The following is a 115343-nucleotide window of genomic DNA, read 5'->3' on the forward strand; positions in this document are numbered from 1 at the left end:
GCCGTCGCGCTTGACGGTGGCGAGCACCGATGCCGCCTGCTCGCCGCCCATCACCGAGATGCGCGCGTTCGGCCACATCCACAGGAAGCGCGGTGAATACGCGCGGCCGCACATGCCGTAGTTGCCCGCGCCGAACGAGCCCCCGATGATCACCGTGAACTTCGGCACCTTCGCGGTCGCAACGGCCGTCACCATCTTCGCGCCGTTGCGCGCGATGCCTTCGTTCTCATACTTGCGGCCAACCATGAAGCCCGTGATGTTCTGCAGAAACACGAGCGGAATCTTGCGCTGGCAACACAGCTCGATGAAGTGCGTGCCCTTCAACGCCGACTCCGAAAACAGAATGCCGTTGTTCGCGACGATGCCGACCGGGTGCCCCCAGATATGCGCAAAGCCACATACGAGCGTCGTGCCGTAGCGCGCCTTGAATTCATCAAACGCGGAATCGTCGACGATGCGCGCGATTACCTCGCGGATATCGAACGGCTTGCGCGTATCGACGGGAATCACGCCGTAGATGCTCTGCGTGTCGTAGCGCGGCGGCTTCGGCTCCTGCAGCACGAGCGGCGCGGGCTTCACGCGGTTCAGATTGCCGACGATGCTGCGCGCAATCCCGAGCGCGTGCGCATCGTTCTGCGCGAGATGATCGACGACGCCCGACAGACGCGTGTGCACGTCGCCGCCGCCGAGGTCTTCGGCGCTCACCACTTCACCGGTCGCGGCTTTGACGAGCGGCGGACCGCCGAGAAAAATCGTCCCCTGGTTCTTCACGATGATCGACTCGTCGCTCATGGCCGGCACATACGCGCCGCCCGCGGTGCACGAGCCCATCACGACCGCGATCTGCGGGATGCCCGCCGCCGACAGATTCGCCTGGTTGTAGAAGATGCGGCCGAAGTGATCGCGATCGGGAAACACCTCGTCCTGGTTCGGCAGGTTCGCGCCGCCCGAGTCGACGAGGTACACGCACGGCAAGCGGTTTTCGCCGGCGATTTCCTGCGCGCGCACGTGCTTCTTCACGGTGACCGGATAGTAGGTGCCGCCTTTGACCGTCGCGTCGTTGCAGACGATCATGCACTCCTGCCCCGCGATGCGGCCGATACCGGTGATGAGGCCGGCGCCCGGCGCGTCGTCGTTATACATGCCGTACGCGGCAAGCTGCGACAGTTCGAGAAACGGCGTGCCCGGATCGAGCAGTTGCGCGATGCGCTCGCGCGGCAGCAGTTTGCCGCGGCTCGTGTGCTTGTCGCGCGCGGCCTGGCCGCCGCCTTGCGCGAGTTGCTCGACCTTTGCGCGCAGATCGGCGACGAGCGCTTCGAGCGCCGCGGCGTTCGCGCGGAAATCGTCCGAGCGCGGGTTCAGTTTTGATTCGATGATCGGCATGACGTGGCTTCTCCGGAGGGCCGCTTATTCATGGGGCTCGCGCGCCCTCGGATCACAGCGTTTCTGCGAATAGCTCCCGGCCGATCAGCATGCGGCGAATCTCGCTCGTGCCCGCGCCGATTTCGTAAAGCTTCGCATCGCGCCACAGTCGCCCGACCGGATACTCGTTGATGTAGCCATTGCCGCCGAGAATCTGGATCGCCTCGCCAGCCATCCACGTCGCCTTTTCGGCCGTGTACAGAATCACGCCCGCGCAGTCCTTGCGCACCTGGCGCACGTGCTCGTTGCCGAGCGTGTCGAGCTGGCGGCCCACCGCGTACAGATATGCGCGGCATGCCTGCAAGGTCGTGTACAGATCGGCGACCTTGCCCTGGATCAGCTGGAATTCGCCGATCGGCTGGCCGAACTGCTTGCGATCGTGGATGTACGGCACGACCGCGTCCATCACCGCGACCATGATGCCGGTCGGGCCGCCCGCGAGCACCGCGCGCTCGTAATCGAGACCGCTCATCAGCACTTTGGCGCCGCCGTTCAATGTCCCGAGGATGTTTTCCTCCGGCACCTCGACGTCCTGAAACACGAGTTCGCCGGTATGCGAGCCGCGCATGCCGAGCTTGTCGAGCTTCTGCGCGACCGAGAAACCCTTCATGCCCTTCTCGACGATGAAGGCCGTAATGCCGCGCGAATTCGCTTCGGGATCGGTCTTCGCATAGACGACCAGCGTGTCGCAATCGGGGCCGTTGGTGATCCACATCTTGGTGCCGTTCAGCACGTAGCGCTCGCCCTTCTTCTCGGCGCGCAGCTTCATGCTGACCACGTCAGAGCCCGCGTTCGGTTCGCTCATCGCGAGCGCGCCGACGTGCTCGCCCGACACGAGCTTCGGCAGATACTTGCGCTTCTGCGCCTCGGTGCCGTTGCGATGGATCTGGTTCACGCACAGGTTCGAATGCGCGCCATACGAGAGGCCGACCGATGCCGACGCGCGCGAGATTTCTTCCATCGCGACCATGTGCGCCGTGTAGCCCATGTTCGCGCCGCCGTATTCTTCGGAGACCGTCATGCCGAGCACGCCGAGATCGCCGAACTTGCGCCAGAGGTCCATCGGAAACTGATCGGTGCGATCGATTTCTCCCGCGCGCGGCGCGATTTCTTTGGCGGCGAACGACGCAATGCTGTCGCGCAGCATTTCGATTTCTTCGCCAAGCGGGAACTGCAAACCGGGCAGATTGGGCATTGCGGTGTCTCCTGGGTTCGTGGGCGGCCGTTCATGCAACGCGAAGCGGCGCGCGAAAGCATATCAAGGGGCATTTCACGCCAGATTGACGTAAGCGTCAAGCGGTATTTTTGAGTGTTACTCAGAAAACTGACAAAACCGCGCCAACGCACGAATTCGGCGCTATCATCGCGCTCATCTGGCATATGAGCGGCGTGCACATGCCGCGTTGAGCCTCCATCTTCATCAAAAATCTGAATCTGACTCATATGACGGTTGCCGAGAAGGCCGGATTACCTGTCTCGCGTCGCAAGCCGGCCGGGCGCAAGTCGCAGCAGCGCGTGAAGGAGATTCTTCAGGCGGGCCGGGACGTGTTCTCCGAACGGGGCTACGAACGCGCGACGACCGCGGAAATCGCGCAGCGCCTCGGCATTTCCGAGGCGACGGTGTTCAGCTACTTTCGCGGCAAGCGCGAACTGTGCGCTCGTGTCATCGGCGACTGGTACGACGAGATCATCGACGCGATCGAAGCGGGCCTGCCGCGCGACGGTAGCGTGCGCCAGCAGTTCGCGTTCATCGTGCGCATGCATCTGCGGCTGATGCTCGTCAACGGCACCGACCTGTGCGCGCTGGTGCTGTCCGAGGGCCGCGCGCGGCATCACGAACTGAGCGAGGCGCTGACCGAACTGCAGCGCCGCTACACCGCGCCGTTGATGCGCGTGCTCGCGCAGGGCCAGCAAAGCGGCGAGATACGCGCCGACGTGCCGCTGCGCCTGTTGCGCTCGATGGTGTTCGGGCCGATGGAGCACGTGCTATGGGACGCGACGCTGACCAACCGCCAGATCGATATCGACGCGACCGCCGACCAGCTGATCGACGTGCTGTGGGCCGCGCTGACGCCGCCTGATCTGGCGCTGAGTGCATTGCAGCGCTTTCGCATGGATGTGGCCGAAGCGAGCCGCCGGTTCGACGAAGCCAGCGCCGCGCGCCGCGAGAAAAACGACTAATCTACGAGCTTTCCCGCCGCAGCGAAGGAGAGCCCCAGTGCCCGTAGCGAAAAGCGCGAAGGAAAGCAGCCAGCCCCGCGCCACCAGAAAAGCGCCGGCGAAGACCCCGTCACGATCCGGCTCCTCGGCACGCATCCGCATCGGCATCGGCGGGTGGACCTACGCGCCGTGGCGCGGGCCGTTTTATCCGGAGAACCTCCCGCAGAGCCGCGAGCTCGAATATGCGAGCCGGCATCTGACATCGATCGAAATCAACGGCACGTTCTACGGTTTGCAGAAACCGGCCAGCTACGAGAAGTGGTATCAGGAAACGCCCGACGATTTCGTGTTCTCACTGAAGGCGCCGCGCTATGCGACCAACCGCAAGGTGCTCGCCGAAGCGGGCGAAACGATCGAGCGCTTCTTCGCTAGCGGCGTGCTACTGCTCAAACAGAAACTTGGGCCGATCAACTGGCAGTTCGCGCCCACCAAGAAATTCGACCGCGACGATTTCGAGGCCTTTCTGAAGCTGTTGCCCGCGAGCATCGAAGGACAGGCGCTGCGGCATGCAGTCGAGGTCCGTCACGACTCCTTCAGGACGCCGGAATTCATCGCGCTCGCGCGCCGGCACAAGGTCGCGGTCGTGCTTGCGGCAGACAGCGAGTATCCGCAGATCGCCGATCTCACCGCACCGTTCGTCTACGCGCGCATCATGGGCACGCGCGACACCCACGCCAAAGGCTATTCGACGAAAGCGCTCGGCGCATGGGCCGAGCGCGTGCGCCAGCTCGCCGCCGGCACCACGCCGGACGATCTCGAAACCTGCGCGGAGCCGGCCGCGAACGCCGCCGCGCGCGACGTCTACCTGTACGTGATCAGCGGTTTCAAGGAGCGCAATCCGGCCGCCGCGATGGCGTTGATCCAGAAGCTCTGAATCCGCCGCGGCGCCTGCCCGCATGCCTGCGGACCGGCGCGGGTGTCATAATCGCGCCAGCGCAACCGTGCGCGGTCGCGTCGGCTTTGCGTCAATCCTCGCCCGAGGCCTGACGCGACCCGCCCCGCACGGTCCACGTCAAACCCACGCAGCGCCCGCGGCCTCGTCGCGGCGACGCTCGCATATTCAGGCGGCGAGACCGCCTCACCAACCGATTGCGGAGTACATCTTGAGCGCCCTCGACAACCCCCTGCACGATCAGGAAGTCGGCTCGGCCGACGCCACCCAGGACACCACGCGCATCGACGACACGCGCATCGGCGCGGTTCGTCCGCTGATTTCACCCGCGCTGCTGCAGGACGAACTGCCGGTGCCGCCCACGGTGCAGACGCTGGTCGAGAAGACTCGCGTCGAAATCGCCGACATTCTGCACGGCCGCGACGACCGGCTCGTGCTGATCACCGGTCCCTGCTCGATCCACGATCACGATCAGGCGATCGAATACGCGCGCAAGCTGAAAGCCGCCGCCGATCATTACAAAGACGACCTGCTGATCGTGATGCGCGTGTACTTCGAGAAGCCGCGCACGACGGTCGGCTGGAAGGGCTATATCAACGATCCACGGCTCGACGGCAGCTTCCGGATCAACGAAGGCCTGCGTCTCGCGCGGCAGTTGCTGCTCGACATCAACGGCCTGGGCTTGCCGACCGCGACCGAATTCCTCGACCTGCTGAGCCCGCAATACATCGCCGATCTGATCGCGTGGGGTGCGATCGGCGCGCGCACGACCGAGAGCCAAAGCCATCGGCAGCTCGCGTCGGGATTGAGCTGCCCGATCGGCTTCAAGAACGGCACCGACGGCGGCGTGCAGATCGCCGCCGACGCGATCGTCGCGGCGCGCGCGAGCCACGCGTTCATGGGCATGACGAAAATGGGCATGGCCGCGATCTTCGAGACGCGCGGCAATGATGACGCACACGTGATTCTGCGCGGCGGCAAGAAGGGGCCAAACTACGACAGCGCGTCGGTCCAGGCGACGTGCGAAGCGCTGCGTTCAGCCGGTCTGCGCGAGCAGGTCATGATCGACTGCTCGCATGCGAACTCGAACAAGTCGCACCTCAGGCAGATCGAAGTCGCGGACGATATCGCGCGGCAACTGTCGGCGCGCGAGAGCCGCATCATGGGCGTGATGCTCGAAAGTCATCTGGAAGAAGGCCGTCAGGATCTGAAGGCCGGTGTGCCGCTGCGTTACGGCGTGTCGATTACGGATGCCTGCGTGAGCTGGGCGCAAACCGAACCGGTGCTCGCCACGCTCGCCGCGGCGACCCGCACGCGTCGCGCGGGCTGACAGCGCGACGCACGGACCACGAGACCGCGATCCGGCTGCGGGTCCGCTCGCAACCCGATCAAAACCGATCGAGCCCGGGAACGCCTGGCCCCAAGTGCCAGGCACACGCGCCGCGCCAGCCTCCAGGCGAACCGCCTGGCCGGCGGGCAGCGCGTGATCCTCACGCCCGACGCATCATGCAGGCGCGCGCCTCACAGCAGGGCTGCGGAGCGCACCGGGAATGCTCCGGCGTGAAGCGCGTAACTTACGACGCGTTGACGGCTTCCTTGAACGCCTTGCCTGCGGTGAACTTCACCGTCTTGGCCGCGGCGATCTGGATTTCCTCGCCCGTCGACGGATTGCGGCCCACGCGCGCTGCGCGCGCGCCGGTCGAGAACGAACCGAAACCGACCAGTTGCACCGTGTCGCCGCTCACCACGGCCTTGGTCACTGCCTCGACGATCGCGTCGATGGTCTGGCCGGTTGCCGCTTTGCTTTCGCCCGTCGTTGCGGCGACTGCATCAATCAGTTCCTGTTTGTTCATAGCACTTCCCGTATGGTAATCATGGAATCGGCGCCCTTCTGAGGCGCCGGGACCGACACACTAACGCATAGGCGCACTTTCGCGCAAACCCTTGGTGTAAGGCTTGTATCAACGCAGAGGCGGGAATCTGGCGGTTTTCCGCCCCAAACTGCCATAAGAATCGAGGGCTTATGCGTGCGCGCCGCCTCGGGTGCCATCCTCGCGCATCACAATCCGTTGCAATTTCAGTGCTTTAGCGCGCGGCCAACGAGCGTGGGCGCGCTTGCCCTCACGATTGCTAACCTGGCGAAGCGCGGGCGGGTCGTTCTGGCAGGCGTTGCAAATTAACCATCGGCGAGAACCCGGAATCCGGCACAAACGCCTGGCTCCAGCGCCACGAACGCATGCCGCCAGGTAGTACTTACCGCCTTTGATTCCTCCGCGTGCAGCCGGATTCCCAACCTTTGGGTTTAATGCTTTTTCTCCCGGCAAAGCGCTCAAGTTAAGCGGCATCTCGCCGATATACACAGCTGCGTTTAGCGCGCAAACGTTAAAGGGATGGGAATGGTTCGGCTTGCGAGATTGAAGAAGATGCTATCGGTCGTCGAAGGCGACCGGGAGCTCATGCATGCCCAGTTGCATGCGTTCAGCCGCCAGATACCGCTTCTCTACTTCATTCTGCTCGTCAACACGGCGGCGGTCGCGGCGACGCATCTGGGTAGCGCGCCGGACTGGCTGTGCCTGTACATCCCCGCGGCGCTCGGCGTGCTGTGCCTGCTTCGCTGCGTGCGCTGGTGGCGCAGGCGCAACCGTACGATGACCGACGCGCAGGCGGTCCGCGAATTGCGCGCGGTGACGTGGCTGGTCGGCCTGTTCGGCGTGGCGTTCACCAGCTGGTCGCTGCTGCTGTTCCCGTACGGCACCGCATCCCAACAGGCGCAGGTCGCGTTCTATATGGCCACGACGCTGGTCGGCAGCATGTTCTGCCTGATCCATCTTCGCAAGCCCGCGCTTCTGCTGCTTTGCCTCGTCATCCTCGGTTTCTCCGGGTTCCTCGTCTCGAGCGGCTCGTCGGTGTTCTTCGCGATGGCCATCGACATGACGCTGGTCGGCGTCGCGCTCGCGGTGGTCATCCAGCTTTACTGGCGCACGTTCGCGGATGCGGTGAACGCGCAACGCGAACTGCGGGCGAGCCAGAAAAACACCCAACGGCTCAGCGACGACAATTACCGGCTCGCGAACCTCGACAGTCTGACCGGCCTGCCGAACCGGCGCAGTTTCTTCTCGACGCTGCACGCGATAGCGGAGCAGGCGCTCGAAAACGGCGGCGGCTTCAACGTCGGGCTCATCGATCTGGACGGCTTCAAGCAGGTCAACGACATCTACGGTCACGCGAGCGGCGATCTCGTGTTGCAGGAAGTCGGCACGCGACTTCTGTCGATCGCCGAAACGGGCCTGATGTTCGCCCGTCTGGGCGGCGATGAATTCGGGGCGATCGTGCGTCACAAGCTGTCGAACGAGGCGCTGGTCGAGCTGGGGCAGCGTATCTGCGACGCGCTCAGTCAGCCGTATCAGGTCGCAGACAATGTCGCGGAACTGTCGGGCACGATCGGCTGGGCCGCGTTTCCCGAAGCGGGCTCGACGGTCGCGCAGGTGTTCGAGCGCGCCGATGCCGCGCTCTACGTCGGCAAGGAAAACCGCCGCGGCATGCCGGTGATCTTCTCGACCGAACACGAAACGCGGATGCGGCGTCTGAGCCTCGTCACGCAGGAACTGCGCCACGCGGACCTCGAAGCAGAACTATTTCTCGAGTTCCAGCCGATCTACGATCTGCTCACGCGCCAGCCGATCGGACTCGAAGCGCTCGGCCGCTGGCACAACGCGCGGATCGGCATGGTCAGGCCGGAGGAATTCATTCGGATCGCAGAACGTACCGAGCTGATTCTCGGCATCACCGACGTGCTGCTACGCCAGGCGCTCGCCGAGGTCGCGCAATGGCCGGCCGATCTGTATCTGTCGTTCAACCTGTCCGCGATCGATATCTCGACGTCGGCGCGCGCGCGTCGCCTGATCGACATCGTCGCGGCGAGCGGCGTGTCGCCGCATCGTGTGACGTTCGAAATCACCGAAACCGCGTTGACGCGCGATTTCGAGCAGGCGCATAGCGCGATGACGATGCTCAAGCAGGCCGGCTGCCGGATGTCGCTCGACGATTTCGGCACCGGCTATTCGAGCCTCAGCTACGTGCATCGGCTGCCGTTCGACACCATCAAGATCGACCGCAGCTTCGTGACCGACGTCGATATCAACAGCGCGTCGAAGAAGATCGTCAAATCCGTGATCGACCTGTGCCGCAACCTCGGACTCGAATGCGTGGTGGAAGGACTCGAAACGCCGTTGCAGGCCGAGGTCGTGAAGGCGCTCGGCGCGCGCGCGGTGCAAGGCTACCTTTTCAGCCTGCCGATGCGGGCGAGCGCGGTCGGCACGTTTTTATTGACCGCGCTCGCGCAGCGCCGCGCGACGCAGACGCAGACGTAGCTTTCAAGCGCTCGACAGCGGCGCCGGTCAATACGTCAGCTTCGGATACCAGTTGGTGCCGCGGCCACCGGGCGTCATGTCGAGGATCGTCCAAAGCGGCATCAGATCGGGCGCGCCGCGCGCATCCTGACGGGGGTCCGCAGTCTCCGGCCCCATCTCGCCGGCCCAGAAATGCCGCACGACGCCGCCCGTATTCGTGAACACATTGAGTGCGGGAACATCGTCGCCAGCGGGATCTTCGAAGCCGTAGACGCGATTGAACGTGTTGCCGCCCGATGAATAGAGCCGCAGATGCCGCCAGCCGCGCTCGCGTTTGAACGCGACGAGCCGCTCGATCGGCGAGCGGGCGACCACCGCGAACGCGACGCGCTGCAGGATATCGGGCATTTCGCCGTCCCACGCGCTCAGCAGCGACGTGCACATCGGACACGGCCGCTCGCGTTGCGGCCCGAACATCCAGTTGTAGATGACGAGCGTGTCGTGCTGGCCGAACAGTTGCGACAGCGTCACCGGGCCCGCTTCGCCCTCGAAGCGATAATCCTCGGGCACGATCCCGCCCGGCGGCAGGGCGCGGCGTTGCGCGGCGACGCGCTCGATCATGCGGCGCAGTTCGATCTCCTCGGCCAGCAACGCATTGCGCGCGCGTCGATACTCGGCGCTCTCGCCGGGAAAGCGCGGGGGCAGGTCAGCCAGTTCGCGCGCCGGTTTCAGCGTTTGCATTGAGGCGTTTACGTCGTTCATCAGCCATCTCCTTGTGAGAAATCGTGAGAAAAACGGACGGAAGGCCACCGAGCGTCCGGCTTGCCGTCCCTCCTGTAGCGACGACGAATCAGACTGCGGAAAATCGACGGGCCTGGCGACGTTTTTCCGAAGTGATGGTTCGCGGCGGTTGTGGCGGCCGTTTGGCGGCGCCCTCGTCACGCGTCACCGCGCGGTATGCTTGCGCCACATGACACGCGCGCCGCGCACGACGTGGCCGCCCTGGGGAACGCACATGCCGCTTCGTCTGCCACCCCTGCCCGCGCTTCGCTTTTTCGAAGCGGCCGGCAGGCATCAAAGTTTCAAGCTCGCCGCCGCCGAGCTGAACGTCACGCCGAGCGCGATCGGCACGCAGCGTCTGCCCAATCATCGCGCGGATCGGCCGATCGCAAACGGCCAACCGCGATTGCGCAGCACCTTCAGTTGCGGCTACTTGTTCGGCGCGTGCGCCGCAGCTTTCGGCACACGGCCCATCAGATAGAACTCGTCGTTCGGACGCATCGAGATCACGTTCGCCATCCGGTTCGATAGCCCGAAAAACGCCGTGATTGCCGCGATGTCCCAGATGTCTGCGTCGGTAAAGCCGTGGCCGCGCAGCGTCTGGAAGTCGTCTTCGTCGACCGTGCCCGACGCCCGGCATACCTTCAGCGCGAAATCGAGCATCGCCTTCTGGCGCTCGGTGATGTCGGCCTTGCGATGATTGACCGCGACCTGATCGGCGAGCAACGGCGCTTTTTCGTAGATGCGCAGAATCGCGCCGTGCGCGACCACGCAGTAAAGACAATCGTTGACCGCGCTCGTCGCGACCACGATCATCTCGCGCTCACCCTTCGTGAGACCGCCTTCCTTCAGCATCAACGCATCGTGATAGGCGAAAAACGCGCGGAATTCGTCGGGCCGATGCGCGAGCGTCAGAAACACGTTCGGCACGAAGCCCGCTTTCTCCTGCACTTCGAGAATGCGGGCGCGGATGTCTTCGGGCCACTCGCCCGGCTCGGGAACCGGGTAGCGGCTGATGGGCTCGAGCGTGGCCATGAGTGGTCTCCGTGATTTCTGCCAAGGTATGCCAGTCATTTTAGCCATGCGCTTTGGCGGCCGCTCGCGTCCGACATGTCCGCTCGATCCCGTCCGACATTGCCGCCCGGATCGTCTAGACTTTCAGTTCGGCATGCGTGAAGCCGCCCCGCACGGCGGCGACGAAAGGAGCGACCATGTCAAACACGACGCACGATGCACGGGCCCCTGTCGTCAAGGTGCGCCCGGACCAGGCAATGGCGACGGCCCAGCGGCTGCCCTATTTCGTCGGTATTTCGGCTGGCACCGCAGGCACGACCGGCCTGTCGATGTATATGGTCGTGGTGCCGCCGGGCGGCCATGCGGAGCCGCACTATCACGCCGACTACGAGACTGCGATCTATATGCTCGAAGGCCGGATCGAGACGCGCTATGGTCCTGGCTTGCGTGAGTCGGTCATTACCGAGCCGGGCGACTTCCTGTTCATTCCGCCGGGCGTGCCGCATCAGCCGTTCAATCTCGACGCAAGCGTCGCGGCCCGGGCGATCGTCGCGCGCAATCATGCGGACGAGCATGAACAGGTGGTGCCCTATGATCCGTCCGGGGATGCGTGAGCCGCCCCGCACCGTCTGGACGCGCGCTGTAGGGCGGCTTCGATGCCGCATCGACGGTTTCTAAAAATGAATTGACGGCATCTTTAGCTCGTATATGCTTGCCATAGGGCGATCGCGAGTCGGCGTTCGAAAATTGGTGAGTACTGTTTAGCAGCGCTTTCTGTCGATCAACCCGTCCGAAACAGATCGTTTCCATACCCTCAACTACGCCAGTCGAGTGTCATCGTGAGAGTCCGAGGCCCTTTGGTGAATTGGAATCGCAGTCAGGCGCGCGGCATTTGCGCTGACGGCGCCATCGCCGACGGCAGCAACGGCAGCCTTGCGTTACGTCGCTTTCTGTCCGTCATCACCGTCCTGTCGCGTCGTTGCGTTCGACGTCGCAACGTCCTCTCCGCGCGTGCGTTCATAGCCGTGCGCACAGACGAAGTCGCTTCGCTGCTGCCGTAGCGCCTCTCTCCCTTCGTCTCTTTCCACAGCCCGATTCATTCGTTTGCACGCGCTTTTCGCGAGCTGCTTGCTTGCGTCCGCGCGGCGCTGACTGATTACCGCGCATCGCGAGGGCTTCAATCGAACCGCATGATCCTCTGAATGGAGGCGTGGGATCGACACGTCTATCCGTTATGCAAAACGAACCCGAAACAGAGAGAACCATCATGCATGACATCGACGACTTTCTGAAAAAGCATCACGTCACCGAAATCGAAGCGATCATTCCTGACATGGCCGGCATCGCGCGCGGCAAGATCATCCCGCGCAGCAAGTTCGAATCCGGCGAGTCGATGCGCCTGCCGCAGGCGGTGATGACTCAGACCGTGACCGGCGACTACCCGAAAATCGATGCGCTGACCGGCGTCACCGACCCCGACATGGTGTGCGTGCCCGACGCGAGCACGATCAGGATGATTCCGTGGGCGGTCGATCCGACCGCGCAGGTCATACACGATTGCGTTCATTTCGACGGCACGCCCGTCAACATCTCGCCGCGCTGCGTATTGCGCCGCGTTCTCGATCTGTACAGGGCACGCGGCTGGAAGCCCGTGATCGCGCCCGAGCTTGAGTTCTATCTGGTCGACATGAATCGCGACCCCGACCTGCCGTTGCAGCCGCCGGTCGGGCGCACGGGTCGCGCGGAAACTGGCCGCCAGGCGTATTCGATCGAAGCGGTCAACGAGTTCGATCCGCTATTCGAAGACATTTACGAGTACTGCGACATGCAGGAGCTCGAAGTCGACACACTGATTCACGAAGTCGGCGCCGCGCAGATGGAAATCAACTTCATGCATGGCGATCCGCTCAGACTCGCCGACAGCGTGTTTCTATTCAAGCGCACCGTGCGCGAAGCGACATTGCGTCACAAGATGTACGCCACTTTCATGGCGAAGCCGATGGAGGGCGAACCGGGCTCGGCGATGCACATGCACATGCACATGCACATGCACATGCACATGCACATGCACCAAAGTCTCGTCGACATGGAGACCGGCCGCAACCTGTTCGCCGCCGCGGATGGCGAACCAACGGCCCTTTTCAGCGGCTATATCGCCGGCCTGCAGAAATACACGCCGGCGCTGATGCCGATCTTCGCGCCTTACATCAACTCGTACCGGCGGCTGTCGCGTTTCATGGCCGCGCCGATCAACGTCGCGTGGGGTTACGACAATCGCACGGTGGGCTTCCGCGTGCCGCATTCCGCGCCGGTTGCGCGCCGCATCGAGAACCGCATTCCGGGGGTCGATTGCAATCCGTATCTGGCGATTGCCGCGACTTTGGCGGCGGGTTATCTCGGCATGACGCAGCGGCTCGCCGCAACTGAACCGTTGGCGAGCGACGGCTATGCGTTGCCCTATCAATTGCCGCGCAATCTCGAAGAAGGCCTGACGTTGATGAGCGCGTGCGAGCCGATCGCCGAAGTGCTCGGCGAGCAGTTCGTCCGCGCGTATCTCGCACTGAAAGAGACCGAATACGAAGCGTTCTTCCGCGTGATCAGTTCGTGGGAACGCCGGCACTTGCTGCTGCACGTCTGAGTGCTGGCACCCAATCGGTCAACAGAAACCTTGAAAAGACGGAGGCACCATGAGCTATAAAACTGAAGACGCGATCGATGAGGAAAAGCCCGACGTCAGCGTCAGCGGTACCGGCAGGAACGACGCACTTGCATGGGCAGCGCCCTCACGCAGCACCGCCGATTACCGTGCGCTCGATGCCGCGCATCACATTCATCCGTTCTCGGATATGGGCTCGCTCAATCGCGCGGGCTCTCGCGTGATCGTCAAGGCTCGAGGCGTGTACCTGTCGGACTCGGACGGCAACAGGATCATCGACGGCATGGCGGGACTCTGGTGCGTGAATGTCGGCTACGGCCGCAAGGAACTGGCCGACGCCGCCTACCGGCAAATGCGGGAACTGCCCTACTACAACACGTTCTTCAGAACGACGCATCCGCCGGTGATAGAACTGTCCGCCCTGCTGGCCGAACTGACACCGCAGCCGTTCACGCACTTCTTCTACTGCAACAGCGGCTCGGAAGGCAACGACACCGTGCTGCGCATCGTCCATCAATATTGGGCGGCGCAACGCAAACCGAGGAAGTTCGTGATCGCGCGCAAGAACGCTTACCACGGCTCGACGATCGCTGGCGCCACGCTCGGCGGCATGGCCTATATGCATGAACAGATGCCGTCGAAAGTCGAGAACATCGTGCATATCGATCAGCCTTATTTCTTTGGCGAAGCGGCAAGCGACCAGACACCGGAAGAATTCGCACTGGCCCGCGCGCAGCAACTGGAAGCGAAAATTCTCGATCTCGGCGCGGACAATGTCGCCGCGTTTATCGGTGAGCCTTTCCAGGGAGCGGGCGGCGTGATCTTTCCGGCCGCGACTTATTGGCCCGAAATCCAGCGCATTTGCCGCAAGTACGAGGTGCTGCTCGTCGCGGATGAGGTGATCGGCGGCTTCGGCCGAACCGGCGAATGGTTCGCGCATCAGTACTTCGGCTTCGAGCCGGATCTGATCACGCTCGCGAAGGGACTGACGAGCGGTTATGTGCCGATGGGTGCCGTCGGCTTGCATGATCGCGTCGCTCGCGCGCTGATCGGCAACGGCGACTTCAATCATGGCTTCACCTACTCGGGGCATCCGGTCGCCGCAGCCGTCGCGCTCGCCAATCTGAAGCTGCTGCGCGACGAGCGGATCGTCGAGCGCGTCAAAGCGGATACAGGTCCGTACTTTCAGCGGAAGCTGCGCCAGACTTTCGCCGGTCATCCGATCGTTGGCGAAATCAGCGGCGCGGGTCTCGTTGCGGGAGTGCAACTCGCTGAGGAGCCGCTTCGGCGCAAGCGCTTTGCGAACGGCGGCGATGTCGGTGCCATGTGCCGCGATTTCTGCTTCAACGGCAATCTGATCATGCGCGCGAGCGACGACCGGATGCTGCTGTCGCCGCCGCTCGTCATCAGCCGGCTGGAGATCGACGAAATCGTTTCGAAAGCCAAAACCGCGATCGATGCAACCGCGCGGGAGCTTGGCGCGCTATAGCGGTGTGCGGTTGCGCCTGTGCTGCCAATTCACTCATTACGTTGGTCTTCCGGACGTTCAAAGCATGCCGGATCGGTCGATATTTTCCACGCGCGCCGTTACTATTCGACGATGGCGCCGCATTGGGCGCCGCTTCTTTTATCCGTCTGGCGCATCACAGGACCACCCATGACCTCACAAATCGTTTTACTTCCTGGCCTGCTCTGCGACGACGCAGTGTGGGCCGACCAGCGCGGCGCGCTCGGCGCGTGCTTCGTGGCCGACTATGGCACGCGCGACTCGCTCGGCGCGATGGCCGATTATGTGCTCGAGTCGGCGGAGGGAGACCGTCTGCTGGTCGCGGGTCATTCGATGGGAGGACGGGTCGCGCTCGAAGTGTTTCGACGCGCACCGGAGCGCGTCGCCGGACTCGCGTTGCTCGACACCGGCTATACGGCGCGCGCCGCCGGCGAGGCCGGCGAAAACGAGTGCGCGCAACGACTGAGACTGCTCGAGATCGCACGCACGAAAGGCATGCGCGCAATGGGCAAAGAGTGGGCCCCAGGCATGGTCAACGCCGATCGCCACGATTCCGAAGTCTACGAGGCGGTGCTCGACATGATCGAGCGAAGCACGCCGGACCAATTCGCAGCGCAAATCCGCGCCTTGCTCGATCGTCCCGATGCGACTGCCCTGCTTCGCGACATCGAGTGCCCGACGATGATCGTGTGCGGCCGCGATGACCAATGGAGTCCCCTCGCCCGTCATGAGGAGATGCACGCGCGGATTCGCGGCTCGAAGTTGCGCGTGATCGAACGAAGCGGTCACATGTGCACGATGGAGCGGCCCGACGATGTGACCGAGGTGCTAGTCGAATGGGCGCGCTGGGCGACCGGTTCTGGATCGGCTCGCTGATCTGCGCGAGGTTCGCGTGGCCTTCGCCGGCGAAGGCCGCCTGCATGGCTTACCGGTTTGCGGCTTTGCGGGGTCTCGAGCCGTTGGCATGCGATGTCGGCAATGCACCGGCTGCCTGGACGTGAGTCGCTTTCCGCTGATCAACTTTCGCACGAGGTCCTTCAGCTATGAACGAATACTGCATGTTCAAGGGAAATCTGCTGCGCGCAGCGCCTTTCAAGGATTCTTATGTGGGCAGTCCGCACTATGTGATTACAGTGTCCGGCACCGACGATACGCCGTTCAATATCGTCGTCAATTCGGCTTCGACGCAACCGGACGCAAGCGGTAACGACGACGTCTACTTCTATGCCGATCTGAACTTTGCCGATCCGCTAACCGCCAAACTTCAAGCATTGAAGCCTGGTCTCTACACCAGCGGCTTTCCGCGGCTCGATTACTTCCAGGACAGCAGCCTGCTCGACATCCACCGGATGCGGCCCATTCCCTACGAGGATCAAAACGGCAATCGCGCCGACGTCAACGACATCATCGACGAAATCCTGACCATCGACGAAACCCAACCGTCGCAAAGCCTGCCTTTCGACAACGGCAGCGGTCAGTTGCATAACCGCGACTTCTGGACACCGAGTTCGCCCGGCATCGTGGTCTATGGATTCGGCTTTCTGTTTCTGCCGAAAAAGGACGGACTTCACGAGACCCACATGAATCAGGGCAATCCGCCCGGGCCGCATTACGCCGAAAACGGCGCATTTCAGGACGGCGCGGTGATCGTGCAGCGCGCCGATGGATTTGCCGCCATATTTACCGCGTTTCAGACGCAGTATCTGCCGACCAATGCAAGCGGGGATCCGGTTGCGAACGCAGTGGCGTTGCCGGATTACATTCTGGGGAAGTAAAGGCGCGGCTCATTGGCGGCTCATGGCGGCCTCGCCCGGCCGCCTTCTTCACGTTTACCCGATGATTAGAATTTAACGGCTATTTATCAATAAATTCTCATGCTAGATTCCGTCGCGATGCGTGCTGCGTCGTGACGCAGTCATTGCATGCAAGGTCGTCTGGAGAACGAAACAAGGAGAGCCGCATGTGGGTTTTGATGGGCGTGCCGATCGTAGTGCTCGGCTTCGCATTGCGCTTCAACGCGCTGCTGGTGGTCACGGTCGCGGGCGTCGCCACCGGCATGGCCGGCGGCTTGCACACAGTGGAGATCGTGAGCGCCTTCGGCAAGGCGTTCGCGGATAACCGCTACATGGGCCTGATCTGGCTCACGCTGCCGGTGATCGCGCTGCTCGAACGCAACGGTCTAAAGGAACAGGCGCGGAATCTGATCTCGCGCCTGCATGCGGCCACCGCCGGCCGCGTGCTGATGCTCTACTTCGTCATCCGCCAGGTGACGGCCGCGCTCGGCCTCACCTCGCTAGGCGGTCATGCGCAGATGGTGCGTCCGCTGATCGCGCCGATGGCCGAAGCGGCCGCCGCCAACCGCCACGGCGACTTACCCGATCAGGTTCGTCAGCAGATTCGCGCGAACGCGTCGGCGGTCGACAACATCGCCGTGTTCTTCGGCGAGGACATCTTCATCGCGATCCAGTCGATCCTGCTCATCAAGGGCTTTCTCGAACAGAACGGCGTCGCGGTCGAGCCGCTGCACGTGTCAGTGTGGGCGATTCCGACCGCAATCGCCGCGCTCCTGATTCACATGACCCGGCTGATCCTGCTCGACCGCAACCTGTCGCACAAGATGAGCGCGTTCAGACTGAGTGCGGCGCGATCATGATCAAGCTCGAATCACTCTATGTACTCGCCGGCCTGATGTTCGCCGCGTTCGCGCTGTTCAATCTGCAGGACCGTACGAACCCGCGGCGCGTCGTCAACTTTCTGTTCTGGGGAATTTACGCGGTCACGTTCCTGCTCGGCGGAGAGCTGCCGCACTTCGTGACGGGGTGCCTCGCCATCGCGCTCGCGTTGATCGCGGGCTCCGGCAAGCTCGGCAAAGACCGCAACGACAGCAACGGCGAGGCAACCGCCTCGCGGCGCGAAGCGAACGTGCAGCGCTTCGGCAACCGGCTGTTCATTCCGGCACTGCTGATTCCGGTCATCACGCTGGCCGGTACGCTGACGCTCAGATACGCGCCCTTTATAGAACCGAAGAACGTCACGCTGATTTCGCTCGTTCTCGGCACGGTGGTCGCGTTCGGCGCGGCGCTTTTCATGTTGCGCGACTCGCCCGTGCATGCGCTGAAGGACGCCCGGCAAACCATGGATACGGTGGGCTGGGCCGCGATTCTGCCGCAAATGCTCGCCGCGCTCGGCGCGCTGTTCGCGGTCGCGGGCGTCGGTCACGTGGTGTCGGATCTCGTGAAAGCGTGGATACCGGCCGACTCCGCATTCGCGGTCGTGGCGGCCTACACGTTCGGCATGGCGATCTTCACGATGATCATGGGCAATGCGTTCGCCGCGTTTCCGGTGATGACGGCCGGCATCGGCCTGCCCTTGATCGTGCATCAGTTCAACGGCAATCCCGCGATTCTCGGCGCGATCGGCATGCTGTGCGGTTTTTGCGGCACGTTGATGACGCCGATGGCCGCGAACTTCAACATCGTCCCCGCCGCGCTGCTCGAACTGAAGGACCAGAACGGCGTGATCAAGGCGCAATGGCCGACCGCTTTACTATTGCTGATGGTCAACACCATACTGTTGTACGTGTTCGCATTCCGCTTCTGAGGAGCCGCCGATGACCACCCAGCTCACCCTCGAACTCGCGTCGAAATTCGCCAAAGTCGCGCTCGGCCACCTCACTCGCGAATACCCGAACAAGCTCACGCACGCGCTCGCCGGGCCGCAGGACGTGCAGGGTCCGCGCGCATTGCATCCGATCTTTTACGGCAGCTACGACTGGCATTCGTGCGTGCACGGCTACTGGCTGATCCTGTATCTGCTCGAACGCTTCCCCAACTTGCCCGAGGCCGCCCGCATCGTCGCGGTGGTCGACGAGCATTTCACCGGGGCGAACGTCGCCGGCGAACTCGCGTATCTGGACCTGCCGCACAATCGCGGCTTCGAGCGGCCGTATGGGTGGGCGTGGCTGCTCGCGCTAGGCGCGCAGCTGCAGTCGCTGAAGATTTCCGACGCGGCGCGCTGGGCGAAGGCGTTCGCGCCGCTCACCGAGGCGTTCGTCGGCCGCTTCGAGGAGTTCCTGCCGAAGGCGACCTACCCGCTGCGCGTGGGCACGCACTTCAACATGGCGTTCGCGCTCGCGTTGACACTCGATTTCGCGCGGCAAACCTCGCGCGAATCGCTCGAGGCGCTGATCGTCAGCACCGCGGAGCGCTGGTATCTGGACGACGTCGCGTGTCAGGCGTGGGAGCCGGCCGGCGACGAGTTCCTGTCGCCCGCGCTGATGGAAGCGGAGTTGATGCGGCGCGTGCTGCCGTCTGCGCAGTTCACCGACTGGTTTGGGCGCTTCCTGCCGGACCTCGGCGCGAAAAAGCCGGCGACGTTGTTCGAGCCTGTCACCGTGACTGACCGCAGCGACGGCAAGATCGCGCATCTGGACGGCCTCAATCTGAGCCGCGCCTGGTGCCAGCGTTCGCTCGCGCGTGCGCTGCCCGCGGGCGACGTGCGTCGCACCGTGCTGTTCGATGCGGCCGAGCGTCATCTGCACTGCGCGCTGCCGCACGTGGCCGGCGATTACATGGGCGAACACTGGCTCGCCACATTCGCGACACTGGCGCTCGAAGCCTGAGCGAAATGAACGATCTTTGAAGAAGCAATGCCGTGGTGGTTGGGGCGCTTCGCTACGAAGCGCCTTTTCATTGCCCGCTCAACAGCCCCTTCCCGCGGCGGTAAAATCGCGCAAGGCGATTGCGCCGCTTAAAAGGTGGAAGTTTGACTGAGTTCGAGCAGGGTTTCATTTTGACCCGACATTGGCGGGACACCCCGGCTGGCACGGAAATCGAGTTCTGGCTGGCCACAGACCACGGGCCGCGTCACCTGCGCCTGCGCCCTCAGCCGTCCGTCGCCTTTATCCCGACCGAACATCGCGGGCGCGCCGAGACGATCCTGCGCCGCGACGCGCCGCTCGACCTGCGGCCGCTCGAATTGTGCGATTTCCAGCATCGGCCGGTCAGCGGCCTTTACTGTTCACAATACCGGCAATTGAAGGGCTTCGAGAAGCGCCTGCGAGAAGGCGGCGTGGATGTCTACGAAGCGGATATCCAGCCGCCCGAGCGCTACATGATGGAGCGCTTCATCACCGCGCCGGTATGGTTCAGCGCTGAGCCTCAGCACAATGGCCCGTGGCTGAACGGCGAACTGAAACCGGCCAACGATTATCGTCCGCCGCTCAAACTCGTGTCGCTCGACATCGAAACGAGCGCGCATGCCGAGCTGTATTCGATCGCGCTCGAAGGCTGCGGCGAGCGCCAGGTGTATATGCTCGGGCCGCCCAATGGCAACCTGACCGACCCGAGCGCGCTCGGCTTCCGGCTCGAATACTGCGAAACTCGCGCACAGCTGCTCGAAAGTCTGATCGCGTGGATGGAACGACATGATCCCGACGCAATCATCGGATGGAATGTCGTGCAGTTCGATCTGAAGGTACTGCAACAACATGCCGAGCAGTATGGGGTGCCGCTGCGCATCGGCCGAGGTGGCGCGGTGATGGAGTGGCGCGAGCACGGCACCACGCGCAATCATTTTTTTGCGGGCGTCGCGGGTCGTTGGGTGATCGACGGCATCGAGGCATTGCGTTCGGCGACGTGGAGCTTCCCGTCGTTCAGCCTCGAATACGTGTCGCGCTCGGTGCTCGGCGAGGGTAAGGCGATCGACAATCCCTACCAGCGCATGGACGAAATCCAGCGCCGCTTCGCCGAAGACAAGCCCGAGCTCGCGCGCTACAACCTGAAGGACTGCGAGCTCGTCACGCGCATCTTCGCGAAGACCGACCTGCCGCCGTTCCTGCTCGAACGCGCGACCGTGACCGGCCTGCCCGCCGATCGCAGCGGCGGTTCGGTCGCGGCATTCACGCATCTGTACATGCCGCGCATGCATCGGCAGGGCTATGTCGCGCCGAATCTCGGCGACGTGCCGGGCGCCGCGAGCCCCGGCGGCTTCGTGATGGATTCGCGGCCGGGCCTCTACGATTCGGTACTCGTGCTCGACTACAAGAGCCTCTATCCATCGATCATCCGCACGTTTCTGATCGACCCGCTCGGTCTCGTCGAAGGCATGCTGCATCCCGACGATGAGCATTCGGTGCCCGGCTTTCTCGGCGCGCGCTTCTCGCGCACGCGTCACTGTCTGCCGTCGATCGTCGCGCAGGTGTGGCAGGCACGCGAAGCGGCCAAGCGCGAACACAACAAGCCGCTATCGCAGGCGCTCAAGATCATCATGAACGCGTTTTATGGCGTGCTCGGCTCGACCGGCTGCCGCTTCTTCGATCCGCGGCTCGCGTCGTCGATCACGATGCGTGGCCACGAGATCATGCACACGACGCGTGAGCTGATCGAAGCGCAAGGCTACGAAGTGATTTACGGCGACACCGATTCGACCTTCGTATGGCTCAAGCACGCGCATGACGAGGAGGACGCCGCGCGCATCGGCCGGGCGCTCGTCGAACGTATCAACGCGGCGTGGCGGCAGAATCTGCAGGAACGCTTCGGCATCGACAGCGCGTTGGAGCTGCAATTCGAGCGGCACTATCGGCGCTTTTTCATGCCGACGGTGCGCGGCGCAGAGGAAGGCAGCAAGAAACGCTATGCAGGTCTAACCATCTTGCCGGACGGCCGCGAAGACGTGGTCTACAAAGGCCTGGAAACCGTGCGCACCGATTGGACGCCGCTTGCCCAGCAGTTTCAGCAGGAGCTATACCGGCGCATCTTCAAGCAGCAGCCGTATCAGGATTATGTGCGCGACTATGTGCGCGATACGCTCGCGGGCCGGCTCGACGATCAACTCGTCTATCGCAAGCAGTTGCGCAGACCGATCGACGCTTACGAGCGCAACGTGCCTCCGCACGTGCGCGCGGCACGCGTCGCCGATGCGTTCAATCGCCAGCAGGGACGGCCGCTGCAATATCAGAACGGCGGCTGGATCAGCTACGTGATGACGGTGGCCGGCCCCGAACCGCTCGAAACGCTGCGCTCGGCAATCGACTACGAACACTATTTGACGCGGCAATTGCAGCCGGTAGCCGACGCGATTCTGCCGTTGCTGCGCGACGATTTCACGACGCTGATGTCGGGGCAGAAGCAGTTGTTTTGATCTGAATAGATTGCAGGTACCAATACGACGCACTCTCAATTCGACCACGCTTAGCACCACCTATGAATCCGCCGCTGCTTCATATACAGAGGTTGCGTGCGATCCCGACGGCCGCTGTACCGTGGGAGGCCGCGTCCAGACGGACGGCGGGAGACCCGTATGACGGGGGCACTAGTCGCCGTTGGCATCGACGGGGAGAGCTTCGTGTATTGCACAGATAAGACGAACCGGGCCGGACATGCCGTGCAGCATGCGTTCACGATTCACGAGGTTTCGCGACCATAGGCGGTGGTTTGCCTGATTCATGATATGGCGGCAGGCCCATTCCGGCCTGACGCGCTGGCAGACATTGCCCGCCCCGCGCGATGCGCACTGGTAGTTTCAGTGCCGCTAGGGCAGGAGTAGGTTCAACCGATGGCGGTCAAATGCGATCCACATAGCCAGGATCGGTTAAATTTTTCTGTCTTGACCTGACCGGTGGCAGACAGTGATTCGACCTCGTGATCGCCGAAGCCGCCCCTATGTCATCACTCCAGGCGACTATGGACGAATTGCCTACTTCACCACGGCCGACGACACATCCGCTTGGTCAGACTGCGTCATATGCACGGCGAAGGTGCATCCGGGTCGATGCGGGATGGCTGATCATGTCGAACACGAAGAGGTAACCCATGGTTGACGGTGAAGAGCACCTGATTCTGATTCTTGATTTGAAATCCGGCCAACACCATTCGAACACTGTCCTCTCTGACGCATTCTAAAAATCGCGGGTTGTCCACGCGATTGGCGGCGTCTGCATCGGCACTTGACCTCACCCTTTATTGTCCTATAGTGCCATTTGATCCGCCTTGCAAAGATGGTGGCGGCGTTGTGCGATATCCCTGAATCTATACCCCAACAATCTGCAACGACAGGAGAAGATGCATGAAAGCAATCCACGCCGTCAGACTGGTCAGCGCCGCCCTTCTGATTACGGGTTCAATTCATGCCTATGCACAGGCGAGCGAGGCTGCTCCGGCTACTGCCCCGACCACAACGTCCGAAGCCCGAGCGCATTACAGGTCAATGAAAGCAGCGAACCGGGCGCTCCAACGTCAGGTTCGTTCGGCACTGGTGAAAGATAGGAGCATCTCAACGTCGAATATCACGGTTCGCGCCCGTGATGGTGCGGTCACGCTCCAGGGCAGCGTACCGGTTCAGGCACAAAGCGACCGGGCGACCGAGGTGGCGAAAGGCGTACCTGGCGTAACTTCCGTCAAGAACGCGCTATCGATCCGCCCTGTCGGGACCTGACGCAGTGCAAGACCAGACTGTACGGGAAGGCCGATGGTCTGCCTGTGCGTCACATCGATGGCCTAGGCATTCCGTGCTCGACTGGCGATCATGAATGCCTCTCGTGGCGACGCGCCGGCTGACAAGTCGGCCGTCGCTATGTAGAAATCTTCTCGAGTTCAAGCTCTTTCGTCTTCGATTCCATCAAGCCGATCGCCAGCCTCACGACGATCACCCTTTTGTGTTCGAAGCGGTCGCTGATAGCGGGCACGATGATCGGATGGAGCGGCGCGATCACGCTCGAATCCGGCAGCTTCGTCGTAAACGCATCTTTCCGACAATGCGACTCGACAAAGAGGCTGCATTGCACCGCCTCTTCTCCACGATGAAAACAACATGCACGGACCTGCCGCACACGCCGACGGTACAGGTCCGACAGCGCAATGAGGCAAGTCGCTTGCTGATTACCAGCTGAACCGGTACCCGGCATTGCCATTAAAACCGTGGGCAGTCTGTCCACCGAGGCTATGACCGTAGTTGATGGCGGCGTAGAACTTGCCCCGCTTGCCAAACGTCGCAGTGAGGCCAAGGCCAGCCTCAATCCAGGTACGGGCAAAGTTCACGCTGAACGGTGTCTCACCTACCGTGGTTTGCCCCGGAGCGAGGAAATCATGCAGCAGATTGGCGGTGAAATAGGGCCTCGCCTTACTCGTACCGCTCGCGTTTTCCATGTCATCCGTGATGATGCGAAATCCGACCCGTCCACGCAGCGCGTTTGTCACCGTTGATGAAATCGCGGAAACGTTGTCGTTGAATGCGCCGAGGTTCATGTACTGGTACACGAGTTGCGCCTGCGGCTCGAACGCCACTGGCAAGCTGGCCATCTGGAATGGCCTGCCGATCTCCTCGGAGACCGCCAAGGAATAACCGTCCTGGCCCGGTGTATTGCCACCGTTGTCGTTGTACCGGTTGTGATAGTGCGCAACCTGCGCAACGCTGTCCGAATAGGCCCCGTTCGCCAGATAGCGGGTGAAGTAACCACCAAGCGCCTGAATCTGCGTCTGCGCGGAGCCTGTCGCCGTATTCAAGCCCGCTTCGCCGCGCGGCGCATCGGAGAACTGTGTGGATGCATTGCCAAAGGTAGCCGTGATACCGGCATGCGTGCTGTCTCCGATCGAAGAAGCACTCAAGGTCCAGTCCCTGCCGAACTGCGCAAAGACGCTCCGTTCGTCGGCCGAGAAACGGCTCAATGCGTTCGTCTCCGTACTCCATGCGTAAATGCGCCCCCACACGCCGTTGGCATTAACATTCCCACCAGACGGGCGCACGCTATCTGGCACATCGCCGACGCGCTGATGGAGCCGACCCAGCATCGCGAAACCGTAGTTCACGTTGAGCCGCGGCGTCATGACGTAACCCACCGTTCCCGGACGGTAAGCGACAGGCGCATCGATAGCAGGCGCTGCCGGACCGTCCTCCCCGACGTGCGAATGAGACGGATCACTTTCGTCATCAGCCTGGGACGGCGGCGGACTCTCGAGGGTCGACCGCAGATACCAGTTCCCGCTGGATGCATCCGCGTTCACGCCGCCCTTGTACAGGGTGTACTGGTACGCTCCCGCCTGAATTTCTCCGACCTGGCTGAACTGGCCGTTTGATGCACCGTCAACCTGGATGACCTTGATACCGTCGCCCGTGGTCTGTGCACCCAGGCCACCTGCGTTGGTAACCTGCACGCCGGTACTGCCGGAAGTCGAACCCGCGACATGCAAGAGGTCCGTCAGCGAAGACGAATCGCCCAGCTCCGTATTCATTGCCAGCAAGCCGCCATTGCCCGCATAGTCGCCGGTCACGTTCAGGGTTGTTCCAGCCGTCTGGCCGAACCGGATCGTCCCGCCATTGCCGAGCCCAGCAACCGTCTGGCCAAACCCGTTCAGGTCCAGCACCGCGCCGCTATTGACGTTAAAGCTCGATGCAGGACTGAAGACGTTTGCCGCTCCCGCCTGGAGAATGCCCGCGTTGACGCCTGTTGCACCCAGGTAGGTGCCCGCACCCGTGAGGGTCAATGTCCCGCTGCCAGTCTTGGTCAGCGATCCGGGTCCGCTCAGCGGGGCATCGAACGCCGCGGCAAAGCCGTTCGTGTCGAATGTACCGCCGCCAGCCAGCACCGCACTGTCGGCGTTGACCTGCGCGGGCGACAGGAAACGAACGGTCCCGCTGTCCAGTGTGAGAGAGGTCAGGTTCGACGGGCCGGTCACGTTCCAGACCGAGCCGTTCTGCAGCGTGGCGTTGAGCGTCGAGGTGGAATCGGCATGGGTCGTACCGTTCAGGGTCGAGGCATCCGCGACGACATTCAGGACACCGTCATTCACGGCCTCCAGTGCGCTTTTCCCTGCCGTCACGGTCGAACCGGTCAGCGTCGCGTCCAGCGTCGCATCGGCCACAAGCAATCCGTCACGCTGCGTCGATGTCAGCGTGCTGTCGATAATGTTCGCGATGGCCGGGGCGGTCGTGTCGAGATAGGTCACATCGAGTGCATCGGAATCTGCGCCGCTTGCCGACAGGGTGCCGTTCGAGAACGACAGGCTGGCACCGCCCGCGAGATAGGCAGCCGGCGCATTCGCGCCGCTGGTACCCACGTCCAGTCCGCTCGCGACAATGGTCGGGGCATTCGTGCCAGGATCGCCGGAAGTCGCGGACATACCCGCCACCAGCAGGCCGGCAGACTGATCCCCCGCTGTTCTGATGGAGCCGCCCTGTACGCCGATCTGCGCGCCAAAGGCCGATTCCGCACCGAAACTCCCTGCGCCCGTCGTGCTGACGGTGACATTCGTCGCGTTCAGCGTCGCATTGTTCGATGCGAGCAATCCAAACGAACGGTCGCCCAGCGTGGTCACCGAGCTGTTCGATATGAGCGTGGTATCGGAGGTCGATCCATCGCCAATGACGCCCCGCGAACCGATCTGCACACCGTGGGAACCATTACCGGTGGTGGTGATCGAGACGTCATCCAGGGTCATCAGGCCGCCCGCCTGATTGTAGGCGCCTGCGCTCGCGGCCCCCGAGGTTAGAACCACGGTGCCGCTTGCTGACAGATCGGCGCCCGATCCGATGTTGTAGAGCCCGTAGGCATTCGACCCGGTGGTGGTCACGCTGCCGCCCTTGACCGTCACGGTGCTGTCGTTATTGGCCTGGACGCCCGCAGCCCAGTTGCCCTCTGTGTGTACCGATGTGTTCTCGAGCGACAGGACTGCATTGCGTGCGAAAGCGAAGGCGCCGTTTGCCTGATCGCCCGTGGTACTGATAACGCTGTCAGTCAGAGAAACGTTCCCACCGTCGGATGCATAGACTCCATGCGCCCCTCGTCCGGCTGTGAACAGCGTCACCTTTGATCCGTTCACGACACTGCGGTTGCTTACAAGCACTGCATGCTGGTTCGCGCCCGATGTCGTGTAAGTCCCGGAAATGGCCTGTGTTGAACCGTCACTGACCGAAAGCGCCTGTGCATGGGCAAATGGGGAAATCAGCAGCGCTACGGCGACGGCAGTGCTGCGCCGGGGAAAAGGCGCTCGCACCAGATGCATAGCATGACTAAGCGACAGGCGTGCTGCAGGGTAATCTTTATTGCTCATTTTCTTCTTCATCTCTATTTATGATCCGGAAAACTTGAGTCCAGAACCAGGCCGAACCGCGGCCTATTTCATCGTCCCCGGAGAGGAGAATCACCGGGCAGGGCGGCGCGGAAAAGCCGAGCCACCCTGCCCACGATTCTTCAGCTTTTCTTTCGAGATACAATCAGACGATGCCGATTGTCACTTGCGGAACATCATGGGTACTTCGCGCCGTCGGTTATCGGCAAGTGAAGTTCTCGCTCCCGCCTTGCGCGGCGTCAGCGAGAAGCGCTGAGGCGTCAGTAGGAGGAGCGTCCCTCACAGCGCATCGTGAAAGATGATGCCAACCGTGTGCCGATGTCCCGAGCGCAAGCGGCTCACGCCATGCCGCAGATTCACGCGATACGGCCCGCGCGTGCCCTGCACGGGGCGGCTGTTCACCGTGAACACGACCGCGTCGCCCTTCGCGAGCGGCACGACTTCGGCGCGCGACTGCATGCGCGGACGCTGCTCGGTCATCACGAACTCGCCGCCGGTAAAGTCGCGTCCCGGCTCCGACAGCAGCACTGCAACCTGAAGCGGGAACACGTGCTCGCCGTACAGGTCCTGATGCAGGCAGTTGTAGTCGCCCTCGCCGTATTGGAGGATCAGCGGCGTCGGACGCATCTGGCCGGCGTCATGGCAGCGTCGAATGAAATCCGCGTGCTTCGGCGGATAACGCACGTCGATGCCCATCGCCTGGTTCCAGCGGTTCGCGACCGGCACGAGGTGCGGATACAGGGCGCCGCGCATAGCGCCGACGAGCGGCGGCAACGGATACGCGAAGTACTTGTATTCGCCGCGGCCGAAGCCGTGGCGCGCCATGACGATTCGGCTGCGATAAAGCTCGTCATGTGAATAGAGCGCGCTCAGCGCGTCGCATTCGTGCGCTGTCAATAGTTGCGGCACGGCGGCGCAGCCGTACTGATCGAGTTCTCGTTCGACCTGTGACCAGTCGAGTGCGTCGATGCGCTGTTCGATCGTTTGCGTGGAGGTGGTTGCGGGCAGCGCCGCTTCATATGCGTTCATCGTCGATGAGGGGCGGACAGGCCCGCTGCCCGCACCATGAAAGTATCTCCATGACGTTAGTGTACGAGGGCAGTAACGGCAAAACACTCCGGGTCTTGCGGTCAAATTCGGCGGGGCTGCGCGGATGGACGATTCACGCTACGCTGTGGGTCTCGTTGCGGCCGCATTTGCCAGGCCCATCGCACTTCATTTCGCCAGGGACAACCATGAAACAGCAGCTCACCATCGATTTTGTTTCCGACATCGCCTGCCCGTGGTGCGCGATCGGCCTGTCATCGCTGCAGCTTGCGCTCGCGCGGCTTGAGGACAAGATCGACGCACGCATCGTCATACATCCGTTCGAACTGAATCCGCAGATGGGACCGGACGGCGAGGATATCGTCGAGTATCTCGGCAAGAAATACGGGCGCACGGCCGCGCAGATTGCCGAAACGCAGGCGATGATCCGCGAACGCGGCGCGAGCGTCGGCTTCGATTTCGGTCAGCGCACGCGCACCTACAACACGTTCGACGCACACCGCCTGCTGCATTGGGCCGGCCTGAAGGGCCAGCAGTTGCCGCTGAAGCTCGCGCTATTGCGCGCGTATCACTCCGACGGCAAGAATCCGGGCAATCATGACGTGCTCGTCGAAGCGGCACAATCGGTCGGGCTCGACGCCAGCGAAGCGCGCGACGTGCTGGAGAGCGGCGCGTACGCCAGTGAGGTGCGCGAAGCGGAAAAGAACAATCAGGAAATGGGCATTCAGTCGGTGCCGTCGATCATTTTCGACCGTCGCTATCTCGTGACGGGCGGACAACCTGTCGAGCAATTCGTGCAGGTGATCGAGGAGATCATGGCGAAACAGGCGGCGTAGGAACCCACCCATTGGAGCGAAGACAGCCTGGGCTCAGTGCTCAGGCCGTTGCCGGCGCGTGCAACAGGTTTTTCTAATCCGATCGCACGCGCCTTAAGAACGGCTTACAAGTAGCTGCAAACGTAGTCGAGCGTCTCGACCACGTCGATGTCGAAGCGGCTCTTGCCCGGCACCGAGAACGATTCGCCCGCGCCATAGGTCTTCCACTCGTCGCTGCCGTCGAGCCGAATGCGGCACTGGCCTGCCTGCACTTCCATCAGTTCCGGCGCGTCGGTGCCGAAGTTGAGCGTGCCGGGCAGGATCACGCCGAGCGTCTTGCGCGTGCCGTCGGCGAACAGGACGGTGTGCGAGACGCACTTGCCGTCGAAGTACACGTTGGCTCGTTTGACAACAGAAACCTGGTCGAATTGCGTTGCAGCCGTCATGGCGGTCTTCCTCTGGGTCATCGTGAATGGAAACGTGGCGGCCCGGTGGGCGCGGCAGACGGCGCGATGCGCGCATGCCGCCCGCGCGGGGCTCCGGTCCGGGCGCGAGCCCGCCATCATACAGGCTATTGATGGCGGCAATACGGTAAACCCCGCCAGAACCCTATCGGCATTCAAGAATGCTGTACTACTCCCGATCGTGCTTTTTCCATAGTCCGCCAGGGAAAGGAGGGTGTGTGAGAAGAGACCGTGCGAGCAGAATAATCGGCGCAATTGCCGCGGCAGTGATCGCAACCGGCGCGGCGACCTGCGCGAATGCGCAAACCGGCGGCGGCATGCCGAACGGCGCATCCGCGCAAAGTCAGTCCATCTCGGCGTCACCGCCTCGCAATAGACCTGATAGCGAACTCGCGCGTGACGTGCGGCGCGCACTGTCCCGCGCACCGAATCTGCATTCAACGGGGATCCACGTGCAGGCGCGCCACGGCGTCGTGACGCTGACCGGTTGGGTACCGCAGCGCCAACAGGTGCAACGCGCCGGTAGTGTCGCGAGATCGGTGCGCGGAGTCAGACGGGTGAATAACCACCTGAATGTGCGCACAAGAGGCGCCAGCGGCCATTAGCGCAAAGCGATTGAGAAAAAGCACTCAGTTTGACGCGAATGGGCCAGGCTGAGTACTTTCCATCGACCATTCAAATCATGCGCGCGAGCATTCGCCGCGGCGCGCTATTCTTGCGAAACGCCGCCACGACTCGTCGCAATACCTCAACGCCACATCCGATAGCCGTAGACCGGAGCACGATACGCGTATACGCGAGGCTGCGCCCAATAGACCGGCGGACGATAAACCTGATAAGCGACAGGCGCCGCCGGTTGAATTACGGTTTCAACGACCGGCGGCATTTCCTCGTATTGCGGCTGCGGATAAACCGGCACGTACTGCACGGGCGGTTGCGGATAGTCCTGCCGCACGTAGAGCGGCTGGTTGTCCGCATAGACGGGTTGCATCTGCGCGTAGGCCGGCGCCTGCTGGTATTGCATTGGCGGCGGCGCGTATTGCGGCTGCTGGTAAGCCTGCTGGTATTGCTGTTGCGGCGGCTGTTGCGGCACCTGGCGTTGCGCGTACTGCGCCGGCTGCGTCCGCTGAGGCTGCGGCGGAATGCTCGTGTACTTCGAGTTATCGTCTTCGGGGACGCCTGGCGGCAGCGGCGGCACATCGACCCGCGCGACGTCGGTCCTGGCGGGCTTGCGCTGACCGTGATTGTGCGCGTCGATCATTGCCTCGTAGTCGGCCTGATCCTGTTTGCCGCGATTGATATAGCCGTTGCGATACGCGCGGGCCACGTCCGACATCTTCGCATTCGGATCTTCCTTCATGCCGTCGGCGTTCACCTTGTACTCGTTCGGACTGAGCGAGCCGGGCGGCACCTCTTCTTCGGACGCATACGCCGCTTCGGGTCCGTCGGCCCACGCTGGATAACACTGCAGCGTCAGCGCCGAAGCGACCGTCGTCACCCCGAGCCCCCAAAGCGTCGTTGTTCTCATGATCCACCTCGCGGCCGATTAAGAGTATTGAAAGCCGAAATATTTACTTGCACGACTGGCTATTTCTCCGCGCGCGCAATTGTTATTTTCTAGCACATTCTTTTGACGTCGGCATCATTTTTTCTTTGAAGATGAGCGGTGTAGCGCACGAGTGCCACTGCCGGTCCCGCCAGGATATGGGAGAAACCCTGAGAGTCAATCTTGCCGAACTGGATCGCCCCGCACGCCGGCATCGCAAGCGCGGTGGGCCGATTATTTTCGCCCTGAATGACGCGGTACCGTGGCAGCGTTTAACGCGTGCAGCCGTGCCAAGCGCTGCGCGACAACTCGGCTTTCCCTATTGCGCAAGCCGCCGATCTCTGCTCGTGCGAAAGCCAAACAATTCGCATAATTGGCGGCCCGCAATTAACCGGAATAGCTTTTGAAAGTTTCGCGAGTTTCAATCCGCTTTTACGCGCGGCACCCGCTTTTCTGAATACGCCCAGTTCAATCCGGTACCGGAGACAGCCAATCAAGGCGCGTGGGCAACGCGGATGATCGCAGGCACCGTTCGGCTAGCCCGCGAAGGCCGGCCAAGCGCACTGACCGTCCGCCTGGCGCGCCCCGGGAACGCGCCATGCTAGTGAAGAACAACGGGCTAGCGCGCGCCAGCGCGTCTGCCGTGCTTTTGCGCGTCCAACGGCGCCGGGGAGTCGAGGTGATGATCGGTCAAACCTCATTCGCAACGCACTGCCCGCCTGAAACCGGACAGCCGATGGAGAACGTCGCATGACGATCGGCTGCCCGGAATGTGGCGCGCTAGAAGACATCCCGCCGCTCACCGCACATACCTACGCCCGTTGCCGAACCTGCCACTTTCCGCTCGAGCGGCGTAGCGGCCGTAGTCAGTCCGCGGCACTCGCCTGCGCGACGGCGACCTTCGTGTTGCTGTTTCCCGCCAATCTCGCGCCGCTGATGTACGTCCACATGCTCGGCGTCGAGCGCTCGTCGCTGCTGTCGTCGGGCATCGTGGCGATGTGGAACGACGGGTGGTTCATTCTCGCACTGATGCTCGGCACGTTCGGCATCGTGCTGCCGTTCATCCGTTTTGGCGGACTCGTGATCGTCCTCGTCGCACTGCGGCTCGGCTGGCGTACCAGCCGAATCGGCGCGCTGTTTCGCTGGACCACCTCGCTCGATATCTGGACCATGCCGGATGTGTATCTGGTCGGCTGCTTCGTCGGCTATGCGCGCGTGACGCAGAATCTGACCGGCACGATCGCCCCGGGCGGCTACTGCTTCATCGCCGCGGCGCTGCTGTCGATGCTCACGCGCGCCGCGCTCGATCGACGCACCGTATGGCGCGCAATCGCCGCGGAAAACGAGTTGCCGGAAGATGAAGCGTCGCTGTCCTGTACGGTATGCGATCTGGTCGCGCCGATATCGCAAGAGGGGCATGCCTGCCCGCGCTGCGGACTGACGCTGCGCGCACGCAAAGCCGACGCCGTCGTGCGCGCGGCTGCGCTGTCGCTCGCGGCGCTGGTTCTGACGATCCCGGCCAACTTCTTTCCGATGACCACTTCGATGCAACTCGGGCGCCCCCAGTCGCACCGGATCATCGACGGCGTCTACCAGCTGTTTCATGCGGGTCTGTGGCCGCTCGGCATTCTGATCATCTGTACGAGCATCCTCATTCCGGTGGCGAAGATTCTCGGCATGGCGTGGTTCGTCTTCTCCGTTCAGCGGCGTTCGCGCCGGCATCTGCGGATCAAGGCGCATCTGTATCGCCTGATCGACGAGCTCGGCCGGTGGTCATTCGTCGACGTGTTCACGATCGCGGCATTCGTGCCGCTGATTCAGTTCGACGGCATCGCCTCGACCAGACCCGCAACCGGCGCAACCGCATTCGCGATGGTCGTGTTCCTGACGATGACCGCATCGCGCGCGTTCGACCCGCGCCTGATGTGGGACGTGCGCTTGAGGAGCGAGCGATGAGCGGCGCGCGTCCCCCTCGTTCGCTGGCTCAGGTGAGGCGCAGCGCAGGGCCCGGCTGGATCTGGGCGGTGCCGATCGCCGCCTTCGCCATCGCTGGATGGCTCGGCATTCGCGCCTGGATGAACCGGGGTGAGACCGTCACTGTAACGTTCGACAACGCCTACGGCATGAAGCCCGACGACACGATCGTCACGCTGCGCGGCGTCAAGGTCGGCGCCGTTTCCGCGATCAAGCTCACATCCGATGGGCAGCATGTGCAAACCGAACTCAAGATAGATCGCGCCGAAAAAAAGTATCTGCGCAGCGAGACGAAGTTTTTCCTGCGCGGCGCCCACGTGAATCTCAACGATCCAGCGTCGATAAAGGGCGTGCTGTCCGGCCCCGAGATCGTGATGCAGCCAGGCGCCGGTCAGCCCGCTTCGCAATTCGAGGGAACAGATCGCCGCCCCGCGCTCGCGCCGGGGCATGGTCCGGTCGTCACTTATCTCGTGCGATTCGACGGCGCCGTCGGCGAACTGAAGACTGGTGCCGATGTGCAATTGCGCGGTTTCGACGTGGGCACCGTCACCGGCGTGCATCTGAACTACGATGCCCGCACCGGCGCGCTGAGCACTCCGGTAGAGATCGCGCTGAACCCGTCACAACTTGGCATCGTCGGCGTGCCGCCGCCGGCCAACGGCGATTGGCGTCCGCTCGTCGACGGCATGCTCGCTCACCTCGTCGCCACGGGCTTGCGCGCGAGGTTGTCGCAAGATCCGCCGCTCGTCGGAGCGGACAAGATCAGGCTCGACTTCGTGGCAAGCGCAGCGGGTGCGCCGGGCGCACCGGTCGCCAGGCTCGCCAGCGAGGACGGCTTGCCCGTGATTCCCAGTGTCGCTGCCGCGAACCTCGATACGACGATGGCCAAGGCCAACGAGGTGATCCAGAAGATCGACGATCTGCCGATCAGGCAAACCGGCGAACAGGTCCGCAGTATCGCCGCACACATCAACACGCTCAGCTCCTCGCCGCTGATCAAGGACAGCTTGACCCACATCGACCACTCCGTCGCCCAGATCGATCACACCTTGCAGCAGGTCTCGCCGCAAATCGGTCCGCTCGTCGCGCAGCTGCGCGAGACCGCGAACTCGGCCGATCGCACCGTTGTTGCGGCAAGCCGAACGCTCGGCGCCGATGCGTCGAGTCAGAACGACCTGCCCGCCGCCTTGCAGGAACTGACCGACACCGCGCGCTCGATTCGGGCGCTGGCCGACTATCTCGATCGCCATCCCGAAGCGATGATCCGGGGACGGCAGCAGGAGGGGCAATGATGACGAGGTCCGTGCTCTGCGCCAGACGGCCCGTCGCGACATCGGTCGCGACGCATGTCAGGACGGCGGCATGTGCCGCATCCATCGTGGCGATGACGCTCGCCGGATGCGCGCACAGCGTGCCCACGCACTACGTAACGTTGAACGCGATGCCCGCCGACCCGCCGCCAGCCACCGCGCCGATCACACCGATTCAACTGACTGCCGTGCATATTCCCGCGGTACTCGATCGGCTCGAAGTCGTCACGCTGACTTCGCAAAACCGTCTGACGATCGACGAGAACGACCGCTGGGGCGCACCACTCGCCCAGATGATGCGCCGCACGCTTGCGCAGGATTTGCTCACGCGCCTGCCCGCCGGGTCGTTCGTCGATCCGGATGCGCCCGCGCCGCCCGGCACGCGCAAGCTGGTCGTCACCGTGCTGGACGCCACGGCCGACACAAGCGGCATGTTGACGCTAGAGGCGGAGTGGACGTTGCTGACCGGGCACCCGGATCAGGCGCCGCTGCGGCAGCAGGTGAGGCTCGACTCCGCGATCAGCGGACACGATGCGCCCGCGCAAGCCGCCGCGTTGAGCCGCGTTCTCGGCGATCTGGCCGACCGGATCGCAGCGTCAGTCGGCGCGCACTGAGCGAACAGACCGAGTTTCCTCTCAGCCGATCATGCAGGCGCGCCACCGCCTTTCCTGGCTGAAGGCCGGTCAAAGCGCTGCTCGACGACGCGCGTTCCCCATTGCGCGCCTTCCGATTCTTCGCTCAGCCGAAAGCCGAATGACTCGTATAGATGGCGCGCAGCGTCGAGCCCCTTGAAAGTCCACAGATAGGTTTCGTTGAACCGCTCGTCGACGAAGCGCATGGCTTGCGACAGCAATTGCCGTCCCATTCCGGAGCCACGCAAAGAATCGTCGACGATGAACCAGCGCAAATGCGCGACGCCCGTTTCGTCATCGCCGTCGATGACGACAGAACCAAGCGTGCGACCGTTTTCCACGTAGAGCCAAAGCCCGTTCCCTTCGGCCGGCAATGCGCCTGCGAACGCGGCCAGTTCCGTCGCGACCTTCTTTTCGAAGAATGCGCCGAAGCCCCAGTGCTCGGCGTAATAGCGCCCATGCAAACTCGTGATGTCGCCGATGCAGCCAGGTTGATAGCCCTCCACGATTTCCCCGGGTCCGGCTTGCGGCGCGGCAATCTTGCTGACGTCACCGTGCGCGAGAGCGTCCGCATACAGCGCGAGAGAACGGACCAGCGCCTGCTGGTCGGCGGGAACCATGCGCCGCAGCGCGTTGGACACGCGATCGGTCGCGAACCGGTCGATCTTTTTGCGCAGCTTCTGCCCTTCGGCCGTCAGATACAACTCGGAAGCACGGGCATCGTCGAGGCTGACGGCGCGCTCGACGAGTCCGCTCGCTTCGAGCTTCGCGACCTGCCGGCTCGTATTCGATTTGTCGAGCCGCAGGATGGTCGCGAGCTCTTTCGCGCTGATGCCCGGTGACATGCCGATTTCGAGCACCGCATGCACCGCCGAGGGCGCCAGATCGCTGTCGGCGATCGTCGTGCGCATGAAGCCGAGTTCGCGAACCAGCCGGCGGGAAAATTCGCGCAGCTCGAGAATGGTCGCTTCGCGGGACTTGGCGGGGGCGTCGATCAGGTCCATGATGGGCTCGCTCATCAGTTGCGATGCGCAATCAATATAGTTGCGGGTCGCAACTTAAGCAAGGACAGAGTTGTGGCCGAGAATCGCCTCCGCGCCATGTTTAAATGCGAGCCACCCGTGGTCTCCTCTCAGTGGACTACACATCGAACCAGCCCCACGGACGGTGCCGCTTCGCGCGTGCGTTCCGGCCGGCCGTTAAACCGCCTCAGGCACCTTCCGGGTCTTCAGAAACTCCTCGAGGGTTTCGCCGCGCATGCTCGCGTACACGCCGAGATTCGTGATCTTCACGACGCGCGCGAACTTCTCCAGCACGAAGAAAGACACCCCGTAACGGATCATGCCGATCCAGTCCGTGTTGTCGACCAGCGTGCGCTCTTGCGGCGTGAGCCCGGCCGCATCGTAAGAAGCGGTGCGGTTTTCGAGCCACAGCGCACGCGCCGGCGCTTCGCGCATCTGCCAGAAAAAGCGGTTCAGGCGCATCGCCTTCATGCTCTGGCGAATATCGAACGGATATGTGCCGGTCAGTTCTTCGACGCCAATCAGTTGCGGATTCATTACGCCACCTCTTCTTCGTAGATCGTCACGGCCATTGCGGTACTGGTCGCGAGATAGTAATTGCGATGCAGTTCGCGGACCTTCTTGCCGAGCGCGCCGCGCATCGCGAGCCACATGATCGTCTCGACGCTTTCCGCGCCGCCGAGGCGCACGTAGTCGACGTGCTTCATCGCGGCAAGGCGCTCGGGATCGTTGACGATCAGGTCGAGGAATTCCATGTCCCATTCGGTATTGTTGAAACCACTGCGCTCGCCGTGCACCTGGTGCGAGAGCCCGCCCGTGCCGACCACCACGACCTTCAGATCCTGCTCGAACGATTCGATCGCGCGACGCAGCGCCTGGCCGAGCCGGTAACAGCGATTCGCGGTCGGCAGCGGATACTGCAGCACGTTGACTTCGAGCGGCACCAGCGACAGCGGCCAGCCGCCCTGATGCGGCAGCATCAGCGACAGCGGCGAATTGACGCCGTGATCGAGCGGGCGGTCCTGAAAGACGGTCAGATCGAACTCGTCGTTGACCAATTGCTCGACGATATGAATCGCGAGATCAGGATGGCCGGCGATGTCCGGCAGCGGGCGCTTGCCCGCGCCTTCATCGGCGAATTCGTGGTTGGGCGACACGCCGAGCGCAAATGTGGGGTAGCAGTCGAAGAAAAAGCTGTTCGCGTGGTCGTTGTAGAACATCACCATCACGTCGGGCTTCTGCTCGGCCAGCCACTTCGCCACCGGTTCATAGCCCTTGAACAGCGGCGCCCATGCGGGCTCGTTCTGCTTGCCCTTGTCGTACGCCAAGCCGATCGTGGGCACATGCGACGTGCCGATACCACCAATGATCCTTGCCATTTCGTGCTCTTCCGTTACTTCGTGTTGCTGCCAATCGGATAGGTGGCCGGATTCACCGCGTTGGTCAACCCGACCGTCTTGGGATACAAAGATAAGAAGCGTGCCGTCAATCGAGTAGTACGGGTATACCTCAGGCGGCGCTGGATTGATCGTAAGATCCCCGGTAATCTGGGGCTGAGCGAGCCGGCGAAGCGCGCCGCGACCCATGCCGCGACGGGCTTTCTCGGTATCCCAAGCCCGCGCGGCAAGCCTTCGGCCGTGCTCTCACGGCTCAACGTTCGATAAATAAAACAGATGGGCCAGAAAACAACTCGCAACGCCCTTTTACGAGGCTTGGATCGAGGCAACACGCGTGGCTATACTCCGATGCTTCCGACGAGTGACGAAACGATGAACGAGACGACCCAGCAAGCGATTGTCCAGACACTTCGCGAACAGATCCTCTCGGGCGAACTGTCGCCCGGTCAGCGGCTCGTCGAAGCGCAGCTCGCGCAATGGCTCGGCGTATCGCGCACCCCGCTGCGTTACGCGTTGAGCGTACTGTCGTCGGAAGGCCTGCTCGATCGTTGCGGCACGCGCGGCTACATCGTGCGCCGCTTCAGCGTGCGCGACGTCCTCAACGCGATCGACGTGCGCGGCGTGCTCGAAGGACTCGCCGCCCGCACGGTCGCCGAAAGCGGCGTGAGCCCCGCGCTCGCCGCCGCGCTCGACGATTGCCTGCGCGAAGGCGACGAGATCTTCGGGCAAAAGCGTCTGCGGCCTGGCGACGACGTGCGTTACGCGCAGATGAACGGCCGCTTCCACGCGCTGATCGTCGACGCGGCGCAAAACCAGGCGGTCACGGCCGCGCTCAGTCTGAACGACAAGGTGCCATTCGTATCGCCATTCACGATCGCATTCGACGAATCCGCGCGCGAGCGTCAATTCATGATGCTGATGTACGCACATCGCCAGCATCATGCGATCGTCGACGCCCTCAAAAAAGGCGAAGGCGCGCGCGTCGAAGCGTTGATGAAGGAGCACACGCATATCTCGAAGGAAAGTCTGAATCTGTCGCTGCCGTCGTTGCACCTGATCGCGGGCGCGGCATGAGCAACGACACTCTTTCCGCCGAAAGCACCCTGGCAGCCGCGAAAGCGCCGCTGTCGGCGACCAGCAAGGACTTGCTCAATCTCGCGCAACTGCGCGCATTCCGGCTCGTCGCCGAGCTGGGCAGCGCGACGCGCGCGGCGGCCGCGCTGTTTCGCGCGCAGTCGGCCGTCACGCGCTCCGTGCAGGAACTCGAGTTGGGGCTCGACATACCGCTGTTCGATCGCGGTCCTTCGGGCATGCTGCCGACGCCTGTCGGCCGCGCGGTGCTGCATCGCTGCGAACGGATCTTCGCGGAACTCGAAGAGCTCGCGCAATGGTGCGCCGCGCGACAAACCCGTCGCCGGGCCGTCGCGGAAGGCGCGTTGCCCGCCTATCTGCTCAACACGCGGCGGCTGCAACTGTTTGCGGCGCTCGCGCGGCATCGCCACATGCCAAGCGCGGCGAAGACCTTCGGCATTAGTCAGCCTGCGGTGAGCACCGCGATTCGCGTGCTCGAAAGCGGCTCGGGTCTGAGCCTGTTCCATCGCAGCCCGCGCGGAATCCTGCTGACGGCCGAGGGCGAAACGTTCCTGCTGCACGTACGCCGCGCGCTGAACGAACTGCGGCATATCCCCGACGATATCGCCGCCTTGCACGGCAAGATTCAAGGTTCGGTCACGGTCGGTGCATTGCCGCTCGGACGCACGCTGATTTTGCCGAAGGCGATCGCGCGGATGACCTCGGAGAATCCGGGCGTGCGCGTGGTCACCGACGAAAGCGCGTACGAAACGCTCGTGGCCAGTCTGCGTGCGGGCGACATCGACTTCATACTCGGCGCGCTGCGCGACAACGACGCGACCAGCGGCCTGAAAAACGAACGGCTGATGTCGGAAGACATGGTCGTACTGGTGCGCCGCGATCACCCGCTGACCCGCGCGCGCAATCTGAGCATCATGCGTCTGCGTGACGCGCAGTGGATTCTGCCGCGCAGCAATGCACCGGCGCGTGGGCTGTTCGAGGCGCAATTCAAGCGGCTGAAGGTCAAGCCGCCGCTGCCGACCGTCGAGACCGCCGACCTCGCGGTGATTCGCGGCCTGCTGCTCGGCACCGACATGGTGGCGGCATTGTCGGCGCAGCAGTTGCATCACGAGATTCAATCGGGGCAACTGGTAGTGCTCGACGTACCGCTGCACAACACCCGGCGCGACATCGGCCTGACGATGCGTGCAGCGGGCACGCCGTCGCCGGCCGCACGCGCGTTGATCGACGCGATCCGGCTGTCGGTCGTCGATGTGACGCGCACGGTCAGCCTTGGCGCGGCCTGAACGCCGCGCGTGCCTGGTTCGCTAACGATTTCCGCCGCAGCTCGAACATCGATACCTGCACGCCCTTCGCGCCCAGCGCCGAACCGGGTATTCCGCCCGCTTCGGCGCGCAGCACATGTGAAAAAAGCATAGCGATTGACGCGCAAATGAAGCATCGCGATATCACCTGCCACGACAATTCTCCGACAATAGAGGGCGGGCGAGCCCTGCCAGGCCACGCCTCAACGACGCCCGGAGCCAATTCGATGAACAAACGCCAGTTCCTGACCAGCGCCGCGGTGCTGGGCGCGGCAGCCGCGCCCGCATTCGGCGCGAAGCGCGAGCATGCCGAATGCGCTGCATCTCCAGTTGTCCTGACGATTTCCGGCGCGATCAAGCACAGCAATCGCGGTGCGCTCGATCCGGCTTTCGATCAGTTGCTCGCGAAACATCAAGTCAAGTTTTCGCAAGCGTATGGCGTCGACCTGGCATTGCTCGCGAGCATGAAGACCGTGACGATCCATCCGACCGTCGAATACGACTCGCACCTGCATGCGTTCAGCGGACCGCTGCTCACCGACGTGCTCGCGCATGTCGGCGCGCCCGAAGGCGGCGACACGCAAATCGTCATGCATGCGGTCGATGGCTATGCGGTGATGACGACGCTCGACAAGGTACGTGAGTATCGCTTCATCGTCGCGACGCAGATGGACGGCAAACCGCTGCCGCTCGGCGGCGTGGGGCCGCTATGGGCGATCTTCGACGCGGACCAGATTCCCGAGCTCGCGGCCAAGCCGCTGAAGCAGCGCTTCGAATTGTCGCCGTGGGGCCTGTATCACATGCAACTCACGCAGGCGTCATAGCGCGCCGCCGAATCTTTCGACGCACGCCTGCCGCACGCGCTCGACCGAGCTCGCCCAATCCTCGCCCCGTTCGCGCCGGAACAGACGCAGCGTGTGCGGATACCACGGCGAATCGTCGCGCTCATGCATCCAGCGCCAATCGACGTCTCTTTCGGGTAGCATCACCCAGCACGGCTTGCCGAGCGACGCGGCCAGATGCGCGATCGACGTATCGACGCAGATCACCAGAGCGAGTTGCGCGACGATCGCCGCACTGTCCGCGAAGTCGCCCACGCGCGTGCCGAGATCGAGCAGCGGCTGCGCGAGCGGCGGATTGCGCGCTTCGTCCTCGCCCTGCCCCTTCTGCAAGCTGACGAAGTTGAGGCCCGGCACGCCCCATAGCGGCGCGAGCGTGGCGAGCGACGGTATCGAGCGATTCGCGTCGTTATGGTGCTTCGGATTGCCCTTCCAGACCAGACCGATTCGGCGGCCGGGCGGCAACGAGTCGAGCACAGGCCGCCAGTATTCGGCGAGCGCGGGATCGATGCGCAAACGCGCCGGACGAGGAATCGAATCGGCTGTCGTGCGCAGATGGAGCGGCACGCTCAGCAGACTGGTCCAGCAGTCGTACTTCGCGATCTGCGCGAGCGCGCCATGATGCTCGAGCACCGCATCGACGCCGTCAACGCCCGCGATCAGCCGATGCAATGCCGGCGCGCACGCAAACGCGATATGGGCCGCCCCGAGCGCCTTCAGCGACGGAATATAGCGGCCGAATTGCAGCATGTCGCCGAGACCGTCCTCCTGCCACACCAGCACGGACTTGCCGGCGAGCGGCTCACCCGACCATTGCGGACAATTGAGCATTTCCCGCGTCTTTCGATGGATGAAATTGGGCTGTTCATAGCGGCACTCGTAAAGCGGCCAGCCCTCCTCGAAACGGCCGAGGCCGAGCAGCAACACGGCGAGACCGAAACGCGCCTCGCCATATTCGGGCTTCAAAGCCACCGCGCGCCGATACGCGTTTTCGGCCTCGGCAAAGCGCCTCAGTTGCGTCAGCGCACTGGCAATGTTCGCATGCGCCTCGGCGAGGTTCGGCAACACCGCGAGCGCCTCGCGGAACGCGTCGAGCGCTTCCGGAAGGCGCTCGAGCAAACGCAGCACGCAACCGAGATTGTTGTGGGCACGCGCAAGCCCCGGCTGACAGCGAATTGCATCGCGGTAAGCCTGCTCGGCTTGCGCAAAGCGCTCCTGCTTGAATAGCGCCACGCCGAGGTTGTAATACGCTTCAGCGTAGTCCGCCCGATGCACGAGCGCTTCACGGTACGCTGCCTCGGCTTCGCTCACCCGACCGAGATCGAAGAGCACCGCGCCGAGATTGAGGTGCGCTTCCGCGTACTCGGGCTGGATAGCCAGCGCGAGCCGGCAGGCCAGTTCTGCTTCAGCGAATCGCTGGGTCGCCTTCAGCACACCGCCAAGATTGTTGAGCGCTTCAGGATATTGCGGCTTGAGCGTCAGGGCCTGCCGATAGGCGGCGTCCGCTTCCGCGAGACGCCCGAGATCCATCAACACAATGCCGAGGTTGTTGTGCAGTTCGGCGCGGCCATGCAAGCCGCGCAGCGCATGACGATAAGCCACTTCCGCTTCCTGCGGGCGTTGCAGCTCCCGCAACACGATGCCGTGGTTGTGATGCGCTTCGGCGCAATCGGGACGAATCGTCACCGCCTGGCGATACGCCGCCTCCGCCTCGGCGCGATGGCCGAGCCCGTACAGCACGTTGCCGAGTTGAAGATGCGCGTTCGCGTCGAGCGGGCGCAGCGACAGCAGTTGCCGATACGTCGATTTCGCGGCCGACAGGCGGCCAAGCGATATGAAGAGTGCGCCGAGATTCGAGTAGACGTCCGCGCAATCGGGCTTCAGATACAGGCACTGACGCCAGAAGTGCTCCGCGTCCGCCCAGCGGCACAGCGCGAACGAACACGCGCCGGCGATCTTCAAGGCATCGGCCCGCTCATCGTCGGGCAGGGTGGAATCTTCGAGCAGCGGCATGACGAGCGGCAAGGCGTCGGCGAACTGTCCCGCCGAACATAACGACACGGCCCTCTGGTTGATGTTGGCAATCGGAGCGGCAGGCGTCTGCGTGAATGTCATGAGTCGTGGCGATGTTTCAGCGGCATGGTCGCGCCGTGGGTGCGCTGCTGTTGCGCTTTCGTTTCAGTACCGGCACCTGCCGCGATTGCACAGCATAAGTGATCCGCTTCGGCCTCAAAGCCCTGAAAAAAGCGCATTTTTACCGCCTGATCCGCCGCTCTGCCCGTCAAGACGAATGAACGGTTTTCGACCGGCGAGCGCGAGTCAGGGCGAGCCGCATCGGGCTGCTTGCGCCCGACGATCGTTTACCATACATTTTGCTCGTTTATGATCGTTTCACCCGGAAACGGAGGCGGAATCATGCAGCGAACGCGAGAAGAAGCGATCAACGGGCTGCTGCCCGAGCAGCGCGAGGCATTGATTCTGGAGCGGTTGCGCACGCATGGCCGCGTGCTCGCGGCCGAGCTTGCCGCCGAGCTGCAAACCTCTGAGCACACGGTGCGCCGCCATCTGCGCGATCTCGCGGATCAGGGCCACTGCAAACGCGTGTACGGCGGTGCGCTGCTGATGTCGCCCGCCGGTAAACCGGCGGCGCTTCGCATGCACGAAGCCGTCGATCGCAAGGCGCGCCTTGCCGCGGCGGCCGTCTCGATCGTTCGTCCAAAGCAGATCGTGCTGCTCGACGCCGGTTCGACCAACGTCGCGATTGCGGCGGCGCTGCCCGAGAACGCCGGGCTGACCGTCGTCACCAACTCGCCCGAGGCCTGCACTCGCCTGCTGGAGCGGCCGGGGTTCGACGTGATACTGGTCGGCGGCCGCATCGCGCCTGGTGCAGCCGGTTCGCTCGGCGCGACCGCGCTGCTGCAGATCCAGCAGATCCGCGCGGACCTCTGTTTTCTCGGCGCCTGCGCATTCGAACCCGACGAAGGGGTGGCCGCGTTCGACGCAGAGGATGCGGCACTGAAGCGAGCGATGGTCAAAGCGAGCGGCCAGATCGCCATCGCGCTGACCTCTGAGAAACTGATGACAGCGGCGCCGTTTTCGGTAGCCCCTGCGTCGGCGGTCGATTATCTGTTCGTCGAAGCGGACGTGCCGGCTGCGCGCGTCGCGAGCCTCGAGAGCGTCTGCGACAACGTGATGGCGGCCCGCCCATGAACCCGCTCGTCAGAGAACGTGTCGCGACGCTTGCCGTTTTTCTCGCCAACGGTTTCGGCATCGGCGCATGGGCAGTCGAGGTGCCGCGTATCAAGGAAAGCCTTTCGCTCAGCGACACCTCGCTGGGCATTGCGCTGTTCTGCTTCGCGCTCGGCGCCATCGTCGCGATGCCGCTCGCGGGACAGCTCGCGCCGCGCGTGGGCAGCGGCCGCGCCACCGCGCTGCTCGGCGCGGCATTTGCGATCGCGCTGCCGTTGCCCGCCATTGCGCCCGGCATGCTCACCTTATGCGTGGTGCTGTTTGCGCTCGGCGCGTCCAACGGTGCGCTCGACGTGTCGATGAACGGGCACGCGAGTGCGATCGAAACGCGCTGGCGCGCGCCGATCATGTCGTCGTTTCATGCCGCGTGGAGTGCGGGCGGTCTGCTTGGCGCGGCGAGCGGCGCGCTGTTGCAGAAGGCTGGCGTCGGCGTAGTGGGCGGCCTGCTCGCACCCGATGTGTTCATCGCCATCCTGATTGTTTTCGCGGCCTCGTTTGCGTTGCGCGATATCGGTCCGCGCACGGCGGTCGCGTCGAGCGGCTTCGCGTGGCCCGACAGCAGCGTGATGAAACTGGCGATGCTCGCCTTTCTGTGCATGCTCGTCGAAGGCGCGGTGGCCGACTGGAGCGCGGTGTACCTGCGCTCCACCTTGAACCAGGAAGCGAGCGTCGCCGCGATTGGTTACTCCGCGTTCGCGTTTTCGATGGCGGCCTGCCGGATCGCCGGCGATGCGTCGGTGAGACGTTTCGGTTCGAGCAAGGTCGTCGCGCTCGGCGGTCTGATCGCACTCGCCGGACTTGCACTTGTGCTGACCCTGCCCACGGTGCTGACCGCGTGCGTCGGCTTCGCGATGGTCGGCATCGGTCTCGCGAATATCGTTCCGGTGATTTTCAGCGCAGCGGGCCGCTCGAGCGCCACGCCCGCGATCGGCGTATCGATGGCGGCCACGTTCGGCTATGCGGGCTTTCTGGTTGGGCCGCCGCTGATCGGCTTCGGTGCGGGCGTGCTGGGCTTGCGCGCGGCGTTGTGCGTGCTCGTGATGGCCACGCTCACCGTGTCGCTGCTGGGCGGCAAAGCGGTGCGTAGCGCACAACTCGCGTAGTCAGCGCGATTTCGCTTGCTTGTCGAGGACAGCAACCGGCTTACGGGCGGGCACCGCATCGCGTCCCGGGTGCCGCCCGAATGGCCAACTGAGCGCGCCGAGCAGCGAACGCGGTTGCGCGCCGTCATCGAGACCGGTGGCGGGCCATTCGTGTTTGGCGGGCACCCAGCGCGTGCCGAATACGTGATCCCACATCGGCAATAGCTGCGTGAAGTTGTGATTGAAGTGCTCGGCGCGAATCGAGTGATGCAGACGGTGATACTGCGGATTGATGACCCACGTGACGTAGCGGCCGAGGTCCACGCGCAGGTTCAGATGTGCGAAGTAGTTGCCGAACATGAACACGACCGAGGTCGCACCGACGATCCACGGCTCCACCTTGAACATCACGCCGACGAGGGGGTACAGCAGGGAGCCCTTGATCAGCACTTCCAGCCAGTGATGCCGCAGCGTGATCGTCACGTTGAAATCCACCGCGCTGTGGTGCAGCGAATGCAGCTTCCACAAGATAGGCCAGGAGTGCTGTAACCGATGAAACGCGTATTCGAGGAAATCGATCGTCAGCAGCACGATCACGAACGAAGCGAGCGCGCCCCACCCGCGCGATACCAGCACCACCATCCCGCCGCCGAGTGCGTTCACGATTGCGACGCTCGCGGCCGCGGTAAGCGGCTTGGTGGCCTCCACGAGCGCCAGGTACAGACCCGCATACGCGATATTCAAACGCTGTCCCGCGCGCGACTGCAGCAATGCGGCCGGCCAGTGGCGTTCGAGCAATGCGCCGAGCCCCATCATGACCAGCACGAGCGCATAGCCTCGCAGCCACAGGCTCGCGTGGTGCAGCAAGGCGGGAAACGGGCTCGACGCCAACATGGAATATCCTGGTGCGGCGAATGCGTACCGCGTCTAGCGTGATCTTCGCAGTCCGTTGGCCGGCGCGCAAGCGCCCTTTTTGCAGCGAAACTGGCGCGAAGTCAGACGGCCGGCAAGCGCGGGCACGGTTCGGGGGAATTCGACGCAGCCGCGCGAACGCTGCCTTGGTTAAGACAACGAAGCAAGCATGTTCGACAGACGCCGGACGTGGGCCTTGAATGCGTCGCTTGTTTCGCGGTTCGTGGTCGGATCCAGATGCGAGCTTTCGGCGAGTTGCGCCTGTTCGTGAAAGTCGTTGGCGATCCTGCGCTTGATGTCCTCAGGCAGTGACCGCACGATGGAAACGAGCAATGCCTCTTCGGCATGCAGCATGCCGAGAATCGAATGTGTGTCCATACGAGAACCTCCGGTGGGAACATCGTCGGTACAGGCCGGCCCTGGCACCGATGCTACTCATGTTACCCCGTTGGTTCCGCGTCGTTACTCCGCAATCGAATAACGTGACGGACGAACGCGCGGGTGTTGCGCCTTACGCTCGACGCGCGGACTCGCCCCGCGGATAAACAGGACCGCGCAAAACGCGACCATGGCCCAAATGCAAAGAACGATCGTCAAAGTGCTCACGTCAGTTTCCGGAACGTTGGGACTATAGGTCAAGGTCTGTCAATGCAGCGTGGACTGCTCGGGTGCACCGAACAGCAGTTCGTCGATCAGACCGATGGTGAAGGTCAGCTCCGTCTCGATCGATTGGCGCGCGGCTTGCGCGCCCGCTGCGTCGCTACGAGCGACGGCCGCGTGTGCCTCGGTGGCGAGACGCAGGATGGCTTCGGAACCGCGTTGCAGTTTGCGCATCGCATCGTCTTGCGGACCCGGTGCCGGCTGGTCCCATTCCGAAGTGTTGGGTTGCGGCTGGCCGGCGTCGAACCGGCGGGGTTTGTTGTGACGGGAAGACATCCGGGGCTCCTGACGGAAGGCGCGATATGCGCGATGGGACGAACTCAGTGTGCGCCGGGCCCATGCGTTTCAAATTGTCGAACAGAAGCCGAATCCGAAGCCAATCCGAGGACTTCGGCAAAACCAGGGGTTTGTACGGAGCAGTCAGCGGTAGTGGAACCGCAAATCCGGTCGCGGGGTGCGGCGGGATTCGCGGCAGAGGCAGGAAAACGTCTAACCTGCAGGAACGGGACAAGACCTTGCGCGGCCTTAAGCCGCCGGTACGACCTCGATGCGCAATGCCTCGGCACCGGCGGCAATCGCCAGCAGATGGTCGACGTTCGGATGCGCGCCCGGACGGTTGCGCGCGTCGGCCGTATGCTCGGCGAACAACGCAAGGCCGTGTTCGGCCGCCTTCGCGCCGAGCGTGCCGAACTCGCCGCGCAGGTAGTTGTACACCGCGAGCGAGCCCTGCTTGCCCGGCTTGTTCTCGATGCTCGCGACCACAGCACCGCTGCCGTTGACGAGATCGATGCGCTCGATGCCGTCGATCGCCGGCATTCTGGCGAGATTTTCCTTAAAAACGTTGCTCGGCTCGATCATTGAAACCACTCCTTCCGTTCTAAAAAATACATGGCGGCCCGTATCTTATCCGATGGGTGGTAAGCGTGCGAATCGGCGCGCTCAACGGTCCGGCGCACGCGCCAACTCACTAGGATTGCCTGGCAATTTTCCACGCGGGCAATCGCCTCTTCAGGACAGAGAAAACGTTTGACTGGAGCGACTCCGGGACCACGAAACGGCCTTCCGTGTAATCGCTTTCGAAGGAAGACAGCAGAGAGGCGAAAGCGATGGATCAACTTCGCGACGAGCCAATGCTTTGGTTACCTAACTACATTTCCAGAAATTAATTGGCTCGATAATCCACAACCAATCAGACCTTAAATCGCACTTCAATAAATATCTGAAAGCGGATCACCCGATGGAATATCCCGGTTCTCCGCACTACAGGCTGATGCCATCTCCGCTCGCCGCCGTCTCACCCGCTTGCAATCTGCTTTGAGATATGATCTCCTACGTCTTACAGAATATTGATGTAACACAGATGGCGAGTGGTTGTAATCGTTTCGCTGCGTCGCAGTGACACTCGATTGAGGAGACAGCCAGTCCACACGCGGTAGCAGGCCAGAGTGCCACGAGCGACGAGAGCAGTCATTTCCCGCTGCGGATCGTTTTGTCGACCATTATGTTATACGACGACTGATGTGTAGTCGAGGCTTTGCAGCTTTTGCGGACAACCGGATGACCTGGCTCATTAATCCATTAAAGGAGATAAACCCATAACCAATCCATATCGAAAAAGTTGATCACAACACCATTCAATTAAAATCAGGAGACGAAATGCTTTCCACCAAAAAAACTACGCTTGGTCTTGCCCTCAGCGTTGCCACGGCGCTGTTATTCAGCGCCTGTGGCGGCGGTGTGAATAACGATTCACCCTCGTCGACCGCGTCCACGAGCACGCCCGATCCGTCGAAAAACGGCGCTATTTCGCTGCATGGAGTCGTCTATGGCGCCGCCGACACCAGCGTGCCGGCGGGCGCCGGCGTTCCGATCACGATGATGGGGCAAATGCGGGCGCTGTTCGATCTGATCAGAAAATCGTCGGACTTCACCCAGGTCGTGATGGATCTCGGCGACGGCAACCCGGTCCACGTGCTCGATACGAACACCGGTGACAAATTCCTGCCCGGCAAGCTCGCGCTCGGCCTGTCGTGGATCCTGATCGACATGAAAACGAAAGGCGATCCGGCCTACGCCGATTATCTGGCGACCTACCAGAAAATCACCACCGCGATGATGACGCAGATGACCGGCTCCAATTACACGTATGCGAATACGTCCTGGGGCGAGTACTACTACCTGGTGGCGCTCAACAACTTCCAGTCGCACGGCATGCTCAACGAGGTATTCAGCGACTCGATGCTGCAGACGCTGCAATCACGCCTGAACTTCTGCGATATGTTCGGCGCGGATGCCAGCGGCAAGACCAACACCTGCCCCGCCGCCGGCACTCCGATCGACGTCGCGTCGCTCAATACCGCGCAGAACTACTACGCGGTATCGTATGGCATCGCCGGGCTGCGGCAGAAGCTCGGCTGGAGCAATCCGACGTTCTCGTCGACCACAGACGCGACCGTGGCCACGATGAACGCGCGCGACGCGCTGCTGTACACACTCACGAAGCACATTCGCAACGATTCGTCGGGCGGCTTTTCCGACGAAGCGTCGAACACCCACACGACCTATTACGACCAGGCGCGATATGACCGTTACAGCACGCTGCTGATCGGCGAAGTGACCGAGCGCACCCTGGAAATGGGCAACCAGGCGAACCTGACGCCGGAACTGAAATCGTATCTTCGCAATTCGGTCAACCTGATCCTTCCGCAGCTCAATACCAACGGCCAGGGCTTCAACTATGGCCGCTCGATCGGCCCGTACGGCGATTCGGCCTTCATGGAAGTGCTGACCGCCGCGGCCAATGCCGGTATCCTGACCGATCAGGAAATGAAGGTTGCCTATACGTACATCTACAAGTCGGCGCTGCGGTTCAGCAACTTCTGGTACGACCCGACGCTGCCGACGCCGTCCGTCAACATGTGGGTCAAGGGGCGCGGCACCGACTCGTATCGCGGCAAGCCGCGCGTGATGGGCGAAAATTTCAGTTTGCTGCATCAGTACATGTACGTGAACGCGTGGTGGGACAAGCTCGGCTTCAACGGCAAGGCGCCGCTGTCCGATACCGACATGCAGGCCTACCTCGACGCGATTCCGCACTACTCGCTGACCTGGTACAACCAGCCGACCGATACCGCGCATCCGTATAGCGCCGCGCTCATCACCGTGCGCGACGGCAAGCGCGTGATCAACCTGAACCTGAGTCAGGCGCCCGACTACAACTCGTACACGCCGTACTATCCGACGCCTTTTTCGGACAATCTCGCGTACGGCACGACGGACCTCAGCTACGCGCTGCTGATTCCGCAGGTCACGTACAACGGCAGCACCTATCTTCCGGTCACGTACTACAAGAATCTGAACGTGCAGGAAACCAATGGTCAGGTGGTCGTCACGTTCGACACCACGAAGTTCAGACAAGCGGCCAAGAACGCCTTGTACACGACGGATCTTGACCTGCAGCTGCATACGGTGATGACGTTCGGCAAGGGCACGATAACGCGCACCGATACGCTGAGCTCGGGAACGTTGACGGGTAATCTCGCTGTGGAAACGGACTACACGTCGTTCGCGGACTTCCAGAACACGACGGCGAATGGTGACGGCTACTCGGTCAGCTACAGGAATAGCCCCGCGACGGACTACGCCGTGATGGGTTTCGATAGTTGCGCGCTGTCGCAGTTCGATACGGTCAACGGTGCGACGAACCCATTGTCGACCACGCCGATCGGACAGTTGCACTCCAACTTCGCTTGCACGACCAACCCGTTCGCGTTGACGGGCGGCGCCAGCCGTAAGCTGACGTGGACGCTGAAGTACGCTGATCCAGCCTGAACGAGCGGCAAACCGCCTTCCTCCCTCCTTTCAGAGAGAGGAAGGCGTCACTTGCAGGCTGATGGAGATAACGGCCATACCCAGTAGGAGAAGTTGCCTTGTTAAGGCATTGCAGCATCGGAACAATGCTGCATCGACGCGACGGATCCGCTCGATAGCGCAAGTGCAGCGTTGAATGCCGCGATGAACAGCATCACCCCTTCGTCGCGCCAAACGTCAGGCCCGCGACAAAGTGCTTCTGCATCGCAAAGAACATCACGACCGACGGCAGCGCCGCCAGAATCGATCCCGCCGAAACGAGATTCCACGCGGTCGTCCACTGCCCTTTCAGCGCCGCTACGCCAACGGTGATCGGCGCGGCGTCGTCGCCTTGCGTCAAGCACAAAGCCCAGAAATAGTCGTTCCAGACGAACGTAAACACGAGGATCGCCAACGCCGCGAGCGCGGGACGAATGAGCGGCAGCACGATCCTGAAGAACACGGTCCACTCGTTCGCCCCTTCGATGCGCGCCGCCTCCACCAGTTCGAACGGCAACTGCTTGATGAAGTTGCGCAGAAACAGCGCACAGAAACCGGTCTGGAACGACACATGAAACAGAATCAGCGCACTCACGGTATTGAACAACCCGAGTTGCAGCGACAGGTCGCGCACCGGAATCATCAGCACCTGGATCGGAACGAAATTGCCCGCGACGAAAGTGGCGAACAGCGTCGAATTACCGCGAAAACGATAGATTGCCAACGCAAAGCCTGCCATCGCCGCGAGGGCAATCGAAGCCGCTACCGCCGGCAACGTGATCAGCACGCTATTCCAGAAGTAATGCAGCATCGGCGACGTGGTCAAGGCCTCGCGATAGTTCTCGAAGAACGCGAAGTGCTTCGGCCATCCCCAGTAGTTGCCCTCGCTCAGTTCTTCGGTTGAACGCACCGACGTGACCAGCACTGCGATCATCGGCAGCAGCCAGATCACGAGTGCAATCGGCAACGTCACTTTGTACGCGCGGCGCGTGGCCGGCTTCCATTTGTCGATCGGAATCGGAAACATCAGCGGCTCCTTATTGCTCGGCGCGCAGCATCCGCCGCAGGTGATAGACGATGTAGACGAGCATGATGCCGAACAGCACCACCGCGATCGCCGCGGAATAGCCGATGCGGTAGTACTTGATCGCCTGGTCGTACATGAAATAGGCGAGCACCGTCGAGCTTTCGAACGGACCGCCGCCCGTCATCACCGAGATCAGATCGAAGCTGCGCAGCGCGCCGATGATCGTCACGACGATCGCCATGAACGTCGTGGGCCGCAATTGCGGCAGGATCACATGCCACAGCATCGACCAGCCGTGCGCCCCTTCCATTCGTGCGGCTTCGATCTGCTCCGCGTTCAACGTGGTCAAGCCGGTCAGATAAAGAATCATGCAGTACGCGGTTTGCGGCCACAGTGCCGCGAACACGATGCCGAACGTCGCGTAGCGCGGATCGCCGAGCACCGGCACGCCGTGGCCGAGCATCATCGCGAGCAGGCCGAAGGTCGGATCGTAGAACCAGGAAAAGATCAGCCCGACCACGACACCCGATAACACGAACGGCGCGAAGAACAGCGATTTGACGATGCGGATGCCCGCCACCGCCTGGTTCAGATACAGCGCGACCGCGAGGCCCATCGGCGGCGCGAACAGAAACAGCACGAGCCAGATCAGGTTGTTCTTCAGCGCCGTATAGAAGGTCGGCGTATGGACCAGCTCGATATAGTTGGCGAGGCCGACGAAGGTCGGCTCGGTCATCCCATCCCAGTTGAAGAAGCTCAGGCGGATCGTCGAGAGGATCGGCCACACGACGTACACGGCCACCATGAAACAGGCCGGCGCGAGAAACAGGAACGCGGCGCGGCGCTGCCGCCGCGCGGTCGGCGACGGCCCGCGCCGGCGCGGCGCCGCTGATGCGCCGCCCAGCGCGCCGCCGGACGCCGGCAAGCCCGGCCCGCCGGTTTCAACAGGAGCGCCGACGCTATGACGGCTGACGGAATGCGACACGATCAATCTCCCGATCCAATCTGATGCATCGGACAGCGGCCTCGCGGCCGCCGCCGCTCACTTCTTGTAGATACGCTGACGCGTCTGCTCGAGCTGCGCGAGGATGTCGTCGAGCTTCGACGGATCGGAGATGAACTGCTGCATGCCCTTCATCCCTTCGTCAGCCATTTCCTTCGTCATGTCGCGATCGTAGAATTGGGCGATACCGCCCTTCGTATTCGACAGGATCTGGAAACCGATCTTCGAAATCGGATCTTCGGGCTCCGGCGATTTGCTGTTCGCCGACAAGGAGCCGAGTCCCTTTGCGAGTTGCGCTCCGATCTCAGGCGTCTCGACGAATGCGAGGAACGTGTGCGCATCGGTCTTGTTCTTCGCCTTCGACGGAATATGCAGCGATTCGACCGGCCCGTCTTCGGCGGTCGGCACCTTCGGGTCGATGATCGGGAACTGGAAGTAGCCCATCTGCGGCTTCACGTTGTCCGGGAAACCGGCCGCGATGAACGTACCCATCAGCATCATGGCGGCCTTGCCCTGGAACAGGAACGGCTGCACCGCGTCGAGATCGTAGGACAGCGAATTGTTGATGAAGTAGCCGTCGTCGATCAACTGCTTCCACGTCGTATAGACCTTCTTCACGCGCGGATCGGTGTACGGAATCTCGCCGGCCATCAACTTCTGATGGAACGCGTTGCCGTTCAGGCGCAGATCGAGATAATCGAACCAGCCAGCGAGCGTCCAGGCGTCGCGCCCGGCCACCGCGATCGGCGTGATGCCGGCGGCCTTGAGCTTTTTGGCGGCATCGAGAAACTCGTCCCATGTTTTCGGCTCGCCCTTGATGCCGGCCTTCTCGAACAGATCCTTGCGATAGAACATCCCCCACGAGTAGTACACGGTCGGCGCGGCATACTGCTTGCCCTTGTACGACGATGCTTCCTTGGTCGACGCATACATGTCGTTCCAACCGTTCTTCTTCCAGTCGCCGGTCTGATCGTCGAACAGGCCGCGCTGCGCGTAATACGCCATCCGTTCGCCGTCGTGCCAGTTGACGATATCCGGGGCGACAGTCGAAAGCCAGCCCGGCAACTGAACCTTGTAGGCCTCCTCGTCGATGAACGACACCTTCACGTCGATATCGGGATGCGCCTTCTTGAACTCGTCGATCACCTGCTGCCAGACCGCGCGCTGGCTCGCGCCCTTGTACGCGATGTTCAGCGCGAGCGTGCCCGCCTGTGCGGTGCTGACGACGGAGCTCCCCGCCGCGGCCGCGGCCAGCGCGAGCGCCAGCAGAATCTTGCGTGGTTTCAGTTTCATTCTGACTGTCTCCTTTATTCCAAGGTTTTTGCGACGTTGTCGCTTCTGTTTTGAACGACTGCGTGGAGTTGCTACGGCCGGACTTCTATTACGAGCGATAGATCGCTACACCTTGCGGCGCCACCTCGCGAGAACCTATCACGAATGCGTCGTCGGGAATGTTGTCGAGCGTGTGGTCTTGATCGCCATAGTTGAACACGTAGGTCAGCGCGCCGCGCCGGCTGATGCGCACGCTGTCGCCGAGCGCCTGGGTTTCGAGGCCCGCTTCCCGTGCGATTCGCGCGAACAGATGCACCGTCAGCGCGTCGTCGAACAGGCTCGCGAAGTAGTGGAACGCGCCGCTTTGCACGTATGCCGGATGACCGTCCGCGAAACGCGCGCGCACTTCGAGCGCCGGCGACGCATCGCTGTCGATCAGATCGCGCCAGTGACGGGCGACACCATCGGCCGCACCGCTTTTCTGATCGAGCACCACCGCCTCCGTCACGTTCGGCCGCAGCGACTCGACGCGCCACACGCGCAGCGGTAGCACCGACGTCAACGCGCCAGGCGGCAGATTCGCCGGAATCCGCAGGTCGCGCGTCTTCGATCCGGTACGCGGACCGAACACCACCTGCGCGCCCGAGCGTGCGAGGCGCCCGGCGAAGTCGTCGGGCACGACCGGCAGCGGCGGCACGACGACGAGGCTATAGCCATCGAACGATGCGTCGGCCGGCACGACGTCGACGTCCAGTCCGAGCGCGCGCAACGCCGAGTAGTACTCGAACGCGAAACGCGGATAGTGAAAGTCCGCGCCCTGCGGATGAATCTCGAACAACCACTTCGCTTCGTAGTCGTAGACGAGCGCGACTTTCGAGCGGATGGCCGCATTCGCGCCGGCATCGGCGGCGAGCACCGTGCGAATGTCGGACGCCACCTGCGAGGCCTCCTTTCCGCCGACATCGAGCCGGTTGTCGGGCGTATTGAGGCCCGCATGCATCTGCTCCTGCGCGAACGGCGCCTGGCGCCAGCGGAAATACGACACACAGCCCGCGCCGTGAGCGAACGCCTCCCAACTCCACAGCCGCACCATGCCCGGCAGCGGCGCGGGATTCCACTGCGCCCAGTTCACCGGTCCCGGCTGCTGCTCCATGACCCAGAACGGCAGCTTCGACATGCCGCGGTACACGTCGTGATTGAACGACGCGAAATCCGGATGACCGCTGCGCAACCAGCGCGCCTTGATGTCCGGCGCGAACCACTGCTCTTCGAGCGCGCCGAGCGGATAGCTGTCCCACGCCGCGACGTCGAGATCGGTCGCGACCTTGTAATGATCGAACTCGGTGAACAGCTGCATGAAGTTGTGCGCGACGGGCCGCCCCGGCGAATGTGCGCGGATGATCTCGACCTGCATGCGGTTGTAGCGCGCCACTTCGTCGGACGCGAAGCGCCGGTAATCGAGCCGATGCGACGGATGCGCTTCGGTCACGGTGCCGACGGGGGCGTCGATTTCGTCGAAGCTGCGATACTCCATGCTCCAGAATACGGTGCCCCAGGCCTCGTTGAGCGCCTGGATCGTGTGATAACGCGCCTTGAGCCACTCGCGAAACCGCACGAGCGCCGCGGGCGAATAGCTGACCACCGTGTGGTGGCAGCCGAATTCGTTATCGGTCTGCCAGTACGCGACCGCCGGATGCTTGCCGTAGCGCTCGGCCACCGCGGCGCAGATGCGCCTCGATGCTTCGAAATATGCGGGTGACGAGAAGTCGTAATGACGCCGCGAGCCGAACCCGCGCGGACGTCCATCGGCGCCGACCGCGAGGATGTCCGGATGACGATCGATCAGCCACTTCGGCGGCGTCGCGGTCGGCGTGCACATGACCACCGCGAGGCCAGCCGCGCCGAGTACATCGACTGCGCGATCGAGCCAGCCCCAATCGTATTCGCCGGGCGTCGGCTCGATCCGGCTCCAGGCGAATTCCGCGATCCGCACCTGCTCGATGCCGAGTGTCTTCATTCGGCGCGCGTCGTCTTCCCACATCGACTCGGGCCAGTGCTCCGGGTAATAACAGACTCCAATACGCATCCCTATGTCCCCAATGTTCTTCAAGCGTAGTGTTCGACGGATTCGAGCGACGCGGCCGCAAAGCCGTCTTCGGTAAACAGATGGCAGGCCGTGCGCGGCACCCGCAGGCTCGCGCGATCACCAGGCGCGAGGCGGGTGTTGCCCGGCGCCTTGGCGATCAGCGCGGCGCCGCCGGGTTGATCGAGGTGCACGTAGCTGTGTTCGCCAAGCTGCTCGACGAGCGAGACGGTGCGTGCGAGCACGCCGTCCTGTGAACTCGCCGCGTGCGTGGTTGCCGATGCATCGGCGAACTCGAGATGCTCGGGACGCACGCCGAGCGTGACCGGCTGCGCAGACTGCAACCCCGCGCCGCTCACCGGTACGCGCACGTTTTCGCCGGTGTGATCGAGCGTGACGAGCACGCCCTGGGCATCGAGTGAGGCCACCTTTCCCGGCAGGAAATTCATTCGCGGCGAGCCGATGAAGCCCGCCACGAAGCGGCTCTTCGGGCGGTGATACAGATCGAGCGGCGCGCCGATCTGCGCGATGCTGCCGTAGCGCTCGGTATCCTTGCCCGCATGCAGCAGCACGATCTTGTCGGCGAGCGTCATCGCTTCGATCTGATCGTGCGTCACGTAGACCACGCTCGCTTTCGCAAACTGCTTATGCAGGCGCGCGATTTCCACGCGCGTCTGTCCGCGCAAGGTTGCATCGAGATTGGACAGCGGTTCGTCGAACAGAAACACGCCGGGCTCGCGCACGATGGCGCGGCCGATTGCGACGCGCTGCCGTTGCCCGCCCGACAGCGCCTTCGGTTTGCGTTCGAGCAGTGCCTCGAGTTGCAGGATGCGCGCGGCTTCACGCACCTTGCGATCGATTTCATCCTTCGGCGTCTTCGCGAGTTTCAGGCCGAACGCCATGTTCTCGAACACGCTCATGTGCGGAAACAACGCATAGCTCTGGAACACCATCGCGACGCCGCGTTGCGCGGCCGGCACGTCGTTGACGATCTTGCCGCCGATCGACAGGTCGCCGTCGGTCAGATCCTCCAGCCCGGCGATCATGCGCAGCAGCGTGGACTTGCCGCAACCCGACGGTCCGAGAAATACACAGAACTCGTTCTCGCCAATCTCCAGATCGACGTTGCGAATCACCGGCGCACCATCGCCGTACGCCTTCTGCACGCCTCGTAATGAAATGCTCGCCATTGCATCGACTCCGTGATTTAATCGGCGAAGTCGGAGATTAAGCGCTTAATCAGCGCGACCGAAAAAATCGATCGCAAGGCGATCGTTGGGTCTGTCTCCGATATCGTTTTGTACGTTGGTTCGACGACAGATCTTGCCGCGCCTCGCGCCGCGATGCAAATGCCGGACAGCCATCCCAAATATTGGCCATCTCATGCCCACACTCAGCGAAGTAGCACGTCACGCAGGCGTCACTCCAGCCACGGTGTCCAACGTGCTGCGCAAGCGCGGCCGCGTTGGCGAAACGACCCGGCAACGCGTGCTCGACGCGGTCGCGGCGCTCGGCTACCGCCCCCACCTCGCCGCGCGCGCACTCGCCGAGGGTCGCGCGCCGACGCTCGCGCTGATGGTGTCGAGCATCGCGAATCCGTTCTATCCGGAGTTCGCACTCGCGGTCGAACGCGCTGCCCGCGCGAGCGGACACTTCGTGATCATCTGCAACACGAACGAAGATCCGCTGACCGGCCGCGCGTACCTCGACCAGATCGCCGGCACCTTGTCCGAAGGCGTGCTCGTGACGAACGCGAACCTCGATTTCGCCGACCTGCGCAAGACCGAAGCGCGCGGCACGCCAGTCGTGCTGTGCATGTGGGAGCGGCCCACCGAACCACCGGGGCTGCCGTGCGTCGCAGTCGATTTCCGGCTGGCCGGCAAACTGGCCGGCGAGCACCTGCTCGAACTCGGGCATCGGCGCTTTGGCGCGATCGTCGGCAGCAAGGCGTCGGGCATTCACGCGGCGCGCTACGAAGGTTTCGTCGACGCATTGCGCGCGGCCGGCGTGACGAAGAATCGCGTGCGGCATGCGGCCGACACGATCCAGGGCGGCTATCTCGCGGCGCGCGCGCTGCTTGAAGCCGATCCGCAACCGAGCGCGATCTTCGCCACCAACGACTTGCCCGCGCTAGGCGCGATGCACGCGATCGCGGACCTCGGCCTGCGCGTGCCGGACGATCTGTCCGTGATCGGCATCACCGACATCCAGCTCGCGCGAGAGTCACGCCCCGCGCTGACGACGGTGGCGGTGCCGACGGTCGAGGTCGCCGGGCTTGCCGTGGAACTGCTGCGCGAGTTGATCGAGACGTCGTACGGACAGGCGGGACGGGACGTGCGGGACGTGACGGCTCCCGTGCCGATGCGGGTTTCGTCCGAACCGAAACTGGTCGTGCGGGCTTCGACCGCGGCGCCGCGTTCGCGTTGATGTCCTGCGAACCGACTGCAGGGAAAACGGGTTTGCAGAGAATGCGGAGTACGTCACTAACGTTGAGAACTTCAATGAGAAACGCTTGGGCACCGGTTGCAGTCACCTTCTGGACTGCTTCCACCAGAAAGACTGACGTTGCATTCCGTCGCGAATTGGATGGCGCCTGTAAAATCGCCAAGATAGTTGACACCCTGCCGAGCCGAACGGATTTCCTGAAAATCCGTTCGGCGTTGCTGCATACCCATACTATTCCTGCCGGCTGTTCGGGACTTAACGCATACGGAACAATTGAGGTCATCACGAATGGCAACACCTGCCCGTAGTCTATTCAAGGCCGCGCTGTTTATCGGGTTGTGTCTCGTGTCAGTTCGCTATCTGCCGCTATCCAATGAGTGGACCGCAGGCGAAGCGCGTGCATGGTGGCGTGCTTCGGATTGGCTCGGTGTCCCCGATCCGGACGACTTGTATTTCGTGATGTGGCTGACTGTCGAACTGTTCGTCGCGGCGCTTGCCTATGCGGTGATCGTGAGGCTATGGCGGCATTACCAACGCAAAAAAACACGTGCTTGACGAGCAGCGATCCAGGCCGCATTCATTCCGATGCGGTCTTATTTGACCAGAGCGATGACATGCAAACGTACGCACCTCTCCGTCAGGTTCGCGTTCCGTCAAGTCGAGCGAGCACTGTTCCGCAACGCGCTGGTACGTGTCGCGAATTGCGCCCAAAAACTCATCGTTTAAGTTTCAAATAACTTACATCCGAGCCAGGACTTTCCCCAACCCGAGGCAAGTCGGCACGCACCGCAACACGGCATCAAAGCCTTATCCCACAAGCCTCCCGGCCTCGCCCCGCCACTTGCGCGGCAATTTTTTCGCTGTTCACATTCCCTTGACGAGCGGCCACGCGCCTGCTGTACTAAATCAACCAAAGTGATTTAGGCGATTCCCTTCGCGCCACATCGGATCGAAGCGTCATCGCCAAACGTCGAGCCCGCAGCCTCGCAGTCGCCATTCATCTGCAGTCCCAACGTCGTTGCAAAATAACCGGAGGAGCGTCCCATGAATCTGAATTCCCGCAGGCGTCCTGTCGCCAGGGCAATCGTGTCGATGTGCGCCGCGACAGCGGCGGTGTGGTGCGCGAGCGCCAGTCATGCCGCCGACCAGCCCGTCATCGGCCTGATCACGAAGACCGATACGAATCCCTTCTTCGTCAAGATGCGTCAGGGCGCGGATGGGGCTGCGTCGAAAGACGGCGCCAAGCTGATCACGGCCGCCGGCAAGTTCGACGGCGACAACGCGAGCCAGGTGACCGCAATCGAGAACATGATGACGGCCGGCGCGAAAGCGATTCTGATCACGCCGAGCGACACCAAGGCGATCGTGCCGAGCATCAAGAAGGCGCGCGCGGCCGGCGTGATGGTCGTCGCCCTCGATACGCCGACCGATCCGCAAGACGCGACCGACGCCCTGTTCGCCACCGACAACTTCAAGGCCGGCGTGCTGATCGGCAAATACGCCAAGGCCGCGATGAACGGCAAGCCCGCGAAGATCGCCACGCTCGATCTCGCGCCGGGCGTGTCGGTCGGCGTGTTGCGTCACAACGGCTTCCTCGAGGGCTTCGGCGTGAAGGAGGGCGATCCGTCGATCGTCTGCAGCCAGGACACGCGCGGCGATCAGGCGAAAGGCCAGACGGCGATGGAGAACTGCCTGCAGAAAGCGCCCGATATCAACGTGGTCTACACGATCAACGAACCGGCCGCGGCCGGCGCGTATCGCGCGCTGAAGGCAGCGGGCAAGGACAAGGGCGTGATGATCGTGTCGATCGACGGCGGTTGCGAAGGCGTGCGCAACGTGCAGGCCGGCGCGATCGCGGCGACCTCGCAGCAGTATCCGCTGAAGATGGCCGCGCTCGGCGTCACGGCGGGCGTCGACTACGCGAAAACCGGCAAGAAGGTCTCCGGCTATCACGACACCGGCGTCACGCTGATCACCGACAAGCCGATGTCCGGCGTCGACAGCAAGGATACGAAGTTCGGCCTCGACAACTGCTGGGGCAAGTAACGCGCATCGCACAGCGGCCCGTTGCGCATCGTACCGGGCCGCCATCTGAATTGCCGCGTGACCTTCACGTCACGCTCATGTATCGAGGACTGCCATCATGTCGACTCCCTCCGCGCCCGCCGGCCGCCCGCGCCCTTCTTTCACCGAGCACCTGCCGTCGCTGTCCGAAGCCGGACCGCTGATCGCGCTGGTACTGGCCTGCGCTTTCTTTATCTCGCAGAGCAATCGCTTTCTATCGTTCCAGAATCTGTCGCTGATCCTGCAACAGACGATGGTCGTCGCGGTCATCGCGATCGGCCAGACACTGATCGTGCTCACCGGTGGCATCGATCTGTCCTGCGGCATGGTGATGGCCTTCGGCTCGATCATCATGACCAAGTTCGCGGTGGTGCTCGGCGTGCCCCCGGTCCTCGCGATTCTTTGCGGCGTCGGCGCGAGCACTTTGTTCGGGCTACTGAACGGTCTGCTTATCACGCGTATCAAACTGCCCGCGTTCATCGTCACGCTCGGCACGCTGAACATCGCATTTGCGCTCACGCAGATCTACTCGAACGCGGAAAGCGTGTCGAACCTGCCCGACGCGATCATGTTCTTCGGCAACACGTTCAGCATCGGACCGGCGGAAGTCACCTACGGCACCGTGCTGACGCTGCTGATGTATCTGGCCACGTGGTTCGTGCTGCGCGACACGGTGCCGGGCCGCCATCTGTACGCGCTCGGCAACAACGCCGAAGCCGCGCGGCTCATGGGCCTGTCGTCGCAGCGGATTCTGCTGACCGTCTACACGCTCGCCGGCGCGATCTATGGCATCGCTGCGCTGTTGTCGGTGGCCCGCACCGGCGTCGGCGATCCGCAGGCCGGGCAGACCGAGAACCTCGACAGCATCACCGCGGTCGTGCTCGGCGGCACGAGTCTGTTCGGCGGACGTGGATCGATCGTCGGCACTTTACTCGGCGCGCTGATCGTCGGCGTATTCCGCAACGGCCTCACACTGATCGGCGTCTCCTCGGTCTACCAGGTATTGATCACCGGCATACTCGTGATTCTCGCGGTCGCCGCCGATAAACTCTCGCATCGCGGCCGTTGAGCCCGCACAGGAGCCTTGTCATGTCGACCTCGACTTCCACCTCCTCTACCCCCGCCATGCCGGTTCTGCAGGCGCGCGGACTCACCAAACGTTATGGCAACGTGACCGCGCTCGACGGTTGCGACTTCGAAGTGCTGCCCGGCGAAATCCTCGCGGTGATCGGCGACAACGGCGCGGGCAAATCGTCGTTGATCAAGGCGCTCTCGGGCGCGACGGTGCCCGACGAAGGCGAGATTCTGCTCGACGGCAAGCCGGTCAAGTTCCGCAGTCCGCTCGATGCGCGCGCGCATGGCATCGAGACCGTGTACCAGGAGCTCGCGGTCGCGCCGGCGATGAGCATCGCCGAAAACCTGTTTCTTGCCCGCGAATTGCTGAAGCCGGGCTGGCGTGGCTCGCTCTTCAAGATGATCGACAAGCGCCGCATGCTGGAGGAGGCGACCGCGGCCATGAAGGACCTGCAGATCGGCATCCGCTCGATGCGTCAGGCAGTGGAGACGTTGTCCGGCGGCCAGCGCCAGGGCGTCGCCGTGGCACGCAGCGCGGCGTTCGCGCGCCATGTGGTGATTCTGGACGAACCCACCGCCGCGCTCGGCGTGAAGGAAGGCAACATGGTGCTCGAGTTGATCCGGCGCGTGCGCGACCGCGGCCTGCCGGTGATTCTCATCAGCCACAACATGCCGCACGTGTTCGAGGTCGCCGACCGCATTCATATCCAGCGGCTCGGCAGGCGCGCGGCGCTCGTCAAGACGAAGGACGTGCACATGTCGGAAGCCGTCGCCATCATGACCGGCGCGAAGGAAGCCGACGTGAAGGCGATCGCATGACGCGCCGCTCAATCCGCTGAGTCACGAGGCCGATAAACGACGATGGACACCTCCAGCATCAGCCCGCGCGCGCCCGTCAAGCGCACGGTCGGCTCGAACCAGGTCGGCATGCGGCAATTCAACGAGCGCATCGTGCTGCAGACGATCCGCCTGCATGGACCGCTGCCCAAGGCCGAAGTCGGCCGTCTCACGCGTCTTTCGATGCAGACGGTGTCGATGATCGTCGACCGGCTGATCGCCGACGGTCTGCTCGAAAAGCAGGCGCGCGTGCGCGGCCGGATCGGCCAGCCGTCGGTGCCGATCGCGTTGTGCGCGGACGGCGCCTACACGATCGGCATCAAGGTCGGACGCCGCAGTCTCGACGTGCTCGCGATGGACTTCGGCGGGCGTGTCGTGTGCCGCGACGTGTTCGAGTACGCGTATCCCGATCCGCGTACGCTGTTTCCCGCGCTCGAAAGCAAACTCGCGCGCGTGAACGAGACGCTCGGCGCGAAGGCCGGCAAGCTGGTCGGCGTGGGGGTCGCGGCGCCGCTGTGGCTCGGCGGCTGGCGCGATTTTCTCGGCGCGCCGCCCGACGCGCTCGACGCATGGAACGACATCGATCTGCGCGCGCGCATCGCGACGATGACCGGCCTGCCCGTCGAGTTCGCCAAAGACACCACGGCCGCTTGCGCGGCTGAACTCGTCATGGGCCAGGGCCGTGGCATTCACAACTTCCTGTATCTGTTCGTCGGCACGTTCATCGGCGGAGGTCTCGTGATCGACGGCCGCCTGCATGGGGGTCCGCACGACAACGCGGGCGCAGTCGGTTCTATTCCGCTGCGCGAAGGCAGCGCGCGCAAACCCGCGCGGCAGCTACTGCACGCGGCATCGGGCTTCGTCCTGGAGCAGCTTTTCAGCGATGCGCACGCACCGGCCGCCGCCGCGCACGATCATCGCGCGCTGTCGCCCGAATTGTGGCGGCATACCGAGCAATGGCTCGACAGCGCGTGCCCCGCGATCGCCAACGCGCTAACGAATGCAGCCGCGTTGCTCGATCTCGAAGCTGTCGTGATCGACGGCGAGTTCGACCGGATGTTGCTGCGCGAGATCATCCGCCGCACCGAGCGCGTGCTCGACCGTTTCGAATGGGAAGGCATGGTGCGACCGCAATTGCTCGAAGGGGCGATCGGCGCCGATGCCCGCGCGATGGGCGGTGCGATTCTGCCGCTGTATGCGCATTTCGCGCCGGTCCATGAGCTGTTTCTGAAGCCGGCGGCGGAGGCGGGTTATGACGGGCGGTGAGCGTGCAACTTGCGATGTTGGAAATACATCGATTCACTTCGCGGCGGCAACCTTCGTCGCCACGGGCTTCGATTCCGCCGGCACCGCCACGGTGTTCTCGACCGGCTTATCGAGCAACGGCTGCAACGCCGGGGCCATCGACTTCAGCAACTGCACCGCCAGCGCACTCGTGAAGTCGTAACGCGCGGCATACGGCTCATGCACCCATGCGGTCAGCGTGCCGTAGAAGCGGTCGCCGAGCGCGAACACGAAGGTCGCGCTGCGATTCACCTTGCGTGACTCGATCAGGCGCGCGCCCTTCGCGTACACGTTCAGGCGCTGATCGCCGGTGCCGGTCTTGCCGTAGACGGTGAGCGTTTCGCCGTTCGGGAACGTCACGCCTTGCGCGAGACGCCTCGCGGTGCCGCCCGTCACGACGTCGCGCAACAGCATCTTCACTTCACCGGCGATTTCCGGCGACACCTGCTGCTGCGGCGCGACCACCGCGCGTCTGAAATGGGTTTCGTACGGCGTGTCTTTCGCAAAGTCGATTTGCGTCAGCGTTTCGGTCGGGACCTTGTTGCCGCCGTTCGCGATCACGCCGATCAGTTGCGCGAGCGCCGCCGGACGATCACCCGAGGCACCGATCGCCGCCGCATACGACGGCGTCAGCGACGCGAACGGATAGCCGAGCGCCTGCCACGATTTTCCGATTGCATCGAAGGCGCGCAGTTCGACCATGCGTTTGATGCGGTGATCCTGAGTGACGTGATAGCGCGTCTTGAAGAGCCACGAGTAGGTGGACAGGCGCACGTCCTGGCTTGCGCTTTCGATCTGCGCGAGCGTCGGGTCGGGATGCGAGCGCAGATAGTTCAGCGTCCACAGTTCGAGCGGATGCACGCCCGAGATGTAGCCCCGGTCGTTCAGGTTGAAGCGGTTGATGCCGTACTTGTCGTACAGATTCGCCAGGTCCTGGTCGTCGAGCATCGTATTGGCCGGCGTGTTCTTCAGCGCCGCGTACATCAACTTGTTGAACCAGGCGTTCGAACCATCCGGCGCGACGCTGCGCAACGCGGTCGCCACTTTCGGCGGTGTCTTGCGCACGCCGAGCAGCAATAGCGTGATCTGCTGATCGGGCGTCTTGCCGTGGTACTTCGTGTAGAAGCGCTTCATGTACACGCGGCTTTCCTGATCGGCGAAACGCGTCAGGTACATCTTGCGGATCGCCGGATCGCCGAGCCATTGCGACGACGGCCCGGTGGTCTGCACCATTTCATAGTGCACGATGTCGCGCATCAACCGCACGAACACGAGGTTCACCGAATGCTGGAACGCGCGATGCACGGTCAGGATGCGGCTGTTGTCGTCGGACTCGAAGTTCGTGAAGGTCTGCGCGCCGCCGCCCGTATAGAACGTCTCGCCCGGGCTTGCGGAGTATTTACGCTCGATGGCCGCATCGAGCATCGGCTGGAGCGAATGATCGCGCGTATGCAGCAGATAGTCGATCGCCCAGTGCGTCAGCTGATCGTTTGGATCGGGCGTGATCGCCTTCAGCTCGGCATTGCTTAGGGAGGCGTAACGGGTGTGCAGGTCGGTGATGATTTGCAGATACGTGATGACGGTGCGCAGTTTCGCGGTCGAGCCGAGATTCAGGCGCGCGCCCGAATTGATGTCGAACGGCTGGTTCACGCTGTCGGTCTGCACGCGCATGAGGTTCGCGTCGCCGCGCCGCTCGAACAGCGTGAAGCTGTACGCGATATGCGACGGATCGTCGGAGCCGCGCAGCATTTCGTAACCGACGATGCCCGCCGCCTTCGCACCGTCTTTCGTCGCGGCGGCCGCGAGCCGCTCGGCAACGGCCTGTTGCACGTCATTGTTCAGCGTGCCTTGCGCCTGCACGTCGAGGCGGTCCAGTTCATAGAAGCTGCGCACGCCGAGCGCGGCGAGCAGATGCGAGCGCATCGACGTGACGGCCTTGCGTGACACGAACGAAGCGATTTCCGGGGTGCTGCGCGGCGCGCGATACAGCTCGACACGGGCCGCAAGCGCAGCATCGCGCAACTGTGCCGAAATCACCCCGCCGCTCGCAAGCAGCCGCGTGTAGCTGTCGGTCAGCCGTTCCAGTTCGGGATAGCCGCGCTGCAAAAAAAATGACGGCGCGCGCTGCGCGATCATCAGCGACAGCACTTCCCGAAACGCGACACCCTGCTCGGCCAGATTCGCCTCGGTGGACGGCGCCTTCAGCAACCGGTTGGTCTCGCGGAAATCGCGCCCGTACCAGGCGGCAAGACCATCGCCGATCCCGTTGATCTCGCCCACGCCCGGCTGGGCGGCGAGCGGCACCGAGTTCAGATAGTGGACCACGATCTGTTCGCGTGCGGCCAGCGTCTGCGGTCCGTTCAGATATGCGCGCACCGATGCGGACGCGATTTGCCGCAGCTTTTCCGGCGGCGTCGCGGTGCGGCCGCCCGCGGAGTGACGGAATTTTTCGATCTGCGTCGCGAGCGTGCTGCCGCCCGGCGTCTGCTGATGACGGTTGAATACGCGCGCACCCTGGTCGACGAGCGCGCGGCTGAAGCGCCCCCAGTCGATCGCCGGATTGCGGTTGGGCTGATTCGGATCGAGCAGATAGCGGTCTTCGATGAACAGCAGAGAATTCACGATGAGCGGCGGAATCGCGTCGAAGCTGTCATATACACGGCCCGGAAACCGCGCGCTGTAAAGCGGCGCGCCGGTGCCGTCGAAAAGTTTCAGGCCCGCTGTGTCTTTCTCGTCGTAAGGCAGAAACAGGCCGTCATCGGCGAGGGATAGCATCCTTTCAGAATCGCGCGCCTGCGAGCTGATTTCGAAACCGCGCTGCAACAGACGCTGCTGGATAGCAGGCAACAGCGCGTAGCCGAGGCGGGCGTCGTACGGACCCTTGTCGGCTTGCGGGAAACGGATGGAAGGGCTGGGGCCGTCGGCGACGGAAAAACCGACGTCGCGGGTCAGTTCGGAAAGGTAGTGCGCCTGCAGCCGCGAAGTCTCGATTTCGATTTGCACGAGGCGCGCGACCAGCGCCACCGCGAGCAGCACGAGCGCGGCCAGCCCCCATTTGAGCCAACGCCAGCTCCGCACAGGCACGGTGCTGGTCGCGCGAAGCGGAAACCGAAGCGGTGGCCGATTCATGGTGCTCTCCCCGAGCGATGGCCAGGGTGCGGGACCTGGCTCACTTCATTCGAAGTAGTGTAGCTCGGAACGGGAAGCCGTCATCGGTCCAGATGCGCCCGCCAGTGTCGCGGCTACAACACCTGCCGGCGTCGGATGACAAAACGCGAACTGGCGTGAGATATTGAACGCTTTTCGCACGAAGACATAACCGCCGATTCCGGCGGTTTTGGCGTTTCTGGCATGTATTGTCGCAGTTCAGGCACCGATTTGCTGGAGTTTTTGCCGGCAATCGGATGGATTGCGTTTCAAGTGAGTCCACGCACGTTTGAGTGCACGCTTTTCGCCTAGTCCCTCTGTGCTTGCGCGCTCAACAGCGAAATGAACCGTTCGGCCGGAGGCGACAGCACGCCGCCCTTGCGCGTCACGATGCCGAAAGTCTGCGATGGTGATTTGAGCCTGACCGGCACGATGCGCAGCATCCTGTGCCGCACGAACGGCTCCGCAATCGCGCTCGGCAGCAGGGAGACGAGCCCCGCGCCGCTTTGCAGCAGCGCGACCGTCACGAACGTGGAAGCCGTTGAAATCGGATTGTCGGGCATCTCGAGACCGGCGAGATCCATCTCGCGTTCGAGCAGCGCATGCAGCGGCATATGTGACGGATACATGACCCAGCGATGTCCGGCGAGGTCGCGCAGCGTCATCTCGCGGCGCGGCAACGGTGCATGCTGATAGCCGACCACCACCGCCAGCGGCTCGTCTCCGAGCGGACGATAGTGATACTTCGACGGATCGGCCGCGACCGCCGCGCGGCCCACCACCAGATCGAGCCGGCCGTCGTCGAGCTGCGCGAGCATCCGCGCGCTGGTGTCTTCCACCACTTCGATCGCCAGGCCCGGTTGCGCCGCATGCAGCTGATTCAGCGCGGGCACCACGCAGTCGGGAATCGCGCCCATGATCGCGCCGAGCGCGAGGCGCCCGCCGCGCCCCGAACGTATTTCGGCGACGTCCTGACAAAGCGCGGTGAGGTCTGACGTCACGACGCGCGCATAACGGATCACGCAATGGCCGAGCTGGTTCGGGATCATGCCGCTTTTCGAGCGCTCGAAAAGCGGCGCGTCGAGCATCGATTCGAGTTCCTGCAGCGCCTTGCTTGCCGCCGATTGCGTCATCGCCATCACGCCGGCGGCCTTGTGCAGCGATTTATGATCGTCGAGCGCGATCAGCAAGTGCAGCTGCTTCATCCGCAGCTTCGATAGCAGGACGTTGAGCGTGTCTTTCATTGGGTCAGGTGAGTCGCAAAAGCGATCACGATATGGAAACAATTCAATATACCAATGAGGCCTCGCGCCGTATAGTCAGCAGCAACCCGCCATCCCAGCGCGGACACAACGACATCGCCATGACCCAACCGTCACTTTCCCCCGCCCTGCGTGGCGTCTTCCCCGTCGTGCCGACCATCTTCGACGACGCCGGCCGCCTCGACCTCGAAGGCCAGAAGCGCTGCCTCGATTTCATGATCGATGCCGGCTCGAATGGTTTGTGCATTCTCGCGAACTTCTCCGAGCAGTTCGCGCTGTCCGACGACGAGCGCAACACGCTGATGCACCTCGCGCTCGAACACGTCGCGGGCCGCGTGCCGGTGATCGTCACGACCACTCACTTCAGCTCGTACCAGTGCGCGGAGCGCAGCCGCGCCGCGCAGGCCGCTGGCGCCGCGATGGTGATGGTCATGCCGCCGTATCACGGCGCGACGATCCGCATCGGCGAGCGCGGCATCTATGAGTTCTATCGTACGGTGTCCGATGCCATCCGGATTCCGATCATGATCCAGGACGCGCCCGTCAGCGGTACGCCGTTGTCCGCGCCGTTCCTCGCCCGCATGGCACGCGAGATCGACAACGTGTCGTACTTCAAGATCGAAACGCCGCAGGCGGCGAACAAGCTGCGCGAGCTGATCGAACTCGGCGGCGACGCGATCATCGGCCCTTGGGACGGTGAAGAAGCGATCACGCTGATGGCCGATCTCGATGCGGGCGCGACCGGCTCGATGACGGGCGGCGGGTATGCGGACGGCATCCGCCTCATCGTCGATGCTTACGCGGCCGGCGATACCGAGGGCGCCGCCGCGCACTATCAGCAGTGGCTGCCGCTGATCAACTACGAGAATCGCCAGGGCGGCCTCGCATCGTGCAAGGCGCTGATGAAGGAAGGCGGCGTGATCCGCTCGGACGCGGTGCGTCATCCGCTGCCGCAGATGCATCCGGCGACACGCGAAGGGTTGTTGAAGATCGCGCGCCGGCTCGATCCGCTCGTGTTGCGCTGGGGCCGATAAGCACCTCGAAGCGCAGCGGAGCGCCAGCCGGCGTGCCGACGCACGCCGGCTGGACGGCGGCACACGATTGCCGCTACGCTAGGGCCAGTCCATAGGCCCGCGCCCCATGCAAAGCTTCTACGAAGCCACCGTCACCCGCTCCTCCACCTACGTGCCGCTCAGCGGCCGGCGCAGCGCGCACGTCTGCATCATCGGCGGCGGGCTCGCGGGACTGTCCACCGCGTTGGGACTTGCCGAGCGCGGTGTCGAAGACGTGGTCGTGCTCGAAGCGCAGCAGGTCGGCTTCGGTGCATCGGGCCGCAACGGCGGCTTCGTGTTCGGCGGCTACAGCCTCGATTGCGCGGACCTGCTGAAAACGCTCGGTCCGACTCGCGCGCGCGAACTCTATACGCTGACCACCGACGCCGTCGACCTGATGCGCAAGCGCATTGCGCGCTACCGGATCGATTGCGACGCGACCGACGCCGGCGTGATTCTCGCGAACTGGTTCGACGAACCCGCGCGTCTCGAAGCACAACGCCGTCTGATGCGCGATTCGTTCGGCGTGGACTGGGAACCGATCGCGGCCGATGCACTCGCCGCGCAACTGAAGACGAGCCGCTATCACGGTGGACTGTTCGAGCGCAACGCGTTCCATTTTCATCCGCTCAAATACGTTGTCGGCGTCGCCGCGGCGGCTGCGCAGGCCGGCGTGACGATACACGAGCGTTCGCCGGTCGTGAGCTTGCGGAGCAACGGCGCGGGCTTCGTCGCCGAAACACCGCAGGGTGCGCTCGACGCGCGCCACGTCGTAATGGCCGGCGGCGGCTATGCACGCAACGTGTACGCGCGCGTCGAGCGCGCGGTGCTGCCGATCGCCACCTACGTGATGGCGACCGAGCCGCTCGGCGACCGCTTGCACGACGTCATTGCCACGCGCGCCGCGATCTACGACACCCGCTTCGCGTTCGACTACTACCGGCCGCTGCCGGACACGCGCATCCTGTGGGGCGGGCGCATCTCGGTGCGCGAGCGCGAGCCAGAAGCGATCGCACGTTTGTTGCGACACGACCTGCTGAGGGTCTATCCGCAATTGCGTGACATCCGCATCGGGCACGCATGGGGCGGCCTGATGAGCTACGCGCGGCACAAAATGCCGCAGATCGGCCGCAGCGAGGACGGCGTCTGGTACGCGGTCGGTTTCGGCGGACACGGCATGGCGCCGACCACGGTGTCGGGGGAACTGCTGGCCGCGGCGATCTCCGGTGAACGACCCGTGCCCGACGCATTCGCAACCTTCGGCCTCACGCGCACCTACGGCGCGCTCGGCCTCGCGGCTGCGCAACTCACGTACACCGCGATGCAAACACGCGACGCGCTCGCCACGCGCCGCCGGCCCGCACGCCCGGTGGCGTAAGCGTCGCGCGAGTCCCGTCGAATGCCTTCACCGACGCCTGAGACCCGCGCCAGAGGCCCATTTCGCCATGCTAGAATGCGCCGTCACTGGCGCTCGAAACCACAATGAAAAAGGGAAGCAAGGCCGCCGAGCCTGATACCAACGGCACCATGTCCGGCGCGCCGCGCGCCGATGCCCATGCCGATTCCCGGCGTGCGGACGCCCCGCGCAAATACGATCCCGAGCAGACGAAGCGCAACATTCTCGACGTCGCGACCCAGGAGTTCTCCGCAATGGGACTGACGGGCGCGCGCGTCGACGCGATCGCGGAACGCACGAACACCACGAAGCGCATGCTGTACTACTACTTCGGCAGCAAGGAAGGGTTGTACCAGGCGGTGTTGGAGAAGGTGTACGGAGACATTCGCGCGCTCGAACAGGACCTTCATATCAGCGAACTCGATCCGGTCGAAGGCATGCGCGCGCTGGTCGAATTCACGTTCGACTACCACGACCGCCAGCGCGACTTCGTGCGCCTCGTGACGATCGAAAACATTCACGGCGCGAAGTACGTCGAGCAGGTCAAGACGTTCAAGGGGCGTAACGTTACCGTGATTCACACGATCGAGGATCTGCTCGCGCGCGGCATCGCGGCGGGCCAGTTCCGCAGCGACATCGATCCGATCGATCTGCATTTGATGATCAGTTCGCTGTGCTTTCATCGCGTGGGTAACCGGCATACGTTCGGCACCGCGTTCGGGCGCGATCCGTCGCATCCGCGACTGCGGGCGCGACATCGGGCGATGATCGTCGATGCGATTTTGCGGTTCGTGAAGAAGGACGATTGAGGCTGGTTGCGTAGCATCAGGCCGAAATGGAAACGGGATGTGGTGAAAGCCACATCCCGTTTTTTATCGCTTCACCAAACGCAAAAATCCCCGGTTGCCGCCGCACTGCGATGACGACCGGGGATGCGAAGGGAATAGCGGCCGTTACATGAAACGACGGCTCAGAAAGGCTCAATCCGCCAGCACGATCCGCTTGATATCGCCGACGATGAAGATGTACGACAGCGCGCCGATCAGAGCGATGACACCGATAAACACCAGCGCGCCCACGAACGAGCCGGTCGCAGCGACGATCAGGCCGACCACGAGCGGCGTCACGATACCCGCCAGATTGGCGGCGAAGTTGAAGATGCCGCCGGTCACGCCGAGCAGGCCTTCAGGCGCGATATCCGACACGAGCGTCCAGCCGAGCGCGGCCATCCCCTGCGCGAAGAACGCCACCGACAGAATCGCGATCACGACCACGTTGCTCTCGACATAGTTGGCGAGGATGATCGTCGAGGCGAGCAGCAGGCCGGCGATGATCGGCAGCTTGCGCGCGACGTTCGGCGACTTGCCACGGCGCAGCAGCCAGTCGGAGAACACGCCGCCGAACATCACGCCGATCGACGCCGCAACGAACGGCATGATCGCGAAGAAGCCGATCTTCAGCCACGCCATGTGACGCTCGGTGGCCAGATACGTCGGGAACCACGTGAGGAAGAACACCAGCGTCGAATTGCCCGCGAACTGGCCGAGGCAGATGCCAGTGAGCTGACGATGCTTGAGCAGGCGGCCGATCGTGCGCCATTCGAAGCCGCTTTTCTTCGACGCCGCCGCATCGGCTGCGCTCGCGGCTTCCTTGTTGCGTTGCGTGAGACCACCGCCCGCCTCGATATAGTCGAGCTCTTCCTGATTCGCCGACGGATGATCGCGCGGCTCGCGATACAGCAGCCACCACACCACGCCGAACGCGATACCGACGCCGCCGACCACGAGGAACAGCGAGCGCCAGCCGAACGCGCCCATCAGCATGAACAGGAACGGGCTGAAAAACGCGAGGCCGATGTATTCGCCGACCGTGTAGGTAGCGGTCGCCATCGCGCGTTCGCTTTGGGGAAACCACGTGGCGACCACGCGGCTATTGGTCGGAAAGCACGGCGCTTCCGAAACGCCCAGGCCGAGACGGAATGCAAACAGCCCGCCGATGCCGCTGACGAGCCCTTGAGCGAGCGTGCACAGCGACCAGAACGTCATCGACAGGAAGTACGTGACCTTGCTGCCGAAGCGGTCGAGAAACAGGCCGCCCGGAATCTGCGAGGCCGCGTAGCTCCACGAAAACAGGGAGAACAGCAGGCCCATCAGCGCGGCGTTGATGCCGAGCTCCTTCGTCAACTGCGGCGCCGCGATGCCGAGAATGGTGCGGTCGAGATAGTTGATCATCGTGCCGACTGCGAGCAGCGCGAGGATCTGATAGCGGGCTTTCGAACGGCGTGCGGTGCTCGCCGTTTGGCTCTGCGCGGGCGAGCCCGCGGAACTGGATTGGAACGATTGCGGCATGTCGTGTTTGTCTCCTCGGTCAGCTTGTGTGCCGGTCTCTACGCGGCCGGTCAACGTTGCAACAGTGATTGAAAGTGGGTGTAGACGCGCTCGGGGTCCGGCTCGAGGCCCGTGAATATCCGCATGGCATCGACCGCCTGATAGACCGCCATGCCTCCGCCGCTCAACGTGCGGCAGCCGAGCGCTTCGGCCGCCTGCAACAGCGCCGTGCGGATTGGGAAATAGACGATGTCGGCGACCCACAGGTCGCGGCGCAGCAATTCGGCCGGCAGCGGCAGGCCCGGCATTTTGGCCATGCCGGTCGGCGTCGCGTGAATCAGCCCTTGCGCAGCCGCCAGCGATTGCTCGAGCGACGTGCCCGCGCTGACCTTGGCGGCCGGAAAGCGCTTCTGCAACTCGCCGGCGAGCGACTGCGCGCGGGCGGCGTCGACGTCGAACAGGGTCAGCGACTGCGCGCCCATGTTCAGCGCCGCGTGCGCGACCGCCGCGCCCGCCCCCCCGGCGCCCAGTTGCACGACGCGTTCCAGCGACACGTCCGGCAGGCCACGCTGGAACGCGCGCGCGAAGCCCGACCAGTCGGTGTTGTGGCCGATACGCTTGCCGTCCTTGAACAGCACGGTGTTGACCGCGCCGAGCGCTCGGGCGTCGTCGGAGAGTTCGTCGAGCAGCGGAATCACCGCCTGCTTGCACGGATAGGTAATGTTCAGACCGTTGTAGCCCATCCGTTCGGCCGCGGTCAGCAGCTCCGGCAGCGCGGCTGTGTCGAGCTTGTGCGCATCGAGATCGATACGCCGGTAGACATAGTGCAGACCGAGCTTGGCACCCTCTTCCTCGTGCATCGCGGGCGTGAGCGAGCCGCCGATGCCCGAGCCGATCAGGCCGACCAGAAACGAACGTGGCGTGGCCCGCAAGCTCGCCTGCGCATTCGCCAGCGCGGCGATCTGCGCATCGCTGCGGCCATGTGCTTGCGTGTTCATTTCGCCGCCCTATTCTTAAGGATCGCCGCCATCCGTTCCAGCGCGAGCACATACCCCTGCGTGCCGCAGCCGATGATGACCGCCTCCGCCACCGCCGACACATACGAGTGATGGCGGAACGCCTCGCGTCGATGCACGTTCGAGATATGCACCTCGATGACGGGCTTCGCGATCGCGCTCAGCGCGTCGGCTATCGCGACCGACGTATGCGTGTACGCGGCCGGATTGATCACGATGCCGTCCACCTTGGTGCGTGCCGCGTGCAGCCAGTCGATCAGCTGATGCTCGGCGTTCGACTGGCAGAAATCGACCACGAGGTCGAGGCGCTCGCCCGCGTCGCGGCATAGCTTTGCGACGTCGTCGAGCGTTTCCGAGCCATAGATGGCCGGCTCGCGCGTGCCTAGCAGATTGAGATTCGGTCCGTTCAGGACCAGTACGGAGGCAAAGCTCATGACGACGACTCCTGCAATGTAAGGCGCGACCCCAACCGCGGCACTCGCGGCGGTTTTTCGACGCGTAGCGAAGTATGCGCGCATCCGTTGCCATCGTCATTCGGGGTTTCCACGAATTTGTACCATCTAGTTAGTTTGTATAAGCTATCGAAAGTCCGGGCTAATATGGGGAAACTGGCCCGTGCCTTGCTACACTGCGTAACGAACTGGCCCATATTGCGCATTGCAGCAAGACTCCGCAGGTCGTGATTGCAGGCGCGCCGGCGCGGTCGGTTCGGTCATTTTTCCCGTCGTTTGTCCGTTTTTGCAGGAGCCGTTCATGCAACGTTCGATTGCCACCGTGTCGATTAGCGGCACCCTCGTCGAAAAGCTGAGCGCGATCCGCGCGGCGGGCTTCGAAGGCGTCGAAATCTTCGAGAACGACCTGCTGTATTTCGACGGCTCGCCCGCCGACGTGCGTCGCATCGCCGCCGACCTCGGCCTGAAGATCATGCTGTTCCAGCCGTTTCGCGATTTCGACGGCGTCAGTCCCGAGAGGCTCGAGCGCAATCTCGACCGCGCGAAGCGCAAGTTCGACGTGATGCACGAGCTCGGCACCGACCGCATCCTCGTGTGCAGCAACGTGTCGCCGGACACGATCTGCGACGACTCGCTGATGATCGACCAGCTCGGCGCGCTCGCGCGCGCGGCAGAGGCGGCCGGCGTGATCGCCGGTTACGAGGCGCTCGCGTGGGGCAAGCACGTGAAGACCTACCGTCATGCGTGGAAGCTCGTCGACGCAGTGAACCATCCGAGCCTCGGGCTCGTGCTCGACAGCTTCCACACGCTGTCGCTGAACGACACGCCCGACGCAATCGCCGATATTCCAGGCGAGCGCATCGCGTTCGTGCAGATCGCGGACGCGCCGAAGCTCGCGATGGACGTGCTCGAATGGAGCCGCCACTACCGCTGCTTCCCCGGTCAGGGCGACTTCGATCTCGCGAACTTCACCGCGCAGGTCGTCAAAGCCGGCTACAAGGGCCCGCTTTCGCTGGAAATCTTCAATGACGGCTTTCGCGCCGCCCCTACCACGATCACGGCCGCCGACGGCCATCGCTCGCTGCTGTTCCTCGAAGAGCAAACCCGTGCGCTGCTCGAAACGCAACAGCAGCCGCAGAAGACCACGAGCAACCTGTACCGCTCGCCCGCAGTGCCCGCGCACGTTGGCTATCAGTTCCTCGAGTTCGCGGTCGATCACACAACCCGCGCGCAGCTCGCCGACTGGCTCGGCAAGCTGCGTTTTCGCCAGGCCGGCCAGCATCGCTCGAAGGACGTGACGCTGTACCAGCACGGCGCGGCATCGATCGTGCTGAACGCCGAGCCCGATTCGTTCGCGAACGCGTTTTTCCAGCAGCATGGTTTGTCGCTGTGCGCATCGGCATTTCGTGTCGACGACGCGAGCCAGGCTTTCGAGCGCGCCGCCGGCTTCGGCTACGCGCCGTTCTCCGGCCAGATCGGGCCGAACGAGCGCGTGCTGCCCGCCGTGCAGGCGCCGGACGGCAGCCTCAACTATTTCGTCGACGAAAGGCCCGAGCAGCCCACGCTATTCGAAGCCGATTTCGTGCTCACCGACGTCAACGGGCCGACCGAGGTGGGACCGCTCGAGCGCATCGATCACGTGTGCCTGTCGGTGCCGGCAAACGCGCTCGATACGTGGGTGCTGTTTCTGCGTACCGCGCTGGGTTTCCTGGCCGAGCCCGGCGTGCTCGTGCCCGATCCGTACGGCCTCGTGCGCAGCCGCGCGCTGCGCAGCGCCGACGGCTCGGTGCGGATCGCGCTGAACGCATCCGTGGATCGTCATACGGCGGTCGCCGAGGCGCTGCACACGTATCACGGCTCCGGCCTGAACCATGTCGCGTTCAGCACCGGCGACATCTTCAGCGCGATCCCCGAATTCGTCGCCGACGGCGTACCGATCCTGCGCATTCCGCGCAATTACTACGACGACCTCGCAGCCCGCTACGCGCTGTCCGACACGCTGCTCGAAGCGCTGCGCGCGAACAATATCCTGTACGACCGCGATGAACGCGGCGGCGAGTTTTTCCATGCTTATACGGAGCAACTCGACCAACGCTTCTTCCTCGAGATCGTCGAGCGGCGCGGCGGTTATGACGGCTATGGCGCAGCCAATGCGGCGGTGCGGCTCGCGGCGCAGGCACAACGGCGCAAATAGCCCGCACCCTGCGTCCCCGATAGGCAGGTTCGCCCTCTCGATATAATGGCGTCTGTGTTTGCCGAATCGCCGAATCAACGCCAGGAGACATATGAAGAAGTTCGCAGCAGTCCTGTCCCTATCGCTCATGCTCAGCGCTTGCGCCTATTTCCAGAAAGACCCGGATTCCGGCGAGCCCGTCACGGATACGACAACGCAGCGCTCCGTCGACGACGTGGTCGCCTGTCTGACGCAGATGGCCAATCATCACAACGCCGCATTCAAGTCGACCGCGATCCCGCAAGGTCAGATGCTCGACTTCGGCGACTCGAACATCGTCAAGGTACGCAGCGACAACGGCGCGACAACTTACCGTTTCTATGCGGGCAAGCGTCATGTAAGCAATCTGTGGATCGAATCGGCAGGCAAAACCTGCGCGCCGTAAGGCGTTGTGCCACATAAAGGCGAAGTTCCGCGCGCCGGAATTTGATCCATTGCAATGTTCATGTCACAGTGTTACAGGACAATAGAGTCTTAAGAATCGTTTAAGACTTCGTCCGCATGATCCCTCGGACAAGTCCCTGCACGAGGTGTGCTTCATGAACCAGCTCGAACCGAACACCAACGAAACACCGGCCAAGCGGCCTACTATCCTGCGCCGTCTGCTGAGCCATCACGAACTCGCGACCCTGCTGCTGTTGCTGCACGCACCGATCGATGCGTCCGCGAAACCTGAAATTCCGCAGCTTTACGAAGCGGGTCTCGTCGAGACCGTTTCGAACGATGCGGGCACGCCGCATATCCGTCTGACGTCCAAGGGCGATGCGGTGTTGCGGGGGCTTGGGGTCAAGTAACGCCTTCACCCCACGAATCGGTTATCTGAGGCCGCGTCAACGCAAAGCGTTGACGCGGCTTTTTTTTCAGTTGGGACACAGTCAATTTCGCGCGGCCTATTTATTTGGCGATGTTTCAGACCGCCGCGCTTTCGCTAACAGTTTCGTCGATATCCGAGGCAGATTTAAGAGCGCTCCGATTGTGGGGCTCAGACTGGACAGGCAATAGTCATTGCTCCGCCACCTCAGGGAATTTTGGAGCAAAAGACGATGACTGTAAGCTGCACTTTCGCGCTCAATCGGAAATACTTTGGAAGTAGTGATCGGCACAAGTGGTTGACGCCGTGGAACCCGCACGGCGGCGATCCGTCAGTTCCCGCCAACGCTGCCAATTCCAGGAAGTGATATGCGAGCTTATGGGCGAGTACAGGTTCTATGACGCACGACCGTTTTTTTTGGCGGTGCGTCAATGCGCCTGTTATCTGGCTCGCGCTGGGAACCGCTCTCGCATGGGGTTCGCAACGACTATTGTTCGAGATACCGTTATGGTTTGCCGATTTCATTCGATGGCTACTACGTTGTCTATATCCCGATTGGATGCCCGACGCCTACGATGTGGAAGCGTGGAGCAACTTTGCGTTGATCGTTTCGGCGTATATCGTCGCTGCCTCGATCATCGCGCCGGTAAGCGTCATCGCGTCGCGGCGAGCACGGTGAGCACCCTCAACCCGATGAAATCCGGCGGCTTCAACCCGCTCAAGCCTGCCACACCCCATACCCCGCTTCACGCAACCCGATCGCCAGTTCCACTTCCATAAGCGGGATTCGCGCGACGAAAGCGCGCCTCGTTCCATACTTTGTCGTCGAGTGCGACGACGTACACGTAGTAGTGATGCGCTCGACCCGCCATGAAATGTGCAATGCCGCTCAGTTGCGCAGCGTCCCGTGCAGCAGCATCCGGTACTCGGTAGGCGTGATGCCGACGGTTGCCTTGAATTGCCGCGTGAACGCGCTGTGATCGGTGTAGCCGCAACGCGCGGCGACGTCGGTGACCTTGTCGTGCGATACCAGCAGAGCGGTCGCCGCATCGAGTCGCGTCTTCAGCAACACCTGGCGCGGCGTCAAATGAAACACCTTGTGGAAATAGCGCTCCAGTTGCGCGACGGACATGTCCGCCATCGCCGCAAGCTGCTTCAGGTTCAGTGGCTGCACATAGTTTTCCTGGATCGACTGCACGACGGCGGCGAGCCGGCTGTAGGCCGGATGGCTGCTTTCATCGGCCTTCAGATCACGGGAGATGCCGGCGAGACCGACCACCTTGCCGGCCGCATCGCGTAACGGCTGTTTGCATGTCAGGCACCAGCCCGGCTGACGGCCCGGATACAAATGCAGTTCGAGCTGATCGAGCATCTGATTGCCGACGCCGATGATCGCCTTGTCCTGTGCCGTATAGATGCGCCCGAAGCGGCGCGGAAACACATCTTCGGCAGTTTTCCCGAGCAACGCCGCCTTTTCCTTGAAACCGCAGCGCGAAGCGAGCGTGCGGTTGACGAGCACATAACGCGCGTCGGCGTCCTTCACGAAGAACACGACGTCCGGCATCGCGTCGAACACCGGCTCGAGCAGCCTGAAATGTGACAGCATGCCGGACAAGGTCATATCGTCCGTTTCGAGCGGTTGGGCCAGCGTATTCATCGTGCGTGTTCCGTTGGAGCGTGCCAGGTTGAATGCGTCGGGTTGCGTTCGCGGATCGCTGCTCCGGTGCGGCTGGGCAGCCTGCATGAGGCGGTCGATTGCGGTCGATTATAGAACCGCGCGGCGCCCGACAATATCCACCAGGGGTAAGCGCGGAGCGGTCATCTCGCCGCCGTCGGCGGTTCGGCCGCGCCGATCAGCGTGCCGATTTGCGCCGGGCTGAACGGCGGACGCGCCGTGGCGGCCGGCCAGCCGAAGTACAGGTTCGCGGCCGCGCCGCAGATGCGCCCCTGACAAGGGCCCATGCCGCAGCGCGTCTGCAGCTTGGCATCGCGCCAGTCGGCGCAGCGGCGCACCTCGCCGACGCTCACATCCTCGCACCGGCACAGCAGCGTCGAGTCGGGGGGCGGCGTGCGCGCGGCCTCGCCCAATGCGAACGAAGTCGCGACGCGCGCGCCGAAGCTGCGCCAGCGCGCGCGGTGCGCGACGAGTGCCTGCAGCGCGGCGCGTTGCGTGGCGCCCGCGCCGCTCGCCACGAGACCGGCGATCTCGCCTTCCGCGCAAGCCAGCTCCGCGCCACCGACTCCCGTGCACTCGCCCGCCGCATAAATGCGCTCGAGCGAGGTGCGCTGCTCAGCGTCGACGACAATCTCGCCCGCCTCGTTGACAGCGCAGCCGAGCGCCTGTGCGAGCGTGACGTTCGGCAGCAATCCGTAGCCGCACGCGACACGGTCGCAATCGAGCGTCACATCTCGCCCGCCGCGCCGGATCGTCACCTGCCGCACGCGCCCCGCACCGCGCGCCTCGCGCACGACGCTGCCGGTCCAGTAGCGCAGTCCCACGAACCCGCGCGTGAGCATGAACGCCTGATGCAGCTTCGCGGGCTCGCGCAGAAGCGACACACCGAACCGCGCAACGTCGGCCGCCGACGCCTGCTCGACCACGGCGATCACGCGCGCGCCAGCCTGCCTCGCGGTGCCGAGCGCGGCCATCAACAGCGGCCCGCTGCCGGCGATCACGATCCGTTCGTCGCGCACCGGCAGGCCGCCTTTTATCAGCGCCTGCAGCGCGCCCGCGCCGCTGACGCCGGGCAAGGTCCAGCCGGGGAACGGCAGAAGACGCTCGCGCGCGCCGGTGGCGAGAATCAGCCGGTCGTAGGTGATCGACATGCCGCCGCGTTCGGCGGATTCGAGCAGCAAGCCCTGCGCGCCGAGCGGCGCGATCACGCGGGTCGATGGCTCGTAGGTGAAGTTTTGCCGCGATCGCAGCGCCAGGAGCAACGCATGCAGCGGCGCTTGCGGCGCATGGGCGGGCCCCTGACGCCAGATCTGGCCGCCCGCGCGCGGATTGTCGTCGATCTGCGCGACCGTCGCCCCCGCCTGCACCGCCGCGCGCGCGGCATTGAGCCCAGCCGGACCACCGCCGACCACCACGATGTCGAAGTGCTGCGTCATGCGCGCACTGCCCCGTTTCGCGTCTTCACGCGCTGGCCGTCGCGGCACAGCGTCTGGCATGCGAGCGCGTGTGTGCGGTCGTCGATCGTGACGCGGCACTCCTGGCACACGCCCATGCCGCACAATGCTTCGCGCGGCTCGCCTTTGACCGACAGCCGTGAGCCGCTCACGCGCGCGATCGCGAGCGCCGCGGCCACGGTCGTGCCGGGTTCGACTTCGACGGCGCGGCCATCGACCGTCATACGGATGCGCGTCGTGTCAGCGTCAGTCATGGGCCACCTGTTCCTGTTGGACAAAACGGACCGGCAGATAAGGTTCGAGCGGAATCGGCGCGGCTTGGCCTGCGATCTGCGCTGCGAGCAGCTTCGCGGTCGCGAGCGAGGTCGTCACGCCCAAGCCTTCATGACCGACCGCGAGCCACACGCGGGACGCGGAACCTGACGCAGCGTCAGCGGCAAATTCGCCGGCCGGTCCGATCAGCGGCAGGCCGTCCGGCGACGCCGCGCGAAACCCCGTCCATGCGCGGATGCCGCTGAGCGCCGGCAACGCGGGCAAATAATGCGCGGCGCGTTGCAACATGCGCGCGAGCACCGGCATCTCGACGGCGGGATCGGTCGTTTCGAACTGGCGCGACGAGCCGATCAGCAGTTGCCCGGTCGGACGCGGCTGCGCATTGAACGCAACCGACGTGCCGCTCGCGTGATGCGCGCTCTTGATATAGCCCAGTTCGAGCAGCTGATGACGGATCAGTCCCGGGTAGCGGTCGGTGATCAGCAAGTGGCCTTTCTTCGGCCGCAACGGCAGCGACGGCAGCAATTGCGCCGCACCGAGGCCGTTCGCGACGATCACGTGCGCCGCGCCGATGCGCTCGCCACTTGCCAGCGTGACGCCACCCGCACCGATCGACGCGACCGGCGCACCGAGCCGCACGCGGATACGCGCCGCATGCGGCGACTGCGTGAGCAGCCATTCGGCGGCGGTCGGCGCATAGACGATGCTGTCGTGCTCGACGCGCAAGCCGCCCGTCATTGATTCCGCAAGCGCCGGCTCGCAGTCGCGCAGTTCGGCCACATCGAGCAGTTGCGCGGCGACGCCTTGCGCGCCAAACGCCACATGCATCGCGCGCGCGGCTTGCCATTCTTCGTCGTCGGACGCGACCCACAGCGTGCCGCAGCGCGCGAACGCGTCGCGCGTGCGCAGCTGCGGCGCGAGTTCCAGCCATAGGCCGCGCGAATAACGGCTCAGCGCGAATTCGGCGGGCGAGTCGTTCATCACGACGATATGACCCATGCCAGCAGCCGTCGCGCCGCCACCGATGCGCTCCGCGTCGAGCACGTCGACTCGCATGCCGAGTGTGGCCAATTCCGCCGCGCACGCGGCACCGACGATGCCCGCTCCGACGATCAGCGCGTCCGGGCTCATACGGTCCGAATACCCCAGGCGAACGGGTCGCGCTCGTCGAAACACAGACGCCCTTCGGCCATGATGTGCGCCTGACCGGTGATGGTCGGAATCACGTGAACGCCGTCGCCCGCGGCGCGATAGCTCGCCTCGAACACACTGCCGATGATGCTCTCCTGACGCCACACCACGCCTTCGGCAAGCTTGCCGTCGGCCGCGAGACACGCGACTTTCGCGCTCGTGCCGGTGCCACACGGCGAGCGGTCGTATGCATTGCCGGGGCACAGCACGAAGCTGCGGCTGTCGAGGCCGGCACGCGAGCCCGGGCCGAACAGCTCGATATGGTCGATCAGCGCGCCATTCGCGCCGGTGATGTCTTGTGCGATGAGCGCGTCGCGAATCGCCGAGCTGAATTCGGTCAGGCTCGCAATGTTCGCGGCTTCGAGCCCCTGCCCATGCTCGGCGACGAGGAAAAACCAGTTGCCGCCCCAGCCGATGTCGCCGGTCAGCCCGCCATAGCCCGGCACGTCGACATGCACCGCCTTGCGGTAGCGATACGCGGGCACGTTGCGCACCGCGACACTGCCGTCTTCGTTCAACGTCGCCTCGACCACGCCGACCGGCGTCTCGATGCGATGACGCCCTGCCGCGATCCGCCCCATGTATGCAAGCGACACGATGAGCCCGATCGTGCCGTGCCCGCACATGCCGAGATAGCCGACGTTGTTGAAGAAGATCACGCCGGCCGCGCAGGCCGGATCGTCGGGCTCGCAGAGCAGCGCGCCGACCACAACGTCCGAGCCGCGCGGTTCGGTGACGATGCCTGCGCGCCAGTCGTCGAAGCGCGTGCGGAAAACATCGAGCCGTTGCGCGAGCGTGCCACCGCCAAGGTCCGGGCCACCCGACACCACGAGGCGGGTGGGCTCACCGCCGGTGTGCGAGTCGATGATGTTGAGGGTTTTCATGTCGCCCATGGTAGAAACCGCAGGCGGGCGGGTCTTGGTGCGCGTGCGCGCGGATTGGGACGATTTCGGCATAGCCATGAAGTGCTTCGTCCGTCGCGGACGATTCACGCAAGACGTTCCGATATTCGGTACCTGCGCCAGCAGGCACCCCTACCCACACGGAAAGCTGAACTGACCGGTCCAGACTCGCGCGGACAATGCCCACCGCCGGCAATCGAGACATGCGGAGACGCGGATTTCAGCACATGTCGAGCCGCAGCAACCGGTAGCCACTCCTGTACACCGGCTGCAGCCGGAAACCATTGTGCGGCTCGATTTCGAGCAGCACACGCAGCCGCGACACGTGACTGTCGATCGTCCGCGTGAACTCGCGCAGTTCGCGGCCCCACACCGTCGCGAAGATATGGTCGCGCGACAGGACGCGATCGATGTTGGAAAAGAACAGCGCTGCGATCCGGTACTGCGTGGGCGACAGCGGCATCCGCTTACCGCGCAGCGTGACCGCCTGGCTGACCGTGTCGAAACGATAGGGACCGGTCTCGAAACAGCTCGCGGCGCTAAACCGCTCGGGATATGCGCGCCGCAACAGCGCGGCGACGCGTGCACCAAACTCGGCGTCGCGCAGCGGCAAAGCCAGATAATCGTCGGCGCCGCAGGCGAGCGCGCGCACCATGCTTTGCTCCGACCCGTCGTTCGACACGAACATGATCGGCAAGCGCTCGCCCGCTGCCCGGCGCACCGAGCGCAACAGTTCGACGCCGGCGGGCCGCGCATCCTGCCAGTCGAGCACCAGCAGATCCACGGTGGAGCGCCCGAGCGACCTCGACATCGCGAGGCCGTCCTCATAGGACGAGCAGAAATGGCCGGCTCTCACCAGAACTTGTTCAATCGACTGACGCATGACCGGGTCACGCTGAAGAACAGCAACGCGCATGGGATGGACTCTCGAGGAAGACATGCAGATCATTCTCCGAGGCGCACCCCGGTCTCTCCCATCGGAGCACTCCTAATTTCCGCGGCTTTCCTCGATGCCGCCCGACGCTACGGCGGGGCTCCGTCTTTCATCCTGTAAAATCCGCGCCGGCCTCTGTCGTCAGCGCGCCGCCCTATCCGGACGGCGCGCCGGTGTCCCGTGCTCTACCCAGCGCCTGCCACACTTCCCGCCCGACGACCGCCGCAAGTCCACGCGTCACCCGCGTGGCTCCCCATTCTTCCAAACGACATGGCAATGCAAGCGACAAATCTGGGTGGAGCGCAGGCTGTCACCCCCCGCCCGCTTGGGCACAGCGATTACAAGACGCTCGGTCTCGCCGCGCTCGGCGGAGCGCTCGAGTTCTACGATTTCATCATCTTTGTTTTCTTCGCCCCGGCGATCGGCCAGCTGTTCTTCCCGGCGGCGATGCCGGACTGGCTGCGTCAGGTGCAAACCTTCGGCATCTTCGCAGCCGGCTATCTGGCGCGACCGCTCGGCGGCATCATCATGGCGCACTTCGGCGACCTGTTCGGCCGCAAGCGCATGTTCACGCTGAGCGTGCTGCTGATGTCGGTGCCGACGCTGCTGATGGGTCTGATGCCCACCTACGCGAGCATCGGCGTGCTCGCGCCGGTGCTGCTGCTCGTGTTCCGCGTGATGCAGGGCGCGGCGGTCGGCGGCGAGGTGCCGGGCGCGTGGGTGTTCGTGTCCGAGCATGTGCCCTCACGGCACGTCGGCTATGCGTGCGGCACGCTGACGGCCGGTCTCACCGCGGGCATTCTGCTCGGCTCGCTGATCGCATCGGCGGTCAATCGCCATTTCACGCCGGCCGATATTTCCGCCTATGCGTGGCGTATCCCGTTCCTCGTCGGCGGCGTGTTCGGCATGTTCTCGGTGTATCTGCGCCGCTGGCTGCACGAGACGCCGGTGTTCGCCGAGCTGAAGCAGCGCAAGGCGATCGCCGCCGAGGTGCCGCTCAAGGCCGTGCTGCGCGATCACGGCCGCGCAGTGATCGTGTCGATGCTGCTCACGTGGATGTTGTCGGCGGCCATCGTCGTCGTGATCCTGATGACGCCCACGCTGCTGCAAAAGCAATTCCACATCGAGCCGGCCACCGCGCTGCTGGCGAACTGCGTGGCGACGCTGTGCCTGACGATCGGCTGCGTGATGGCGGGTTCGCTCGCCGGACGCATCGGTGCGGGCCGCACGATTTTCGTGGGCGGTCTCGCGCTCGCGCTCACCTACTACGCGATGTTCCGCCAGCTGGCCGTCGATACGTCCATGCTCGTGCCGCTGTATGCACTGGCCGGGCTTTTCGTCGGCGTGATCGGCGCGATTCCGCTCGTGATGGTCCGAGGGTTCCCGCCGGTGGTGCGCTTCTCCGGCATCTCGTTCTCGTACAACGTCGCGTATGCCGTGTTCGGCGGTCTGACGCCGATCGTCGTCTCGCTGATGATGAAGTCGAACCCGCTCGCCGCGCCGCTGTATGTCGCCGCAATCTGCGTGCTGGGCGCGCTGACCACGCTGTTCATCAAGGATGCGCCGCGAGCGCGTTGATTCGATGGCATTCGCGTCGGCTCGCGTGTAGCGAGGCGACGCGCCATCGCTCGCACAGCGACATCCACACTTCACACCACAGCGAAACGTGGCGCGCTGCATCGTGTCTACGATGTAGTCATGAACTCATCAACACCCTCCTTTTCGCCCGCTCTCGGCCGCATCCTTGCGACCGTCAGCGTCGGCTTCGTGGTCACGCAACTCGACGTGACCATCGTCAACATTGCACTGCCACGAATCGGCGCCGACCTGCACGCGAACGTCGCGGGCCTGCAATGGGTCGTCGATGCATACACGCTCGCCTTCGCGGTACTGATGCTGTCGGCCGGCGCGCTCGGCGATCGCTTCGGCGCGCGGCGCCTGTACGCGTGCGGGATCGTGCTGTTCGCGCTCGCTTCGCTGGCTTGCGGACTCGCGCTCGACACCCCGATGCTGATCGCCGCGCGCGCGCTGCAAGGCACCGGCGCGGCCGCGATGCTGCCCAACTCCCTTGCACTGCTCAATCAGTCGTTCGGCCACGAGCCGAAGCTGCGGGCACGCGCGGTCGGCCTGTGGACCGCGTCCGGCGCCATTTCGATCGCGGCCGGCCCGGTGGCCGGCGGTTTGCTGATCGCCGCGTTCGGCTGGCGCAGCATTTTCCTCGTCAATCTGCCGATCTGCGCCGCCGGCCTGCTCGCGACGCTGCTGTGGATACCGCGTCCGCGCCCCGCGCAGCGCGGCGCCCCGGCCACCGGGCGCGGCCACACTGCGGCGCGGCCGGGCGGCCTCGATCCCGTCGGTCAATGCCTCGCGATCGTCGCGCTGACCGCGTTCGTCGCCGCGGTGATCGAATGGCGGCCGCTTGGGCTCGCGCATCCGGTGGTCGCCGGCGGCCTGGTGCTCGCGTTGCTGGCGGCGGTCGGTTTCGTGTTCGTCGAAGCGCGGGTTGCGCGGCCGATGCTGCCGCTCTCGCTGTTCGGCGCGCGCACGTTCAGCGCGGCAGTGCTGTTCGGCATCTGCGTAAACCTGACGTACTACGGCATGGTGTTCGTGCTGAGCCTCTACCTGCAGCGCGTGCGCGGCTACACGCCGTTGCAGGCGGGTCTCGCGTTCCTGCCGCTGACGGGCGGCTTCCTGATCTCGAACGTCGCGAGCGGCTGGGTGGTCGGCCGCTTCGGGGTGCGCGTGCCGATGATCGTTGGCGCGATCACCGCGGGCCTCGGCTACGGCCTGCTGCATCTCGTCGACGCCGGCACGCCGCTCGTCGGCCTGCTGCTGCCGTTCCTGCTGATTCCGTCGGGCATGGGACTCGCCGTGCCGGCGATGACCACGGCGGTGCTTGCATCGACCGAAGCACGGCGTGCGGGCACGGCGTCGGCGATACTGAACACGGCGCGCCAGGCGGGCGGCGCGGTGGGCGTGGCGGCCTTCGGCGCGCTCGCGGGCGGCGCGGCCGCAACGCAGATCGTGCCGGGGATGCAAGCCGCGACGGCTATTTCGGTGGGAATGCTGGCGCTGGGACTGGTGTTCGCGTGCTTCGTGCATCCGGAGCCGCACGCGGCGGCATCGGCCGCGCGCCGGGCAAGCGCCGCAAGCAAGTGAGCGAAGGCTGCAGGAGTGCAGGATTCGCTTACAGCGACGCCTCCTGAATCGCGCCAGTGTCGACCGCGCGTTCGATCAGGCCCTCGTTACACGCCTTGGCGATCGCATCGGCGATAAGTTTCTCCGGATCCTCGATCTCGGCCTTCAGCGTGCCGAGGAATCCGGACGCATCCAGAACCACCAGCGTCTTCGCCGAATCGGCGAGGCTGATGATGACGCGATGCGGCGTCGGCCCTTCGCCGAGACTCGCGCACAATTGCGTAACCTTGCCGCCGATCATTTGCTCGAAGTTCTGAATCATCATCTGCTCCCGTGATTGCCGCGTATCGGATAGCAGGCTGCGCAGCAGGAAGCGGGCCGCGTGGACTGCTCGCGCCTCACAGGCCGCCGAGACCGCCGCGTGGCGCGCGCGCGTTGTCGATGCTCAGACGCCCCGCGCCGGTCACGAACAGCAGCAGGAAGCCACCTGCGATACCGATGTTCTTCCAGAAGTGGATCACCATGTCGTGCTGCACGGCCGGGTCGGTGACATTCCAGAAGTCGTGGCCGAGCACCGCCGTCGCGACCGTATACACGGCCATGACCAGCGCAAGCGGCCGCACCTTGAAGCCGACTACGAGCAGCAGGCCGCCGAGCACCTCGACCGCGGTCGCGATCGGCGCGGCGATCTGCACGAACGGTACGCCCTTCGAATGCAGGTAGCCGACGAAGCCCGCATAGCCCACCAGTTTCATCACCCCGCTCCACAGGAACAACACGGAAAGCGCAAGACGGGCAATGAAAATAATGCCGTAATCGACGGGACGCGACATGGCGGGCTCCTGTAATTAATTAAGCAGCAGACCCGAACAGGCGGCCGCAGTTCCCCGCCTCGCCCCTGAGCATATGTGCAACCGCGGCGATTTCCAAGCCCGCTCACGCAGGCGGATACGTGGCGACCTCGATCAGGTTGCCGTCCGGATCACGGCAATACACCGATGTCATCTTGCCGCGCGCGCCGTCGCGCTCCACCGGACCCGCCTCGATCGCGACGCCTTGCGCGACCCAGTGCGCCTTGACGTCGTCCGGACTCGCGGTGGTCACGAAGCAAAGGTCCGCCGTACCCGGCACCGCTTCGCGCGACGTGAACCACGCGACCGTATCGGCCGATGCGGGACGCAGGTTGATCTTCTGATTGCCGTAGGTCATCGCCACCCGCGTGCCGGTGCGCGACGCGAACTCGGTGCGTCGCATACCGAGCATGCGTGCGTACCACGCCGCGCTGACTTCGACGTCGGCAACGTTCAGAACGAGGTGATCGAGACCGTCCAGTTGGAAGCTCATGGGTTTGTCGCGATGAATTCGAGCAGGCGACGGCGATGGCGACTATGCGCGCGGCGCGTCCGGTGCAAGCAGCACGCCCTTGGTGAACACGAAGCAACCGTAGCCGCGGTCCTCGCCGGTCGCGATCACGCAATACGCGCGGCGCGCACGCTCGTAAAACGCGAATCGCTCGATCGACACGAATGGCACGTCGCGGCGCTCCGCCGCATTCACCTCGGCTTGCGCCTCGCGTTGCACCGCGGGAATCGTGTGCGGCTCCCCGACCACTTCCATGCGCGACGCGGGATGCTCGACGAAAGTGTCGAGCGGCAGCACCGACAGCACCGCGCGGACCGCGCGCGGCGAACTGACGCCGTCGAGACGCAGCGGCTTGCCGAGCACGGTATCGCGTGCCACCGCGTCGGCCGGAAAATTAGCGTCGCAGATCACCAGTTCGTCGCCGTGGCCCATCGAGCGCAGCGCGTGCAGGATATCGGCGTTCAGTAGCGGGTCCAGATTTTTCAGCACGGAGTCTCCTGATCGTTGGATTGGGAATTTGCCGCATGGGTAGGCGCGCGCGTGTTCCGCCAGACGATCGCGTCACGCGTCGGCCGCGCGTCCTCCGCACGACGATCGATTGTAGCAAGCCGTAGCGTTCGCACCGCATTGCCAGCGCAGCCATCCGATCACTGCCAGCAGCACGAGGCCCGCGCCGCCGAGCACCGGTTCGCGCCAGCCGAGCAGCGCGATGAACATGAACGCCCGCGCGCCGGCGAGCAGCGCAAAACCCACGATCGCGCTCGATAACGCGTCGATGGCGGCCGCACCGCGCATCAACGCGAGATGGATTTGTGCAGGCGAGGCAGCGGCGGGCTCGTGCATGATCGTCTCCTTGAAAAAACGCGTCAGGCGGCGCCGGGAGCTTCGTCGAGGAAACCGGTGACCGCTTGCAGGCGCCCATGGGCGTCCACCACGCCGAAGTCGGAGCCCTTGACGATCGCCTCGCCAGCGGGCGTCGTCAGTGCCCACGAGAACCGCAGGCGATTCGCGAAGCCGTCGACGTCGGTCGTGCGGCGAAACGTGTGATGCGGAAAACGCTCATGCACCGCCCGGATCATCGCGTCGATGCCATCGTGGCCGGCACCTGCCAGCAGCGGGTCGCGATACTCGGCATCGGCGCTCCACGTTGCTGCGATCAGCTCGCGACGCCGCGCGGCATCGGTTTCGTTCCAGGCATCGAAATAACGGTCGATCAGATCGGTATGCGCATTCATCTCTAGCTCCTTGATTGGCTGGACTGAGCACTTCGCTCGGCATACGCATCGCATGCGGCGGGCTCGGAATGAAGATTGACCGTTCGCGTGCGGTGCGTCGATTACGCGTGAGGTAATGTCCACCGAACACAGGAACCTTCAATTGACTCGGCCGGTTACAGCGAATGACCCGAAATACCCTCGACGAGGCTCGCTCGATGGCCGCTGATGACGTGGGTCTCGTCGATTGAGATGGGCGGAGCATTACCTCTCAAGTAATCGATTGCTCGCGCGCTTCGACTATGATCGGTGGCATGAACACACTCTCTATTGCACAAACCGCTCCGTCACCCGGGCGGATGGCCACTCGCACGGTCGGCGAGCTTCTCCGCGAATGGCGGCAGCGGCGGCGCATGAGTCAGTTGCTGCTCGCCACCGAGGCCGACATTTCGACGCGCCATCTGAGCTTCGTCGAATCGGGCCGCGCGCTGCCGAGTCGCGAAATGGTCATGCATCTCGCCGAGCGACTCGACGTGCCGCTGCGCGCGCGCAATGCCCTGCTCGTCGCGGCCGGTTATGCGCCGCTGTTTCGCGAACGTCCGCTCTCCGACCCGCAGCTCGCCGCCGCGCGCGAAGCCGTCGAACTGGTGCTCAAAGGACACGAGCCCTACCCCGCCCTGGCGATCGACAGGCACTGGACCATCGTCGCGACCAACAATGCCCTCACGCCTCTATTGAGCGGCGCGAGTCCCGAACTGCTGCAGCCGCCGGTCAATGCGCTGCGCCTGAGTTTGCATCCGCAGGGCATTGCGGCGTCGATCATCAACTGGCATGCGTGGCGCGAGCATGCGCTGGCCCGGCTGCAAAGGCAGATCGACGTCAGCGGCGACGACACGCTGAGCGCACTGCGCGACGAACTGGCCGCCTATCCCGCACCGCCCGATGCGGACACTACAGCGCCGGACGATGCAAGCCTCAGCCAGATCGCCGTGCCGTTGAGACTGCGCACGCCGCTTGGGGTGTTGTCGTTCTTCAGCACCACGACGGTGTTCGGCACGCCAGTGGACGTTACGCTGTCGGAACTCGCAATCGAGGCATTCTTTCCGGCCGATCCGCAAACCGCGGCGGCGCTGCGCGAGTTTGCCGAACACCAAGGCGGCTAGCCGCTCGCGTTCTTCGTCCGCTCGACTCAACACGAACAAGCGCTATGTCCGTCAACGCCGACACTCTACTCATTCGCCAACTCGGTCTCGCTGACCGGGATGCCTATTTCCAGCTCCGCCTGCGCGGGCTGAAGGCGCATCCCGCTTCATTCGGACAAAGCTACGACGAAGCGGTGGCCAAAGGCGCCGCGCAGTATGACGCAACCTTGCAGGGTTCAGCGGCGGAAGGCACGTTCCTGCTTGGCGCCTTCGCGTCGGCGGATGCTCCGCTGATCGGCGTGGTCGGTCTGCTGCGCAACAAAGCCGACAAGGAGCGTCACAAGGCGAACGTGGTCGGCATGTATGTCGCGCACGAAGCGGCTGGCCGTGGGATCGGGCGTGCGCTACTGAGCGAGTTGTTGACGCGTGCGGCGCGCGTCGACGGCTTGCGACAGCTGCAGTTGACCGTGGGTAGCCGCAACGACGCGGCGCGCAAGCTGTATGAATCGCTCGGCTTTCGCAAATACGGGTGTGAGCCCGGCGCATTGAACGTCGATGGCGTGTTCCACGACGAGGACCTGATGGCGCGATTCCTGTCATAACGACCCGGTCCATTCTTACTGGATCCCCGGTTGATCGGCCTTTCACCTGCTCGAAACCACGAACCATGATATGTTTTCGCGTTTCCCCGTTCTCGCCGCACTCACCTGGAACCGCGTTTCCCGCCGCCGAGCGGCGTTGATTCGCGGCTCGTGTTGGGCGGCCTGCCAGTCAATTCGTCCATGTCCGATCTCTCCACTTCGCTTCCGCGCGTGCCGCGCCGTTTCGACATCAATGCGAAACCGCTCGGCGTTGCGCTCGTCCTCATCGCGCTTGGCGCTCTTTATCTGGCGCAAGCCGTCAGCGGCCGTCAGGCAGCGCTCTATGTCGTCGGCGCGCTGCTCGGCATGTCGCTTTATCACGCGGCATTCGGATTCACGTCGGCCTGGCGAGTTTTCATCGCCGACGGCCGCGGCGCAGGTCTGCGCGCACAGATGCTGATGCTTGCGCTCGGCGTGCTGCTGTTCTTTCCGGCACTCGCGGCGGGCACGCTGTTCGGCCATCCAGTCACCGGGCTCGTCGCGCCGGCCGGCACGTCCGTGCTCGTCGGGGCGTTCATGTTTGGCATCGGGATGCAGTTGGGCGGCGGCTGCGCGTCGGGCACGCTGTACACGGTGGGCGGCGGCAGTACCCGCATGCTGGTCACGCTCGCCGCGTTCATCGTCGGTTCGGTGGTCGCTACCGCGCATATGCCGTTCTGGAGCGCGCTGCCGTCGCTCAAGCCGCTTTCGATGGTGAAGACGCTCGGCGCGGTCTGGGCGATCGTGTTGAATCTCGTCATATTTGCCGCGATCGCCGCGCTGACCGTGCTGGTCGAACGGCGCCGCCACGGACGCCTCGTCGACGAGCCGCTGCGCCGGCCGCATGCGTCTCCATGGCTGCACGGTCCGTGGCCGCTCTTCGTCGGCGCGATCGCGCTGGTCGTGCTCAATTTCGCGACGCTCGCGCTGTCGGGCCGCCCCTGGGGGGTGACCTCGGCGTTCGCACTGTGGGGCGCGAAAATCTTCGCCGCGCTTGGCATCGACGTCGCCAGCTGGCCGTATTGGGCCACACAAGCAAACGCAGGCTCGCTCGCCGCACCGGTTACCCACGACGTCACGTCGGTGATGGACTTTGGAATCGTGCTCGGCGCGATGGCAGCCGCAGGGCTCGCCGGCCGTTACGCGCCTGTGTGGAAGGTGCCGGCGCGCTCGCTGATTGCGGCAGTGGTCGGCGGTCTGATGCTCGGGTATGGCGCGCGGCTCGCCTATGGTTGTAACATCGGCGCCTACTTCAGCGGCATCGTGTCAGGCAGCTTGCACGGCTGGCTCTGGCTCATCGCAGCCTTCGCCGGCAACGTGATCGGCACGCGTCTGCGACCGCTGTTCGGCCTCGAAGTCGAGCGTATCCGCCCGACGGGGTGCTAATCTCTGCCTCGCGGTTACAAGTCCAGCCCCAGTTTGCATAGTTTGTAACTGGGGTGGCATCTCTCCGTTACATCCCCGATCGGACCCTGCACACCTTCATGGGCGAGTATTTATTACTGCCCATATCCAGCCCTTTCTATTACCTTTCCGATTCACAGCGAATCCCACAATCGTTGACCGGTGTCGGTCCTGTGCATGCTTAATTGAGCCAAACGACCGCGCGACAAGGGTTTCAACCGATTAGAGTCGACTCTCTAAACGCTTAAGATCCGCTTGGCATCACTGATTACAATGGCGTGAAAAAGTTACCGGAAAATGTCGCATTTTTTGAGATATTTTTCCAACAGGGCATTGCTTTCTTGTTTCGGCCTTCATACAATTCGTCGCAGCTGTTACGAAATGTAACGCCTTGTATCAGAAATTGGCTGTCTGTATCAGGTCGCAACATGTAGCCGGAGGCCGCGTTTCCGGCGAGGCAGAAAAGACATAACGGCGCAAAGCCGACATAGTAATTCGGGGCTTCGGAAACAGAAAAAAATGGACCGTAGCAGCGAGACGCTGGATTCAATCCGCGAGATCAACTTGTCTTACATCATGCTTGCGCAACGCATGTTGCGCGAGGACAAACCGGTCGGGATGTTTCGGCTGGGACTGTCGTCGGAACTGGCCGACTTGCTTGCCGGGCTGTCGCTCGCGCAGATCGTCAAGCTTGCCGCGTCCGACCAGCTTTTGTGCTTTTTCCGCTTCACCGACCACTCGATGCTGTCGGCGTTGACGCAAACGACGAAGCACGCCGCAGTTGCACCGACCCATACGGCGATCCTGCTTGCAGGCCAGCCCGCCGAGCAATTTGCCTGATCGAGGTGACTGCAATGCTCAAGCGAAGCCTGACCGAAGATGCACAGGAAGTATTCCGCGCAATCGCGTTGATCGAGCTTGGCGCCCGCATGCAGGTGCTCGAAAGCGAACTGACGCTGTCGCGCGACCGCATGATCCGTTTGTATCGCGAAGTCAAAGGCGTATCGCCGCCCAAGGGCATGCTGCCGTTCTCGGCAGACTGGTACATGACGTGGCTCGCGAACATTCACGCGTCGCTGTTCTACAACACGTACCTGTTCCTGAAGAACGAGGCGCGCTGCTCGCATCTGGATGCGCTGACCAAGGGATATCGGCTCTACCTCGAACATTGTCAGCACAGCGAAACCGAACCGGTACTCGACCTGACGCGCGCGTGGACGCTGGTGCGTTTCTTCGACGCCGACATCCTGCAGCTCACCAAATGCTGCCGCTGTAGCGGCAAGTTCGTCGCGCACAAGCACGACCTGCAGCACAACGTCGTGTGCGGCGCGTGCCAGCCCCCGTCGCGTGCCGGCAAGACGAAGAAGGCGGCTGCCGCCCGTCAGGAAGCGCTCAGCGGGGCGCGGGTCGCGCAGGCCGCCTGACCGGTCGATTCGCTCGCCGCGACACGGCGGCCAACCGATTCAATCCGAAGCTCATGGGTGTCCGCGCAGCGAACGAACTGCGCGGATTCTATTCGCCCAGGCGTCGGGCAAACGAGCAAACCGACGCGCGGCAATCTCTGGAGCGGGACCGGCGCGGCGCCGCGCCTGGGCGCCGCGAACCGCCTCAAGTGTAGAGAGAAACCTCCGGCAAAATCCCGCTGAGCGCGTAGCGGCCGACGTCGCGCACGCGGTAATCGAGCGGATCGTGCAGCGTGTGCACGCGTGCGTTGCGCCAGAAACGATCGAGCGCGAGCGGTGCATGAGTCGCGCGGGCGCCGCACGCGTCGAAGAGTTTTTCGCCGATGTCGAGCGCCGCCCGGTGCGCGACGATTTTCGCTTCCGAGGTCGCCAGCGCGACGCGGGCACGGGTCTCGGCATCGAGCGTTGCGCGCAATTGCCACGCGTCGTCGAGCGCGTTGGCGGCGCGCGCGGCCAGCGCTGCGGCGCTGACCGTCTGAATATGCATTTCGCCGAAGCGCTGGATCAGGTAGGGATCGTCGGTGGCTTTGGCGACACCGGACGCAATCCACGGCCGGCCATGTTCGTGGACGTATGCGCGCGCTTCTTCGAGGCCGCCCTGCGCAATGCCGACGAACAGATTGGTCAGCACCTGTTGCGAGACCAGTGTGCGCAGGCTCGCGTGCGGCGTGTCGGGCCGCTCGAGCACTTCATGCGGCTCCACCCTGACCCGCGCGAACGACACGCTGCCGCTGTCGGTCTGCCGCTGGCCGATCGGGTTCCAGTCGTCGTGAACGGTGATGCCTTCGCGCGTGGTCGGTACGGCCGCGAACAGGGGTTTGCCGGTCGATGGGTCGTGGGCGGACACGGTCATCATCTGCGAGCCGCGCGTGCCGGAACAGAAGCCTTTCTGGCCGTCGAGCAGATAGCCGCCGTCGCTCGCCGCAGTTGCAATGAGCCGCGTGTCCAGCGGATTCACCGCATTGCCCCACCACCAACGGTGCTCGACGGTGCCGCGCAGATAACGCTCGCGTTGCCGCGGATTCCCCCACAGGTCGATGCTGACCACCTGCAGGCAGGTGAAGCCGAACAGATGCGCGAGCGCGCTGTCGACGCGTGCGAGTTCGCGCACCACGTCGAAGATCGCGGACCAGCGCTCGCCAGCGCCGCCGAATTCGCGCGGCACTGCCAGCGCCAGCAGTCCTGCGTCGGCGATCCACTGCTTCTCCTGCGCGGCGTGACCGCCTTCACGATCGCGTTGCGCCGCGCTCGCGCGCAGGGCGGCGAGCAGTGTGGTGAGATCGCGGGCGGGATGCATGTGCCGCTGCTCGCGAATGTGCTCGATGCCGTCATGCACGAAAGTCACTTGCTTGCCCCTGGGTCGTCGTTGGCCGGATCGACGATGATAAAGAGCGGCGCGCACAGGGTCTACCAAGCGATTTGCACAAGGAAAGCGCGAAAAAAGATTTGCAGGAAAAACGCCGGGCGGCGCTTGCGCGTCGCCCGGCGTGGGGATGAAGCTCGTGAAACGCTCGCCAGCAAGGTCAGCCATTCAGCGCTTCGCCACCTGCTGTTGCGTAGAAACGGATACGGCCGCAGCCGTGGCGCCGTGAGCATCAACCGGCACCGCCGCCGCCCCCACCGTCGTCTGTCCCGCCGTCACATCGCCCCAACCGCCACCGAGCGCACGAATCAGATTCACGGTCGCGACGGCCTGCGTACCCGTCAGATGGCTCGCCTGCAATTGCGACTGCAGCACCTGCCGCTCGGCATCGATCACGTCGAGATAGCTGACCGCGCCCTCCGTGTACTGCGTGCTCGACAGATGCGCGGCGCGCTGCGACGCGCCGACTGCGTCGTTCTGCTCGCGAATCTGATCGTCGAGCAAGCGCAGATCGGCAAGGTTGTCCTCGACTTCACGGAACGCCACGAGCACCTGCTGACGATACTGCGCGACGTCCTCGTCGTACTTCGAACGCGCCTGCGCGAGATTGGCCTGGAGTTGACCGCCATGGAAAATCGGCACCGTCAGCGCAGTGCCCGCAAACGGACCGAGGATGAACGCCCGGCTCGACCACATGAACAGATTGCCGAGCGTCGCCGATTCAAAGCCGAACGTGCCGGTGATGTCGAGCTTCGGGAAGAACGCCGACTTGGCGAGCCCGACGCGCGCATTCGCTGCCTGCATCGCGCGTTCGGCCGCCGCGATGTCCGGCCGGCGTTCGAGCAGTGCCGACGGCAGTCCCGGGGGCACGCGCACCGTCACGGGCGCAAGCGGCGCTTCCGCGAACGTGAAATCCGCGGGCGGCTTGCCGAGCAGAATCGCGAGACCATGCTCCGAGGCCGCCCGTTGCCGCGCGACGCCTACCGCATCGGCACGCGCGCTCGCGAGCTCGTTACGCGAGCGCGACAGATCCAGCTCGCTGACTTCGCCTTCCCTGAAGCGCCGCTCGACGAGCTTCAGCGAGTCCTCGCGCAATGCGACGGTGCGGCGATACAGGTCCTGGTCCGTGTCGAGCTCGCGCAACTGGAAGTAGTTCTGCGCGACATCCGCCTGCAACGACAACTGAACCGAACGGAACAGCGCTTCGCTCTGCTGCTCGTCCGAGCGCGCCGCGTTGACGTTCGAGCTGACCCGCCCGAACAGATCCGCTTCGTACGACGCACCGACCTGCGCGCGCCAGATCGTGCCCGTCGTGCCACCCGCGCTATCCGGCAGGAATTGCGACGCCGCCGAGGCGCGCTCGCGCGTCGGGCCGAAGCCCGCGTCGAACTTCGGGAACCAGTCGGACTTCGCCGCCTGCGTGACCGCGCGTGCCTGCTGCACACGGGCGGCCGCTGCCTTCAGGTCCTGGTTCGCGGCGGCGGCCTGCTCTTCGAGCGCGTCGAGCTGCGGGTCGCCGAACACCTTCCACCATTCGCCGCGCAGCGCATCGTCGGCGGGCTGCGCCGGTTTCCACGTGCCGGTGTTTTCTACCGATGCAGCCGAACCCGTCGCCGCCGCAGGCGCTTCCTTGAACGCCGCAGGCGTCTCGACGTCGGGCCGCTTATACGCCGGCTCCACCGAACATGCGGCCAGCAGTGCGATCAGCAGACCGCTTGCGGCCGCGCGGCCCCATCCGCGCAAAGAGTCAAAGCGAGATTCAAACCGTTTCATTGTTGTTTTCTCCTCAGGCGTCCGTAACGGGCGCGCCATAGCGCGGCGCATCCTTCTGCGCGACGTGAACCGTCCCGCCCGCGAGCGAACGCAGCACCACGTAGAACACCGGCGTCAGCATCAGGCCGAACAGCGTCACCCCGAGCATGCCGAAGAACACTGCGACGCCCATCGCGTGACGCATCTCCGAGCCGGCGCCGCTCGACAGCACCAGCGGCACCACGCCCATGATGAATGCGATCGACGTCATCAGAATCGGCCGCAGACGCATGCGGCTCGCCTCGATTGCGGCCTGCAGCGGCGTGCGCCCGTCGTGTTCGAGCTCACGCGCGAATTCGACGATCAGGATCGCGTTCTTCGCCGACAGCCCCACCAGCACCATCAAACCGATCTGCGTGAAGATGTTGTTGTCGCCGCCAGTGAGCCACACGCCAGTCAGCGCGGACAGCACGCTCATCGGCACGATCAGGATCACCGCGAGCGGCAGCGTCAGGCTTTCGTACAATGCGGCCAGCACGAGGAACACGAGCAGCACGCTGATCGGGAATACCCACAAGCCCGCGTTGCCGGCGAGGATCTGCTGATAGGTCAGGTCCGTCCATTCGAGCTTCACGCCACGCGGCAGCACCTGGGCGGCCACGCGCTCCGCCGCGGCCTGCGCCTGTCCCGAGGAATAGCCGGGGGCCGGGCCGCCGTTGATGTCGGCCGCCGTGTAGCCGTTGTAGCGCACCACCATCTCCGGTCCGTACGTCGGAGTTACCGTGACGAGCGACGACAACGGCACCATCTCGCCTGCCGCATTGCGCGTCTTTAGTTGCAGGATGTCGTCGGCGCGTTGGCGGAACGGCGCATCCGCCTGCACGCGCACCTGATACACGCGGCCGAAGCGATTGAAGTCGTTCACATACAGCGAGCCCAGATAGATCTGCATCGTGTCGAACACGTCGGTAACCGGCACGCCGAGCTGCTTCGCCTTCACGCGATCGAGATCGACGTTCAGTTGCGGCACGTTGATCTGATAGCTGGAGAAGGTCGGCCCTAGTTCAGTCGTTTGCGCCGCGCGCTTCACGAATGCTTCGGCAGCCTTATTGAGTTCGGCGTAACCGAGCGCGCCGTGATCTTCGAGCTGCATCTTGAAGCCGCCAAGCGTGCCGAGGCCGAGCACCGGCGGCGGCGGAAACACCGCGACGAACGAGTCCTTGATCGCGCCGTACTGCTGATTCAACGCACCGGCGATCGCGCCCGCCGAGAGCTTTCTGTCGCCGCGCTCCTTGAACGGCTTCAGCGTGACGAACACGATGCCCGCGCTCGAACTATTCGTGAAGCCATTCACCGACAAACCAGGGAACGCCACCGCGCTTTCGACGCCCGGCTGCTTCAGCGCGATCGCGCTCATATCGCGGATCACCTTCTCCGTGCGATCGAGCGACGCACCGTTCGGCAACTGCGCGAACGCGATCAGATACTCCTTGTCCTGCGCGGGCACGAAGCCGCCCGGCACGATCCGCGCAACCAGCACCGTCGCGCCGACGAGAATCGCGTACACCGCGAGCATCGCGCCCTTGCGACGCAGCACGCCGGTCACGCCACGACCGTAGGCTTCCGAACCGCGATGAAAGACCTTGTTGAAACGCTTGAAGAAGCCACCGAGCACACGGTTCATCACGCGCGTCAGCCAGTCCTCCTTCTCGCCATGGCTGCGCAACAGCAATGCGGACAACGCCGGCGACAGGGTCAGCGAGTTGAACGCGGAGATCACCGTCGAGATCGCGATGGTCATCGCGAACTGCTTGTAGAACTGACCCGTGAGACCGGTCATGAACGCAAGCGGCACGAACACGGCGACGAGCGTGAGCGCAATCGCGATGATCGGCCCGCTCACTTCGCGCATCGCCTTATAGGTCGCATCCCTCGCACTGAGCCCGCTTTCGATGTTGCGCTCGACGTTCTCCACCACGACGATCGCATCGTCGACGACGATACCGATCGCGAGCACCATCCCGAACAGCGACAATGCGTTGATCGAAAAGCCGAACGCAAGCAGCAGCGAGAACGTACCGACGATCGACACCGGCACCGCGATCAACGGAATGATCGACGCACGCCACGTCTGCAGGAACACGATCACGACGAGCACCACGAGCGCAATCGCTTCGAGCAGCGTATGGATGACCGCCTCGATACTCGAGCGCACGAACTGCGTCGGATCGTAGACGATCCGGTATTCGACGCCGGCCGGCATGTCTTCGGCGAGCTCCTTCATCGCCGCGCGCACCTGCTCGGAAATGGCGAGCGAGTTCGCACCTGGCGCCTGATTGATCGCAAGCGCAACCGCGGGTTTGTTATCGAGCAACGAACGCAGGCCATATTCCGACGCCGCGAGCTCGATACGCGCGATGTCGCGCAGATAGGTCACACCGCCATCCGGCGCGGTCTTCACGATGATGTCGCCGAATTCGCTCTCGGTCTTCAGACGGCCGCGCGCATTCACCGACAACTGCAACTGCGTGCCCGGCACCGACGGCGATGCACCGATCACACCGGCCGCGACCTGAATGTTCTGCTCGCGGATCGCGTTGACGACTTCAGTGGCAGTCAATCCGCGTTGCGCGACCTTCTGCGGGTCGAGCCAGATACGCATCGCGTAATCGCCCGAGCCCCACAACTGCACTTCGCCGACGCCCTGAATCCGCGCGAGCCGATCCTTCACGTTGAGCAGCGCGTAATTGCGCAGGTACGTCATGTCGTAGCGATCGTTCGGCGAGATCAGGTGCACGACCATCGTCAGCGTCGGCGAACTCTTGATCGTCGTCACGCCGAGCCGCTGCACGTCTTCCGGCAGACGCGGCAGCGCCTGATTGACGCGGTTCTGCACGAGTTGCGTTGCGAGGTCCGGATCGGTGCCTAGCTTGAACGTGACCGTGAGCGTCAGATTGCCGTCGCTATTCGCCTGCGACTGCATGTACAGCATGTTCTCGACGCCGTTGATCTGCTCTTCGAGCGGCGCGGCGACCGCCTCGGCGATCACCTTCGGATTCGCGCCCGGATACTGCGCGTGAACCACCACCGAAGGCGGCACCACTTCCGGATACTCCGAAATGGGCAGCTTGAACAGCGAGATGATGCCCCCGAGCAGGATCAAAACCGATAGCACGCCTGCAAAGATCGGGCGATCGATGAAGAATTTGGATATGTTCATTGGAAGCTCTTAACTTGGAGCGTGCGGTTGGAGCATGCGGCTCACGAATTGCCCTTCGCGCCGGCGTCCGCCTTGGCGCGCGACTGCGCGAGCGGCGCGCTGTTCGGATCGTCGTCGGTCGTCATCGGCACCATGTGAGCGCGCACCGCATCACCGGGACGCACGCGCTGGATGCCGTTGACGACGATGCGCTCGCCCGGCTTCAATCCGTCCTTGACGACGCGCAGATTGCCTTGCATCGCGCCTGTCGATATCTCGCGATAGACGGCGTGGTTGCCCTGATCGACGACCAGCACGAACTTCTTGTCCTGGTCGGTGCCGATCGCGGCATCATCGATCAATAGCGCCGGATGCGGGGCGCTGCCGCCTACCTTCACGCGCGCGTAGAGGCCAGGAATCAGTGAGCCGTCGGCGTTGTCGAACTTCGCGCGCACGCGGATGGTGCCCGACGATGTATCGAGCCGGTTGTCGACCGACTCGATGGTGCCGCTGCGCGAGTAGCCGGATTCATCGGCGAGACCGAGTTCGACCGGCACCTTGGCGCCGTCCTTCGCGCGGCTCAGGTATTGCAGGTAGGTCTGCTCGTCCGCGTCGAACGACGCGTAGATCGGCGACACCGAGACGAGCGTCGTCAGCGGTGCCGAGTTCGCGCCCGCCGACACGACATTGCCCACCGTGATCTCCGCGCGTGACACGCGGCCCGACACCGGCGCGACGATCTTCGTGTAGCCGAGATTGATGCGCGCGGTTTCCAGCGCGGCTTGGGCGGCCTTCAGGTTCGCGCTCGCCTCGCGCGCGGCGTTCTGCTTCTCGTCGTAGTCGCGTTTGGCGATCGCGTTGTCGACGATGAGCCGCTGCGCGCGTTCCCAGTCGCTTTGCGTGTAGCCGGTGCGCGCCTGCGCGGCCGCCAGCTGCGCCTCCGCGCGATCGACTTCGGCCACGTACGGACGCGGATCGATCACGAACAGCGTGTCGCCCTGCTTGACGAGCGCGCCGTCCTTGAAGTTGACCGACACGATCGTGCCCGGCACCTGCGAACGCACGTCCACTTTCTGGACGGCTTCGAGCCGGCCCGAGTAGGACTGCCAGTCGGTGATGGTCTTCTGCACCACAGTGGCGACGTCGACTTCCGGCACGATGGTGGGTGCGGCCGGCGAGCTTGCATCCACACGAATCGCGCCGAATGTGCCAAGCCCGGCAAGAACGACGACGACCACGGCGGCTAACGCAACGCGGCGGCGGGAAAGAGGAAGGATAGTCATGTGTAGCTCCCGGTATCGTTGATTGAATTCCTGTTTATCGATGAGCGCGCGCGTCGAAACGCCACTGAAAAAAGCGCACCGCTTCCTGCAACGCGGGCGGATGATCGGCGAGCGCCGCGTGAGAGACGCTCGGATAGCGCACCACCTGGGTATGCACGCCCGCGTCGATCAGGTTGCTTGCATACTTCTCGGCCTCGACATGCAGCACGTCGTTCTGCGCGGTCGCGATCAGCGTGGCCGGCAAGCCGGCGAGCCGCGACGATTCCAGCGGCGCCGCATACGGATGCATGCGCTGCGAGGCTTGCGGCAGGTACGCGCGATAACACGCGGCGCACTCGCGCGCCGTGATGTCCGAGCCGAGCCGCCGCTCGTCGCCGAGCCGCGTCAGGCTCGGATCGAGCATCGGCCCGAACAGCGCCTGCGCGCTGATCTGCACGTCGCCACGATCGCGTCCGATGAACGCGAGACAGTTGGCGAGTTGGCCGCCCGCGTCATGCCCCGCCACGCCGATCTTTCTGCTATTGCCACCAAATGCGCGTGCTCGCGTCTGGACCCACAGCGCCGCGCGATGCGCGTCTTCAGGCGCTGCCGGAAACGGGAACCGCGGCGCGAGCGAGTAGCCGACCGACACGACGAGCGCCGGTAAGTGCTCTGCGAAATACCGCGCGGCGAAGTCGGCGTATTCGATAGAGCCCTTCGTGAAGCCGCCGCCGTGAAAATAAAGCAATACCGGCAATCCGGTCTTTTTCGTCAGCCGGTAAAGACGCAACGTAATGGGCTGAGCGTAGCCGCCGATTTGCACGTCGGTGACTTCCAGTGTTGCGCCATTGGCCTGCGCGCCAGTGTCTTCGGCGCAATCGCCGGTGGAAACAGGCGGGTAAGGCGATTTGAATGCATCCATGTCGTGCCGCGCAAATACGCATAGAACCTCGATGGTGCGAATTGTGGGTTCGGCAGACTCGCAAATAAATGCCTATAATCCGGCAACACAATTCGGTGCGTTTGAACAATCAGCTTCCGATTGTTTTTGCGGACTCCATTCCCGCCTGCGCACGCGCCCCTTCTGGAGGTTTGCAATGGACCGGCTTCAGGCCATGCAAGTGTTCACACGTGTCGTCGACACCAACAGCTTTACCCGTGCGGCGGAAACGCTCGATCTGCCGCGCGCATCGGTTACTACGATTATTCAGAACCTCGAAGCGTTTCTCGGCACGCGGCTGATGCACCGGACCACCCGGCGCCTGTCGCTGACGCCCGACGGCGCCGCGTACTACGAGCGCTGCGTGCGCATTCTCGCGGACGTCGAAGAGACCGAGGCGAGCTTTCAGAGCGGTAACAAGAAACCGCACGGCAAGTTGCGCATCGACATGCCGGGCGCGATTGGCCGCCTGCTCGTGATTCCCGCGCTGTGCGAATTCCACACGCGCTATCCGGACATCGATCTGCAACTGGGCCTGACCGACCGCCCCGTCGATCTGCTGCAGGAAGGTGTCGATTGCGTCGTACGCGTCGGCGCGCTACAGGATTCCTCGCTGGTCGCGCGGCGCATCGGTCTGTTCGAGGGCGTGACCTGCGCGGCACCCGAGTACATCAAGCGCGCGGGCATGCCCACTTCGCTCGAAGATCTCGACAATCACAAAGCCGTCAACTACTTCTCGAGCCGTACGGGACGCACGATCGATTGGGCGTTCCTGGTGAACGGCAACGAGGTGGAAGTGAAGATGAAGAGCATCGTGTCGGTCAATGACGCCGATGCCTACGTGACCTGCGGACTCGAAGGCTTCGGCCTGATTCAGCCAGCGCTCTTCATGGTGCTGCCGCATCTGCGTTCGGGTCAACTCGTCGAAGTGCTGCCGGAACTGAAACCACTGCCGATGCCAATTTCGGCAGTCTATCCGCACAGTCGTCATCTGTCGCCGAAAGTCCGTGTTTTCGTAGACTGGATTGCAGAGTTGTTCGATCGTTGCCCATTGCTGAGCGGACGCGGCAGCCTCGACGCAACCTGCACGAAGCGCACGTTCGAGCAGCGTGAGTCCGCGCCGGCACTCGACACACCGGTGATCAACGAATGGGTCGCATGAAGTACGGGAAGTGAAACATTGAATTCCAGCCGCGGCGCCAATGCCGCGGCACCGGTGCAATCACGCTGCTTCTTCAAGCCATTCCGCGATTGTTCCTGAATCGCGACTATTCATTTCGCAAAACCACGATTTATCCGTACCGCATCGACGTCTACATTTCACCCTGTCGCAGCGCCATAGCGCTGCAATTGAATCGACAGGAGTGGATCATGAAACGCAATCTGCTGGCAGGCCTCGCTCTTTCGCTGCTGGTCAGTGTTCCGGCATTCGCGCAAGGCGGTGGCGGCATCGGCCGTGCGGGAACGTATGACACGCAACCGGCGCCAAGCGCAAGCACGAAGACTCGCGCGGAGGTCAAGGCCGAACTGGTCGCCGCGTATCGCGATGGCTCTTTGCCCTCGCTCAATCGCACCTCGTATCCGGACAAAGGCCTGATCGGCCAGACGCAAGCGGCGCGCATTGCGCTGCAGGAAGGTAGGAACGGCGAAGTGACGCGCGTCGCGAAAGGCCAGTAACGAGTTGGAAAGCCTTAGACAAGGAGAACATCATGACACCATCTGAACTCGATGAATGGGATAACAACACGCCCGTGTGGACTCCGTATCGTCCAGTCCAGCATTGAGCGTTAGCCCGTCGTTCACGGCACTCGCCGTCATGCGCCCGCGGAGTGGCTTCGCGGGCGTATTGCCATTGAGACTGCCGAAAGCCAATGCGTCAGCGAGATCGCGAAGGAGCGCGGCGTGCCGCGCGCGCAGGTCGCGTTAGCGTGGGTGCTGCAGAAGAAGCCTTACTGGCGCCGCACGTCCGGCTCAAAGAATACCCAGCGCACCTGCGGAAACGTGGCCTGCAGATCGGCCTCGACGATGTTGATCGCATCGACCATCGCGCGGCCGCTCGGATAGTCGATCATTTCCGCCTGCACCGCCACCACCACGTGACGCCCCCACTGCAACGTGATCATGTTGATGATGTCGCGAATCTCGGGACGCGCGCGCAGATGTGCGTCGATCGCGCTGCGCACTTCCGGGCTCGCCGATTCACCGACGATCATCGACTTCACTTCACGCGCGATCAGCCACGCGATGGTCATGAGCAGAAGACCAACCCCTACCGAGCCGAGCGCGTCATACACAGGGTTGCCGGTCACCATCGTCGATAGCACGGCGACGAATGCGATCGCGAGACCGAATAGCGCGGCGATGTCCTCGCCCGCCACGACCAGCAGATCCGATTCGCGCGTCTCGCGAAACCAGCGCCACAAATCTTTATCCGGATGCGACTTGCGAATCTCCTTGACCGCGCCCCACAACGACAGCGATTCGAGCACCACCGACACGCCGAGCACCACCAACGCGACGAACGCGTATTGCAACGGCTCGCGCGCAATCAGCCGATGAACGCCCTCGTACACCGAAAACGCGCCGCCGACGAAAAACAGCAGCAACGCAACCAGCAGCGAATAGAAGTTGATCTCGCGGCCGCTGCCCATCGGATGCAAAGGGCTTACCGGCTTGCGCGCTTCGCGCAGCCCGAATAGCAGGAGCAATTGATTGCCGCAGTCGGCAGTGGAGTGAATTGCTTCGGCGAACATGGAGCCGGACCCGGTGAACGCCGCCGCGGCGAACTTGCAAGCGGCGATGCCGACGTTGGCTGCGAGTGCGTAGAAAATGGCTTTCGGTGATTCTTCTTTCATCTGCTGGCGGGCGTCCGTGAGTGTGCTGGATACCGCACGATCGAAACGATCGGCAAGTACCCGATATTATGGACGACAACGACGCATCGGCTCGCACCGATCAGACCTGGTGCGCCGCCGCACCGCCAGTTCCCAAGTCGTCGTTTACGCCATTCGCTCTACTCACGCCCTCTCGAGCGCCGCCATCTCCCGCACGACCACCAGCAGCACCGACAGGCTCGCGCCGCCCGTCGCGCGCAGTTCGGTCAGCAAACGCGTATAGCGCTCGAGCGGAACCGCGCGTGCGTCGCGCCACCTTTGCACGAGCGACTCCGGCGTCGATGCATCGGTCGCGCCGGCCAGTGCGCTGGTGGTCAGCGCGCGCTTGAGCCGTGCGAGTTCGGCGAGCGCCGATGCGCGCGCAAGCATGTCCCAATGCGTCGGCGCCGGCAATGAGGCGGCACGTTGGCTGATCCAACTGTAGTTCAGCAGAGTGCCGAGCGCGAGGTAGACGCCCGCGACCTGTTCGAGATTGCGCCCGCACGTCGACGCGACTTCGGCGATATCGAGCAAAGCGGCCGACACCTCGCCGCTCGCGATACGCACCGCGAGATCGCTATCGACACCGGCGTCGACGTATGCGCGTTGCCGCTCCGACAACGCTTCGAGATCCGCGCCCGGCAACAGCGCCGGCCATTGCGGCGCGAGACGCTGCGCGGCATCGCGACAGCGTGCGAGCAGGCCGCTCACGTCGTCGTCCGCCACACCCGAATGCAAATGCCGCAGGAACCACAGCGCCGAGCGTTCGACGAGCCGCGCGACGTCGGCGAACATCCGTGCCTGCACGTCGTCGGCGACGCGGTTATCGAGCGCGTCGATGCTGCGCCAGATCTGTTCGAGATCGAATACGTCGCGCGCCATGATGCACGCACGCACGATATCGCCGGGCTGCGCATCGGTTTCCTCCATCAGCCGATGCACGAACTCGCAGCCGACCCGGTTCACGAGCGCATTGGTCAGATGCGTCGCGAGAATTTCGCGGCGCAGCGGATGGCGCTGCATCGGTTCGCGGAAACGCTGCCGTAGGGGCTTCGGAAAGTACTCGATCAACATGTCGCTGACGAGCGGGTCTTCCGGCATCGACGATTCGAGCAGCGCGTCATACAGCCACATCTTGCTGTACGCAAGCAGTACCGCACGCTCGGGGGTCGTCAGGCCCTGCTTCGCCGCGATGCGCTCGGCGATGTCCTCGTCGGTGGGCAAAAATTCGATCCCGCGATTGAGCCGCCCCGCCTTCTCCAGATAGCGCATCAAACGCGCCTCGGCATCGAGCAGTTCCACGCCAAAACGGCCCGCAACCGACAAAGCCTGCGTCTGATAGTAGTTGTCCGTCAGCACGAGCAGACCGACTTCATCGGTCATTTCGGCAAGCAATGTATTGCGCTGCTTCTGCGTCATCTCGCCATCGGCGACGACGAGGCCGAGCAGAATCTTGATGTTGACTTCGTGGTCGGAACAATCGACTCCCGCCGAGTTGTCGATCGCATCGGTATTGATGCGGCCGCCGTGCTGCGCGAACTCGATGCGCCCGAGTTGCGTCAAGCCGAGATTGCCGCCCTCGGCCACCACCTTGCAGCGCAGATCGGCGCCGTTCACGCGGATCGCGTCGTTCGCACGATCACCCGCCTGCTGATTCGTTTCGCGGCTCGCCTTCACATAGGTGCCGATGCCGCCGTTATAAAGCAGATCGACGGGCGCCTGCAGAATCGCGCGCATCAGCTCGGCCGGCGAGAGCGCCGTGGCGCTGATGCCGAGCACCGACTGCACCGCCGCCGACAGCGGTATCGTCTTCGCGCTGCGCGGAAATACGCCACCGCCCGCCGAGATCAGCGACGGATCGTAATCGGCCCAACTCGAACGTTCGAGCATGAAGAGCCGCGCGCGCTCCGCCATGCTCGCGGCCGGATCGGGATTCGGATCGAGAAAGATATGCCGGTGATCGAACGCGGCGAGCAGCTTGATATGCGGCGACAACAGCATGCCGTTGCCGAACACGTCGCCCGACATATCGCCGATACCGACCACCGTGAAGTCCTGGCTCTGCGTGTCGACGCCCATCTCGCGGAAGTGTCGCTTGACCGACTCCCACGCGCCGCGCGCGGTGATGCCCATTTTCTTGTGGTCGTAGCCGACCGAGCCGCCCGACGCGAAAGCGTCGTCGAGCCAGAAGCCGTATTCCTGCGAGATCGCGTTCGCGTAGTCGGAGAACGTGGCCGTGCCCTTGTCGGCGGCGACCACCAGATACGGGTCGTCGGGATCGTGACGCACCACGTCGGGCGGTGGCACGACGTCCGTTCCCGCGAGATTGTCGGTGACGTCGAGCAAGCCGCGCAGGAAGGTCTGATAGCAGGCGACACCTTCGCGCATCCACGCATCGCGCTCGCTCGGCGGCGGGGGATTCTTGACGACGAAGCCGCCCTTCGAGCCGACCGGCACGATCACGACGTTCTTCACCATCTGCGCCTTCATCAGGCCGAGCACTTCCGTGCGGAAATCTTCGCGCCGATCCGACCAGCGCAAGCCGCCGCGCGCGACGCGCCCGCCCCGCAGGTGCACGCCCTCGACGCGCGGCGAATAGACCCAGATCTCGAACATCGGCTTCGGCTCGGGCAAGCCGGGCACTTGCGCGGGATCGAACTTGAACGACAGGTACGGCTTCGGTTGCCCCTGGGCGTCATAGCGGTAGTAGTTGGTGCGCTTGGTCGCCTTGATGACGCCGAGAAACTGTCGCAGGATGCGGTCCTCGTCGAGATTCGGCACCTGGTCGAGCGCGCTCTCGATCGTCTGGAGACAACTATCGACGCGAGCCTCGCGCACGTCGCCGAGAGCCGGATCGAAGCGCGCGATGAACAGCTCGACGAGCATGCGCGCAATCGCCGGGTTGCCGGTCACCGCGCGTTCGATATACGCGTCGCTGAACGTCGAACCGACCTGCCGCAAGTACTTCGCGTACGCTCGCAGAATCGTCACCTCGCGCGCATTGAGGTGCGCGCGCAACACGAGACGATTGAAGTCGTCGCTCTCTATCGCGCCAGTCCAAACCTGCTCGAACGCCTGCTCGAACAGATCTTTCACCCGCTCGATATCGAACTCGGCATCGTCGGCCAGTTCGAGACCGAAGTCGTGAATCCAGGCGGGCGTCGCGCCCAACGCTTCGATCAGATAAGGCCGCTCTTCATCGACACGCACGCCGAGATGTTCGAGCATCGGCAGGCTGCGCGACAGCGCGATCGGCAAGCCCGCGCGATACACCTTGAAGCGGAACGCGCGCGGTCCTGATTCGATCGGCCTGTACAGGTTCATCGCGAGCCGCTCGCTGCCCTGCACGCGCTCGATCAGTTCGATGTCGCGCACGGCCGTGCGCGCCGGATAGTCGTCGCGATAGCCAGCGGGAAACGAAGCGCCGTAATGCTGCAGCAAACGGTTGCCGTGCTCTTCGCCGTACGCGTCGAGCAAGGCGTCGGCCAGATCGTCCTGCCAGCGGCGCGCGACCTGCACGAGGCGCGCTTCGAGCTCACGCGTATCGACTTCGGGCATGCCGCCCGGTTTGGCATGGACGACGAAATGAATCCGCGCGAGCGTCGACTCCGACAGCAGCGGCGTGAATTCGACGTTCTCGCCATTGAATGCCTCAGCGAGCAGGTTGGCGGTGCGTTGCCGCAGATCGGTGTTGTACTTGTCGCGCGACACGAACACGAGGCACGACACGAAGCGATCGAAGCGATCGCGCCGAACGAACAGCCGCGTGCGCTGATGCTCCTGCAACCGCAGCACGCCGAGCGCGATGTCGTACAGCTGATCCTCGTCGGCCTGGAACAGTTCGTCGCGCGGATAGGTTTCGAGCACCGTCACCAGCGACTTCGCCAGATGACCCTTCGGCAAGAAGGCGGCCCGTCTCACGATATTCGCGCATTTGCGCCGCACGATCGGAATCTCCGCGGCCGACACGAAATAAGCGGTCGATGTGTACAGGCCGATGAACCGTCTTTCGCCCGTCACCTTGCCATCCGCGCCGCTCAGCTTGATGCCGACATAGTCGAGATAGCCGGGCCGGTGCACCGTCGCGCGCGAATTGGCCTTGGTCAGAAAGATCGGCGACGACCCGGTGACAATCTCCGCGGCCGCCGGGGGCAACGGCGTGACTTCCGCCGCGCCAGCCGGGCGCGGCGCATCGCGCAGAATGCCGAGGCCGGAGCCCGCGACCGCCCGCAAACCGTAGCCGCCGTCCTGCTCGACCAGTTCGTAGTCACGTTGGCCGAGGAACGTGAAATGATCGGCGACCATCCATTCGACGAACGCGCGCGCTTCGACGCCCTCGGGACTGGTCTCGCGCACCTTCATATCCTGAATCGTCTGCCTGGCGCGCTCGACGATCTTTGGCCAGTCCTCCACCGCCGCGCGCACGTCGCCGAGCACGCGCGCGATGTCGTCGCGCAGCGCGTCGAGTTTTGCGGCATCGCCACAACGATCGACCTCGAAATGGATGCACGAAGTCAGATGGGAGCGCGTATCGCCGGCATCTTCGGCGCCCTGGCTCACGCGCGCGATGCTGCCGTCCGGCGCGCGCCAGATGCGAAACACCGGATGCACGACCGAATGCAGCGCGAGCCCATGCCGGTTGACCGCCATCGAAACCGAGTCGACGAGGAACGGCATGTCGTCGTTGGCGAGCTCGATCACCGTGTGATCGGAATGCCAGCCATGCTGTTCGAGGATCGGGTTATAGACGCGCAGGCGCTGCTCTCCCGGCACGAAGCGCTGCGCAGTTTGCCAGTGCGCGAGCGCCGCGCCGTAGAGATCGGCGATCGAGCGGCTTTGCAGATCGCCCGCGTCGACGAAATCGTAGTAATGCCGCAGGAACGGTTCGACGATGCTGAAGGTCGGCTCGGGCAATCGCCCCCGGGCAAATTCGACGACATCGTTCAGCAGGTGCGTGACGGCCTCTTCGTTCTTTGCTTGCATGATCGACTCCCCTGGCTGGCGGCAATGGTGAGTGTCGCGTGATTCGCAGGCAACGGCTGAACAGGAATTATGCGCCTGCCGTACGCGATACGGCCGATGCCCGCGGTCAGGTAATACCCGCTGACGGCTCGTCGAAGATGCGCGAAAGCGCCGCGGAAAGACGCGCCGTCGCTGCGTCGCGGCAATGCCGTGCGCGGCTCAACGCGCGGGCCTGGCGGCCCCCGGTGCCGGCGCGGCCGCATCCCCTGTTTCGGCTGGCTGGGCGAGCCACGCGCGAATCTGCGCGGCGGTCCACGCGGGATCGTCGTGCGGCAGATCGTGGCCGGCCCACGGATGCTCGCGATGCGGCGCGCCCCACGCCGCTGCGAGCTTCGCCGAGCAAATGGGGTCCACGAGCCCATCGGCCTGCGAAGACAGAATCAGAAGCGCACAGCCCGGCGCGGCAGGCGCGGCGCGGAAACGCGCGGCCGCCCACAATTGCCGCAACGCATTGGCGGGGCTCACCGGTGCGCTGCGGCGAATGGCGGTCCACGCATCGAGATCCGCGCCGAAGGTGTCGACGTTATTGCACGTCAGCCGATGGATGCCGCGCTCCGCCTCGGCCGCATCGCTCCAATGCGCGGCGACGCGAAGCAGGCCCGGCCACGCCGACAGCCGCAGCCGCTCGTGCGCGCGGCTGAATGGCCGCATACTCGTATTGATCAGCACGAGCCGTTCGATTTCGCCGGGATGACGCTGCGCCCAGTGGGTCGCGACCATCCCGCCAAGTGACATCGCGACCATGCTGTAGGGGCCCGGCGCGCCGCTTTGCAGCGCCGCCTGCCGCACGCATGCGACCATTCCCGCGACGCTCGCCGGTGCGCGCCGCCGCGCGAACTCGCCGTTGCCGGGCAGATCGAGCAGCAGCAAACGCAGGCCCGTTGCGCCCGCCGCTGCATCGCGCGAGCAATTGGCCGAGGTCTCACCCAGACTCTCGCGCAAGGCAGCCGGCAAATGCCCCCAATGCCGAGTTTCGCGCGTGAGTCCGCGCAGCAGAATCCACGTGCTCATTCGCTATCCGTTCTGTACCAATGGTCGAGCGCGCATTGCAGCAACTGCTCGCGGCGGCTGCCTTGCGGCAGCCAGCGCTGCGACGAAAACGCCGCGCGCGCGAGGAAGTCGAACAGGTTCGCATGGCGCCGCAGCACGCGTGCGGTGCGATGCTCCATGACCGGATTGAACATGTCCTGCCGCGAAAACAGCTGACGCGGATTCTTCTTGATCCACAGCCACGAGCCGAGTTCGAGCGTCATCGGCAGGAAGATGTTCGGCACCGGCGTGCGGTCGTACGCGTAGTCCCATAGATCGCCGTGCACCAGATACTGGTGGCTTTGCGGCTCGAACGTGTAGCCGTGGTGCGGATGCGCGTGTTCGAACATGCTCTTCAATACGTACATTTCGGGCAGATGCCGCATCTGCTTGCGGGTTCGCGCGTACGGAAACCAGATGCTGTCGCTCCAGCCGTAGCCGGAATGGCAATCGAGCGCGATACTCAGCGGCCGCGTGGCGAGCTGCGCTCCGACCACTTGCAGCAGCGCGGCCGCCTCGGGCTCCATCGGCTCGCCCGCGCGGCCGCGATACCAGGGCAGCCACGCGCCGACGCGCTGCCCGCCCGCAAGCAGCGGCACCCGCGCGTCGGCGTTCTGCGGCGCGTTGCGCATCAGGTCGACGCCATGCGGATTCGCACGCGTGGATGCCCACATGCCGCCGGGATTCGCGATCGGCAAAAAAATCAGTCGGATGGACTGCAATTGCCGCACCAGCAGTTCGTCCCATTCGAGCCGCGCGAGCAGCGCGCGCATGTAGTCGAGCACGAGTTGCGAGCCGATTCGCTCGAGCCCATGAATGCCGCCGAAAAAACCAATGGCCGGCGCGAGCGGATCGGATGAACCGATGCTCGCGGTGTAGACGGAAAAGCGCCGCCCGCGCACGGCGGTCTCGCAGACGGCGCGAATTTCAAAGCTTGCGCTGCCCTGGTCGAGTATCGACTTGAGATCTTCATATTCGGCAAAGCTGTCCGGAAGAAAGCTCAATGGAGTCGGCATGACGGCGTGACCGGGGTGTCGGGATTATTAGGGGCGGCCGGAAGACGAACTATAGCCTGGCCAGGTGTCAGCGCGCGCGAGCGCGTGCGTGCGTGAACGCGAATCGTGTCATGCGTATGTCACTTTCCGTGCGAATCGCTGACTTTAGGCTGACTTCGTTTTGCCATCCTGACGACACATGACACAACGAGAAAAGTCGCACATAAAGATGTAGTCGTCTAGACGTTGCAATGCCTTCACTCAACCGTCACAGTCGCTTTCTAGAATGAGCCCCACCTATGCCGGCACTGTCCGGATGCATCGAGGGAGTGGAGATGGAAGCGATCCGCGAAGCTATTCGAATCGAACGATTGAGCAAGACGTTCGGCAACGGCCGCAAAGCGCTCGACGAAATCGATTTGCGCGTCGCACCCGGTGAAATGGTCGCGCTGATCGGCGCATCGGGCTCGGGAAAATCGACGTTGCTACGGCATATCGCGGGCTTTACCGCGTCGGACGCGCAGCCGTCGCAGATCGAGATTCTCGGTCGGCCGATCCAGCAAAACGGCCGCATCGTGCGCGAAGTGCGCAGCATTCGCCGCGACATCGGCTTCGTGTTCCAGCAGTTCAACCTGGTGAACCGGCTGTCGGTCGAAACCAACGTGCTGATCGGAGCGCTCGCCCGCCTGTCGTGGTGGCGACGCCTGTGCGGCCGCTTCCCACGCGCGGAACGCGCACTGTCGCGCGCCGCGCTGCAAGAGGTCGGGATCGCCGAACATGCGCGCGAGCGCGCCGCCAACCTGTCGGGCGGTCAGCAGCAACGCGCCGCGCTCGCGCGGGCGCTCGTGCAGCGTGCGCAAATCGTGCTCGCCGACGAGCCGATTGCCTCACTCGATCCCGAATCGTCGCGCCGCGTGATGGACATGTTGCGCGCGCTGAACGTCGAGCATCGGATCACCGTGCTGGTGTCGCTGCATCAGGTCGACATCGCGATGCAGTACTGCCCGCGCACGATCGCGTTGCGTCGCGGCAAGGTGGTCTACGACGGCCCTTCCAGCGCGCTGACGCCGGTGTTGCTCAAGAAGCTCTACGGCGACGACGCGTCCGGGCTCCTCGACGACACGACGCGCGGCGCGGACGAAACACGCGATGCACATGACGCTCCGGCTCGCGCGAACACCGGCCCCACGTCGGCATGCCATGCGTTCGCGTTGAGCATCGCGCCGTCGAACTGAACACGTCCGCGCTGTCGCGCGCTTTTGATTCTTTACGTCCACCCAACCGGATCCAAACCGATGAGATTCCTGCGCTCCCTGATCGCGCTCGCAGCCGGCGCTGCCGCCTTCGCCTGTGTCGCCGCGGCCCATGCCGAAGACATCAACCTCGGCATCATCTCGACCGATTCGTCGGCGGTGCTCAAGCAGCGCTGGGAACCGCTGATCGAAGACATGAAGAAGCAGACCGGCCTCAACGTGAAGGCGTTCTTCGCGACCGACTACGCCGGCATCATCGAAGGCATGCGCTTCAACAAGGTGCAGGTCGGCTATTTCGGCAATGCGTCGGCGATCGAAGCCGTCGATCGTTCAAACGGCGAAGTATTTGCCAAGGCGCAACACGCGAACGGCGACAGCGGCTACTACTCGCTGCTCATTACGAACGTGAACAGCCGCTTCAAGACGCTCGACGACGTGTTCAGGAACACGAAGGACGTGACGCTCGGCTTCGGCGACCCGAACTCGACGTCGGGCACGCTGGTGCCGGGCTACTATCTGTTTGCGAAGCACAACGCGCCGGTCAATTCGTCGTTCAGGAGCGTTCTACCGTCGAGCCATGAGGCGAATCTACTGGCGGTCGTCAACAACAAGATCGACATCGCGACCAATAACAGCATGATGATGGAAACGCTCAAGCGCGAGCATCCGGACAAGTTCGCGCAGGTGCGTGTGTTGTGGACCTCGCCGCTGATTCCATCGGACCCGCTCGTATGGCGCAAGGACTTGCCGCAAGCGACGAAGGACAAGCTGCGCCAGTTCTTCCTGAACTACGCGAAGACCGATCCGCACGAAAAGGCGGTGATGGCCCGCATCACCGAATACAGCGGCTTCGAAGCATCGTCGGACCAGCAACTGCTGCCGATTCGCGAGATCGTGCTGTTCCAGCAGAAGCAGAAGATCGAGAGCGATGCGCATCTGTCCGATAGCGATCGCAAGTCGCAACTGGCCGCGCTCGACGCGAAGCTGAATGCGCTCAGCAGCGCCCAGTCAAAGCAATGAACGCGGCCGATCTGGTCACGTCCCCGGCGCAGGCCGAGCAAGCGCAACAGCAAGCCGGCAAGCGCGGCTGGCGGTCGCTGCTCGGCTGGATCGCGGTGCTCGCCGTTCTCGGCGGCGCGTGGCACGGCGCCGACATGCGTCCGCTCGATCTGCTCAGCGACTCCGCGAACATGGGTCAGTTTGCGAAAGATTTTTTTCCGCCCGATTTCACCGAATGGCGCAGCTATGCGCATGAGATGTACGTCACGCTATCGGTCGCGATCTGGGGTACCGCGCTCTCGCTCGTCTGCGCGGTGCCGTGCGGCCTGATGTCCGCGCACAATCTCGCGCCGCAGTGGATCGTGCAACCGATGCGCCGTCTGATGGACGCATGCCGCGCGATCAACGAAATGGTCTTCGCGATGCTGTTCATCGTCGCGGTCGGACTTGGGCCGTTCGCCGGCGTGCTCGCTCTGTGGGTGCATACGACGGGCGTGCTCGCGAAGCTGTTCGCCGAAGCGGTCGAGGCGATCGATCCGCGCCCGGCCGAAGGCGTGCGCGCGACCGGCGCGACGCGCCTAGACGAAATCGTCTATGCGGTGCTGCCGCAGGTGCTGCCGCTGTGGATCTCCTACGCCCTGTATCGCTTCGAGTCGAACGTGCGCTCGGCGATGGTGGTCGGCATGGTCGGCGCAGGCGGCATCGGTGTCGTGCTGTACGAAGCGATCCGATCGTTCAATTATGCGCAGACGGCCGCGGTGATGATCATGGTGATCGTCGTCGTGACGCTGATCGATCTGGCGTCTGCCTGGTTGCGCGAGCGCGTGATCTGACGCCGGCAATCCGGACCGCCGGCGTCGCCCCGCTTGCTTGAGCAAGTCAATCTCACAGACCGGGAATGGAAGAAAGGCAACGGTCCGAGGGCATTTCGCACGAGCAATGTGCGGTAGATCGCAGACGCTCGAACGCGCGTTGAGCCCTGCGAGATGTCACCTGGACGTGT

The 115343-nt window shown here is 63.7% G+C and carries 101 protein-coding genes and 2 pseudogenes (2 of these 103 only partly in view); 52 read left to right on the forward strand and 51 right to left on the reverse strand.

All coding sequences use genetic code 11. From position 1 onward, the window contains the following. Both LJ655_RS01810 and LJ655_RS01815 read right to left on the reverse strand, forming a co-directional pair. Positions 1-1383, reverse strand: partial view of a carboxyl transferase domain-containing protein gene (locus tag LJ655_RS01810; protein ID WP_230559548.1) — the 5' portion only. 225 nt of this gene lie to the left of the window's left edge; the window shows 1383 of its 1608 coding nt (coding positions 1-1383); its start codon is at positions 1381-1383; its stop codon lies off the left edge, out of view. 52 nt (positions 1384-1435) lie between these two features. After that, entirely contained in the window at positions 1436-2617 is a 1182-nt protein-coding gene (locus LJ655_RS01815; RefSeq protein WP_230559549.1) for an isovaleryl-CoA dehydrogenase, read from the reverse strand. Positions 2618-2865: 248 nt separating this feature from the next. On the opposite strand from LJ655_RS01815, the gene LJ655_RS01820 reads away from it, so the two are divergent. The 3 genes from LJ655_RS01820 to LJ655_RS01830 all read left to right on the forward strand — a co-directional run bounded on the left by LJ655_RS01820 (position 2866) and on the right by LJ655_RS01830 (position 5864). Then, entirely contained in the window at positions 2866-3603 is a 738-nt protein-coding gene (locus LJ655_RS01820) for a TetR/AcrR family transcriptional regulator (RefSeq protein WP_230559550.1), read from the forward strand. A 37-nt stretch (positions 3604-3640) separates the two neighbouring features. Further along, complete coding sequence (locus tag LJ655_RS01825; RefSeq protein ID WP_230559551.1) at positions 3641-4516, forward strand: DUF72 domain-containing protein; 876 nt, start codon at positions 3641-3643, stop codon at positions 4514-4516. A 229-nt stretch (positions 4517-4745) separates the two neighbouring features. Then, positions 4746-5864: a 3-deoxy-7-phosphoheptulonate synthase gene (locus LJ655_RS01830; RefSeq protein WP_329959670.1), complete on the forward strand. Its 1119-nt coding sequence runs from the start codon at positions 4746-4748 to the stop codon at positions 5862-5864. Positions 5865-6108: 244 nt separating this feature from the next. On the opposite strand, the gene LJ655_RS01835 is transcribed toward LJ655_RS01830, so the two are convergent. Then, positions 6109-6387, reverse strand: coding sequence for an HU family DNA-binding protein (locus LJ655_RS01835; protein WP_008917296.1), 279 nt, complete (start codon positions 6385-6387; stop codon positions 6109-6111). 543 nt (positions 6388-6930) lie between these two features. Between LJ655_RS01835 and LJ655_RS01840 the strand changes: the two genes are divergently transcribed. Continuing rightward, complete coding sequence (locus tag LJ655_RS01840; protein WP_230559552.1) at positions 6931-8904, forward strand: putative bifunctional diguanylate cyclase/phosphodiesterase; 1974 nt, start codon at positions 6931-6933, stop codon at positions 8902-8904. A 27-nt stretch (positions 8905-8931) separates the two neighbouring features. On the opposite strand, the gene LJ655_RS01845 is transcribed toward LJ655_RS01840, so the two are convergent. Further along, positions 8932-9645: a DUF899 family protein gene (locus tag LJ655_RS01845; RefSeq protein WP_230559553.1), complete on the reverse strand. Its 714-nt coding sequence runs from the start codon at positions 9643-9645 to the stop codon at positions 8932-8934. 253 nt (positions 9646-9898) lie between these two features. On the opposite strand from LJ655_RS01845, the pseudogene LJ655_RS01850 reads away from it, so the two are divergent. Further along, positions 9899-10054: pseudogene (locus LJ655_RS01850) on the forward strand (LysR family transcriptional regulator); the annotation flags it as partial. Positions 10055-10092: 38 nt separating this feature from the next. On the opposite strand, the gene LJ655_RS01855 reads toward LJ655_RS01850, so the two are convergent. Beyond that, positions 10093-10698 carry a peroxidase-related enzyme gene (locus LJ655_RS01855; RefSeq protein WP_230559554.1) on the reverse strand — a complete coding sequence of 202 codons (606 nt, stop codon included), beginning with the start codon at positions 10696-10698 and terminating at the stop codon, positions 10093-10095. A 176-nt stretch (positions 10699-10874) separates the two neighbouring features. Here LJ655_RS01855 and LJ655_RS01860 point away from each other — a divergent pair, with 176 nt between their 5' ends. The 11 genes from LJ655_RS01860 (at position 10875) to LJ655_RS01910 (ending at position 23273) form a co-directional block, all read left to right on the forward strand. After that, positions 10875-11291 carry a cupin domain-containing protein gene (locus LJ655_RS01860; protein ID WP_230559555.1) on the forward strand — a complete coding sequence of 139 codons (417 nt, stop codon included), beginning with the start codon at positions 10875-10877 and terminating at the stop codon, positions 11289-11291. A gap of 225 nt (positions 11292-11516) precedes the next feature. Beyond that, on the forward strand, positions 11517-11738 hold the full coding sequence (locus tag LJ655_RS01865; RefSeq protein ID WP_425605759.1) for a hypothetical protein: 222 nt from the start codon (positions 11517-11519) through the stop codon (positions 11736-11738). Between the two features lie 206 nt (positions 11739-11944). After that, the gene (locus LJ655_RS01870; protein ID WP_230559557.1) at positions 11945-13315 is read left to right on the forward strand and encodes a glutamine synthetase family protein; all 1371 of its coding nucleotides are present in this window, start codon (positions 11945-11947) and stop codon (positions 13313-13315) included. A gap of 49 nt (positions 13316-13364) precedes the next feature. After that, a complete protein-coding gene (locus LJ655_RS01875) occupies positions 13365-14822 on the forward strand; it encodes an aspartate aminotransferase family protein (protein WP_230559558.1) in 1458 nt (485 codons plus the stop codon). 168 nt (positions 14823-14990) lie between these two features. Continuing rightward, positions 14991-15716, forward strand: a complete 726-nt coding sequence (locus tag LJ655_RS01880; RefSeq protein WP_230559559.1) for an alpha/beta fold hydrolase — start codon at positions 14991-14993, stop codon at positions 15714-15716. A 167-nt stretch (positions 15717-15883) separates the two neighbouring features. Continuing rightward, positions 15884-16615 (forward strand): DUF2278 family protein, encoded by a 732-nt coding sequence (locus LJ655_RS01885; RefSeq protein ID WP_230559560.1) that lies wholly within the window; start codon positions 15884-15886, stop codon positions 16613-16615. Positions 16616-16800: 185 nt separating this feature from the next. After that, on the forward strand, positions 16801-17493 hold the full coding sequence (locus LJ655_RS01890) for a DUF969 domain-containing protein (protein ID WP_230559561.1): 693 nt from the start codon (positions 16801-16803) through the stop codon (positions 17491-17493). Continuing rightward, positions 17490-18440 (forward strand): DUF979 domain-containing protein, encoded by a 951-nt coding sequence (locus LJ655_RS01895; RefSeq protein WP_230559562.1) that lies wholly within the window; start codon positions 17490-17492, stop codon positions 18438-18440. Before LJ655_RS01890 ends, LJ655_RS01895 begins: the two co-directional genes overlap by 4 nt. A 10-nt stretch (positions 18441-18450) precedes the next feature. After that, complete coding sequence (locus tag LJ655_RS01900) at positions 18451-19461, forward strand: DUF2891 domain-containing protein (RefSeq protein WP_230559563.1); 1011 nt, start codon at positions 18451-18453, stop codon at positions 19459-19461. A 143-nt stretch (positions 19462-19604) separates the two neighbouring features. After that, positions 19605-21980 carry a DNA polymerase II gene (locus tag LJ655_RS01905; protein ID WP_230559564.1) on the forward strand — a complete coding sequence of 792 codons (2376 nt, stop codon included), beginning with the start codon at positions 19605-19607 and terminating at the stop codon, positions 21978-21980. Positions 21981-22904: 924 nt separating this feature from the next. Next, complete coding sequence (locus LJ655_RS01910) at positions 22905-23273, forward strand: BON domain-containing protein (RefSeq protein ID WP_230559565.1); 369 nt, start codon at positions 22905-22907, stop codon at positions 23271-23273. A gap of 136 nt (positions 23274-23409) precedes the next feature. Here the strand turns inward: LJ655_RS01910 and LJ655_RS01915 are convergent, their stop codons facing one another. From LJ655_RS01915 to LJ655_RS01925, 3 genes are all read right to left on the reverse strand, one after another. Beyond that, positions 23410-23742, reverse strand: coding sequence for a hypothetical protein (locus LJ655_RS01915; protein WP_230559566.1), 333 nt, complete (start codon positions 23740-23742; stop codon positions 23410-23412). After that, positions 23717-26896: an autotransporter family protein gene (locus LJ655_RS01920; protein WP_230559567.1), complete on the reverse strand. Its 3180-nt coding sequence runs from the start codon at positions 26894-26896 to the stop codon at positions 23717-23719. Before LJ655_RS01920 ends, LJ655_RS01915 begins: the two co-directional genes overlap by 26 nt. A gap of 285 nt (positions 26897-27181) precedes the next feature. Beyond that, complete coding sequence (locus tag LJ655_RS01925; protein ID WP_230559568.1) at positions 27182-27931, reverse strand: 2OG-Fe(II) oxygenase; 750 nt, start codon at positions 27929-27931, stop codon at positions 27182-27184. A 206-nt stretch (positions 27932-28137) separates the two neighbouring features. Between LJ655_RS01925 and LJ655_RS01930 the strand changes: the two genes are divergently transcribed. Then, on the forward strand, positions 28138-28785 hold the full coding sequence (locus LJ655_RS01930; RefSeq protein WP_230559569.1) for a DsbA family oxidoreductase: 648 nt from the start codon (positions 28138-28140) through the stop codon (positions 28783-28785). 104 nt (positions 28786-28889) lie between these two features. Here LJ655_RS01930 and ppnP read toward each other — a convergent pair whose 3' ends face one another. After that, positions 28890-29210, reverse strand: coding sequence for a pyrimidine/purine nucleoside phosphorylase (gene ppnP, locus LJ655_RS01935; protein WP_062138011.1), 321 nt, complete (start codon positions 29208-29210; stop codon positions 28890-28892). A gap of 335 nt (positions 29211-29545) precedes the next feature. Here ppnP and LJ655_RS01940 point away from each other — a divergent pair, with 335 nt between their 5' ends. Further along, positions 29546-29833: a BON domain-containing protein gene (locus LJ655_RS01940; protein ID WP_230559811.1), complete on the forward strand. Its 288-nt coding sequence runs from the start codon at positions 29546-29548 to the stop codon at positions 29831-29833. Between the two features lie 143 nt (positions 29834-29976). Here LJ655_RS01940 and LJ655_RS01945 read toward each other — a convergent pair whose 3' ends face one another. Beyond that, the gene (locus LJ655_RS01945) at positions 29977-30756 is read right to left on the reverse strand and encodes a hypothetical protein (RefSeq protein WP_230559570.1); all 780 of its coding nucleotides are present in this window, start codon (positions 30754-30756) and stop codon (positions 29977-29979) included. Positions 30757-31524: 768 nt separating this feature from the next. Between LJ655_RS01945 and LJ655_RS01950 the strand changes: the two genes are divergently transcribed. Genes LJ655_RS01950 through LJ655_RS01960 form a run of 3 tightly spaced genes read left to right on the forward strand, consistent with a single transcriptional unit; the run spans position 31525 to position 34672 of the window. Continuing rightward, positions 31525-32730, forward strand: a complete 1206-nt coding sequence (locus LJ655_RS01950; protein WP_230559571.1) for a paraquat-inducible protein A — start codon at positions 31525-31527, stop codon at positions 32728-32730. Then, positions 32727-34040: an MlaD family protein gene (locus LJ655_RS01955; RefSeq protein ID WP_230559572.1), complete on the forward strand. Its 1314-nt coding sequence runs from the start codon at positions 32727-32729 to the stop codon at positions 34038-34040. Before LJ655_RS01950 ends, LJ655_RS01955 begins: the two co-directional genes overlap by 4 nt. Beyond that, a complete protein-coding gene (locus LJ655_RS01960; RefSeq protein WP_230559573.1) occupies positions 34037-34672 on the forward strand; it encodes a PqiC family protein in 636 nt (211 codons plus the stop codon). Before LJ655_RS01955 ends, LJ655_RS01960 begins: the two co-directional genes overlap by 4 nt. A 29-nt stretch (positions 34673-34701) precedes the next feature. On the opposite strand, the gene LJ655_RS01965 is transcribed toward LJ655_RS01960, so the two are convergent. The 3 genes from LJ655_RS01965 to LJ655_RS01975 all read right to left on the reverse strand — a co-directional run bounded on the left by LJ655_RS01965 (position 34702) and on the right by LJ655_RS01975 (position 37091). After that, entirely contained in the window at positions 34702-35694 is a 993-nt protein-coding gene (locus LJ655_RS01965; RefSeq protein ID WP_230559812.1) for a bifunctional helix-turn-helix transcriptional regulator/GNAT family N-acetyltransferase, read from the reverse strand. Positions 35695-35889: 195 nt separating this feature from the next. Next, the gene (locus LJ655_RS01970; protein WP_230559574.1) at positions 35890-36249 is read right to left on the reverse strand and encodes a protocatechuate 3,4-dioxygenase; all 360 of its coding nucleotides are present in this window, start codon (positions 36247-36249) and stop codon (positions 35890-35892) included. Further along, the gene (locus LJ655_RS01975) at positions 36249-37091 is read right to left on the reverse strand and encodes a gallate dioxygenase (RefSeq protein WP_230559575.1); all 843 of its coding nucleotides are present in this window, start codon (positions 37089-37091) and stop codon (positions 36249-36251) included. The genes LJ655_RS01970 and LJ655_RS01975 overlap by 1 nt, the downstream gene beginning before the upstream one ends. Before the next feature lie 390 nt (positions 37092-37481). Between LJ655_RS01975 and LJ655_RS01980 the strand changes: the two genes are divergently transcribed. From LJ655_RS01980 to LJ655_RS01990, 3 genes are all read left to right on the forward strand, one after another. Continuing rightward, positions 37482-38183 (forward strand): GntR family transcriptional regulator, encoded by a 702-nt coding sequence (locus LJ655_RS01980; protein WP_230559576.1) that lies wholly within the window; start codon positions 37482-37484, stop codon positions 38181-38183. Further along, the gene (locus tag LJ655_RS01985) at positions 38180-39487 is read left to right on the forward strand and encodes a LysR family transcriptional regulator (RefSeq protein WP_230559577.1); all 1308 of its coding nucleotides are present in this window, start codon (positions 38180-38182) and stop codon (positions 39485-39487) included. Before LJ655_RS01980 ends, LJ655_RS01985 begins: the two co-directional genes overlap by 4 nt. A 245-nt stretch (positions 39488-39732) precedes the next feature. Continuing rightward, entirely contained in the window at positions 39733-40329 is a 597-nt protein-coding gene (locus LJ655_RS01990; RefSeq protein WP_230559578.1) for a putative pterin-binding protein, read from the forward strand. On the opposite strand, the gene LJ655_RS01995 is transcribed toward LJ655_RS01990, so the two are convergent. Both LJ655_RS01995 and LJ655_RS02000 read right to left on the reverse strand, forming a co-directional pair. Then, the gene (locus LJ655_RS01995) at positions 40324-42459 is read right to left on the reverse strand and encodes a tetratricopeptide repeat protein (protein WP_230559579.1); all 2136 of its coding nucleotides are present in this window, start codon (positions 42457-42459) and stop codon (positions 40324-40326) included. The genes LJ655_RS01990 and LJ655_RS01995 overlap by 6 nt on opposite strands. Then, positions 42456-42596, reverse strand: coding sequence for a hypothetical protein (locus LJ655_RS02000; protein WP_230559580.1), 141 nt, complete (start codon positions 42594-42596; stop codon positions 42456-42458). The genes LJ655_RS01995 and LJ655_RS02000 overlap by 4 nt, the downstream gene beginning before the upstream one ends. Positions 42597-42759: 163 nt before the next feature. Between LJ655_RS02000 and LJ655_RS02005 the strand changes: the two genes are divergently transcribed. Both LJ655_RS02005 and LJ655_RS02010 read left to right on the forward strand, forming a co-directional pair. Then, on the forward strand, positions 42760-43554 hold the full coding sequence (locus tag LJ655_RS02005) for a DeoR/GlpR family DNA-binding transcription regulator (protein ID WP_230559581.1): 795 nt from the start codon (positions 42760-42762) through the stop codon (positions 43552-43554). Then, positions 43551-44696: an MFS transporter gene (locus LJ655_RS02010; RefSeq protein ID WP_230559582.1), complete on the forward strand. Its 1146-nt coding sequence runs from the start codon at positions 43551-43553 to the stop codon at positions 44694-44696. Before LJ655_RS02005 ends, LJ655_RS02010 begins: the two co-directional genes overlap by 4 nt. Here LJ655_RS02010 and LJ655_RS02015 read toward each other — a convergent pair whose 3' ends face one another. The 4 genes from LJ655_RS02015 to LJ655_RS02030 all read right to left on the reverse strand — a co-directional run bounded on the left by LJ655_RS02015 (position 44697) and on the right by LJ655_RS02030 (position 47105). Then, the gene (locus LJ655_RS02015) at positions 44697-45569 is read right to left on the reverse strand and encodes a sterol desaturase family protein (RefSeq protein ID WP_230559583.1); all 873 of its coding nucleotides are present in this window, start codon (positions 45567-45569) and stop codon (positions 44697-44699) included. Between the two features lie 168 nt (positions 45570-45737). Further along, positions 45738-45965 carry a hypothetical protein gene (locus tag LJ655_RS02020; RefSeq protein WP_008917240.1) on the reverse strand — a complete coding sequence of 76 codons (228 nt, stop codon included), beginning with the start codon at positions 45963-45965 and terminating at the stop codon, positions 45738-45740. Positions 45966-46232: 267 nt separating this feature from the next. After that, the gene (locus tag LJ655_RS02025; protein ID WP_230559584.1) at positions 46233-46523 is read right to left on the reverse strand and encodes a hypothetical protein; all 291 of its coding nucleotides are present in this window, start codon (positions 46521-46523) and stop codon (positions 46233-46235) included. A gap of 249 nt (positions 46524-46772) precedes the next feature. Continuing rightward, the gene (locus LJ655_RS02030) at positions 46773-47105 is read right to left on the reverse strand and encodes a DUF2322 family protein (protein WP_230559585.1); all 333 of its coding nucleotides are present in this window, start codon (positions 47103-47105) and stop codon (positions 46773-46775) included. Positions 47106-47903: 798 nt separating this feature from the next. Between LJ655_RS02030 and LJ655_RS02035 the strand changes: the two genes are divergently transcribed. Further along, positions 47904-50078 carry a hypothetical protein gene (locus tag LJ655_RS02035; protein ID WP_230559586.1) on the forward strand — a complete coding sequence of 725 codons (2175 nt, stop codon included), beginning with the start codon at positions 47904-47906 and terminating at the stop codon, positions 50076-50078. A 193-nt stretch (positions 50079-50271) separates the two neighbouring features. Here LJ655_RS02035 and LJ655_RS02040 read toward each other — a convergent pair whose 3' ends face one another. The 5 genes from LJ655_RS02040 to LJ655_RS02060 form a co-directional block, all read right to left on the reverse strand. After that, complete coding sequence (locus tag LJ655_RS02040) at positions 50272-51123, reverse strand: carbohydrate ABC transporter permease (protein WP_230559587.1); 852 nt, start codon at positions 51121-51123, stop codon at positions 50272-50274. A gap of 10 nt (positions 51124-51133) precedes the next feature. Then, entirely contained in the window at positions 51134-52108 is a 975-nt protein-coding gene (locus LJ655_RS02045; protein ID WP_230559588.1) for a carbohydrate ABC transporter permease, read from the reverse strand. Between the two features lie 57 nt (positions 52109-52165). Beyond that, positions 52166-53419: an ABC transporter substrate-binding protein gene (locus LJ655_RS02050; protein WP_230559589.1), complete on the reverse strand. Its 1254-nt coding sequence runs from the start codon at positions 53417-53419 to the stop codon at positions 52166-52168. An 88-nt stretch (positions 53420-53507) separates the two neighbouring features. Then, complete coding sequence (locus tag LJ655_RS02055) at positions 53508-55484, reverse strand: beta-galactosidase (protein WP_230559590.1); 1977 nt, start codon at positions 55482-55484, stop codon at positions 53508-53510. 20 nt (positions 55485-55504) lie between these two features. Continuing rightward, positions 55505-56671, reverse strand: a complete 1167-nt coding sequence (locus LJ655_RS02060; RefSeq protein ID WP_230559591.1) for an ABC transporter ATP-binding protein — start codon at positions 56669-56671, stop codon at positions 55505-55507. Positions 56672-56864: 193 nt separating this feature from the next. Here LJ655_RS02060 and LJ655_RS02065 point away from each other — a divergent pair, with 193 nt between their 5' ends. From LJ655_RS02065 to LJ655_RS02095, 7 genes and pseudogenes are all read left to right on the forward strand, one after another. Then, positions 56865-57908, forward strand: coding sequence for a LacI family DNA-binding transcriptional regulator (locus tag LJ655_RS02065; RefSeq protein WP_230559592.1), 1044 nt, complete (start codon positions 56865-56867; stop codon positions 57906-57908). Positions 57909-58099: 191 nt separating this feature from the next. Further along, positions 58100-58234, forward strand: a pseudogene (locus tag LJ655_RS02070) (DUF2778 domain-containing protein); the annotation flags it as partial. Beyond that, positions 58215-58481, forward strand: a complete 267-nt coding sequence (locus LJ655_RS02075; RefSeq protein ID WP_230559593.1) for a hypothetical protein — start codon at positions 58215-58217, stop codon at positions 58479-58481. The pseudogene LJ655_RS02070 and the gene LJ655_RS02075, both read left to right, overlap by 20 nt. Before the next feature lie 489 nt (positions 58482-58970). Next, on the forward strand, positions 58971-59972 hold the full coding sequence (locus tag LJ655_RS02080) for a sugar ABC transporter substrate-binding protein (RefSeq protein WP_230559594.1): 1002 nt from the start codon (positions 58971-58973) through the stop codon (positions 59970-59972). 97 nt (positions 59973-60069) lie between these two features. Continuing rightward, complete coding sequence (locus tag LJ655_RS02085) at positions 60070-61059, forward strand: ABC transporter permease (RefSeq protein WP_230559595.1); 990 nt, start codon at positions 60070-60072, stop codon at positions 61057-61059. A gap of 20 nt (positions 61060-61079) precedes the next feature. Beyond that, positions 61080-61883: an ATP-binding cassette domain-containing protein gene (locus tag LJ655_RS02090; protein ID WP_230559596.1), complete on the forward strand. Its 804-nt coding sequence runs from the start codon at positions 61080-61082 to the stop codon at positions 61881-61883. Positions 61884-61925: 42 nt separating this feature from the next. Further along, entirely contained in the window at positions 61926-63167 is a 1242-nt protein-coding gene (locus LJ655_RS02095; protein WP_230559597.1) for an ROK family transcriptional regulator, read from the forward strand. 33 nt (positions 63168-63200) lie between these two features. On the opposite strand, the gene LJ655_RS02100 is transcribed toward LJ655_RS02095, so the two are convergent. Together LJ655_RS02100 and LJ655_RS02105 are read right to left on the reverse strand one after the other, a co-directional pair. Next, positions 63201-66314: a transglycosylase domain-containing protein gene (locus tag LJ655_RS02100; RefSeq protein WP_230559598.1), complete on the reverse strand. Its 3114-nt coding sequence runs from the start codon at positions 66312-66314 to the stop codon at positions 63201-63203. 326 nt (positions 66315-66640) lie between these two features. Next, positions 66641-67576: a LysR family transcriptional regulator gene (locus LJ655_RS02105; RefSeq protein WP_230559599.1), complete on the reverse strand. Its 936-nt coding sequence runs from the start codon at positions 67574-67576 to the stop codon at positions 66641-66643. Between the two features lie 119 nt (positions 67577-67695). On the opposite strand from LJ655_RS02105, the gene LJ655_RS02110 reads away from it, so the two are divergent. From LJ655_RS02110 to LJ655_RS02120, 3 genes are all read left to right on the forward strand, one after another. Then, positions 67696-68628: a dihydrodipicolinate synthase family protein gene (locus LJ655_RS02110; RefSeq protein WP_230559600.1), complete on the forward strand. Its 933-nt coding sequence runs from the start codon at positions 67696-67698 to the stop codon at positions 68626-68628. A gap of 106 nt (positions 68629-68734) precedes the next feature. Further along, complete coding sequence (locus tag LJ655_RS02115; protein WP_230559601.1) at positions 68735-70024, forward strand: NAD(P)/FAD-dependent oxidoreductase; 1290 nt, start codon at positions 68735-68737, stop codon at positions 70022-70024. 104 nt (positions 70025-70128) lie between these two features. Beyond that, positions 70129-70851, forward strand: a complete 723-nt coding sequence (locus tag LJ655_RS02120; protein WP_230559602.1) for a TetR/AcrR family transcriptional regulator — start codon at positions 70129-70131, stop codon at positions 70849-70851. A gap of 171 nt (positions 70852-71022) precedes the next feature. On the opposite strand, the gene LJ655_RS02125 is transcribed toward LJ655_RS02120, so the two are convergent. Genes LJ655_RS02125 through aroQ form a run of 3 tightly spaced genes read right to left on the reverse strand, consistent with a single transcriptional unit; the run spans position 71023 to position 73819 of the window. Next, positions 71023-72390, reverse strand: a complete 1368-nt coding sequence (locus LJ655_RS02125; RefSeq protein ID WP_230559603.1) for an MFS transporter — start codon at positions 72388-72390, stop codon at positions 71023-71025. Between the two features lie 50 nt (positions 72391-72440). Further along, positions 72441-73367, reverse strand: a complete 927-nt coding sequence (locus tag LJ655_RS02130; RefSeq protein WP_230559604.1) for a shikimate dehydrogenase — start codon at positions 73365-73367, stop codon at positions 72441-72443. Further along, a complete protein-coding gene (gene aroQ / locus LJ655_RS02135; protein ID WP_230559605.1) occupies positions 73364-73819 on the reverse strand; it encodes a type II 3-dehydroquinate dehydratase in 456 nt (151 codons plus the stop codon). Before aroQ ends, LJ655_RS02130 begins: the two co-directional genes overlap by 4 nt. Positions 73820-74138: 319 nt before the next feature. Here aroQ and LJ655_RS02140 point away from each other — a divergent pair, with 319 nt between their 5' ends. The 3 genes from LJ655_RS02140 to LJ655_RS02150 all read left to right on the forward strand — a co-directional run bounded on the left by LJ655_RS02140 (position 74139) and on the right by LJ655_RS02150 (position 76864). Continuing rightward, positions 74139-76031, forward strand: a complete 1893-nt coding sequence (locus tag LJ655_RS02140; RefSeq protein ID WP_230559606.1) for a bifunctional sugar phosphate isomerase/epimerase/4-hydroxyphenylpyruvate dioxygenase family protein — start codon at positions 74139-74141, stop codon at positions 76029-76031. 91 nt (positions 76032-76122) lie between these two features. Continuing rightward, positions 76123-76455 (forward strand): YdgH/BhsA/McbA family protein, encoded by a 333-nt coding sequence (locus LJ655_RS02145; RefSeq protein ID WP_230559607.1) that lies wholly within the window; start codon positions 76123-76125, stop codon positions 76453-76455. A gap of 154 nt (positions 76456-76609) precedes the next feature. Further along, positions 76610-76864: a hypothetical protein gene (locus LJ655_RS02150; protein WP_230559608.1), complete on the forward strand. Its 255-nt coding sequence runs from the start codon at positions 76610-76612 to the stop codon at positions 76862-76864. Positions 76865-77770: 906 nt separating this feature from the next. Here LJ655_RS02150 and LJ655_RS02155 read toward each other — a convergent pair. The 6 genes from LJ655_RS02155 to LJ655_RS02180 form a co-directional block, all read right to left on the reverse strand. Next, positions 77771-78538 (reverse strand): AraC family transcriptional regulator, encoded by a 768-nt coding sequence (locus LJ655_RS02155; RefSeq protein ID WP_230559609.1) that lies wholly within the window; start codon positions 78536-78538, stop codon positions 77771-77773. 161 nt (positions 78539-78699) lie between these two features. Next, a complete protein-coding gene (locus LJ655_RS02160; RefSeq protein ID WP_230559610.1) occupies positions 78700-79992 on the reverse strand; it encodes an FAD-dependent oxidoreductase in 1293 nt (430 codons plus the stop codon). Next, positions 79989-80264 carry a (2Fe-2S)-binding protein gene (locus LJ655_RS02165; protein ID WP_230559611.1) on the reverse strand — a complete coding sequence of 92 codons (276 nt, stop codon included), beginning with the start codon at positions 80262-80264 and terminating at the stop codon, positions 79989-79991. The genes LJ655_RS02160 and LJ655_RS02165 overlap by 4 nt, the downstream gene beginning before the upstream one ends. Further along, positions 80257-81414: an NAD(P)/FAD-dependent oxidoreductase gene (locus LJ655_RS02170; RefSeq protein ID WP_230559612.1), complete on the reverse strand. Its 1158-nt coding sequence runs from the start codon at positions 81412-81414 to the stop codon at positions 80257-80259. The genes LJ655_RS02165 and LJ655_RS02170 overlap by 8 nt, the downstream gene beginning before the upstream one ends. Beyond that, positions 81411-82367: a 4-hydroxyproline epimerase gene (locus LJ655_RS02175; RefSeq protein WP_230559613.1), complete on the reverse strand. Its 957-nt coding sequence runs from the start codon at positions 82365-82367 to the stop codon at positions 81411-81413. The genes LJ655_RS02170 and LJ655_RS02175 overlap by 4 nt, the downstream gene beginning before the upstream one ends. A gap of 229 nt (positions 82368-82596) precedes the next feature. After that, on the reverse strand, positions 82597-83292 hold the full coding sequence (locus LJ655_RS02180; RefSeq protein ID WP_230559614.1) for a response regulator transcription factor: 696 nt from the start codon (positions 83290-83292) through the stop codon (positions 82597-82599). A 294-nt stretch (positions 83293-83586) separates the two neighbouring features. On the opposite strand from LJ655_RS02180, the gene LJ655_RS02185 reads away from it, so the two are divergent. Further along, on the forward strand, positions 83587-84888 hold the full coding sequence (locus tag LJ655_RS02185) for an MFS transporter (protein ID WP_230559615.1): 1302 nt from the start codon (positions 83587-83589) through the stop codon (positions 84886-84888). Between the two features lie 120 nt (positions 84889-85008). Next, positions 85009-86469, forward strand: coding sequence for an MFS transporter (locus LJ655_RS02190; RefSeq protein WP_230559616.1), 1461 nt, complete (start codon positions 85009-85011; stop codon positions 86467-86469). 28 nt (positions 86470-86497) lie between these two features. Here the strand turns inward: LJ655_RS02190 and LJ655_RS02195 are convergent, their stop codons facing one another. From LJ655_RS02195 to LJ655_RS02220, 6 genes are all read right to left on the reverse strand, one after another. Further along, positions 86498-86770, reverse strand: a complete 273-nt coding sequence (locus tag LJ655_RS02195) for a hypothetical protein (protein ID WP_230559813.1) — start codon at positions 86768-86770, stop codon at positions 86498-86500. 76 nt (positions 86771-86846) lie between these two features. Beyond that, positions 86847-87281: a DoxX family protein gene (locus LJ655_RS02200; protein WP_230559617.1), complete on the reverse strand. Its 435-nt coding sequence runs from the start codon at positions 87279-87281 to the stop codon at positions 86847-86849. A gap of 103 nt (positions 87282-87384) precedes the next feature. Beyond that, positions 87385-87792, reverse strand: coding sequence for a VOC family protein (locus LJ655_RS02205; protein ID WP_230559618.1), 408 nt, complete (start codon positions 87790-87792; stop codon positions 87385-87387). Positions 87793-87834: 42 nt separating this feature from the next. After that, entirely contained in the window at positions 87835-88299 is a 465-nt protein-coding gene (locus LJ655_RS02210) for an RbsD/FucU family protein (protein WP_230559619.1), read from the reverse strand. Between the two features lie 72 nt (positions 88300-88371). Further along, complete coding sequence (locus LJ655_RS02215) at positions 88372-88653, reverse strand: hypothetical protein (RefSeq protein ID WP_230559620.1); 282 nt, start codon at positions 88651-88653, stop codon at positions 88372-88374. Between the two features lie 23 nt (positions 88654-88676). After that, positions 88677-89045, reverse strand: coding sequence for a nuclear transport factor 2 family protein (locus tag LJ655_RS02220; protein ID WP_230559621.1), 369 nt, complete (start codon positions 89043-89045; stop codon positions 88677-88679). Between the two features lie 293 nt (positions 89046-89338). Between LJ655_RS02220 and LJ655_RS02225 the strand changes: the two genes are divergently transcribed. The 5 genes from LJ655_RS02225 (at position 89339) to flhC (ending at position 93614) form a co-directional block, all read left to right on the forward strand. Then, on the forward strand, positions 89339-90187 hold the full coding sequence (locus tag LJ655_RS02225) for a helix-turn-helix domain-containing protein (protein WP_230559622.1): 849 nt from the start codon (positions 89339-89341) through the stop codon (positions 90185-90187). Positions 90188-90231: 44 nt separating this feature from the next. Continuing rightward, positions 90232-90768 (forward strand): GNAT family N-acetyltransferase, encoded by a 537-nt coding sequence (locus tag LJ655_RS02230; protein ID WP_230559623.1) that lies wholly within the window; start codon positions 90232-90234, stop codon positions 90766-90768. 180 nt (positions 90769-90948) lie between these two features. After that, the gene (locus LJ655_RS02235) at positions 90949-92172 is read left to right on the forward strand and encodes a YeeE/YedE family protein (RefSeq protein ID WP_230559624.1); all 1224 of its coding nucleotides are present in this window, start codon (positions 90949-90951) and stop codon (positions 92170-92172) included. A gap of 537 nt (positions 92173-92709) precedes the next feature. Further along, positions 92710-93030, forward strand: coding sequence for a flagellar transcriptional regulator FlhD (gene flhD, locus LJ655_RS02240; protein WP_230559625.1), 321 nt, complete (start codon positions 92710-92712; stop codon positions 93028-93030). A 14-nt stretch (positions 93031-93044) separates the two neighbouring features. Beyond that, positions 93045-93614, forward strand: a complete 570-nt coding sequence (gene flhC, locus LJ655_RS02245) for a flagellar transcriptional regulator FlhC (RefSeq protein ID WP_230559626.1) — start codon at positions 93045-93047, stop codon at positions 93612-93614. Between the two features lie 184 nt (positions 93615-93798). Here flhC and LJ655_RS02250 read toward each other — a convergent pair whose 3' ends face one another. The 5 genes from LJ655_RS02250 to LJ655_RS02270 all read right to left on the reverse strand — a co-directional run bounded on the left by LJ655_RS02250 (position 93799) and on the right by LJ655_RS02270 (position 102151). Next, entirely contained in the window at positions 93799-94950 is a 1152-nt protein-coding gene (locus LJ655_RS02250; protein ID WP_230559814.1) for an acyl-CoA dehydrogenase family protein, read from the reverse strand. A gap of 234 nt (positions 94951-95184) precedes the next feature. Beyond that, positions 95185-96789, reverse strand: coding sequence for an efflux transporter outer membrane subunit (locus tag LJ655_RS02255; protein ID WP_230559627.1), 1605 nt, complete (start codon positions 96787-96789; stop codon positions 95185-95187). Positions 96790-96802: 13 nt separating this feature from the next. Next, positions 96803-99988, reverse strand: a complete 3186-nt coding sequence (locus LJ655_RS02260) for an efflux RND transporter permease subunit (protein ID WP_230559628.1) — start codon at positions 99986-99988, stop codon at positions 96803-96805. A gap of 41 nt (positions 99989-100029) precedes the next feature. Beyond that, positions 100030-101250, reverse strand: coding sequence for an efflux RND transporter periplasmic adaptor subunit (locus LJ655_RS02265; RefSeq protein ID WP_230559629.1), 1221 nt, complete (start codon positions 101248-101250; stop codon positions 100030-100032). A gap of 34 nt (positions 101251-101284) precedes the next feature. After that, the gene (locus LJ655_RS02270; protein WP_230559630.1) at positions 101285-102151 is read right to left on the reverse strand and encodes an alpha/beta hydrolase; all 867 of its coding nucleotides are present in this window, start codon (positions 102149-102151) and stop codon (positions 101285-101287) included. 175 nt (positions 102152-102326) lie between these two features. Between LJ655_RS02270 and LJ655_RS02275 the strand changes: the two genes are divergently transcribed. Continuing rightward, the gene (locus tag LJ655_RS02275) at positions 102327-103331 is read left to right on the forward strand and encodes a LysR family transcriptional regulator (protein ID WP_230559631.1); all 1005 of its coding nucleotides are present in this window, start codon (positions 102327-102329) and stop codon (positions 103329-103331) included. A gap of 209 nt (positions 103332-103540) precedes the next feature. After that, positions 103541-103846 (forward strand): DUF4148 domain-containing protein, encoded by a 306-nt coding sequence (locus LJ655_RS02280; RefSeq protein ID WP_230559632.1) that lies wholly within the window; start codon positions 103541-103543, stop codon positions 103844-103846. Positions 103847-104118: 272 nt separating this feature from the next. Here the strand turns inward: LJ655_RS02280 and LJ655_RS02285 are convergent, their stop codons facing one another. The 4 genes from LJ655_RS02285 to LJ655_RS02300 all read right to left on the reverse strand — a co-directional run bounded on the left by LJ655_RS02285 (position 104119) and on the right by LJ655_RS02300 (position 112109). Next, entirely contained in the window at positions 104119-105024 is a 906-nt protein-coding gene (locus LJ655_RS02285; RefSeq protein WP_230559633.1) for a cation diffusion facilitator family transporter, read from the reverse strand. A gap of 162 nt (positions 105025-105186) precedes the next feature. Further along, complete coding sequence (locus LJ655_RS02290) at positions 105187-110025, reverse strand: NAD-glutamate dehydrogenase (RefSeq protein ID WP_230559634.1); 4839 nt, start codon at positions 110023-110025, stop codon at positions 105187-105189. 198 nt (positions 110026-110223) lie between these two features. Continuing rightward, the gene (locus LJ655_RS02295) at positions 110224-111075 is read right to left on the reverse strand and encodes an alpha/beta fold hydrolase (RefSeq protein WP_230559635.1); all 852 of its coding nucleotides are present in this window, start codon (positions 111073-111075) and stop codon (positions 110224-110226) included. Then, positions 111072-112109 (reverse strand): M14 family zinc carboxypeptidase, encoded by a 1038-nt coding sequence (locus LJ655_RS02300; protein WP_230559636.1) that lies wholly within the window; start codon positions 112107-112109, stop codon positions 111072-111074. The genes LJ655_RS02295 and LJ655_RS02300 overlap by 4 nt, the downstream gene beginning before the upstream one ends. Before the next feature lie 314 nt (positions 112110-112423). Here LJ655_RS02300 and phnC point away from each other — a divergent pair, with 314 nt between their 5' ends. Genes phnC through phnE form a run of 3 tightly spaced genes read left to right on the forward strand, consistent with a single transcriptional unit; the run spans position 112424 to position 115173 of the window. After that, positions 112424-113323, forward strand: a complete 900-nt coding sequence (gene phnC / locus LJ655_RS02305) for a phosphonate ABC transporter ATP-binding protein (RefSeq protein ID WP_230559815.1) — start codon at positions 112424-112426, stop codon at positions 113321-113323. Between the two features lie 60 nt (positions 113324-113383). Continuing rightward, positions 113384-114361, forward strand: coding sequence for a phosphonate ABC transporter substrate-binding protein (phnD, locus tag LJ655_RS02310; RefSeq protein WP_230559637.1), 978 nt, complete (start codon positions 113384-113386; stop codon positions 114359-114361). After that, a complete protein-coding gene (gene phnE, locus LJ655_RS02315; protein WP_230559638.1) occupies positions 114358-115173 on the forward strand; it encodes a phosphonate ABC transporter, permease protein PhnE in 816 nt (271 codons plus the stop codon). The genes phnD and phnE overlap by 4 nt, the downstream gene beginning before the upstream one ends. 156 nt (positions 115174-115329) lie before the next feature. On the opposite strand, the gene LJ655_RS02320 is transcribed toward phnE, so the two are convergent. Then, positions 115330-115343: the 3' portion of a type II secretion system protein gene (locus LJ655_RS02320; RefSeq protein ID WP_230559639.1), read on the reverse strand. Its footprint extends 607 nt past the window's final position; only the last 14 of its 621 coding nucleotides appear in the window; its start codon lies off the right edge, out of view; it ends in the stop codon at positions 115330-115332.

The organism is Paraburkholderia translucens (assembly GCF_020881035.1).
In the GTDB taxonomy this organism is placed as follows: domain Bacteria; phylum Pseudomonadota; class Gammaproteobacteria; order Burkholderiales; family Burkholderiaceae; genus Paraburkholderia; species Paraburkholderia translucens.

Bases quoted from the DNA above. Each gene is read 5' to 3' on its own strand.
- LJ655_RS01815 (WP_230559549.1), bottom strand. From the start codon at position 2,617: ATGCCCAATCTGCCCGGTTTGCAGTTCCCGCTTGGCGAAGAAATCGAA.
- LJ655_RS01820 (WP_230559550.1), top strand. From the start codon at position 2,866: ATGACGGTTGCCGAGAAGGCCGGATTACCTGTCTCGCGTCGCAAGCCG.
- LJ655_RS01835 (WP_008917296.1), bottom strand. From the start codon at position 6,387: ATGAACAAACAGGAACTGATTGATGCAGTCGCCGCAACGACGGGCGAA.
- LJ655_RS01840 (WP_230559552.1), top strand. From the start codon at position 6,931: ATGGTTCGGCTTGCGAGATTGAAGAAGATGCTATCGGTCGTCGAAGGC.
- LJ655_RS01845 (WP_230559553.1), bottom strand. From the start codon at position 9,645: ATGAACGACGTAAACGCCTCAATGCAAACGCTGAAACCGGCGCGCGAA.
- LJ655_RS01855 (WP_230559554.1), bottom strand. From the start codon at position 10,698: ATGGCCACGCTCGAGCCCATCAGCCGCTACCCGGTTCCCGAGCCGGGC.
- LJ655_RS01860 (WP_230559555.1), top strand. From the start codon at position 10,875: ATGTCAAACACGACGCACGATGCACGGGCCCCTGTCGTCAAGGTGCGC.
- LJ655_RS01870 (WP_230559557.1), top strand. From the start codon at position 11,945: ATGCATGACATCGACGACTTTCTGAAAAAGCATCACGTCACCGAAATC.
- LJ655_RS01875 (WP_230559558.1), top strand. From the start codon at position 13,365: ATGAGCTATAAAACTGAAGACGCGATCGATGAGGAAAAGCCCGACGTC.
- LJ655_RS01880 (WP_230559559.1), top strand. From the start codon at position 14,991: ATGACCTCACAAATCGTTTTACTTCCTGGCCTGCTCTGCGACGACGCA.
- LJ655_RS01885 (WP_230559560.1), top strand. From the start codon at position 15,884: ATGAACGAATACTGCATGTTCAAGGGAAATCTGCTGCGCGCAGCGCCT.
- LJ655_RS01890 (WP_230559561.1), top strand. From the start codon at position 16,801: ATGTGGGTTTTGATGGGCGTGCCGATCGTAGTGCTCGGCTTCGCATTG.
- LJ655_RS01895 (WP_230559562.1), top strand. From the start codon at position 17,490: ATGATCAAGCTCGAATCACTCTATGTACTCGCCGGCCTGATGTTCGCC.
- LJ655_RS01900 (WP_230559563.1), top strand. From the start codon at position 18,451: ATGACCACCCAGCTCACCCTCGAACTCGCGTCGAAATTCGCCAAAGTC.
- LJ655_RS01910 (WP_230559565.1), top strand. From the start codon at position 22,905: ATGAAAGCAATCCACGCCGTCAGACTGGTCAGCGCCGCCCTTCTGATT.
- LJ655_RS01915 (WP_230559566.1), bottom strand. From the start codon at position 23,742: ATGCCGGGTACCGGTTCAGCTGGTAATCAGCAAGCGACTTGCCTCATT.
- LJ655_RS01920 (WP_230559567.1), bottom strand. From the start codon at position 26,896: ATGAAGAAGAAAATGAGCAATAAAGATTACCCTGCAGCACGCCTGTCG.
- LJ655_RS01925 (WP_230559568.1), bottom strand. From the start codon at position 27,931: ATGAACGCATATGAAGCGGCGCTGCCCGCAACCACCTCCACGCAAACG.
- LJ655_RS01930 (WP_230559569.1), top strand. From the start codon at position 28,138: ATGAAACAGCAGCTCACCATCGATTTTGTTTCCGACATCGCCTGCCCG.
- ppnP (WP_062138011.1), bottom strand. From the start codon at position 29,210: ATGACGGCTGCAACGCAATTCGACCAGGTTTCTGTTGTCAAACGAGCC.
- LJ655_RS01940 (WP_230559811.1), top strand. From the start codon at position 29,546: ATGCCGAACGGCGCATCCGCGCAAAGTCAGTCCATCTCGGCGTCACCG.
- LJ655_RS01945 (WP_230559570.1), bottom strand. From the start codon at position 30,756: ATGAGAACAACGACGCTTTGGGGGCTCGGGGTGACGACGGTCGCTTCG.
- LJ655_RS01950 (WP_230559571.1), top strand. From the start codon at position 31,525: ATGACGATCGGCTGCCCGGAATGTGGCGCGCTAGAAGACATCCCGCCG.
- LJ655_RS01955 (WP_230559572.1), top strand. From the start codon at position 32,727: ATGAGCGGCGCGCGTCCCCCTCGTTCGCTGGCTCAGGTGAGGCGCAGC.
- LJ655_RS01960 (WP_230559573.1), top strand. From the start codon at position 34,037: ATGATGACGAGGTCCGTGCTCTGCGCCAGACGGCCCGTCGCGACATCG.
- LJ655_RS01965 (WP_230559812.1), bottom strand. From the start codon at position 35,694: ATGGACCTGATCGACGCCCCCGCCAAGTCCCGCGAAGCGACCATTCTC.
- LJ655_RS01970 (WP_230559574.1), bottom strand. From the start codon at position 36,249: ATGAATCCGCAACTGATTGGCGTCGAAGAACTGACCGGCACATATCCG.
- LJ655_RS01975 (WP_230559575.1), bottom strand. From the start codon at position 37,091: ATGGCAAGGATCATTGGTGGTATCGGCACGTCGCATGTGCCCACGATC.
- LJ655_RS01980 (WP_230559576.1), top strand. From the start codon at position 37,482: ATGAACGAGACGACCCAGCAAGCGATTGTCCAGACACTTCGCGAACAG.
- LJ655_RS01985 (WP_230559577.1), top strand. From the start codon at position 38,180: ATGAGCAACGACACTCTTTCCGCCGAAAGCACCCTGGCAGCCGCGAAA.
- LJ655_RS01990 (WP_230559578.1), top strand. From the start codon at position 39,733: ATGAACAAACGCCAGTTCCTGACCAGCGCCGCGGTGCTGGGCGCGGCA.
- LJ655_RS01995 (WP_230559579.1), bottom strand. From the start codon at position 42,459: ATGACATTCACGCAGACGCCTGCCGCTCCGATTGCCAACATCAACCAG.
- LJ655_RS02000 (WP_230559580.1), bottom strand. From the start codon at position 42,596: ATGCGCTTTTTTCAGGGCTTTGAGGCCGAAGCGGATCACTTATGCTGT.
- LJ655_RS02005 (WP_230559581.1), top strand. From the start codon at position 42,760: ATGCAGCGAACGCGAGAAGAAGCGATCAACGGGCTGCTGCCCGAGCAG.
- LJ655_RS02010 (WP_230559582.1), top strand. From the start codon at position 43,551: ATGAACCCGCTCGTCAGAGAACGTGTCGCGACGCTTGCCGTTTTTCTC.
- LJ655_RS02015 (WP_230559583.1), bottom strand. From the start codon at position 45,569: ATGTTGGCGTCGAGCCCGTTTCCCGCCTTGCTGCACCACGCGAGCCTG.
- LJ655_RS02020 (WP_008917240.1), bottom strand. From the start codon at position 45,965: ATGGACACACATTCGATTCTCGGCATGCTGCATGCCGAAGAGGCATTG.
- LJ655_RS02025 (WP_230559584.1), bottom strand. From the start codon at position 46,523: ATGTCTTCCCGTCACAACAAACCCCGCCGGTTCGACGCCGGCCAGCCG.
- LJ655_RS02030 (WP_230559585.1), bottom strand. From the start codon at position 47,105: ATGATCGAGCCGAGCAACGTTTTTAAGGAAAATCTCGCCAGAATGCCG.
- LJ655_RS02035 (WP_230559586.1), top strand. From the start codon at position 47,904: ATGCTTTCCACCAAAAAAACTACGCTTGGTCTTGCCCTCAGCGTTGCC.
- LJ655_RS02040 (WP_230559587.1), bottom strand. From the start codon at position 51,123: ATGTTTCCGATTCCGATCGACAAATGGAAGCCGGCCACGCGCCGCGCG.
- LJ655_RS02050 (WP_230559589.1), bottom strand. From the start codon at position 53,419: ATGAAACTGAAACCACGCAAGATTCTGCTGGCGCTCGCGCTGGCCGCG.
- LJ655_RS02055 (WP_230559590.1), bottom strand. From the start codon at position 55,484: ATGCGTATTGGAGTCTGTTATTACCCGGAGCACTGGCCCGAGTCGATG.
- LJ655_RS02060 (WP_230559591.1), bottom strand. From the start codon at position 56,671: ATGGCGAGCATTTCATTACGAGGCGTGCAGAAGGCGTACGGCGATGGT.
- LJ655_RS02065 (WP_230559592.1), top strand. From the start codon at position 56,865: ATGCCCACACTCAGCGAAGTAGCACGTCACGCAGGCGTCACTCCAGCC.
- LJ655_RS02075 (WP_230559593.1), top strand. From the start codon at position 58,215: ATGGCAACACCTGCCCGTAGTCTATTCAAGGCCGCGCTGTTTATCGGG.
- LJ655_RS02080 (WP_230559594.1), top strand. From the start codon at position 58,971: ATGAATCTGAATTCCCGCAGGCGTCCTGTCGCCAGGGCAATCGTGTCG.
- LJ655_RS02085 (WP_230559595.1), top strand. From the start codon at position 60,070: ATGTCGACTCCCTCCGCGCCCGCCGGCCGCCCGCGCCCTTCTTTCACC.
- LJ655_RS02090 (WP_230559596.1), top strand. From the start codon at position 61,080: ATGTCGACCTCGACTTCCACCTCCTCTACCCCCGCCATGCCGGTTCTG.
- LJ655_RS02095 (WP_230559597.1), top strand. From the start codon at position 61,926: ATGGACACCTCCAGCATCAGCCCGCGCGCGCCCGTCAAGCGCACGGTC.
- LJ655_RS02100 (WP_230559598.1), bottom strand. From the start codon at position 66,314: ATGAATCGGCCACCGCTTCGGTTTCCGCTTCGCGCGACCAGCACCGTG.
- LJ655_RS02105 (WP_230559599.1), bottom strand. From the start codon at position 67,576: ATGAAAGACACGCTCAACGTCCTGCTATCGAAGCTGCGGATGAAGCAG.
- LJ655_RS02110 (WP_230559600.1), top strand. From the start codon at position 67,696: ATGACCCAACCGTCACTTTCCCCCGCCCTGCGTGGCGTCTTCCCCGTC.
- LJ655_RS02115 (WP_230559601.1), top strand. From the start codon at position 68,735: ATGCAAAGCTTCTACGAAGCCACCGTCACCCGCTCCTCCACCTACGTG.
- LJ655_RS02120 (WP_230559602.1), top strand. From the start codon at position 70,129: ATGAAAAAGGGAAGCAAGGCCGCCGAGCCTGATACCAACGGCACCATG.
- LJ655_RS02125 (WP_230559603.1), bottom strand. From the start codon at position 72,390: ATGCCGCAATCGTTCCAATCCAGTTCCGCGGGCTCGCCCGCGCAGAGC.
- LJ655_RS02130 (WP_230559604.1), bottom strand. From the start codon at position 73,367: ATGAACACGCAAGCACATGGCCGCAGCGATGCGCAGATCGCCGCGCTG.
- aroQ (WP_230559605.1), bottom strand. From the start codon at position 73,819: ATGAGCTTTGCCTCCGTACTGGTCCTGAACGGACCGAATCTCAATCTG.
- LJ655_RS02140 (WP_230559606.1), top strand. From the start codon at position 74,139: ATGCAACGTTCGATTGCCACCGTGTCGATTAGCGGCACCCTCGTCGAA.
- LJ655_RS02145 (WP_230559607.1), top strand. From the start codon at position 76,123: ATGAAGAAGTTCGCAGCAGTCCTGTCCCTATCGCTCATGCTCAGCGCT.
- LJ655_RS02150 (WP_230559608.1), top strand. From the start codon at position 76,610: ATGAACCAGCTCGAACCGAACACCAACGAAACACCGGCCAAGCGGCCT.
- LJ655_RS02155 (WP_230559609.1), bottom strand. From the start codon at position 78,538: ATGAATACGCTGGCCCAACCGCTCGAAACGGACGATATGACCTTGTCC.
- LJ655_RS02160 (WP_230559610.1), bottom strand. From the start codon at position 79,992: ATGACGCAGCACTTCGACATCGTGGTGGTCGGCGGTGGTCCGGCTGGG.
- LJ655_RS02165 (WP_230559611.1), bottom strand. From the start codon at position 80,264: ATGACTGACGCTGACACGACGCGCATCCGTATGACGGTCGATGGCCGC.
- LJ655_RS02170 (WP_230559612.1), bottom strand. From the start codon at position 81,414: ATGAGCCCGGACGCGCTGATCGTCGGAGCGGGCATCGTCGGTGCCGCG.
- LJ655_RS02175 (WP_230559613.1), bottom strand. From the start codon at position 82,367: ATGGGCGACATGAAAACCCTCAACATCATCGACTCGCACACCGGCGGT.
- LJ655_RS02180 (WP_230559614.1), bottom strand. From the start codon at position 83,292: ATGCGCGTTGCTGTTCTTCAGCGTGACCCGGTCATGCGTCAGTCGATT.
- LJ655_RS02185 (WP_230559615.1), top strand. From the start codon at position 83,587: ATGCAAGCGACAAATCTGGGTGGAGCGCAGGCTGTCACCCCCCGCCCG.
- LJ655_RS02190 (WP_230559616.1), top strand. From the start codon at position 85,009: ATGAACTCATCAACACCCTCCTTTTCGCCCGCTCTCGGCCGCATCCTT.
- LJ655_RS02195 (WP_230559813.1), bottom strand. From the start codon at position 86,770: ATGATTCAGAACTTCGAGCAAATGATCGGCGGCAAGGTTACGCAATTG.
- LJ655_RS02200 (WP_230559617.1), bottom strand. From the start codon at position 87,281: ATGTCGCGTCCCGTCGATTACGGCATTATTTTCATTGCCCGTCTTGCG.
- LJ655_RS02205 (WP_230559618.1), bottom strand. From the start codon at position 87,792: ATGAGCTTCCAACTGGACGGTCTCGATCACCTCGTTCTGAACGTTGCC.
- LJ655_RS02215 (WP_230559620.1), bottom strand. From the start codon at position 88,653: ATGCACGAGCCCGCCGCTGCCTCGCCTGCACAAATCCATCTCGCGTTG.
- LJ655_RS02220 (WP_230559621.1), bottom strand. From the start codon at position 89,045: ATGAATGCGCATACCGATCTGATCGACCGTTATTTCGATGCCTGGAAC.
- LJ655_RS02225 (WP_230559622.1), top strand. From the start codon at position 89,339: ATGAACACACTCTCTATTGCACAAACCGCTCCGTCACCCGGGCGGATG.
- LJ655_RS02230 (WP_230559623.1), top strand. From the start codon at position 90,232: ATGTCCGTCAACGCCGACACTCTACTCATTCGCCAACTCGGTCTCGCT.
- LJ655_RS02235 (WP_230559624.1), top strand. From the start codon at position 90,949: ATGTCCGATCTCTCCACTTCGCTTCCGCGCGTGCCGCGCCGTTTCGAC.
- flhD (WP_230559625.1), top strand. From the start codon at position 92,710: ATGGACCGTAGCAGCGAGACGCTGGATTCAATCCGCGAGATCAACTTG.
- flhC (WP_230559626.1), top strand. From the start codon at position 93,045: ATGCTCAAGCGAAGCCTGACCGAAGATGCACAGGAAGTATTCCGCGCA.
- LJ655_RS02250 (WP_230559814.1), bottom strand. From the start codon at position 94,950: ATGCATCCCGCCCGCGATCTCACCACACTGCTCGCCGCCCTGCGCGCG.
- LJ655_RS02255 (WP_230559627.1), bottom strand. From the start codon at position 96,789: ATGAAACGGTTTGAATCTCGCTTTGACTCTTTGCGCGGATGGGGCCGC.
- LJ655_RS02260 (WP_230559628.1), bottom strand. From the start codon at position 99,988: ATGAACATATCCAAATTCTTCATCGATCGCCCGATCTTTGCAGGCGTG.
- LJ655_RS02265 (WP_230559629.1), bottom strand. From the start codon at position 101,250: ATGACTATCCTTCCTCTTTCCCGCCGCCGCGTTGCGTTAGCCGCCGTG.
- LJ655_RS02270 (WP_230559630.1), bottom strand. From the start codon at position 102,151: ATGGATGCATTCAAATCGCCTTACCCGCCTGTTTCCACCGGCGATTGC.
- LJ655_RS02275 (WP_230559631.1), top strand. From the start codon at position 102,327: ATGGACCGGCTTCAGGCCATGCAAGTGTTCACACGTGTCGTCGACACC.
- LJ655_RS02280 (WP_230559632.1), top strand. From the start codon at position 103,541: ATGAAACGCAATCTGCTGGCAGGCCTCGCTCTTTCGCTGCTGGTCAGT.
- LJ655_RS02285 (WP_230559633.1), bottom strand. From the start codon at position 105,024: ATGAAAGAAGAATCACCGAAAGCCATTTTCTACGCACTCGCAGCCAAC.
- LJ655_RS02290 (WP_230559634.1), bottom strand. From the start codon at position 110,025: ATGCAAGCAAAGAACGAAGAGGCCGTCACGCACCTGCTGAACGATGTC.
- LJ655_RS02295 (WP_230559635.1), bottom strand. From the start codon at position 111,075: ATGAGCACGTGGATTCTGCTGCGCGGACTCACGCGCGAAACTCGGCAT.
- LJ655_RS02300 (WP_230559636.1), bottom strand. From the start codon at position 112,109: ATGCCGACTCCATTGAGCTTTCTTCCGGACAGCTTTGCCGAATATGAA.
- phnC (WP_230559815.1), top strand. From the start codon at position 112,424: ATGGAAGCGATCCGCGAAGCTATTCGAATCGAACGATTGAGCAAGACG.
- phnD (WP_230559637.1), top strand. From the start codon at position 113,384: ATGAGATTCCTGCGCTCCCTGATCGCGCTCGCAGCCGGCGCTGCCGCC.
- phnE (WP_230559638.1), top strand. From the start codon at position 114,358: ATGAACGCGGCCGATCTGGTCACGTCCCCGGCGCAGGCCGAGCAAGCG.